General features: G+C 71.9%; 110 protein-coding genes (1 of these 110 cut by a window edge). 50 read left to right on the top strand and 60 right to left on the bottom strand.

The window, feature by feature from the left end:
* The 8 genes from ribD to A3IC_RS0110050 form a co-directional block, all read left to right on the top strand.
* On the top strand, positions 1-643 hold the 3' portion of the coding sequence (ribD, locus tag A3IC_RS0110085; protein WP_026218080.1) for a bifunctional diaminohydroxyphosphoribosylaminopyrimidine deaminase/5-amino-6-(5-phosphoribosylamino)uracil reductase RibD. Its footprint begins 434 nt before the window's first position; 643 of the gene's 1,077 nt are visible here — the last part of the coding sequence; its start codon lies off the left edge, out of view; the stop codon is at positions 641-643.
* Positions 644-646: 3 nt separating this feature from the next.
* Positions 647-1,273 carry a riboflavin synthase gene (locus A3IC_RS0110080; protein WP_020549935.1) on the top strand — a complete coding sequence of 209 codons (627 nt, stop codon included), beginning with the start codon at positions 647-649 and terminating at the stop codon, positions 1,271-1,273.
* On the top strand, positions 1,270-1,932 hold the full coding sequence (locus A3IC_RS0110075; protein ID WP_020549934.1) for a nicotinamide mononucleotide transporter: 663 nt from the start codon (positions 1,270-1,272) through the stop codon (positions 1,930-1,932). The genes A3IC_RS0110080 and A3IC_RS0110075 overlap by 4 nt, the downstream gene beginning before the upstream one ends.
* Complete coding sequence (locus A3IC_RS0110070; protein ID WP_020549933.1) at positions 1,929-3,287, top strand: bifunctional 3,4-dihydroxy-2-butanone-4-phosphate synthase/GTP cyclohydrolase II; 1,359 nt, start codon at positions 1,929-1,931, stop codon at positions 3,285-3,287. The genes A3IC_RS0110075 and A3IC_RS0110070 overlap by 4 nt, the downstream gene beginning before the upstream one ends.
* A gap of 166 nt (positions 3,288-3,453) precedes the next feature.
* Positions 3,454-3,945 carry a 6,7-dimethyl-8-ribityllumazine synthase gene (gene ribH / locus A3IC_RS0110065; RefSeq protein ID WP_026218079.1) on the top strand — a complete coding sequence of 164 codons (492 nt, stop codon included), beginning with the start codon at positions 3,454-3,456 and terminating at the stop codon, positions 3,943-3,945.
* A gap of 56 nt (positions 3,946-4,001) precedes the next feature.
* Positions 4,002-4,265 carry a phosphoribosyl-ATP diphosphatase gene (locus A3IC_RS0110060; protein WP_391586135.1) on the top strand — a complete coding sequence of 88 codons (264 nt, stop codon included), beginning with the start codon at positions 4,002-4,004 and terminating at the stop codon, positions 4,263-4,265.
* Positions 4,266-4,350: 85 nt separating this feature from the next.
* Entirely contained in the window at positions 4,351-5,214 is an 864-nt protein-coding gene (gene hisG / locus A3IC_RS0110055; protein WP_020549930.1) for an ATP phosphoribosyltransferase, read from the top strand.
* A 74-nt stretch (positions 5,215-5,288) separates the two neighbouring features.
* Positions 5,289-5,753, top strand: coding sequence for a PH domain-containing protein (locus A3IC_RS0110050; RefSeq protein ID WP_020549929.1), 465 nt, complete (start codon positions 5,289-5,291; stop codon positions 5,751-5,753).
* Positions 5,754-5,857: 104 nt separating this feature from the next.
* Here the strand turns inward: A3IC_RS0110050 and A3IC_RS0110045 are convergent, their stop codons facing one another.
* Positions 5,858-7,600 carry a pyruvate dehydrogenase gene (locus tag A3IC_RS0110045; protein WP_020549928.1) on the bottom strand — a complete coding sequence of 581 codons (1,743 nt, stop codon included), beginning with the start codon at positions 7,598-7,600 and terminating at the stop codon, positions 5,858-5,860.
* Between the two features lie 106 nt (positions 7,601-7,706).
* The gene (locus A3IC_RS0110040) at positions 7,707-9,506 is read right to left on the bottom strand and encodes an AAA family ATPase (protein ID WP_079026363.1); all 1,800 of its coding nucleotides are present in this window, start codon (positions 9,504-9,506) and stop codon (positions 7,707-7,709) included.
* A gap of 685 nt (positions 9,507-10,191) precedes the next feature.
* On the opposite strand from A3IC_RS0110040, the gene A3IC_RS53500 reads away from it, so the two are divergent.
* Positions 10,192-11,352, top strand: coding sequence for a PucR family transcriptional regulator (locus A3IC_RS53500; protein ID WP_020549926.1), 1,161 nt, complete (start codon positions 10,192-10,194; stop codon positions 11,350-11,352).
* 241 nt (positions 11,353-11,593) lie between these two features.
* On the top strand, positions 11,594-11,959 hold the full coding sequence (locus A3IC_RS53495) for a hypothetical protein (protein ID WP_158695879.1): 366 nt from the start codon (positions 11,594-11,596) through the stop codon (positions 11,957-11,959).
* A gap of 31 nt (positions 11,960-11,990) precedes the next feature.
* Here the strand turns inward: A3IC_RS53495 and A3IC_RS0110025 are convergent, their stop codons facing one another.
* The 7 genes from A3IC_RS0110025 to A3IC_RS53485 form a co-directional block, all read right to left on the bottom strand.
* Positions 11,991-12,527: a GNAT family N-acetyltransferase gene (locus tag A3IC_RS0110025; protein ID WP_020549924.1), complete on the bottom strand. Its 537-nt coding sequence runs from the start codon at positions 12,525-12,527 to the stop codon at positions 11,991-11,993.
* A 197-nt stretch (positions 12,528-12,724) separates the two neighbouring features.
* Positions 12,725-13,219, bottom strand: coding sequence for a MarR family winged helix-turn-helix transcriptional regulator (locus A3IC_RS0110020; RefSeq protein ID WP_020549923.1), 495 nt, complete (start codon positions 13,217-13,219; stop codon positions 12,725-12,727).
* A 191-nt stretch (positions 13,220-13,410) separates the two neighbouring features.
* Positions 13,411-14,559 (bottom strand): acyl-CoA dehydrogenase family protein, encoded by a 1,149-nt coding sequence (locus A3IC_RS0110010; protein ID WP_026218077.1) that lies wholly within the window; start codon positions 14,557-14,559, stop codon positions 13,411-13,413.
* 246 nt (positions 14,560-14,805) lie between these two features.
* Positions 14,806-15,921, bottom strand: a complete 1,116-nt coding sequence (locus A3IC_RS0110005) for a M24 family metallopeptidase (protein WP_020549920.1) — start codon at positions 15,919-15,921, stop codon at positions 14,806-14,808.
* Between the two features lie 50 nt (positions 15,922-15,971).
* Positions 15,972-16,841, bottom strand: a complete 870-nt coding sequence (locus tag A3IC_RS0110000; protein ID WP_020549919.1) for a DUF3050 domain-containing protein — start codon at positions 16,839-16,841, stop codon at positions 15,972-15,974.
* Positions 16,842-17,022: 181 nt separating this feature from the next.
* Positions 17,023-18,132, bottom strand: coding sequence for a CaiB/BaiF CoA transferase family protein (locus tag A3IC_RS53490; RefSeq protein ID WP_020549918.1), 1,110 nt, complete (start codon positions 18,130-18,132; stop codon positions 17,023-17,025).
* A gap of 121 nt (positions 18,133-18,253) precedes the next feature.
* Positions 18,254-19,246 (bottom strand): tyrosine-type recombinase/integrase, encoded by a 993-nt coding sequence (locus A3IC_RS53485; protein WP_052173365.1) that lies wholly within the window; start codon positions 19,244-19,246, stop codon positions 18,254-18,256.
* Positions 19,247-19,320: 74 nt separating this feature from the next.
* Here A3IC_RS53485 and A3IC_RS0109985 point away from each other — a divergent pair, with 74 nt between their 5' ends.
* Positions 19,321-19,761 (top strand): Lrp/AsnC family transcriptional regulator, encoded by a 441-nt coding sequence (locus A3IC_RS0109985; RefSeq protein WP_020549917.1) that lies wholly within the window; start codon positions 19,321-19,323, stop codon positions 19,759-19,761.
* Positions 19,762-19,907: 146 nt separating this feature from the next.
* Positions 19,908-21,530: an amidohydrolase gene (locus A3IC_RS0109980; RefSeq protein WP_020549916.1), complete on the top strand. Its 1,623-nt coding sequence runs from the start codon at positions 19,908-19,910 to the stop codon at positions 21,528-21,530.
* A 23-nt stretch (positions 21,531-21,553) separates the two neighbouring features.
* Here the strand turns inward: A3IC_RS0109980 and yczE are convergent, their stop codons facing one another.
* Positions 21,554-22,165 (bottom strand): membrane protein YczE, encoded by a 612-nt coding sequence (gene yczE, locus A3IC_RS53480; protein ID WP_245599200.1) that lies wholly within the window; start codon positions 22,163-22,165, stop codon positions 21,554-21,556.
* A gap of 168 nt (positions 22,166-22,333) precedes the next feature.
* On the opposite strand from yczE, the gene yczR reads away from it, so the two are divergent.
* The 4 genes from yczR to A3IC_RS53470 all read left to right on the top strand — a co-directional run bounded on the left by yczR (position 22,334) and on the right by A3IC_RS53470 (position 27,802).
* On the top strand, positions 22,334-23,821 hold the full coding sequence (gene yczR / locus A3IC_RS53475) for a MocR-like transcription factor YczR (RefSeq protein WP_020549914.1): 1,488 nt from the start codon (positions 22,334-22,336) through the stop codon (positions 23,819-23,821).
* 813 nt (positions 23,822-24,634) lie between these two features.
* Entirely contained in the window at positions 24,635-26,368 is a 1,734-nt protein-coding gene (gene lnt, locus A3IC_RS0109965; protein WP_079026362.1) for an apolipoprotein N-acyltransferase, read from the top strand.
* Positions 26,365-27,237, top strand: a complete 873-nt coding sequence (locus A3IC_RS0109960; protein WP_020549912.1) for a polyprenol monophosphomannose synthase — start codon at positions 26,365-26,367, stop codon at positions 27,235-27,237. Before lnt ends, A3IC_RS0109960 begins: the two co-directional genes overlap by 4 nt.
* A 4-nt stretch (positions 27,238-27,241) precedes the next feature.
* Complete coding sequence (locus A3IC_RS53470) at positions 27,242-27,802, top strand: FxsA family protein (RefSeq protein ID WP_158695878.1); 561 nt, start codon at positions 27,242-27,244, stop codon at positions 27,800-27,802.
* A gap of 142 nt (positions 27,803-27,944) precedes the next feature.
* Here the strand turns inward: A3IC_RS53470 and A3IC_RS0109950 are convergent, their stop codons facing one another.
* From A3IC_RS0109950 to A3IC_RS68465, 5 genes are all read right to left on the bottom strand, one after another.
* Positions 27,945-28,319: an RNA polymerase-binding protein RbpA gene (locus A3IC_RS0109950; protein ID WP_020549910.1), complete on the bottom strand. Its 375-nt coding sequence runs from the start codon at positions 28,317-28,319 to the stop codon at positions 27,945-27,947.
* 352 nt (positions 28,320-28,671) lie between these two features.
* Positions 28,672-31,191 carry an ATP-binding SpoIIE family protein phosphatase gene (locus tag A3IC_RS62045; protein ID WP_052173364.1) on the bottom strand — a complete coding sequence of 840 codons (2,520 nt, stop codon included), beginning with the start codon at positions 31,189-31,191 and terminating at the stop codon, positions 28,672-28,674.
* Between the two features lie 213 nt (positions 31,192-31,404).
* Entirely contained in the window at positions 31,405-32,985 is a 1,581-nt protein-coding gene (locus A3IC_RS53460) for an ATP-binding protein (RefSeq protein WP_020549909.1), read from the bottom strand.
* A gap of 196 nt (positions 32,986-33,181) precedes the next feature.
* Complete coding sequence (locus A3IC_RS0109935) at positions 33,182-33,376, bottom strand: hypothetical protein (protein WP_020549908.1); 195 nt, start codon at positions 33,374-33,376, stop codon at positions 33,182-33,184.
* A 25-nt stretch (positions 33,377-33,401) separates the two neighbouring features.
* The gene (locus A3IC_RS68465) at positions 33,402-33,767 is read right to left on the bottom strand and encodes a hypothetical protein (protein WP_020549907.1); all 366 of its coding nucleotides are present in this window, start codon (positions 33,765-33,767) and stop codon (positions 33,402-33,404) included.
* Positions 33,768-34,106: 339 nt separating this feature from the next.
* Here A3IC_RS68465 and A3IC_RS0109925 point away from each other — a divergent pair, with 339 nt between their 5' ends.
* Entirely contained in the window at positions 34,107-34,565 is a 459-nt protein-coding gene (locus A3IC_RS0109925) for a flavodoxin family protein (protein ID WP_026218074.1), read from the top strand.
* A 152-nt stretch (positions 34,566-34,717) separates the two neighbouring features.
* Here the strand turns inward: A3IC_RS0109925 and A3IC_RS68460 are convergent, their stop codons facing one another.
* Entirely contained in the window at positions 34,718-36,040 is a 1,323-nt protein-coding gene (locus tag A3IC_RS68460; RefSeq protein ID WP_020549905.1) for a hypothetical protein, read from the bottom strand.
* Between the two features lie 215 nt (positions 36,041-36,255).
* On the bottom strand, positions 36,256-36,795 hold the full coding sequence (locus A3IC_RS62035) for a GNAT family N-acetyltransferase (RefSeq protein ID WP_020549904.1): 540 nt from the start codon (positions 36,793-36,795) through the stop codon (positions 36,256-36,258).
* 206 nt (positions 36,796-37,001) lie between these two features.
* Between A3IC_RS62035 and A3IC_RS0109910 the strand changes: the two genes are divergently transcribed.
* A complete protein-coding gene (locus A3IC_RS0109910; RefSeq protein WP_020549903.1) occupies positions 37,002-37,673 on the top strand; it encodes an SDR family oxidoreductase in 672 nt (223 codons plus the stop codon).
* Here A3IC_RS0109910 and A3IC_RS0109905 read toward each other — a convergent pair.
* Positions 37,642-38,172 (bottom strand): GNAT family N-acetyltransferase, encoded by a 531-nt coding sequence (locus A3IC_RS0109905; protein ID WP_020549902.1) that lies wholly within the window; start codon positions 38,170-38,172, stop codon positions 37,642-37,644. The genes A3IC_RS0109910 and A3IC_RS0109905 overlap by 32 nt on opposite strands.
* 114 nt (positions 38,173-38,286) lie before the next feature.
* Here A3IC_RS0109905 and A3IC_RS0109900 point away from each other — a divergent pair, with 114 nt between their 5' ends.
* Positions 38,287-38,691, top strand: coding sequence for a PPOX class F420-dependent oxidoreductase (locus A3IC_RS0109900; RefSeq protein ID WP_040876376.1), 405 nt, complete (start codon positions 38,287-38,289; stop codon positions 38,689-38,691).
* A 30-nt stretch (positions 38,692-38,721) separates the two neighbouring features.
* On the opposite strand, the gene A3IC_RS0109895 is transcribed toward A3IC_RS0109900, so the two are convergent.
* Positions 38,722-39,192, bottom strand: coding sequence for a GNAT family N-acetyltransferase (locus A3IC_RS0109895; RefSeq protein ID WP_020549900.1), 471 nt, complete (start codon positions 39,190-39,192; stop codon positions 38,722-38,724).
* Between the two features lie 206 nt (positions 39,193-39,398).
* On the opposite strand from A3IC_RS0109895, the gene A3IC_RS53440 reads away from it, so the two are divergent.
* Positions 39,399-40,130, top strand: a complete 732-nt coding sequence (locus A3IC_RS53440) for a DedA family protein (protein ID WP_020549899.1) — start codon at positions 39,399-39,401, stop codon at positions 40,128-40,130.
* Between the two features lie 106 nt (positions 40,131-40,236).
* Here A3IC_RS53440 and A3IC_RS0109885 read toward each other — a convergent pair whose 3' ends face one another.
* The gene (locus tag A3IC_RS0109885; protein WP_026218073.1) at positions 40,237-40,470 is read right to left on the bottom strand and encodes a hypothetical protein; all 234 of its coding nucleotides are present in this window, start codon (positions 40,468-40,470) and stop codon (positions 40,237-40,239) included.
* A gap of 174 nt (positions 40,471-40,644) precedes the next feature.
* Positions 40,645-41,067 carry an SRPBCC family protein gene (locus A3IC_RS0109880; RefSeq protein ID WP_020549897.1) on the bottom strand — a complete coding sequence of 141 codons (423 nt, stop codon included), beginning with the start codon at positions 41,065-41,067 and terminating at the stop codon, positions 40,645-40,647.
* Positions 41,068-41,249: 182 nt separating this feature from the next.
* Here A3IC_RS0109880 and A3IC_RS0109875 point away from each other — a divergent pair, with 182 nt between their 5' ends.
* Entirely contained in the window at positions 41,250-42,227 is a 978-nt protein-coding gene (locus tag A3IC_RS0109875; protein WP_020549896.1) for a helix-turn-helix transcriptional regulator, read from the top strand.
* Positions 42,228-42,315: 88 nt separating this feature from the next.
* On the opposite strand, the gene A3IC_RS0109870 is transcribed toward A3IC_RS0109875, so the two are convergent.
* Together A3IC_RS0109870 and A3IC_RS0109865 are read right to left on the bottom strand one after the other, a co-directional pair.
* The gene (locus tag A3IC_RS0109870; protein WP_245599196.1) at positions 42,316-43,056 is read right to left on the bottom strand and encodes an ABC transporter permease; all 741 of its coding nucleotides are present in this window, start codon (positions 43,054-43,056) and stop codon (positions 42,316-42,318) included.
* 109 nt (positions 43,057-43,165) lie between these two features.
* The gene (locus A3IC_RS0109865) at positions 43,166-43,951 is read right to left on the bottom strand and encodes an ABC transporter ATP-binding protein (protein ID WP_020549894.1); all 786 of its coding nucleotides are present in this window, start codon (positions 43,949-43,951) and stop codon (positions 43,166-43,168) included.
* Between the two features lie 79 nt (positions 43,952-44,030).
* Here A3IC_RS0109865 and A3IC_RS0109860 point away from each other — a divergent pair, with 79 nt between their 5' ends.
* Both A3IC_RS0109860 and A3IC_RS0109855 read left to right on the top strand, forming a co-directional pair.
* Positions 44,031-44,687, top strand: a complete 657-nt coding sequence (locus tag A3IC_RS0109860; RefSeq protein WP_020549893.1) for a TetR/AcrR family transcriptional regulator — start codon at positions 44,031-44,033, stop codon at positions 44,685-44,687.
* 187 nt (positions 44,688-44,874) lie between these two features.
* The gene (locus tag A3IC_RS0109855; RefSeq protein WP_158695877.1) at positions 44,875-45,921 is read left to right on the top strand and encodes a lactonase family protein; all 1,047 of its coding nucleotides are present in this window, start codon (positions 44,875-44,877) and stop codon (positions 45,919-45,921) included.
* Between the two features lie 142 nt (positions 45,922-46,063).
* On the opposite strand, the gene A3IC_RS0109850 is transcribed toward A3IC_RS0109855, so the two are convergent.
* Positions 46,064-46,528 (bottom strand): MarR family winged helix-turn-helix transcriptional regulator, encoded by a 465-nt coding sequence (locus A3IC_RS0109850; RefSeq protein WP_020549891.1) that lies wholly within the window; start codon positions 46,526-46,528, stop codon positions 46,064-46,066.
* Positions 46,529-46,694: 166 nt separating this feature from the next.
* Here A3IC_RS0109850 and A3IC_RS0109845 point away from each other — a divergent pair, with 166 nt between their 5' ends.
* Complete coding sequence (locus tag A3IC_RS0109845; protein ID WP_020549890.1) at positions 46,695-47,966, top strand: MFS transporter; 1,272 nt, start codon at positions 46,695-46,697, stop codon at positions 47,964-47,966.
* Positions 47,967-48,013: 47 nt separating this feature from the next.
* The gene (locus A3IC_RS0109840) at positions 48,014-48,853 is read left to right on the top strand and encodes an aldo/keto reductase (protein ID WP_020549889.1); all 840 of its coding nucleotides are present in this window, start codon (positions 48,014-48,016) and stop codon (positions 48,851-48,853) included.
* Between the two features lie 38 nt (positions 48,854-48,891).
* Here A3IC_RS0109840 and A3IC_RS0109835 read toward each other — a convergent pair whose 3' ends face one another.
* From A3IC_RS0109835 to A3IC_RS0109820, 4 genes are all read right to left on the bottom strand, one after another.
* Positions 48,892-49,539 carry a nucleoside/nucleotide kinase family protein gene (locus tag A3IC_RS0109835; protein WP_020549888.1) on the bottom strand — a complete coding sequence of 216 codons (648 nt, stop codon included), beginning with the start codon at positions 49,537-49,539 and terminating at the stop codon, positions 48,892-48,894.
* A 68-nt stretch (positions 49,540-49,607) separates the two neighbouring features.
* Complete coding sequence (locus A3IC_RS0109830; RefSeq protein WP_020549887.1) at positions 49,608-50,084, bottom strand: nuclear transport factor 2 family protein; 477 nt, start codon at positions 50,082-50,084, stop codon at positions 49,608-49,610.
* A gap of 73 nt (positions 50,085-50,157) precedes the next feature.
* Positions 50,158-50,436: a hypothetical protein gene (locus A3IC_RS0109825; protein WP_020549886.1), complete on the bottom strand. Its 279-nt coding sequence runs from the start codon at positions 50,434-50,436 to the stop codon at positions 50,158-50,160.
* Positions 50,437-50,570: 134 nt separating this feature from the next.
* Positions 50,571-51,623, bottom strand: a complete 1,053-nt coding sequence (locus tag A3IC_RS0109820; RefSeq protein WP_020549885.1) for a questin oxidase family protein — start codon at positions 51,621-51,623, stop codon at positions 50,571-50,573.
* 136 nt (positions 51,624-51,759) lie between these two features.
* Here A3IC_RS0109820 and A3IC_RS0109815 point away from each other — a divergent pair, with 136 nt between their 5' ends.
* The 3 genes from A3IC_RS0109815 (at position 51,760) to A3IC_RS0109805 (ending at position 54,371) form a co-directional block, all read left to right on the top strand.
* Complete coding sequence (locus tag A3IC_RS0109815) at positions 51,760-52,368, top strand: superoxide dismutase (RefSeq protein WP_020549884.1); 609 nt, start codon at positions 51,760-51,762, stop codon at positions 52,366-52,368.
* A 136-nt stretch (positions 52,369-52,504) separates the two neighbouring features.
* Complete coding sequence (locus A3IC_RS53435) at positions 52,505-53,206, top strand: helix-turn-helix transcriptional regulator (protein WP_020549883.1); 702 nt, start codon at positions 52,505-52,507, stop codon at positions 53,204-53,206.
* A gap of 193 nt (positions 53,207-53,399) precedes the next feature.
* Positions 53,400-54,371: an NADP-dependent oxidoreductase gene (locus A3IC_RS0109805; RefSeq protein WP_020549882.1), complete on the top strand. Its 972-nt coding sequence runs from the start codon at positions 53,400-53,402 to the stop codon at positions 54,369-54,371.
* 20 nt (positions 54,372-54,391) lie between these two features.
* Here the strand turns inward: A3IC_RS0109805 and A3IC_RS0109800 are convergent, their stop codons facing one another.
* On the bottom strand, positions 54,392-55,909 hold the full coding sequence (locus A3IC_RS0109800) for a class I adenylate-forming enzyme family protein (protein ID WP_020549881.1): 1,518 nt from the start codon (positions 55,907-55,909) through the stop codon (positions 54,392-54,394).
* A 231-nt stretch (positions 55,910-56,140) separates the two neighbouring features.
* Here A3IC_RS0109800 and A3IC_RS0109795 point away from each other — a divergent pair, with 231 nt between their 5' ends.
* From A3IC_RS0109795 to A3IC_RS0109775, 5 genes are all read left to right on the top strand, one after another.
* On the top strand, positions 56,141-56,968 hold the full coding sequence (locus A3IC_RS0109795) for an isocitrate lyase/PEP mutase family protein (RefSeq protein ID WP_020549880.1): 828 nt from the start codon (positions 56,141-56,143) through the stop codon (positions 56,966-56,968).
* Positions 56,969-57,111: 143 nt separating this feature from the next.
* A complete protein-coding gene (locus A3IC_RS0109790) occupies positions 57,112-57,513 on the top strand; it encodes a pyridoxamine 5'-phosphate oxidase family protein (protein ID WP_026218069.1) in 402 nt (133 codons plus the stop codon).
* Positions 57,514-57,614: 101 nt separating this feature from the next.
* On the top strand, positions 57,615-58,229 hold the full coding sequence (locus A3IC_RS0109785) for a DJ-1/PfpI family protein (RefSeq protein ID WP_020549878.1): 615 nt from the start codon (positions 57,615-57,617) through the stop codon (positions 58,227-58,229).
* Between the two features lie 191 nt (positions 58,230-58,420).
* Entirely contained in the window at positions 58,421-59,482 is a 1,062-nt protein-coding gene (gene bioB, locus A3IC_RS0109780) for a biotin synthase BioB (RefSeq protein WP_020549877.1), read from the top strand.
* Positions 59,479-60,780 (top strand): adenosylmethionine--8-amino-7-oxononanoate transaminase, encoded by a 1,302-nt coding sequence (locus A3IC_RS0109775; RefSeq protein ID WP_020549876.1) that lies wholly within the window; start codon positions 59,479-59,481, stop codon positions 60,778-60,780. The genes bioB and A3IC_RS0109775 overlap by 4 nt, the downstream gene beginning before the upstream one ends.
* 176 nt (positions 60,781-60,956) lie before the next feature.
* On the opposite strand, the gene A3IC_RS0109765 is transcribed toward A3IC_RS0109775, so the two are convergent.
* Entirely contained in the window at positions 60,957-62,126 is a 1,170-nt protein-coding gene (locus A3IC_RS0109765) for a threonine synthase (protein ID WP_052173373.1), read from the bottom strand.
* Positions 62,127-62,289: 163 nt separating this feature from the next.
* On the bottom strand, positions 62,290-63,009 hold the full coding sequence (locus tag A3IC_RS53430) for a FadR/GntR family transcriptional regulator (RefSeq protein WP_079026347.1): 720 nt from the start codon (positions 63,007-63,009) through the stop codon (positions 62,290-62,292).
* A 31-nt stretch (positions 63,010-63,040) separates the two neighbouring features.
* Here A3IC_RS53430 and A3IC_RS53425 point away from each other — a divergent pair, with 31 nt between their 5' ends.
* On the top strand, positions 63,041-63,763 hold the full coding sequence (locus A3IC_RS53425; RefSeq protein ID WP_052173360.1) for an MFS transporter: 723 nt from the start codon (positions 63,041-63,043) through the stop codon (positions 63,761-63,763).
* A 401-nt stretch (positions 63,764-64,164) separates the two neighbouring features.
* Here A3IC_RS53425 and A3IC_RS0109750 read toward each other — a convergent pair whose 3' ends face one another.
* The 7 genes from A3IC_RS0109750 to A3IC_RS0109720 form a co-directional block, all read right to left on the bottom strand.
* On the bottom strand, positions 64,165-66,063 hold the full coding sequence (locus A3IC_RS0109750; protein ID WP_020549872.1) for an ABC transporter ATP-binding protein: 1,899 nt from the start codon (positions 66,061-66,063) through the stop codon (positions 64,165-64,167).
* On the bottom strand, positions 66,060-67,793 hold the full coding sequence (locus A3IC_RS0109745; protein ID WP_020549871.1) for an ABC transporter ATP-binding protein: 1,734 nt from the start codon (positions 67,791-67,793) through the stop codon (positions 66,060-66,062). The genes A3IC_RS0109750 and A3IC_RS0109745 overlap by 4 nt, the downstream gene beginning before the upstream one ends.
* A gap of 454 nt (positions 67,794-68,247) precedes the next feature.
* Positions 68,248-68,535 (bottom strand): hypothetical protein, encoded by a 288-nt coding sequence (locus A3IC_RS0109740; RefSeq protein WP_020549870.1) that lies wholly within the window; start codon positions 68,533-68,535, stop codon positions 68,248-68,250.
* Between the two features lie 126 nt (positions 68,536-68,661).
* Complete coding sequence (locus A3IC_RS0109735; RefSeq protein ID WP_020549869.1) at positions 68,662-69,582, bottom strand: branched-chain amino acid transaminase; 921 nt, start codon at positions 69,580-69,582, stop codon at positions 68,662-68,664.
* Between the two features lie 378 nt (positions 69,583-69,960).
* A complete protein-coding gene (locus A3IC_RS0109730; protein WP_020549868.1) occupies positions 69,961-71,400 on the bottom strand; it encodes an aminotransferase-like domain-containing protein in 1,440 nt (479 codons plus the stop codon).
* Positions 71,401-71,583: 183 nt separating this feature from the next.
* Positions 71,584-72,324 (bottom strand): SDR family NAD(P)-dependent oxidoreductase, encoded by a 741-nt coding sequence (locus A3IC_RS0109725; protein WP_020549867.1) that lies wholly within the window; start codon positions 72,322-72,324, stop codon positions 71,584-71,586.
* Between the two features lie 4 nt (positions 72,325-72,328).
* Positions 72,329-73,348 (bottom strand): aldo/keto reductase, encoded by a 1,020-nt coding sequence (locus A3IC_RS0109720; protein ID WP_020549866.1) that lies wholly within the window; start codon positions 73,346-73,348, stop codon positions 72,329-72,331.
* Positions 73,349-73,433: 85 nt separating this feature from the next.
* On the opposite strand from A3IC_RS0109720, the gene A3IC_RS0109715 reads away from it, so the two are divergent.
* Complete coding sequence (locus A3IC_RS0109715) at positions 73,434-74,306, top strand: LysR family transcriptional regulator (protein ID WP_020549865.1); 873 nt, start codon at positions 73,434-73,436, stop codon at positions 74,304-74,306.
* Between the two features lie 183 nt (positions 74,307-74,489).
* Here the strand turns inward: A3IC_RS0109715 and A3IC_RS0109710 are convergent, their stop codons facing one another.
* Together A3IC_RS0109710 and A3IC_RS0109705 are read right to left on the bottom strand one after the other, a co-directional pair.
* Positions 74,490-75,359: a PaaX family transcriptional regulator C-terminal domain-containing protein gene (locus A3IC_RS0109710; RefSeq protein ID WP_026218066.1), complete on the bottom strand. Its 870-nt coding sequence runs from the start codon at positions 75,357-75,359 to the stop codon at positions 74,490-74,492.
* A 47-nt stretch (positions 75,360-75,406) separates the two neighbouring features.
* Positions 75,407-76,069 carry a GNAT family N-acetyltransferase gene (locus A3IC_RS0109705; RefSeq protein WP_020549863.1) on the bottom strand — a complete coding sequence of 221 codons (663 nt, stop codon included), beginning with the start codon at positions 76,067-76,069 and terminating at the stop codon, positions 75,407-75,409.
* Between the two features lie 225 nt (positions 76,070-76,294).
* On the opposite strand from A3IC_RS0109705, the gene A3IC_RS0109700 reads away from it, so the two are divergent.
* On the top strand, positions 76,295-77,335 hold the full coding sequence (locus A3IC_RS0109700) for an alpha/beta hydrolase family protein (protein WP_052173369.1): 1,041 nt from the start codon (positions 76,295-76,297) through the stop codon (positions 77,333-77,335).
* A gap of 19 nt (positions 77,336-77,354) precedes the next feature.
* On the opposite strand, the gene A3IC_RS0109695 is transcribed toward A3IC_RS0109700, so the two are convergent.
* Positions 77,355-77,777 carry a MarR family winged helix-turn-helix transcriptional regulator gene (locus A3IC_RS0109695; protein WP_020549861.1) on the bottom strand — a complete coding sequence of 141 codons (423 nt, stop codon included), beginning with the start codon at positions 77,775-77,777 and terminating at the stop codon, positions 77,355-77,357.
* Between the two features lie 173 nt (positions 77,778-77,950).
* Between A3IC_RS0109695 and A3IC_RS0109690 the strand changes: the two genes are divergently transcribed.
* Together A3IC_RS0109690 and A3IC_RS0109685 are read left to right on the top strand one after the other, a co-directional pair.
* Positions 77,951-78,373: a RidA family protein gene (locus tag A3IC_RS0109690; RefSeq protein WP_020549860.1), complete on the top strand. Its 423-nt coding sequence runs from the start codon at positions 77,951-77,953 to the stop codon at positions 78,371-78,373.
* A 95-nt stretch (positions 78,374-78,468) separates the two neighbouring features.
* Positions 78,469-79,563, top strand: coding sequence for an alkene reductase (locus tag A3IC_RS0109685; RefSeq protein WP_020549859.1), 1,095 nt, complete (start codon positions 78,469-78,471; stop codon positions 79,561-79,563).
* Positions 79,564-79,577: 14 nt separating this feature from the next.
* Here A3IC_RS0109685 and A3IC_RS53420 read toward each other — a convergent pair whose 3' ends face one another.
* The 5 genes from A3IC_RS53420 to A3IC_RS0109660 all read right to left on the bottom strand — a co-directional run bounded on the left by A3IC_RS53420 (position 79,578) and on the right by A3IC_RS0109660 (position 85,188).
* The gene (locus A3IC_RS53420; protein ID WP_020549858.1) at positions 79,578-80,027 is read right to left on the bottom strand and encodes a CBS domain-containing protein; all 450 of its coding nucleotides are present in this window, start codon (positions 80,025-80,027) and stop codon (positions 79,578-79,580) included.
* Positions 80,028-80,593: 566 nt separating this feature from the next.
* On the bottom strand, positions 80,594-82,366 hold the full coding sequence (locus tag A3IC_RS53415) for an LCP family protein (RefSeq protein WP_020549857.1): 1,773 nt from the start codon (positions 82,364-82,366) through the stop codon (positions 80,594-80,596).
* 556 nt (positions 82,367-82,922) lie between these two features.
* The gene (locus tag A3IC_RS0109670; RefSeq protein ID WP_020549856.1) at positions 82,923-83,900 is read right to left on the bottom strand and encodes a hypothetical protein; all 978 of its coding nucleotides are present in this window, start codon (positions 83,898-83,900) and stop codon (positions 82,923-82,925) included.
* The gene (locus A3IC_RS0109665; protein WP_020549855.1) at positions 83,900-84,502 is read right to left on the bottom strand and encodes an RNA polymerase sigma factor; all 603 of its coding nucleotides are present in this window, start codon (positions 84,500-84,502) and stop codon (positions 83,900-83,902) included. Before A3IC_RS0109665 ends, A3IC_RS0109670 begins: the two co-directional genes overlap by 1 nt.
* Positions 84,499-85,188 (bottom strand): TetR/AcrR family transcriptional regulator, encoded by a 690-nt coding sequence (locus tag A3IC_RS0109660; protein WP_020549854.1) that lies wholly within the window; start codon positions 85,186-85,188, stop codon positions 84,499-84,501. The genes A3IC_RS0109665 and A3IC_RS0109660 overlap by 4 nt, the downstream gene beginning before the upstream one ends.
* Positions 85,189-85,335: 147 nt before the next feature.
* Between A3IC_RS0109660 and A3IC_RS0109655 the strand changes: the two genes are divergently transcribed.
* The 3 genes from A3IC_RS0109655 to A3IC_RS0109645 all read left to right on the top strand — a co-directional run bounded on the left by A3IC_RS0109655 (position 85,336) and on the right by A3IC_RS0109645 (position 88,395).
* Entirely contained in the window at positions 85,336-85,734 is a 399-nt protein-coding gene (locus A3IC_RS0109655) for a cupin domain-containing protein (RefSeq protein ID WP_020549853.1), read from the top strand.
* A 35-nt stretch (positions 85,735-85,769) separates the two neighbouring features.
* A complete protein-coding gene (locus A3IC_RS0109650; RefSeq protein WP_079026360.1) occupies positions 85,770-87,188 on the top strand; it encodes an MFS transporter in 1,419 nt (472 codons plus the stop codon).
* 529 nt (positions 87,189-87,717) lie between these two features.
* Positions 87,718-88,395, top strand: coding sequence for a L,D-transpeptidase family protein (locus tag A3IC_RS0109645; RefSeq protein ID WP_079026346.1), 678 nt, complete (start codon positions 87,718-87,720; stop codon positions 88,393-88,395).
* 126 nt (positions 88,396-88,521) lie between these two features.
* On the opposite strand, the gene A3IC_RS0109640 is transcribed toward A3IC_RS0109645, so the two are convergent.
* The gene (locus tag A3IC_RS0109640) at positions 88,522-89,370 is read right to left on the bottom strand and encodes a helix-turn-helix domain-containing protein (RefSeq protein ID WP_020549850.1); all 849 of its coding nucleotides are present in this window, start codon (positions 89,368-89,370) and stop codon (positions 88,522-88,524) included.
* Positions 89,371-89,617: 247 nt separating this feature from the next.
* Here A3IC_RS0109640 and A3IC_RS70730 point away from each other — a divergent pair, with 247 nt between their 5' ends.
* The gene (locus A3IC_RS70730; protein WP_020549849.1) at positions 89,618-89,779 is read left to right on the top strand and encodes a DoxX family protein; all 162 of its coding nucleotides are present in this window, start codon (positions 89,618-89,620) and stop codon (positions 89,777-89,779) included.
* A gap of 102 nt (positions 89,780-89,881) precedes the next feature.
* On the opposite strand, the gene A3IC_RS68455 is transcribed toward A3IC_RS70730, so the two are convergent.
* On the bottom strand, positions 89,882-90,139 hold the full coding sequence (locus tag A3IC_RS68455) for a hypothetical protein (RefSeq protein WP_158695876.1): 258 nt from the start codon (positions 90,137-90,139) through the stop codon (positions 89,882-89,884).
* A gap of 193 nt (positions 90,140-90,332) precedes the next feature.
* Here A3IC_RS68455 and A3IC_RS0109625 point away from each other — a divergent pair, with 193 nt between their 5' ends.
* Positions 90,333-91,286, top strand: coding sequence for a helix-turn-helix transcriptional regulator (locus A3IC_RS0109625; protein WP_020549847.1), 954 nt, complete (start codon positions 90,333-90,335; stop codon positions 91,284-91,286).
* A 275-nt stretch (positions 91,287-91,561) separates the two neighbouring features.
* Entirely contained in the window at positions 91,562-93,100 is a 1,539-nt protein-coding gene (locus A3IC_RS0109620) for a PucR family transcriptional regulator (protein ID WP_158695875.1), read from the top strand.
* Positions 93,101-93,230: 130 nt separating this feature from the next.
* On the opposite strand, the gene A3IC_RS0109615 is transcribed toward A3IC_RS0109620, so the two are convergent.
* The 8 genes from A3IC_RS0109615 to A3IC_RS0109580 all read right to left on the bottom strand — a co-directional run bounded on the left by A3IC_RS0109615 (position 93,231) and on the right by A3IC_RS0109580 (position 100,478).
* Complete coding sequence (locus A3IC_RS0109615) at positions 93,231-93,455, bottom strand: hypothetical protein (protein ID WP_020549845.1); 225 nt, start codon at positions 93,453-93,455, stop codon at positions 93,231-93,233.
* A 311-nt stretch (positions 93,456-93,766) separates the two neighbouring features.
* The gene (locus A3IC_RS0109610; RefSeq protein ID WP_020549844.1) at positions 93,767-94,612 is read right to left on the bottom strand and encodes a DUF4097 family beta strand repeat-containing protein; all 846 of its coding nucleotides are present in this window, start codon (positions 94,610-94,612) and stop codon (positions 93,767-93,769) included.
* A gap of 333 nt (positions 94,613-94,945) precedes the next feature.
* A complete protein-coding gene (locus tag A3IC_RS0109605; RefSeq protein ID WP_020549843.1) occupies positions 94,946-95,491 on the bottom strand; it encodes a hypothetical protein in 546 nt (181 codons plus the stop codon).
* A gap of 180 nt (positions 95,492-95,671) precedes the next feature.
* Entirely contained in the window at positions 95,672-96,493 is an 822-nt protein-coding gene (locus tag A3IC_RS0109600; RefSeq protein ID WP_020549842.1) for a hypothetical protein, read from the bottom strand.
* Positions 96,494-96,695: 202 nt separating this feature from the next.
* A complete protein-coding gene (locus tag A3IC_RS0109595) occupies positions 96,696-98,138 on the bottom strand; it encodes an FAD-binding oxidoreductase (protein WP_020549841.1) in 1,443 nt (480 codons plus the stop codon).
* A 187-nt stretch (positions 98,139-98,325) separates the two neighbouring features.
* Positions 98,326-99,621, bottom strand: a complete 1,296-nt coding sequence (locus tag A3IC_RS0109590) for an MFS transporter (RefSeq protein ID WP_020549840.1) — start codon at positions 99,619-99,621, stop codon at positions 98,326-98,328.
* Positions 99,618-100,193 carry a winged helix-turn-helix domain-containing protein gene (locus A3IC_RS0109585; protein WP_026218062.1) on the bottom strand — a complete coding sequence of 192 codons (576 nt, stop codon included), beginning with the start codon at positions 100,191-100,193 and terminating at the stop codon, positions 99,618-99,620. Before A3IC_RS0109585 ends, A3IC_RS0109590 begins: the two co-directional genes overlap by 4 nt.
* Before the next feature lie 78 nt (positions 100,194-100,271).
* Positions 100,272-100,478: a hypothetical protein gene (locus A3IC_RS0109580; RefSeq protein ID WP_020549838.1), complete on the bottom strand. Its 207-nt coding sequence runs from the start codon at positions 100,476-100,478 to the stop codon at positions 100,272-100,274.
* Between the two features lie 158 nt (positions 100,479-100,636).
* Here A3IC_RS0109580 and A3IC_RS0109575 point away from each other — a divergent pair, with 158 nt between their 5' ends.
* The 3 genes from A3IC_RS0109575 (at position 100,637) to A3IC_RS0109565 (ending at position 104,225) form a co-directional block, all read left to right on the top strand.
* Positions 100,637-100,939, top strand: a complete 303-nt coding sequence (locus tag A3IC_RS0109575) for a hypothetical protein (protein WP_020549837.1) — start codon at positions 100,637-100,639, stop codon at positions 100,937-100,939.
* A 173-nt stretch (positions 100,940-101,112) separates the two neighbouring features.
* A complete protein-coding gene (locus tag A3IC_RS0109570) occupies positions 101,113-102,804 on the top strand; it encodes an FAD-dependent oxidoreductase (RefSeq protein ID WP_020549836.1) in 1,692 nt (563 codons plus the stop codon).
* Positions 102,801-104,225: an ATP-binding protein gene (locus A3IC_RS0109565; protein WP_020549835.1), complete on the top strand. Its 1,425-nt coding sequence runs from the start codon at positions 102,801-102,803 to the stop codon at positions 104,223-104,225. The genes A3IC_RS0109570 and A3IC_RS0109565 overlap by 4 nt, the downstream gene beginning before the upstream one ends.
* 67 nt (positions 104,226-104,292) lie before the next feature.
* Here the strand turns inward: A3IC_RS0109565 and A3IC_RS0109560 are convergent, their stop codons facing one another.
* Positions 104,293-104,586, bottom strand: a complete 294-nt coding sequence (locus tag A3IC_RS0109560; RefSeq protein WP_020549834.1) for a type II toxin-antitoxin system PemK/MazF family toxin — start codon at positions 104,584-104,586, stop codon at positions 104,293-104,295.
* 433 nt (positions 104,587-105,019) lie between these two features.
* Here A3IC_RS0109560 and A3IC_RS0109550 point away from each other — a divergent pair, with 433 nt between their 5' ends.
* From A3IC_RS0109550 to A3IC_RS0109540, 3 genes are all read left to right on the top strand, one after another.
* Positions 105,020-106,255 carry a sensor histidine kinase gene (locus A3IC_RS0109550; protein WP_020549832.1) on the top strand — a complete coding sequence of 412 codons (1,236 nt, stop codon included), beginning with the start codon at positions 105,020-105,022 and terminating at the stop codon, positions 106,253-106,255.
* Positions 106,255-106,926 (top strand): response regulator, encoded by a 672-nt coding sequence (locus tag A3IC_RS0109545; protein WP_020549831.1) that lies wholly within the window; start codon positions 106,255-106,257, stop codon positions 106,924-106,926. Before A3IC_RS0109550 ends, A3IC_RS0109545 begins: the two co-directional genes overlap by 1 nt.
* A gap of 195 nt (positions 106,927-107,121) precedes the next feature.
* The gene (locus A3IC_RS0109540; RefSeq protein ID WP_020549830.1) at positions 107,122-107,544 is read left to right on the top strand and encodes a hypothetical protein; all 423 of its coding nucleotides are present in this window, start codon (positions 107,122-107,124) and stop codon (positions 107,542-107,544) included.
* A 7-nt stretch (positions 107,545-107,551) separates the two neighbouring features.
* On the opposite strand, the gene A3IC_RS0109535 is transcribed toward A3IC_RS0109540, so the two are convergent.
* The 3 genes from A3IC_RS0109535 to A3IC_RS0109525 all read right to left on the bottom strand — a co-directional run bounded on the left by A3IC_RS0109535 (position 107,552) and on the right by A3IC_RS0109525 (position 110,776).
* The gene (locus A3IC_RS0109535; protein ID WP_020549829.1) at positions 107,552-108,577 is read right to left on the bottom strand and encodes a hypothetical protein; all 1,026 of its coding nucleotides are present in this window, start codon (positions 108,575-108,577) and stop codon (positions 107,552-107,554) included.
* Between the two features lie 279 nt (positions 108,578-108,856).
* Positions 108,857-109,513, bottom strand: a complete 657-nt coding sequence (locus A3IC_RS0109530) for an ester cyclase (RefSeq protein WP_020549828.1) — start codon at positions 109,511-109,513, stop codon at positions 108,857-108,859.
* Between the two features lie 375 nt (positions 109,514-109,888).
* Entirely contained in the window at positions 109,889-110,776 is an 888-nt protein-coding gene (locus A3IC_RS0109525) for a TIGR03854 family LLM class F420-dependent oxidoreductase (RefSeq protein WP_020549827.1), read from the bottom strand.
* Positions 110,777-110,797: the final 21 nt, after the last annotated feature.

Genomic DNA, 110,797 nt, shown 5'->3' with positions numbered 1-110,797 from the left:
GAAGTACGCGGCCACCCTGGACGGCCGCAGCGCCGCCGCCGACGGCAGCAGCCGCTGGATCACCTGTGCCGCCTCGCGCGCCGACGTCCACACCCTGCGGGCGAGCGTGGACGCGGTGTTGGCCGGCTCCGGCACGCTCCTCGCCGACGACCCGCACCTGGCCGTGCGCGACGTGCCCGGCGCTCGGCAGCCGCTGCGGGTGATCGTGGACACGCACGCCCGCACCCCGGCGAACGCCCGGGTCCTGGACGACGCGGCGCCCACCCTGATCGCGGTCGGCCCCGACGCGGACGCCACACACCTTTCCGCGGCCGCCGTGCTGCGCGTACCCCGCGCCGACGCCGGCCTGGACCTGCCCGCGCTGCTGAAGGAGTTGTACGCGCGCGACGTGCGCGCCGTACTGCTCGAAGGCGGCCCCACGCTGGCCGGCGCGTTCGCCGCGGCCGGCCTGATCGACACCGTCGTGGGCTACCTCGCCCCGGCCCTGCTCGGCGCCGGACCCACCGCCCTGGGCCCGGCCGGAATCGGCACCATCGCCGACGTGTTGCGACTGGACGTCGACGACGTCGCCCGCCTCGGCACCGACATTCGCATCACCGCCCGCCCCCGGCCGGAAACCGCCGGCCGAACGAAGGAGTCCTGACGCATGTTCACCGGAATCGTTGAGGAACTCGGCGAGATCGTGGCCATCGAGCGGCTGACCGACTCGGCGCGGATCACCATCCGCGGCCCGGTCGTCACCACCGGTGCCCGGCACGGCGACTCGATCGCCGTCAACGGGGTGTGTCTGACCGTCGTGGACGACAAGGTCGACCCGGTCGAGGCGACCTTCACCGCGGACGTGATGCAGGAGACCCTGGACAAGTCGAGCCTTGGCGCGCTCACCACGGGCGCACGGGTCAACCTGGAGCGCCCGATGGTGCTCGGCGGGCGACTGGGCGGCCACCTCGTCCAGGGTCATGTCGACGGCACCGGTGAAATCCTCGCCCGCACGCCCGGCGAGGAGTGGGAAGTCGTGGAGATCGCGCTGCCCGCGCACCTGGCCCGCTACGTGGTGGACAAGGGCTCGATCACCGTGGACGGCATCAGCCTCACCGTCGTGCGGGCACACGACGCGAGCTTCACCGTCAGCCTGATTCCGACCACGCTCGCGCTGACCACGCTGGGCGTCAAGACGGTCGGCGACCCGGTCAACCTCGAAGTCGACATCATCGCCAAGTACGTCGAACGACTGGGCACACACGGGCTCGGTACACAGGTGAGGGCATCGTGATCGGCTGGCTCAACGACGCCGCGTTCACCGTCGCCGACAAACCGGTGCCGTGGTCGGACCTGCTCGGCCAGATCGCGTCGCTGGCCACCGTGTGGCTCGCGCTGCGCCGCAACCTCTGGGCGTGGCCCGTGCAGATCCTCGGCGCGGCGCTGTTGATCGCTGCCAACACCTCGGTGCACCTGGGCGGCAGCGCGATGCGCAACGTCGTCATCATCATCGCGGCCGGCTACGGCTGGTGGCGCTGGGCCCGCGGTCGGCGCGACGCCGGCGAGGTGCAGATCCGCTTCGGGACCGCCCACGAGCGGATCGCGCTGGTCGCGCTGATGGCGGCCGGCACCGTCGGCTTCGCGCTGCTGCTCGAACACACCGGCATTTCGTGGGCGCCGTGGCCGGACGCGTACATCTTCGTCGGCTCGGTCGTGGCGATGCTCGCCCAGGCCCGCGGCCTGTTCGAGTTCTGGCTCGTGTGGATCGCCGTGGACATGGTGGGCGTGCCGCTCGCCGTGCAGCACGGCCTGGTGTTCAGCGGACTGGTCTACGGCGTCTTCTTCGTGATGTGCGTCGCCGGACTCGTCGACTGGTGGAACCGCTCCCGGCGGTACCGGGACAACGGGGCTGCCCGTGGGGCAGATCGGCACCTGGAAGGGGCAACGGCGTGAAGACCAGCAGCGAAACCACGGACATCGAGGTGCCGGCACAAAAGGCGGCACCGGAGGAATCACTGGTGCTCGACACGATCGAGGACGCGATCAAGGCGATGGCCGCCGGCGAGGCGATCGTGGTCGTCGACGACGAGGACCGCGAGAACGAGGGCGACCTGATCTTCGCCGGCGAGTTGGCCACGCAGGCGCTGATGGCGTTCATGATCCGCTACTCCTCGGGCGTGGTCTGCGTGCCGATGCGCGGCGCCGACCTGGACCGGCTCAAGCTGCCGCCGATGACCGCCGTCAACGAGGACCGCAAGGGCACCGCCTACTCGGTCTCGGTGGACGCCAAGGACGGCGTGGACACCGGCATCTCGGCGGCCGACCGCACCCACACCGTGCGCCTGCTGGCCGACCCGAACACGGTCCCCACCGAGTTGACCCGACCCGGCCACATCTTCCCGCTGCGCGCGGTCGAGGGCGGCGTACTGGTGCGCCCCGGGCACACCGAGGCGGCCGTGGACCTGGCCGAACTCGCCGGACTCGCGCCGGTCGGGGTGATCTGCGAGGTCGTCAACGACGACGGCACGATGGCCCGACTGCCGCAGCTGGTCCCCTTCGCCCGCGAGCACGGCCTCAAGATCGTCACCATCGCCGACCTGATCGCCTACCGCCGACGCACCGAGCGCACCATCGAGCGTGCCGCCGAGACCCGGCTGCCCACCGAGCACGGCACCTTCCGAGCGATCGGCTACCGCAGCACCGCCGACGGCGTCGAGCACATCGCGCTGGTGGCCGGCGACATCGGCGACGGCGAGGACGTGCTCGTGCGGGTGCACTCCGAGTGCCTGACCGGCGACGTGTTCGGCTCGCTGCGCTGCGACTGCGGCCCGCAGTTGGAAGCCGCGCTGGAGCGGGTCACCACCGAGGGCCGCGGCGTGGTGCTGTACATGCGCGGCCACGAGGGCCGGGGCATCGGACTGATCCACAAGCTCCAGGCATACCAGCTCCAGGACGCCGGCCACGACACCGTGGACGCCAACCTGGAACTGGGCCTGCCCGCCGACGCCCGCGACTACGGCACCGGCGCGCAGATCCTGGTCGACCTGGGCGTGCGCTCGATGCGGCTGCTCACCAACAACCCGGCCAAGCGCGCCGGTCTGGAGGGCTATGGCCTGCAGATCACCGGCCGGGTCGCCCTGCCGGTGCACGCGACCGCGGACAACCTGCGCTACCTGCTGACCAAGCGTGACCGGATGGGGCACGACCTGCCCTGGCTGGACCCCACCGACGAGGCCGTGACCGCGCCCTCGGTCGGCGAGGTCGCCGAGGTCGTCGACGCGAAGGGCCACGCGGTCAGCACCGCCTGATCGACCCCGGCCTCACCCGTACCGGTGACATGCGCGCGGCACCGTCCCCGCCGCGCCGATAGGTTCGATCCGCTCGAACCCGCTGCACCGCAGCAGAGCTCGATTCGCCGTACCCCACCACCGCATCCAGGCTTCCAGCCGTTCCAGCCGAAGGACACCGACAGACATGAGTGGCGCAGGAGCCCCGAAACTGACCGTCGAGGGCTGCCGTGACCTGCGCGTGGGCGTGGTCGCCGCGCAGTGGCACACCACCGTGATGGACGGACTCGTGGACGGGGCCCTCAAGGCCCTGAGCGAGCTGGGCATCACCGAACCCACGCTGATCCGCGCCCCCGGCGCGTTCGAACTGCCCGTGCTGGCCAAGGCACTGGCCGGGCGCGGCTACGACGCGGTGATCGCGCTCGGCGTGGTGATCCGCGGCGGGACCCCGCACTTCGAGTACGTGTGCTCGGCCGCCACCGACGGCCTGACCCGGGTCGCCCTGGACACCGGCGTGCCCGTCGGCTTCGGGGTGCTCACCTGCGACACCGAGGAGCAGGCCCTGGACCGGGCCGGCCTGTCCGGCTCGCGCGAGGACAAGGGCCGCGAAGCGGTGGAGGCGGCCGTCGCGACCGCGATGGCGTTGCGTACGCTCTCCGAACCGCGGCGTTCGGTCTGATCGACGCACCGACAGGTCGCATGCGCCACGCCACCCACAACCACGCGATGGGCACCATGAAGACGTTTGAACAGCTTTTCGACGAGCTGCAGGCCAAGGCGGCCTCGGGCCAGGAGGGCTCGCGCACGGTCGAACTCGTCACCGCCGGCGTGCACACGATCGGCAAGAAGGTCGTCGAGGAGGCCGCCGAAGTGTGGATGGCCGCCGAGCACGAGGGCGCCGACCGCACCGCCGAGGAGATCTCCCAGCTCCTCTACCACCTCCAGGTGATGATGGTCGCTCGCGGCATCTCGCTGAAGGACGTATACGCTCACCTGTGACGTCTGCTGTCCCCGGCCCGTCGGCCGGGCCGGGGACGCCGCCGTACCCGCAACCTCGTTCGGCACTTCCCGAAGGGTCATTTCCATGCTGCGCATCGCCGTCCCCAACAAGGGTTCCCTCTCCGAGCCTGCGTCGGCGATGCTCCATGAGGCCGGCTACCGCCAGCGCAAGCACTCCAAGGAACTGGTCCTCACCGACCCCGACAACAACGTCGAGTTCTTCTTCCTGCGCCCGCGCGACATCGCCATCTACGTCGGCTCCGGCCGGCTCGACGCCGGCATCACCGGGCGCGACCTGTTGATGGACTCCGGCGCCGAGGCCGAGGAGATCCTGCAACTGGGTCTGGCTCCGGCCACCTTCCGCTACGCCGCGCCCGCCGCGTTGGCGCGCGAGCTGGCCGGGCAGGGCAAGAAGGGCCTGGCCGGACTGCGGGTGGCGTCCTCCTACATCGGCATCGTCGAGCGCGACTTCGCCGACAACGGCATCGAGGCCGCCGCGCTGGTCAAGCTGGACGGCGCGGTGGAGACCGCGATCCAGCTGGGCGTCGCGGACGTGATCGCCGACGTCGTGGAGACCGGCACCACGCTCGCCCAGGCGGGCCTGGAGGTGTTCGGCGAGCCGATCCTGCGCTCGGAGGCGGTGTTGATCCGGCGCGCCGGCGCGGAGACCTCGCCCGCGCTGGAACAACTGGTCCGCCGGCTCCAGGGCGTCCTGGTCGCGCGCAGCTACGTGATGATGGACTACGACATCCGGGTCGAGCGGGTGGAGGCGGCGGTCACGCTGACCCCGGGCCTGGAGTCGCCCACGGTCAGCCCGCTGCACAACGAGGGCTGGGTCGCGGTGCGCGCGATGGTCCCGCACAAGAACGCCCAGCAGATCATGGACGACCTGTGGGAGATCGGCGCCCGCGCGATCCTGGTCACCGGCATCCACGCCTGCCGACTCTGACACCCGGTCGGTCCGCCGGCGCCGCGTGGGTCGGCGGGCCGATCACCCTCTTCCCCCCGGAGAACCGTTCCGCCATGAGCGCCCCCACCCCTGTCGCCGACCTCCCGCGCACCTGGTACGCCAAGCGCAGTCGGCTCATCACCGCCGTGCTCGGCGCGATCATCCTGGTCGGGCTCTGCGTGCTGGCGGTGATGCTTCCGGAGAAGGGCGGCTGGGGGTTCGGCTCGCGGCTCGGCGTCGCGGGCACCGGCGTGCTCGGTCTGGCCGCGATGATCATGCTCGGCCGACCGAAGGTGGTCGCGGCGGCGAACGGGGTGACCGTGGTCAACCTGCTGCGCACCACCCATCTGGAGTGGCCCCAGATCGTCCGGGTCTACCTGCGTCAGGGCGACCCGTGGGCCTACATCGACATGTCCAACGGGGACACCCTGCCGGTGATGGGCATCCAGACCTCCAACGGCAGGGACGAGGCGATCACCGCCGCGCGGGAGCTTCGGGCGTTGGCGGAGAAGTACGGCGCCGCTCCCGACGCGCGTTAGGTCCACGACCTGCGCCCGGCTTGGCCTCGAACGCCTGCCGGGCCGGCATCGACCGGCCTGGTGACGGCGTGTTCGGCCGGTGGGACGGCTCGGCCGGCGCCGACCTACGGCCTCGGTACGTTGCGCAGGTTCGACCGGGCCATCTGGACCATCCGGCCCACGCCGCCGCTGAGCACCGTGCGGCCCGCGCTCAGGGCGAAGCCCTGGATCTGCTCGGCGGTGATCTTCGGCGGGATGGACAGCGCGTTGGGGTCGGTGACGATGTCGACCAGCGCCGGGCCCTTGTGCGCGAACGCGTCCCGCAGCGCGTCGCGGACCTGCTTCGGCTTCTCCACCCGCACCCCGAACGCACCCGCCGCCCGCGCGATCGCGGCGAAGTCCGGGTTCTTGTTGGTCGTCCCGAACGGCTTGAGCCCCGCGACCATCATCTCCAACTCGACCATGCCCAGCGACGAATTGTTGAACAGCACGATCTTCACCGGCAACTCGGACTGCACCAGGGTCAGCAGATCACCCATCAGCATCGAGAAACCGCCGTCGCCGGACATCGACACGACCTGCCGGTCCAGATCCAGGAACTGCGCGCCGATCGCCTGCGGCAGCGCGTTGGCCATCGAGCCGTGCGAGAACGAACCGATCACCCGGCGCCGCCCGTTCGGGGTCAGGTAGCGCGCCGCCCACACGTTGCACATGCCGGTGTCGACGGTGAAGATCGCGTCGTCGGCGGCCTCCTCGTCCAGGATCGAGGCGACGTATTCCGGGTGGATGGGCACATGCTTCTCCACCTTGCGGGTGTACGCCCTCACCACCCCTTCGAGTGCGTCCGCGTGCTTGCGGAGCATGCGGTCCAGGAACCGGCGGTCGGTCTTGGCCCGCACCATCGGGGTCAGCGCACGCAGCGTCTCGCGCACGTCGCCCCACACCGCCAGGTCGAGTGTGGTCCGCCGGCCCAGGTGCGCCGGTCGCACGTCCACCTGCACGGTGGCCACGTCCCGCGGCAGGAACGCGTTGTACGGGAAGTCGGTGCCCAGCAGGATGAGCAGGTCCGCCTCGTGCATCGCCTCGTACGCGGCGCCGTAGCCCAGCAGACCGGACATGCCCACGTCGAACGGGTTCTCGTACTGGATGTGCTCCTTGCCGCGCAGCGCGTGTCCCACCGGCGCGTTGATCCGGTCGGCGAACGCCATCACCTCCTCGTGCGCGCCCGCCGTGCCCGCGCCGCAGAACAGGGTGATCCGCTCGGCCTCGTCGATCATCCGGGTCAACGTGGCCAGGTCCGTGTCGCCGGGACGCACCGCCGGCAGCGAAGTGGGCAGCGCGATCTGGTGGGCCTGCTCCGGCGCGGGACGGTCCGCCACATCACCCGGGAGGGTGACCACCGAGACCCCGCCCAGCCCCACCGCGTGCTGGATCGCGGTCTGGAGCACCCGGGGCATCTGCTCGGGTGTGCCGATCATCTCGCTGTAGTGGCTGCACTCGACGAACAGGCGCTCGGGGTGCGTCTCCTGGAAGAACGCGGTGCCGATCTCGCCGCTGGGGATGTGCGACGCGAGCGCCAGCACCGGTGCGTGCGAGCGATGCGCGTCGAACAGGCCGTTGATCAGATGCAGGTTGCCCGGGCCGCAACTGCCCGCACAGGCGGCCAGTCGACCGGTCAGCTGCGCCTCCGCGCCCGCGGCGAACGCGGCCACCTCCTCGTGCCGCACATGCACCCAATCGATCGCGGCATTGCGCCGTACGGCGTCCACGATCGGGTTGAGACTGTCGCCCACCACTCCGTACAACCGGCGCACCCCGGCCTGGGCGAGGATGTCCACGAACTGCTCGGCGACGCTCTGCTTGGCCACGGGAGACCCTTCCGTCCTGCTCGACCGGCGGCGGGGCGCGTTCCTGCCGAGCCCGGCCATCGGCAAGAAAGCGATGACCGGATAGCCCTACCCGTGCGTCGCCGGGCTATCCCCGGCCGTCCGCCAGATCCCCGTACGCCTGGAACAGGTCGGACAGGCGCAGCGTGGTCAACTCGGCCAGGTCCGGGCCGTCCGGCAACTCGACCAGGCGCACATCACGGTACATGCAGCACTTCTCGTACAGAGTGCGGACGAAGCGGGCGTTGCCCAATTCGTCGATCCAGCCCTGCTCGCGCACGTGGCCGGTGATGCTGCGCAATTCGGCCGCCGCGTCCTCGTCCCATGTGTCCCCACCGCCGGCCGCCATCACCTCGGCGATCCGGGCCAAGTCCTCGGCGCCGTACGAGGGGAACTCGACCCGGGTGGTGAACCGCGACATCAGACCCGGATTCGAGGTGAGCAGCCGGTCCATGCCCTCCGGGTAGCCGGCCAGGATGATCACCAGCCGGTCGCGATCGTCCTCGGCCCGCTTGAGCAGCACCTGGAGCGCCTCGTCGCCGTACGCGTCACCCTTGGAGTAGCCCACGTTGGTCAGGCCGTACGCCTCGTCCACGAACAGCACGCCGCCCAGCGCCGAGTCGATCAACTCGCTGGTCTTGACCGCCGTTTGGCCCAGGTACTCGCCGACCAGGTCGGAGCGTTGCGCCTCGACCAGACGGTCGCTTTCCAGCAGTCCCAGCGCGGCGAAGACCCGGCCGAGCAGTCGGGCCACGGTGGTTTTGCCGGTGCCGGAGGGGCCGGAGAAGACGAAGTGCCGCTTGGGCGCCTGCGCGGGCAGACCCTGGGCCTCGCGCAGCCGGGCCATCCGCATCTGCGCGGACAACGCGCGCACCTGCCGCTTGACCGGCTCCAGGCCGACCATCGACTCCAATTCGGCCAGTACCAGCGCGAGTTCCTCGGGAGCGGCGGCCGGGCGCATCGGCGCGGCGCGGCCGGCCACCCGCACGTCCGCGTCAAGCCGGCGGTCGAGGTCGTCGCCGTCGGGGGTCGGGTCCGGCTCGCGCTCGATCTCGGCGGCGGGCGGCGGCCCGGCCGGTGGGGGAGCGGTCGCGGGTATCGGCGGCAACACGTCCGGGAGCGGGCCCCGGCCGACCACGGGACCGGCCAGGCGCGCGGTCATCCCGCCGTACTCGTCCAGCGGTTCGCCGGCCGCCAGCGAGGACAGCCGTGCGGCGGTGTCCATGAACGAGGGGTCCGCCTGGTGCACGGCCCGGTACAACGGCAGCGCGGCCGGGGTGCGACCGGTCTCCTCGTACGCGCGGGCGAGCCAGTAGCGCAACTCCTTGCGCTGTGGATGCTCCGAGCGGCAGCGCACCAGGGCGGTGGCAAGCACCTGTTCGGCCTTGGCGTACAGACCCAGGCGGACCCGGGCCATGCCGGCGAACAGGCCCGCCTCCACGCCGAGCAGCGCGTCGTCGTCCAAGCCCGCGGTGTGCCGCAGCAGTTGCTGCCAGTCCTTGCCCAGGTAGGCCCGACAGGCGAGGAGGAAGCGGGTGGCCGCGTCCTGTTCGGCGGGTGGGCACAGGGCCAGCGCCGCGTCCAACTCGGGCAGGTGGCGCCCGTCCAACCAGTGCGATGCGTGGGCCAGGGCCAGGTCGCGCGGGGTCTCCAGGACCAGTTGCACCCACCAGCCCAGCCAGTACCAGGAGTTCAGCGGCCGACCGTATTTCGCGCGTTGCTCGCCGAAACGTTCTCGATGGGTGTGCATGGCCACCACGGCGGTGGCCACCTCCACCTTGAGCGCATGCAACCCCAGCCAGGCGTCGGCCATGCCCGGGTCGGCCTCGACCGCGGCCCGGAACTGCACCTCCGCCTGGCCGTATTCGCCGGCGACATAGGCGTCCATGCCGCGCAACCACGCCAGTTCGGCCGGACTTCCGGTGCGTGCGCCACGTTCGGTCTGTCCCACGGTGGACCCCCCTTCCCCCGGCCGGTCCTCTCCGCGTGCCCGTGTCCCCGAGGGGACTTCGAGAGGATGTCGGCCCGCTGCCGATGAATCCCGGTGCGTCCATTCCGCCCGATCGGCGACGCCCCTTAGAGCCTCTCCCGTTCCGCTGCCCGTCACGCCGGCTTGCGCGAGGCGGTCACGGATGGTGTCCGCATCGCCACGCGTTCGTCCCCGCGCATCGTACCGAGCGGGGCCCGGCAATCCGAGGGGCGAACGGTATTTGGGGTGGTGAGGTGCCGCTCTCGGGGGTGGGCGGTGGTGTGCCGGAGCCCGAAGGGCCAAGGGGTGGGCGCCGACCGAACGGACACGGTACGAGGAAGCCCCCGGTCGCGGGGGAACGACCGGAGGCTTCGTCTCGACGCGGGGCCGGGGAACGATTCGGCACTACCGCTGAACCGCAAGCTATGGCGATCCGGACACAACGGTCAAGCACGCCACGCCGGTTGATCTCCGGACGGATCGTGCTCTCCCCGGGCCGGCCGTCGAATCGGGGGATCGTGCGCCCCGCGCACTCCGGGTGTGCACTGCCCGCACGCTCTCCGCGGTGCTGACGCGCTCGTGTTCGTAACGCTACGGTCGGTATATGGGCAACCTCGGGGACGTGGGCGGAGCGGAAACCGGGGGCGAACCACCGCTTCGTCCCGGTGACGACAGCGGCGTCGGGAGCGGGATCGCGCGTGCGGTGGTGGCCGGCGCGACCCCGCGCCGGCTGCCGCCGCGGCGGCGCAAGGCGGTGGGCGGTGGGGCGAGTGCCCCCGAGCCGACGTCGGTGCCGCAGGCCCGGGTGGCGGGGGCCTCGACGGCGTGGGAGGCGGGTGAGGAGTCGTGCCCGCCGTCCGGTTCGGCCGCGGGCGCGGACGCCGCACCGGCCCCCGTCGCTCCGGCGAAGGTCCCGCACCCGGCCGGGCGGCCGATCGTGGAAACCGCGGTCGGGCTCGCGGGCCGACTCGCCCAGGCCGCATCGGATGCCAAGTACCGCAGTGATCTGATGCGCGACCTGCTCAGCGGACGCGGCACCGACCTCACCGGATGGACCGCGCTGCCGAGCGGTCCGCTGCTGGTCGTGGTCGCCGAGGCCGATCCGCCCGCGGCGAGCGGCGACGCGCGGGCGATTCGGGCCGAACAGGAGGCGCTGGCACTCGCCTGGTCCACCGTGGTCGCCGCCCGGGCGCCCGAGGCGGTCGTCGCGGCGTATCCGCGCGAGGTGGTCGTCCTGCTCGGTGCGCCGGACGACGGGCAGTCCGCACGGCTGGTGGCCGAACTCGCGGCGGTGGTGCACGCGGACTGCGCCGGCGTGATCCGCTCGTTCGGCACCGGCATCAGCCGACCGGCGCAATCCCTGGACGCGTTGCCGGCCGCGTACGAACAGGCCCGACGCGCGGTGGCGGCGGGTCGGCGCATCCACGGGCCGGGCGCGGTGGCGGACTTCGACCGGTTGGGCGTCTTCCGGCTGCTGAGTCTGATTCCGGATCCGGGCGAGCTGGACCGCTTCGCGCGCGAGGCGTTGCGCTCGTTGGCCCACCCGCGCGATCCGGAGGCGGCGGACCTGCGGAACACGTTGCAGGCATTGCTGGACACGAACCTCAACGTCGCCGAGACCGCACGCCGGCTCTACGTGCACTACAACACGTTGCGGTATCGGATCACCAAGCTGGAGCGGCTGTTGGGGCCGTTCACCCAGGATCCGCATCTGCGGCTGAATCTGATGATCGCGCTGCAGATCGTGCGCATGCAGGGCGCCTGAGGAGCGACGGCGTCGATGCCGGGGCGGGCGCCGGCGCGGTCGAGGAGGTGCCGGCCGCGGGCGTGATCAAACGAGGATCGACTGCCGAGGCGTTGCTCGGGCTCGGCTCGGTGGGAGGATTGGGGACGATTCCCGCATCGTGCCGATCGGCGTCCGATGGGTACTGCAACGTTCCGGTCGGGCGCACTATCGTCGGCGGAGCGCGCCGTCACCACGGCGCTGTGGCGACAGGGGGAGCCCCATGAGTATCGCCGTAGACGCGCCCGCAGGCACTCGACCGCGCGTTCTCGTCGAGGACTTGGACGACGCGTTCGAACCCGACCCGGATGCGGACCGGTCCACCGGCGAGCGACGGGCGTGCCCGCGGTGCGGCGTGGTGCTGGTCGCGGCAGGCGCCGACGACGCGTCGGTGGTGCCGGACCACGCGGTGTGCCCCAGCGCGCGGGACCCGTTCGGGATTCGCGCCTGCCCGGGCTCGGGCACGGCGTTCGGGGATCCGGTCGACCGGGCCGCCGACCCCACCTCGCCGGCGCCGGCGCGTTCCGTGGTCACGGTGCTCCCGGCGGGCCTGGACTGGCGCGCCCAGCCGTTCTCACACACCACGTGAACCGGCGAGTCGGCCCGTCCCACGCGCCGTGTCACCCCGCCGCCGCGGCCAACCGCATCCGCACATAGTCGCCCCCGGCGGGCCCCGGCCGGTGGTCACCGCTCGGGGACCAGCCGTGGCGGGCGTAGAAGGCCATCGCGCGCTCGTTGCGCCGCCATGCCTCCACGCGCCCCTCGGGCAGCCGCTCCCGGTCCAGGAACCGCACGAAGGCGGCGTGCAACGCGCTGCCGACGCCCTGTCCCCAGTGCCCCGGGAGCACGTGGATCTGGTACAGCTCGCCGGCCGGCCCCGGCACGCGCCCCATCGCCGCGACGCCCACCACACGTTCACCGGCCACCGCGCACACCACCGTCCGGGCGTCGGTGTCGACCGCCCGCCGCCACGCGTCCCGACGGTGGGCGAGGGGGTCCGGGTGGCTCGGGTCCTCGATCTCGTGCTCGGCCGCTCCACCGCTCCGGTAGTAGGCGGCGCGGGCTCGGGTGTGCAGGTCGACGATCACGTCCAGGTCGCCGAGTCGCGCGGGCCGCAGGCACGGGAACGAGTGGGATGGCGTTGTGGGTTCCGTCATGGTCGTCGAGACGCCCCCCGGGCTCCGGCAGTTCCTCGCGCCGACCCGGTGAGGGCGGCGGCCACAACGAGCCGCGCGGAGGAAGTGGCCGGGCCCGGCGACTCGTTCGGCGTGCGGGCCGGCCCCGCACCCGCGGTGCTCGCGCTGCGCCCGCTCGGCCCGTCCGCCGACCCGGCAGCCCGCAACCCACGCGCCGCTCACTGCGGCTCGCGTACGGCCCCGCTCTCGTAGGCGCCCATCGTGCGCACGAACATTGCCCGCTGCTCCGGCGACAGGGGGTCGAAGGCCCGGCGCCAGGCGTCGGCGCCGTTCGCGAGCCAGTTCTCGATCGCGGTCCGGGTCTGCGGATCCTCGGTGATCGCCACGATCGAGCGGCGTCGGTCGGCGGGGTCGGTGTGCCGCTCCAGGACACCCTGCCGACCCAGGTCGCTGACCATCAGGCTGACCGTGGTCGGCGCCACCTCCAGCCGCGCGGCCAGTTCATTGACCGACATCGGGCCGTCGAAGAGCAGATAGGCCAGCAGCGACAGGTGCCGCGGGGCCAGGTTCATCGAGCGCAACCGCTCGGGGATCCGGGTGCGCTTGAGCCGGGCGGCCACCCTCGGCATCAGCAGCAACATCGCCCGGATCGCCTCGTCCGTGCTCAGGCCGTCCTCGGCCTCCGCCGCCGTCGAGGTGCGCTCCGTCGCCATGCCCGCTGCCTCCTCGTGCCCGACCCGTTCGGCTTCGAGTGCGAAGCGCGACTCCCCGGATCCGGCAACCGTACCCGACCCCCGTCACCAGCCCTCGAAGGCACAAACCACCAGGCCCACCGCGGCGACGACGGTCTGCTTCGCCGTCGCGGTGGGCCCGTTCCCGCCGTTTCCGACCAGGCCGCGCGCGCTCATCCGTGCAGCAGCAGGTCCCGCGCGATGACCATGCGTTGGATCTGGTTGGTGCCCTCGACGATCTGGAGGCACTTGGCCTCGCGCAGGTAGCGCTCCGCCGGGAAGTCGGTGGTGTAGCCGTAGCCGCCGAGGATCTGTACCGCGTCGATCGTCACCCGCATCACGGCGTCCGTGCAGAACAGCTTGGCCATCGCCGCCTGGCGGCCGAACGGCAGTCCCGCGTCGCGCAGTCGGGCCGCGGACAGGTAGAGCGCGCGGCCCGCCTCGATCGCGGTGGCCATGTCGGCGAGCATGAAGCGGATGCCCTGCTTGTCGGCGATCGGGCCGCCGAACTGCGAGCGGTTCTTGGCGTAGTCGCTCGCCAGCTCCAGCGCGGCCTGGGCCACTCCGGTGGCGCACGCGGCGATGCCCAGCCGGCCGCAGTCGAGCGCGGCGAGCGCGATCGGGAAGCCCTGACCCTCGGCGCCGATCCGGCGCCGCGCCGGGACCCGGGCGCCGTCCAGGTGGATCTGCGCGGTGGGCGAGGAGCGCATTCCCATCTTGTGCTCGGGCGCGGCGGCGGCCAGGCCCGGTGTCCCGGCGTCGACCAGGAACGCGCTGATCCCCCGCGAACCCTCCGGCGAGGTGCGCGCCAGCACGGTGTAGAAGTCGGCCACGCCGCCGTGTGTGATCCACGCCTTGGTTCCGGTGAGCACGTACTCGTCGTCGTCGGCCACCGCCTTGGTGCTCAGCGCCGCCGCATCCGAGCCCGAGTGCGGCTCGGACAGGCAGTACGCGCCGAGCAGGTCGCCGGACAACATCGCGGGCAGGTGCGCGTCCCGCTGCTCGGTCGTGCCGAACGTGGCGAGCGGGTGGCACGCGAGCGTGTGTACCGACACCCCGAGGCCGATCGCCAGCCATCCGGCGGCCAGTTCCTCGAGCACTTGCAGGTAGACCTCGTACGGCTGCTGGCCGCCGCCGTATTCCTCGGCGTACGGCAGCGACAGCAGTCCGGCGGCGCCGAGGGTCTCGAACACCTCGCGCGGAAAGCGGCCGGCGGCCTCGTCGGCGGCGGACCGGGGGATGATCTCGCGAGCGGTGATCTCCCGGGTGAGGTCGAGCAGGGCGCGGGACTCGTCGGTGGGCAGCGTGCGCGTGACGGGCATGGAGGACGTCCTTCCGTGCGGTCCGGAGGTGGCCGGATCCGGCGGAGACCGGCGGCGGACCGGGTGGGGTTCGCCCCCCGGTCGTTGCGCACGATCGTACGGCGACCGCCCGTGCCCACCCGGTACCCACGCGGTCTCGCCGGCACCCGTCGAGGCGGCCGGCCCGCCCCGGTCCGCGAACGCCGGGCCGATCACGGCCCGTCCGGCGTTCGTGGACGGCGGGTGCGGCCGACCGCCTCGAACGGGTTACAGCACGACCAACCCGTGCGGGCGCAGGTTCATCGGATCGCCGCCGTCCTCCGCGCAGACCACGATGTCCTCGATTCGCGCGCCGTGCGTGCCGGGGATGTAGATGCCGGGCTCGATCGAGAACGCCATGCCCGGCTCCAGGGGCAGGCGGTTGCCCGCGACGATGTACGGCTCCTCGTGGCTCTCCAGGCCGATGCCGTGGCCGGTGCGGTGGATGAAGTACTCGCCGTAGCCCGCCTCGGTGATCATGTCGCGGCCCACCGCGTCGAGTGCCTCGCAGGTCAACCCCGGTCGCACCGCGGCGAGTTGGGCCGCCTGGGCGCGCTCCAGCACGTCGTAGTAGCGGCGGAACTCCGCGGGCGGCTCGCCGACGCTGTAGGTGCGCGTCTCGTCCGAGCAGTAGCCGTCGGCGGTGGTGCCGCCGATGTCGACCACGACCACGTCGCCGGTCTCGATCACCCGGTCGGACACGTCGTGGTGCGGGCTCGCGGCGTTGGGGCCGGAGCCGACGATCACGAAGTCCACCCGGACGTGGCCCTCGGCGATGATCGCGTCGGCGATGTCCGCGCCGACCTCGCGCTCGGTGCGACCCGCCCGCAGCCACTCGCCCACCCGGGCGTGCACCCGGTCGATCGCGGCGCCGGCCCGGCGCAGCGCGGCCACCTCGGCGGCGGACTTGCGCATCCGCAACTCGCGCAACACGTCGCCGGCGAGCGACTGTTTCGCGGCGGGCAGCGCGGCGCGGAAGGCGAGCACCTTCTCCGCCCACATGTGGTTGTCCAGGCCGATCCGGGCCACGCCCGCGGGCAGCCGGTCGGCGATCAGGGCGTACGGGTCGTCGGTCTCGGCCCAGCCGGCCACGTCGATGCCGAGCGCTCCCGCGGGTGACGCGAGGGCTGCGGGCTTCTCCAGGCCGGGTACGACCAGGAACGGGTCGGCGCCGACGGGCACCACCAGGCACGTGAGGCGCTCCAGCGGAAGCGCCTCGTAGCCGGTGAGATAGCGCAGGTCGGCGCCGGGCGAGATGAGCAGGGCGTCCAGTCCCGCGTCGGCGGCTGCCTTCTGGGCGCGGCCGAGGCGGTCTGTGGGGTAGAGGGCTGCGTCGTGGGTCACGCGCCCAACATATGACACGTCACACGGCTCCGGGCAGTCCCGGAACCGGATCAGCGCACCTCGGGGCGGGTCGCGTCGATCGCCGTGCGTACCGCGTCCCACAGGTCGGCGCGGGCGCGCAACGAGACGGTGACGGTGCCGGCGCTCTCGCGCCACGCACGGGCCGGGTCCGCGGTGGCGGTGCACAACTGGGCGAGCAGGCGCAGCGCCATCGGGCCGTGGTCGTCGCCGTCCACCTCGATGTGCCGGGCCAGGTATTCGCCGAACACCGCGAGCCGGCCCTCGTGCACGTCGTCGAGCGCGGTGAGGTGGTCGAACATGCGCGGGATGAGCTCCTCGCGGCCGAGCGCGAAGGACGCGGCGACGCAGTGCAGCGGGGCGTGCTCGACGACCTGCCAGGTACGCGCCACGAACGCGGCGGCGCCGGCGGGTGCCCCGCACGCGGTGACGGCCTCGGGCACCGGGACTCCGTCGACGAGCAGGCCGAGGAAGCGGCGGGCCGGGCGGGTGTCGGCGCCGGCGGCGTCCATCGCGGCGAGGTAGAGCTCGAAATGGCTGAGCGGGCCCAGGGAGGTGGTGTCGCTCTCCTCGCCGAGCACGATCTCGTTGACCATGCGCCGGATCTCCGCGTCCCCGCGCGGCACCCACGGGATCTCGACGCAGGTCAGGCGCCGTTGCAGGCTCTTGAGCAAGGACATGAAGTCCCAGACGGCGAACACGTGGTGCTCCATGAACACCCGGATCGCGGTGATGTCGGTGAGGTCGCGGTAGACGGTGTGGCGGAGCACGCGTTGCCGCACGGGTGCGGTCTCGCCGAGCAGCCGCGCGATGTGATCGCCGTTGGTTGTGCGGGCGCGGTCGGTTGCGTGGGCGCGCGGGAGGGCGGTCCCGATGGTGTCGGTGAGTGCGGTGGTGTCCATGGTTCCTCGCGTGGGTCGGCAGGTGCGGCTACCGATGGTAGAGAGATCGCTACGCGGTGAAACATTTGTCGCGGATTTCCGGGCACGGGTCGAAGAGGCATGCCATGATGCGCTTTTTCGCACCGGGTCCGGCGCCGGGGGGCGCCGAACGGGGTCTCGCGGACCGGTTCGGCTTGCTCGGTCAGGAACCCTGGGCCAGCTTCGCGGCTTCCTCCGAGGGCAGGCCCCAGGATTCCAGGAGGGCGGCGTCGATCCGGCTCGTGGTGTCCCCGGCGGTGGACGGGGTCTCGGACAGTCGGGGGGCCGGAGCGGGTTGGAGTGTGCCGTCGGGCTGGACGAAGGTCTCCCGGGCCCGGTTGTGCGGGTGCTCGGCGGCCTCCTCCCAGGTCAGCACGGGCGTCACGCATGCGTCCAGCGGCTCGAACAGCGCCGCCCACTCGTCCCGGGTGCGGCCGGCGATCACCGCGGCGAACCGCTCGCGCAGGATCGGCCAACCGGCCCGGTCCATCTGTGCCGGCAACTCCTCCTCGGCAAGCCCGAGCCCGGCCAACAACAGGGCGTAGAACTGCGGTTCGATCGCACCGACGGCGAGGTGGCGCCCGTCGGCGGTGGTGTACACGTCGTAGAACGGCGCACCGGTGTCGAGCAGATTGCCACCGGGCTGCTCGGCCCAGCCGCCGAGCCCGCGCATGCCGTGGATGAACGCGCTGAGCAGCGCCGAGCCGTCGGTCATCGCCGCGTCGACGACCTGGCCGCGCCCGGACGTGCGCGCGGCCAGCAGGGCGGCAAGGATCCCGAAGGCGCAGAACATCGCGCCGCCGCCGTAGTCCCCGACCAGGTTCAGCGGCGGGACCGGACGCTCGCCGGTGCGCGCGAAGGAGTGCAACACCCCGGAGATGGAGATGTAGTTGATGTCGTGTCCGGCACGGGGCGCGAGCGGTCCGTGCTGCCCCCAGCCGGTCATCCGGGCGTAGACGAGGGCGGGGTTGTGCTCCAGGCAGACGTCCGGTCCCAGGCCGAGCCGCTCGGCGACACCCGGGCGAAACCCCTCGACGAGCACATCGGCCCCGGCGATCAACCGCAGTACCGAATCCCGCACGGCCGGGTCCTTGAGGTCGACCTCCAGCGTGCCCAACCGCCCGCGTCCGACCACCATCGAGGGCATCGACGCGCCTCCGGGTCGATCCACCCGAATGACGCCGGCGCCGGCATCGGCCAACATCATCCCGACGAACGGCCCGGGTCCGATCCCGGCCAGCTCGACCACCTTGACGCCATCCAGCGCACCCATGCCCACTCCCCACGCGACGCCCAATTGCGTTGCACAGTCAAGCAGACGAACCACCACCTGTCGCCTATGACGACGGACGACGGACGACGGACGACCAAGCGTGGGACGCGAGGGGCAGCCGCTACTCCGAGCCGCCCCCGTGGATGCCCCCGTCCTCGTGACCCGGTTCTCGTTTCGACCCGGCCACGTCGGTGGTGTCCACCGCCCGGCGCAACTGCTCCAGCCGATACGGCACCGGCTCCCAGCCCGGTCGCCCGGCCATGTCCACGTTCAGCCGGACCACGGTGCGCGTGTACGCCCGGGCCAGTCCGCGCGGCATCAGCGGCATTCCGGCGGGCCGGCGGCGGGAGTTGCCGTCCCGATCCGGCACCCCGGAGTGGTTGCCCCGGACCGACACCCACACGGCGGCCACCGATCCCTGCACGTGTCGCACCAGTTCCTCACGTACGTCCAACCAGCGGCCCAGCGCGGCCCGGGTGGGACCGGACAGCGGCAACACCTCGGTGACCGCCGGGTTGACCGAGCGCGCCTGCGGGCGCCGCACGATCCGCACCGTGCGCTCGTCCGGCCCCAGGTCGGTCAGCCGCAGCGCGCACAATTCGCCCACCCGCGCGCCGGTGTCCAGGACCACTCCGATCAGCGCGAACAGCCGGATCCGGCCCGGGTCCGCGCCGCCGCGATCGGCATGCGCGGCCAGCCAGTCCAGCAACAACGATCGCTGCCGGGCGCCCACCGGCGTCTTGAGCTCGGGCATCGCCGGTCGCTCCGGAAGCGCGACCGGCACCGACCCCGCGCGGGCCAGGATCTCCAGGCAGTCCATCCGTACCCGCATGCTCGCCGTCGTGGAGATGCCGGCCCCCGCCACCGCCCGGGTGCGCAGTCGCCCGCTCTGCGCGAGGTCCAGATAGCGCCGCATCGGGTCGGCCGACAACAGCGCGGCGAGCGAGGCGCGGGCCTCGACCGGGAATCCCTCCTGAGCCAATGCGCGGCGCAACTCGCCCACCACCCAACGCAGTTGCCGGGCCCGTGCGGCGGAGGTGTCGGCCCGCGCGGTCACCCGCAGCAGGGCGCGGTCGAGCTGATCCAGCGCTGGGGCACGGTCCTGGGCGGGCATGGGGGCACTGTAACGACGGCCTCCGACGCGGCCCTTGGACGCCACGCCACGCCCCAATGCCCTAGGTTCGTCGTGTGGAGGACCTCGACCGACAGATCGTCAAACTGCTCCTGCAAGACGGGCGGATGAGCTACACCGACCTGGGCAAGGCCACCGGCCTGTCCACCTCGGCCGCACACCAACGCGTGCGCCGACTCGAACAACGCGGCATCATCCGCGGCTACGCCGCCGTGGTCGACACCGAGGCCATCGGCCTGCCGCTGACCGCGTTCATCTCGGTCAAACCCATCGACCCCAGTGCCCCCGACGACGCCCCGGAGCGGCTGGCGGACCTCGAGGAACTGGAGGCGTGCCACAGCGTCGCGGGGGACGAGAGCTACATCCTCAAGGTCCGCGTGCCGACTCCGGGGGACCTGGAGACGCTGCTGGCCCGCATCCGGCTCCAGGCGGGCGTGTCCACTCGCACCACGGTGGTGCTGTCCACCCCGTACGAGGCGCGCGCCCCCCGGTTCTGACCCCGGGGGCCCGCATCACGCCGCGCCGCGCCGGTCGGACGAGGCTGCCCCGCGCCGCTTTCCGAAGGCCGGCGCGGGGCGCGTCACACCCCCGAAGGGGTGACCTCCGGCCGGAGGCCGGGTCGGGGCGGGCCACACTGGTGGCCATGACCACGCTCCTCCTGCGCAACGGCGCCGTGCACAGTCCGGCCGATCCCTTCGCGACCGCCATGGTCGTCGAGAACGACACCATCGCCTGGATCGGCGCCGAGGGGGCCGCCGCGGCCCACGTCGACGCGGTCGACGCGGTGCTCGACCTGGCGGGCGCGCTGGTGACACCCGCGTTCGTGGACGCGCACGTGCACGCCACCGCCACGGGGCTCGCACTGACCGGGCTCGATCTGACCGGCGCACCGTCGCTCGCCTACGCGCTCTCCGCGCTGGAGGACCACGCCAAGCGGCGCGGCCTGTACGGAGTGGGCCACGTGCTGCTCGGCCACGGCTGGGACGACACCGCCTGGCCGGAGGGACGCCCGCCCACCCCCGCCGAGTTGGACCGGGCCACCGGCGGCGCCACCGTCTACCTCTCCCGTACCGATGTGCACTCCGCCGCGTGCTCGCCCGCGCTGCTCGCCCTGGTCCCGGGCGAGCACGGCGACGCGCCGTTGGCCGGCAGCGTGCATCACGCGGCGCGGGCCGCCGCCAACGCCGCGCTGACGTCGGCCGATCGCATCGCCGCGCAGCGGGTCGCGCGGGCCCGGGCGGCGGCGCTGGGCATCGGCACGGTGCACGAGTGCGGCGGGCCGGAGATCGCCGGCGAGGCCGACTTCCGGGCGCTGCTGGCGCTGGCCCGGGACGAGGCCGGCCCGGACGTGGTCGGCTACTGGGGCGCGCTCGCCGACGACGCCGAGCACGCCCGCACGCTGCGCGCCGACCTGGGCGCGCACGGCCTCGGCGGCGACCTGTTCATCGACGGCTCGCTCGGCTCGCACACCGCGTGCCTGCACGCGCCCTACTCCGACGACCCGGCCGCCGGCACCGGCCTGACCCACCTCGCGGCCGAACAGGTCGCCGCCCACCTCGCCGCGTGCACCCGAGCCGGCGTCCAGGCCGGCTTCCACGCCATCGGCGACGCCGCGATCGGCGCGGTCACCACCGCCGCCCGCACCCTGATCCAGGGCCCGCACGGCGCGACCTTCCGGGCGCTGCGACACCGGGTCGAACACGCCGAACTGCTCGATGCCAAGGCCGTCGCGGCGTTCGCCGAACTGGGCCTGACCGCCTCCGTACAACCCGCCTTCGACGCCGCGTGGGGCGGCCCGGACGGCATGTACGTACGCCGCCTGGGCGCCGAACGCGCCGCGCTGATGAACCCGTTGGCCGCGCTGAGCGCCGCCGGCGTACCGCTCGCGTTCGGCTCGGACGCGCCGGTGACCCCGCTCGACCCGTGGGGCACCGTGCGCGCCGCCGCCTTCCACCGCACGCCGGAGCAACGCATCAGCGTGCGCGCCGCGTTCGCCGCGCACACCCGAGGCGGCCACCGGGCGACCGGTCGCGACGACGCCGGTGTGCTGGTTCCCGGCGCACCCGCCACGTACGCGGTGTGGGACACCACCGAGCTGGTCGTCCAGGCCCCGGACAGCCGACTCTCCGGCTGGTCCACCGACCCGCGCTCGGGCACCCCCGGGCTGCCCGACCTGGCGCCCGAGCTGCCGCTGCCGCGCTGCCTGCGCACCGCGGTGCGGGGCACCACGGTGTACGAGGCCGAGGGAGCCCTCGGCCGGACCTGACCCCCGCCCCCGTGCGCGCGGGCCTAGCCGGCCGGCGCCGGGGCCGGCGTCCCGGGCTGCTCCGCGACCGGAGCGACCGGACCCGGCTCCCCGGCCGCGACCGGCTCGGCCCGCCGCTCGGGAACGGTCAGCAGCGGCAGGAAGACCTGCACCAGCGGCCCGATGGTCAGCGCGTACAACACGGTGCCCAACCCGAGCGACCCGCCCAGGACGAAGCCCACCACCAGGACGGTCACCTCGATGCCGGTACGGATCAGCCGCACCGAACGCCCGGTGATCCGCACCAGCCCGGTCATCAGCCCGTCCCGCGGACCCGGACCCAGCCGCGCGCCGATGTACGCACCGCCCGCCACCGCGTTCAGCACCACTCCGAAGACCAGGAAGGCCAATTGCCAGCCGAACGGGTCCGGCGCGGGCAACCAGCGCAGCGAGGCGTCCACGGCGATGCCGATCACCAATACGTTGCTCACCGTGCCCAGGCCCGGCCGCTGGCGCATCGGCCACCACAGCAGCAGCACCGCGGCGCCCACCACGATCGTCACCACGCCGAAGCTCCACCCGGTGCGCTCCGCGAGCCCCTGGTGGAACACGTCCCACGGGTCCAGGCCCAGCTCGGCCCGGATCATCAACGCCATGCTGAACCCGTACAGCGTGAGCCCCGCGTACAACTGGATCAATCGCCGGACCCACGACCAAGCCACCGCGCACCTCGTTCGTCACCTGACTGCCAATAAAGAGCCAACGGTGAAACAATCGCCGACACCGGATCACGGATCCATAGCCAATTCGACAGGAGTGGACTGATGAGTGCGCCTCACCTGACCGTCAGCAGCACCCGCCTCGCCGACCTCCTGCACCCCTGGACCACCACGACACAGTCCGCGGCGCGCACCGGCCCGGCGTACCGCACGCTCGCCGATCGCATCCGCGCGCTGCTCCTGGACGGTCGGATCCCGCTGACCGCGCGCCTGCCCGCCGAACGCGGCCTCGCCGACCGACTGGGCATCAGCCGCACCACGGTCGCCGCCGCCTACGAACTCCTGCGCACCGACGGCTACCTGACCAGCCGCCGCGGCTCCGGCAGTTGGACCACGCTGCCCGGCACGCACACCGAGATCCCCACCCGAGGGCTGAGCCCGAGCACCACCACCGGCGTGATCGACCTCGGCGTCGCGGCCCTGCCCGGCCCCGGCCGCGCCCTGCACCAGGCGGTCGCCGACGCCACCGACTCGCTGCCCACCTACACCACCGGCCACGGCTACCTGCCCGGCGGCCTGCCGGTCCTGCGCGACACGCTGGCCCAGCGCTACACCCGCCGCGGCGTGCCCACCACGCCCGACCAGATCCTGGTCACCCCCGGCGCGCTGGCCGCGGTGACCCTGGTGCTGCGCACCCTGGCCGGCCCCGGCGACCGGGTCGCGGTGGAATCGCCCACCTACGCCAACGTGCTGGACGCCATCCGGCAGGCCGGGAACCGGCTCGTCCCGGTGCCGATGACGGACACCGGCTGGGACGTGGAGACCTGGCGCGACACCCTGCGCACGGCCGCGCCCCGACTGGCCTACCTGATCCCGGACTACCAGAACCCGACCGGCCACCTCGCGGACGCCGGCATCCGCCGCACGCTGGCGGACCTGGCCCGCAACACCGGGACCACGCTGATCATCGACGAGACGTGCTTCGACCTGGCCCTGGACATCGATCCGGCGGACCGGCCGCTGCCGATGGCCGGGTTCGACCGGACCAACAACGTGGTCACCATCGGGTCCACCTCGAAGACCTTCTGGGGCGGCCTGCGGATCGGCTGGATCCGGGCCACCCCGGACCTGGTCCGCCGGATCGCGGCCACCCGCGCGTCCTTCGACGTCGGCGCGCCCGTGCTGGACCAACTGGTCACCCACCACCTGATCACCGACCACGAGGACGCGATCCTGGAGAGCCGACTGCCGGCACTGCGCGCCGCCCGGGGCGCGCTCGCCGACGCGCTCGCCGACCGGTTGCCCGACTGGACGTTCGCGATGCCGGTCGGCGGCCTGTCGCTGTGGGTGCGCACCGACGGCACCTCCAGCCTGACCCTGGCCGAGGCCGCGGCCCGGCACGGCGTGCGCATCGCGGCGGGCACCCATTTCGGCACGGACGGGACCTTCGAGCACCACGTGCGGCTGCCGTACGCACACGACCCGGCGACGCTGACCGAGGCGATCCGCCGGCTGGCGACCGCCGTCGGCGAGACCGAACGCAGCCGCCCCGGCGCCTACACGGGCTTCTCGGGGGCGGCCTGCCTGGCCTGAACCGGTGGCCCGACTCGTCGATGTGGGTGAACGCACCCCGGGTGCTCGCTCGCGCGGTGGGCCCCGACCCGTGTACAACACCATGGGAGCCCGCAACGCGCGCGACACGCCGACACGACCGCCACCCCGATCCGGGCCGACCGCCACGCGAGCGGCCCGCCGAAGGGGTACGGAAGCCTCGTCAGGGCCCATTAGGGGAACGATTGCGCCACCCGGCGGGCGCACACCACCCACACCAGTGCGCACCACCCCGGCCGCTGACCTGCGCCGATACCGTATTCGTGCAGGTCAGTGCGATGTTGACACCGCGCCCGCATCGCCCAGTACGTTCGACCCGGTCCACCGCAGGACGACCGGCAGGAGAACACCCTCCCCGAGCACGCGCACGCCTCCGGGCCACAGGTGGCACAGCCACCGGGCGCCAGGTCCGGAACCGGCATGACACGCGCCCGGGAGGCCGCCCCACGCGGCCACGAACGGCAGAGCGGCACCCGTGCAGCCGCCCCGCCGGACGCGAGCACACCCCGTGCCGGAAGGTGGGACCGCGGCGGAGCCCGGTCGCCCAGTAGACAACGACCACCGCGACCGACAGCCAGCCGGTCCGGGGCCGGCCCGAAGGGCGACCGAGCTCCCGCCGTCACCACCCCACCACCGAGCACGAGCCGAAACCGAACTCCCACCTCGAACGTTGTAACGTCACTGCATCACCCGACCGGCGCAATTCCGTGCCGCGTGCGGCAGCAGCGATCCGCAACGACCCAGCGAGGGGGCCCCACGGTGCCGCAGCTCGACAGCACCACAGTGCCCGAGGGCATGTCGCCCCCGGAGCCGGCACCCGCTCGCAAGCAGCGTCTGCGCCGCACCCGCGCCACCGCCGTGAGCATCTACCGCCGCCCCGTCCGCCCGGTCACCGCACTGGTCAGCGGCCTGCTGCTCGCGCTCGCGTTCCCGCCCTACGACATCTGGCCGCTGAGCATCCTCGCGGTCGCCGCGCTCGGCATCGCGGTACACGGGCAGCGCACCCGCACCGGCTTCGGCTACGGCCTGCTGTTCGGCCTGCCGTTCATGCTGTGGCTGCTCAAGTGGCTGCGGGTGGTGGGACCGGACGCGTGGATCGTGCTGTCCGTGGTGCAGGCGCTGTACATCGCCGCGTTGGCCGCCGCGCTGACCCTGATCGGCCGACTGCGACTGTGGCCGCTGTGGACCGCGTGCCTGTGGGTCGCCGAGGAACTGGTGCGCGACCGCGTCCCGTTCGGCGGCTTCCCCTGGGGCCGACTGGCGTTCGCCAACACCGCGACGCCGTTCACCCCGATCGCCGCGCTCGCCGGCGCCCCCGGGGTGACCTTCGCCGTCGCCCTCACCGGCGCCCTGCTCGGCTGGGCCGCACTGCGCCTGTACGGGCTCTACGCGAGTTCCGGCGACGCTCCGGCCGCGGAGAGCCCGCAGGGCCCGGAGAGCGCTCGTACGCCGCGCAGCGCCGTTCCGTTGGCCCTGGGCGCCATCGGCCTGGCGATCGCCGTCCCCGCGAGCGCCTACGCGGTCCCCATACCCACCGGAGGCGACGCCGCCGGCCCCGACACCGCGACCATCGCGGTCATCCAGGGCAACGTCCCGCGCACCGGCCTGGACTTCCTCGGCCAACGGCGCGCGGTCCTGGACAACCACGTCCGGCAGACCCACAAGCTGGCCGCCGACGTGCGCGCGGGCAAGGTGAAGAAGCCCGAACTGGTGATCTGGCCGGAGAACTCCTCCGACCTGAACCCGTTCGAGGAACGCGACGCGTACGCGCTCATCGACGGCGCGGTCAAGGACATCGGCGTCCCCGTGCTCACCGGCGTCCTGGTCGCCGGCCCCGACGCCACGCACATCCAGAACCAGGGCATCGTGTGGGACCCGGTCACCGGCCCCGGCGCCTCCTACACCAAGCGCCACCCGGTGCCGTTCGGCGAGTACATCCCGATGCGCGAACTGCTCACCAAGTTCATCAGCCGGCTCGAACGCGTCCCGCGCGACTTCTACCCCGGCAAGACCGTCGGCGTCATGCAACTGGGCCCGGCCCGGATCGGCGACGTGATCTGCTTCGAGATCGCCTACGACAACGTCACCCGCGAAGCCGTCACCCACGGCGGCCGAGTCCTGGTCGTACAGACCAACAACGCCACCTACGGCCGCACCGGGCAGCCCGAGCAGCAACTCGCGATGTCCAGGCTGCGCGCGATCGAGCACGGCCGCGCGGTGCTGATCGCGGCCACCTCCGGAATCAGCGCGATCGTCATGCCGGACGGAAAAGTGGTCGAACGCACCCGCGAATTCACCGCGGACACCCTGGTCATGGACGTTCCGCTGCGCGACGACCGCACACTCGCCACGCGACTCGGTTCGGCTCCCGAGTGGATCCTGGCTATCGTCGGTCTTCTCGCCTGCGCGTACGGCATCCTCCGCCGTCGACGCAAGCCCTGGATCACCACCCCCGGCATCCCGCCGACCCCCGCCGACGCCGGCGTCGACACCCACGCCGACGCCAACGCCATCAAGGAGATGATGTGACCGACAGCGAGCAGACCAGCTTCGCCGATCTCGGCAAGGTGCTCGTCATCATCCCCACCTACAACGAATCGGAGAACATCGAGCCGATCGTCGCCCGCCTGCGCGCCGCGGTGCCCGACGTCGACGTGCTGATCGCCGACGACAACAGCCCCGACGGCACCGGCGACATCGCCGACACGCTCGCCGAGCACGACCCGCACATCCAGGTGATGCACCGGGCCGGCAAGGAGGGCCTGGGCGCCGCCTACATCGCGGGCTTCCGCTGGGGCATCGACCGCGGCTACGACATCCTGGTGGAGATGGACGCGGACGGCTCGCACCAGCCCGAGCAACTGCCGCGCCTGCTCGAAGCGGTGCGCGACGCGGACCTGGTGCTCGGCTCGCGCTGGGTCCCCGGCGGCGGCGCGGTCAACTGGCCCGGCCACCGCAAGCTCATCTCCAAGGGCGGCAGCACCTACTCGCGGCTGATGCTCGGCGTCGACATCCACGACGTCACCGGCGGTTTCCGGGCCTTCCGCAAGGACACCCTGCTCGGCATCGGCCTGGACGAGGTCGCCTCGCAGGGCTACTGCTTCCAGGTGGACCTGGCCTGGCGGGCGATCCGCAAGGGCTACCGCGTCCTGGAGGTGCCGATCACCTTCATCGAACGCGAGCGCGGCAACAGCAAGATGAGCAACTCGATCGTCGCCGAGGCGCTGTGGCGAGTCACCGCGTGGGGCGTCGGCCGCCGGGTGGGCAAGTATCCGAACGAGAGCACCCCCGAGACCGCCGACGCCCACCCCGAGGCCACCGGTGGCACGGGGAGCACCGACGGCACCGGCTCCGCCGGCACTACCGGCACCACCGGTAGCACCCCGCCGAGGACGTGATTCCGTGAGTACCCCGATGCGCCGAGCGGCCAAGCTCCTGCCGATCATCGCGCTGCCGCTGGCCGAGATCTACGTGATCAGCCGGGTCGGCGGCGCCATCGGGGCCGGCCGGACCTTCCTGCTGATCCTGGCCGGCATCGCGCTGGGCTCGCTGGTGATCCGCTACGAGGGTCGTCGGGTGCTGACCCGGCTTCGTGAGCTCGGCGAACAGGCGCAGCGCGAAGGCCAGAGCGACCCGACCGCGCTCGCGGCCCAGGGCAAGGAGGTGACCAGGGCCGCCGCCGACGCGGGCGTGGTCATCCTGGGCGGCATCCTGCTGATCATCCCCGGGTTCATCACCGACGTGCTGGGCCTGCTGTGCGTGCTGCCGTTCACCCGGCCGCTGATCCGGCGACTGATCGGCACGGTGGTGGCCGCCAAGGTGGCGAACAGCCCGCGCTTCTCCGGCGTGGTGCGCGAGGCGCGGATCCACCGCCCGGACGGCAAGATCGTGCGCGGCGAGGTGATCGACCCGCAGGACGTGCGCCGCGACGAGGACCCGCCGCCGCCGCGCGAGCTGCCCTGAGGGCGCACGCTCGGATACGGCTCGACCGAAGACGGCACGACGCCCGGGGCGCCACGATCGTGAGATCGTCGGCGCCCCGGGCGTCGGTGCCACCTGTCGACGGGGTCCGCACGCGCCCGGACCGGGCTCGCGCGGTGCTCGCTCAGGCGCTCTTGCGGTTGTCGCGCGGATCGTGGTGGAGGTTGATCCCACCCGACCGCAACACGGCGAGGCGCTCGGCGAGCACCTCTTCCAGCTCTTCCCGGGTACGCCGCTCCATGAGCATGTCCCAGTGTGTACGCGTCGCCTTGTTCTTCTTTTCCTCCGGCGGCGTGCCGTCCACCAACTGCGCGACCGCACCGCAGTTGCGGCACTCCCACGTCGAGGGGATCTCCGCCTCGACGGAGAACGGCATCTCGAAGCGGTGCCCCCTGGGGCAGTCGTATTCCACGGTGCGACGCGGCGCCAGATCGATACCGCGATCGGTCTCGTAGCTGGTGGCGCCAAGGCGTGTGCCGCGGAGAGCTCGCTCACTCATGAATCGTGCCTCCTGGCTTGTCTACCCACATCGACAGGTCTTGCTGTCTCGTTCGTTTGCAGAACGCGTGACGGGCCCCGAAGATTCCCGACCGAGGGGTCGGTGGGGGGGAGCCGGGGTTCGTGACGTTGGGTAGCTACCCGAAAACGGATGATTCATTACATCAATGGGAGAAAGTGACATAAAACTCGCCTGGTCGGCTCGGGAATCGTCGAGGTGAGCCTGCCCGGTCCGCGCGTCGCCACGCACAGCGAAGGCGGGGGCGCCCGTCGGCCCGGCTCGTGGCGGCCCGGCACGGTGTGGGTGGGGCGGGTGTGGCGGATGGTCCCGACGGCCGCGGGCGAGGCGGGCCTCAACGATCGCGGATCTCCGCCCAGACGATCTTTCCGGTGTCGGTGGGACGCACGCCCCAATCGGTGGTCAGACCGGCCACGATGCACAGCCCCCGATGTCGTTCGTCGTGGCCGGGCGAGGCGATCTCCTTGGGCAGCCGGCCGTCGTGGTCGACCACCTCGACGATCAGCCGGCCGGGGTGGTGGCGCAGCCGCAGTTCCATCGGCGTACGGGCGTGCTCGGCCGCGTTGGAGACGAGTTCGGTGACCACCGAGCACGTGGTGTCGCTGTGGTCGGTCAGCTCCCAGCGGCCCAGCGTGGCGCGGACGAAGTCGCGCGCCTCGCGGGCCGAGCGCGGCGTGGGTGGCAGATCCAGGCCCGCGGTGCGCTCGACGCTGTGCCGGGCACGCACCAGCAGCAGCGCCACGTCGTCGGGCTCCTGGCCGGTGAGCATGGTCTTGGTGAGCAGGTCGGCGACATCGGCGACGTTGTGGGCGCCGCCGGTGGCGCTGTCGATGTGCTCGGTCAGTTCCTGGAGCCGGTCGGTGAGCGAGGCGTCGTGCGACTCGACCAGGCCGTCCGTGTACAGCAGGAGTTGGTCGCCGGTGTCGAAGCCGACCACCGCGTCGTCGAAGGTGGTGCCGTCCAGGCCGAGCGGGACGCCGAGGTCGTCCTCCAGGAGTTCGACCTTGCCGTCGGCGCCGATCAGGGCGGGCGGCAGATGGCCGGCGTTGGACCAGTGGATGGTGGCGTCGCCGGGATCGTAGACCGCGTACACGCAGGTGATGATCTGGTCCTCGCCGCCGAGCCCGGTGACCAGGCGGTTGAGGTGGCGCATCACCTGTCCGGGCGGCAGGTCCATCACCGCGTACGCCCGCACCGCGGCGCGGAGTTGGCCCATCACGGCGGCGGCTTGGAGACCTCGGCCCATCACGTCGCCGACCACCAGGGCGATCCGGCCGGCCGACAGCGGGATCACGTCGAACCAGTCGCCGCCGACCTGTTGGCCCTTGGCGCCGGGCAGGTAGCGGAAGGCGATGTTGAGTTCGTCCAGGTCGGGCGGGACCTGCGGAAGCAGGCTGCGCTGGAGTTCGACGGCGGTGTCGCGGACGCTGCGGAACAGCCGGGCGTTCTCGATCGCGGTGGCGGCCTGCGCGGCGATGCCCAGGGCGAGTTGTTCGTCGCGCTCGGTGAACACGTCGGCGCGGGTGTGGCAGAACGAGAACGCGCCGAGGTCCTCGCCGGTGGCCGTGGTCACCGGGATGGTCAGCAGACTGCGTACGGGTGCCTGCCCGTCGGCGCTGATCCGATAGGGCAGCAGTCGGCCGGCGGCGGGATCCTCGGTGAGGTCGCCGCGGCGCACGGTGACCGGCGGCGCTGTGGTGGTCTGCGGTCGACTGCGCGCGGCGAGGGAGGGCCGCGGCCGGGGCAGGCGGTCGATCAGGGTCGGATCCGGGCTGGTGACCGCGTAGCGGGTGTCCGCGACGCCGCCGGTGTCGTAGTCGATGTAGCGGAAGATGCCGTGCTCGGCGGCGATCACCGAAGTGGCGGCGTCGGTGGCGGCCTGGACCAGGCGTTCGAGGTTGAGTTCGCGGGTGAGCTTTTGGCCGACGCTGTAGAGGGTCTCGACGATGCGGGTTTCCTGGTCGAGTCGACGCTGCTTGTGCGCCAGTTGCTCCTGTTGCGAGCGGACCCGGTCGCGGGCGTCCTCGGCGACCAGGGCCTGTTGCGCGGTGGTGCCCTCGTGCGCGGCGAGGAGTTGTTCCAGGGCGTCCAGGCGCGCGGCGGCCACGTGGGTGGTGGGGGTGTGCTGGGAGGGGCCGCCGGCGAACAGCGGCGCGGTGTTGAGCGGGAGCAGGGCCAACCGGGTGGACACGGCGACGGTGCGAAAGAGTTCGGCGATCCGGGACGGGACGTGTACGCGGGTGAACATCAGCACCGTGAACAATTCGCCGTCGGGCAGCTTGCCGGCGTAGCCGACCACGGATTTTATGCCGCTCGCCCGGATGAACTCCTTGTCCGGGACGGCGTCGTCGGCGAGCGCGTCCGGGATGTGGTGGATGTCGTGCCGGTCCCACTCGTTGTCGGTGGGCAGCGGCCCGGCCACGATCTCCTCGGCGGTGAGCCCGAGTTGGCCCAACATGGCGCTGATCATCGGCGCCCGGCGGACCGCGTTCGCGTTCGGGAAGGCGACCACCTGGTGGTGGCGCGATCGGGTGCGGTCGCACCAGTCGCGCTGGTCGCCGATGGTGGCCAACAGGGTGAGGCAGCGCAGATCGGGGTGCGGGGTGAGGTCGGGTTGTCGGCGCAGCGCGCGCTGTTCCAGGTCGGGGGTGAGGTGGCGCCAGGGCATGGTCTGGAACAGGCGGACGAGGACGAGTTGGGGCTCCCCGGTGTGCGGGTCGCGGAAGGTGGTGCGCAGGTGCTGCACGATCGCGCGGGCGGCGTCCTCGGTGGTGGCCGAGTCGGCGGTGACCTGGCGCAGTTCGGAGCTGCACACGACCATGTCGCTGACGGTGAAGTTGGCGAGGTCGAACACTGGGCGTCCACGTCCTCCGTGGGGGTGCGGGCCCCCATCATGGCGCGCGAGTGGGGACGGAGTGGTGCGTTTTGGGTATTTGCCGGTGCGCCGGGCGCACGTCGAGGCCCCCCGGGCGTGGCTGCCCGGAGGGCCTTCGCGGGTGCGTCACGGGGTTGCCGCCAAGCCCGCACGGGGTCTTCGCGAGAGGGGGCGCGGGTGGCGTGCCCGGGTTCAGCCGGTGGGTTCGGGCTCGCGTTCGGGTGCCTTGGCGAGCGAGATCGAGGGCACGGCGACGGGGAGGGCGTCGGTGTGTCGGGGCAGGAGCGCGAGCAGGCGCCGGCGCTCGGCCTCCGGGGTGTCCTCCTCCAGCGGGTCGGGGGTGTGCGGGATCTGGATGCGCACCACGGGACCGTTGCCGATTCGGACGTAGCCGCGACCGGGGGGCATGTCCTCGCCGCCGGAGACGCCGGGACCGGCGCCCAGCACGGTGAGCGTGGTCTGCGGGTCGAGCGGACCCAGGACGACCCGGGCGTGCGTGTCGGCGATCAGCGCGGGGCGCAGCCGCTCCAGGTGGGTGGGGCGGACGCTGGTGATCACGCCGATGTGCGCGGCGCGACCCAGGCGCAGCGGGAGGTCGAGCAGTTCCTGGGGGTCGGTGGTGCCCTGGCCGGCGGCGAGGTCGGAGAGTTCGGTGATCTCGTCGAGGATCACCCACAGCGGGCGGCGGGCGTTGTCCGGGACCGGGGTGCCGTGTTGCTTGGCGCAGGTGACGGCGGCGATCCGGCGTTCGGTCTCGTGGCGCAGCCAGGTCAGGGTTTCCAGCGCACCGTGGTAGCCGGTCTCGATTCGCAGGATGTTGTGCCGGCCGGCCAGGCACGCGTAGTCGCCGGAGCCGCTGCCGTCGATGACCACGATGTCGCCGTCACGGGCGGCCTGGAGGGCGATGGTGCGCAGCAGGTTGGACTTGCCCGCGCCGGGGGCGGCGACGGCGAGCAGGTGCGGGTCGGTGCTGCGACTGCCGGTGCGCCAGATGACGGGCGGGAGTTGCCGGATGGTGTCGTCCACGTGCACGGGGATGCGCCGATTGGTGCTGCCGGCGTCGGTGATGCCGAGCAGGATTTCGCGCGGCGCGGTGACGAACTGCTGGGCGGGTACGGCCGTGGGCAGCGGGGGCAGGGCGGCGAGGGTGAGGTGGTTGTTCTCGGTGTCCCACTCGTAGAGGTATTCGCGACCGCGGCCGGTCTTGGCTTGGAGCACTCGTTCGATCCGGGCCCGGGCGGCGGGGTCGTCGTCGGTGAAGTAGGGGCTGTAGGTCAGTTCGAGGCGGACGATCCGGTCGCCGTCGAGTTCCCAGTGTCGGAAGGCGTTCCGGTACGGGCCGCCGGGGTGGAACAGCCGGGCGGGGTCGTGGTCGTCGGCGAAGTGGGGGACCAGGCCGTTGTAGACGGCCTGGAGTTTGACGTCGATGGGATCGGCGTCGGAATCGGGGTGAGGCTTCTCGGCACGGCCGAGCCAGGCGGCGCCGGCCAGGACCAGGAGCAGCGCGATCAGCGGGGCATAGGGCAGGAAATAGAGGGCGAGCAGGACCGCGGCGGCAGCGGCGGCACCGGCCTTGCGCCGGTCCGCCGAGGCGCTCTTCCACCAGTTGCGCGCCCACGCGAATTGCCGGCTCAGACCTCGGCTGAGAGTGAACACGGGGGAGAAGGTGTCCCGGGTGTGGTGGCTGATGCGGTGGGCGCGGGCGCGGGTGTTGCCGATGCCGTCCTTGGCGCGCAGGGCGATGGCGGCGAGGGATTTGGGGCCGGCGGACATGCGGTCTCCGTGAGGGGTTGATGCGGGCAGGCGAAAGGCCCCGGTTCGGGGGGGGGTGAGCCGGGGCCAGGGCGTGTCTTCGAACGCCCGCCGGATCCGCGGCCCTCGGCACCGTGTCGTGGTGTCGCGGGTGTCGCGGCTCGTCCGGCGGGCGTTCGAAGACACGCCCTGGCGGCGGTGGGGACGAGGTGGCCGGTCAGAAGTTGAGGCCGCTGAGCAGATTGGCGATGCTGTCGCCGCTCGCGGCGATGTTCGGGGCGATCGAGCTGCCGGCCAGGTAGAACCCGAAGAGGGCACAGACGAGGGCATGCGGGAGTCTCAGCCCGTCCTTGCGGAAGAGGACGTAGGCGATGACGCCGAGCAGCAGAACGCCGGAGACGGACAGAACCATGGGGGTGCTCCTTCGGGCTGCGCACTCAGTGTGTGGCGTGCGCGGTGAGGATCCCGGTTCGGCCTAGGCCGTACAGGACCAGGAGGGTGGCGCCGAGGCGCCCGGGGGTGGACAACGCCCAGAGGGCGGCATGGAGGGCGATCACCAGCGGGAGCGTGGCGAGCGCGTAGACGGTGTGGAAGCCGCGGGTCTGGACGGTGCCGGCGTGGGTGGCGGCGGGGGCCAGGGTGCGGCGAACCACGGAGCCGAGGGAGGGCGGCGCGGGGGCGGGTGGGTCCTCGGCGACGGGGATCGGGCCGGGGGCGGGGCCGCCGGGGGCGAGGCCGGGGTCGGGATCGGCGGGGGACTTGGAGCGGGGGTAGGGCAGCAGTCGCATGTGGGTGAGTCGCATGTGAGTGGTTCTCCCCGAGGTGCAGGGCGGTCGGCGTGCCGGCCGGTTGGCCTATCGACGTATTACCTAAAGTGCTCTTATCGTGACAAATGGTGCGCGTGTGTCAAAGCAGCGAACGGGTGGAATCGCCATCTCTTCCGTGGCGGTCCACTCGCACGAGTGACCTGATGACCCCGAATGCGCGGGCGGGAGGCGTGAGTTGCGGCCTGCCCGACCGAGGTGGCGGGCTCCGTCGCGGCGGGCGAACTCGATGTCGATTTCACGACAAACTCACCCATTGGAGTGGTGGTCGCCGACCGGGGCGTTTCGACACCGTGCCGGTTCTGGCAGCGTGAGGCCATGGCCATCCTGCTCGTCGTGCACCACACGCCCTCGCCCACACTCGCCGAGATGCTGGAGGCGACCCTCGCCGGCGCGCGTGATCCGGAGATCGAGGGTGTCGAGGTCCGAGTCCGGGCGGCACTCACCTGCTCGCCGGTCGAGGTCCTGGAGGCGGACGGCTACCTGCTGGGCACACCCGCGAACCTGGGCTACATGTCCGGGGCTCTGAAACACTTCTTCGACTCGGCCTACTACCCGTGCCTACACGAGACGGTCCGCCGCCCTTACGGCCTCTACGTCCACGGCGGCAGCGACACCACCGGCGCGGTCCGCTCGGTCGAGTCGGTGACGACCGGCCTGCAATGGAGGCGCGTCCGCCCACCCGTGGAGATCGCCGGCCCGCCCACCCGCGACACCTTGGCGGCCTGTACCGAGTTGGGCGCCGTCGTGGCCGCCGAACTGATGCCCGAGCAGTAACGCGGCCCGGCCTCCGGAGGGGAGGCCGGGCCGCGTGCCCACCACCCTGCGGCGGACCCGGCCGGTCGCAGCACGACGGCCAGGGACAGCATGCCGGGCGGGGCCGACACCGGCGGCCCCGGGTCGGTGACGAGTGGGACGGGCAGGGCCGATCAGTGGGGGCGGGCCCAGTGCGGGGGATGGGTTCGGGCTGTTTGCAGGGCGGCGGGGGTGGGGCGTTCGACCGTGTCGGGGACGGCTTCCAGGGGGATGGACAGGGCTCTGGCCCAGGTGCGGCGCCAGCTGAGGCGGCGTTGGGCGCGGGCGGTTTCGCGGCGGGCGCGGGCGGTGGCTCGGCGGGCGATCTCGACCCGGGCGAGAGCCTGGCTGCGCAGCCACAGTGGGCGCGTGTGCAGGAGTTCCTCGACGTAGGCGGTGGTCCACTTGTTGCTGCGTGGGCGCAGGTTCAGGACCAATTCCTCCGGCAACCCGAAGAGTTCGGCCACGGCGTCGTCGGTGAGGTGGTCGATGACCGCCTCGGCGGCGCGGCACACCGCCTCGGCGCGGCGCTGTTGGGCGTGCCATTCGCGATCGAGCCAGCGGGTGACCGCGGCGGTGGCGTGTTCGAGTTCGCGGTCGGCGTGCAGCTCCAGCAGCCAGCGCGGCGGGTCGGTGGCCAATTGGTGCAGCAGGTCGGTGCTGATGTGGTGCTCGATCGACGGCACGCGGTGGGCGATGTCCTCGGCGGGCACGCCCAGCGTCGCCCACACCCGGTGCGGTCGGGCGAGGGAGCGCAACGCGGTGAGCGCGCGCGGCGTGGCGGTGGCGAGCAGGTCGGCGATCTCGTTCGGCTTGTAGCGACACTGGTCGCCGATCTCGGCGATGTCGCGGACGCGCGGGTCGCCCATGAACCGGCGCAGTCGCGCGGGCGCGGTGCCGTGCAGGCAGGCCATCGCGCATGCGAAGGCGATCACGTCGGCCGGGTCGGTCTGCCGGTCGGGAGCCAGCGTCGCGAGGTAGCTGCGCGCGTGGTGCGCACGTTCGCGGTTGTGCGCCCGGGTGGCGGCGGCCTTGGTCGCGGCCAGCGACCGGGCCACTCGGCGGGCGGCCTCGCGCAGTTCGCGATCCGCGGTGATGTGCGGATGCAGCGTGTCCACGTCGGCGGTGCGGTAGTAGCGCACCTCCAGGTCCCGGCCGTACCGGGACACCCGCACCCGATCCACGACCGGCAGCCCGGCGGCCCGGGCGACCCGCCGGAAGCACTCACGGCTGATGCCCAACCGGTGCGCGGCCTCGGTGGCGGTGAGCGGTTCTTCGCGACTGAGTGCGGTGAGGAAGGGGCCGGGGTCGGCGGCGGCGCGGGCGACCGCGTCGGCGTCGAAGGTGCCGTCCTGGTGTTGTGCGAGCAGTCCTGTTCGGGCGGCGAGGCGGACCTGGCGGGGGACGAGCCCCAGTGCCTTGCCGACGCGCGCCGCACCGATGCCTCCTCGGGTCACGACCGGCCCCTTCCGTACGGGTGACACCGAACGGGGTGACGATAGAACGGCTGCGGGGCGCGAGGGAGGGCAAAGGGCGAAATCCGCCCGATCGTGCGGGGAAGCGATGGGGCAGGTTACGGCAAATGGGGGACGGTGGGTGGGTTGGTCGACGCGGCGGATGGGTGTGCCGCGGTTGACCCGAATGCCTCGGTCGTGCCCGCCTGGCGGTTCGATCAGTCGGTGGGCTCGGTGGGCTCGGTGTGTGTGGCGTGCCCGCCGTGCAGGGAGAGTTCGAAGCACGCGAGCGGGAGGAGGCCGTGATCGTCGCGGTACGGCGGGATGTCCCGGTAGCCCAGGGCCCGATACAGGCTGATCGCTCCGGTGCGTTGCGGCAGGCAGTCCAGCACGACGCGGTGTGCGCCGACCGTCCGGGCGTGGGTGTGCAGGCGGGCCATCAACGCGCGGGCGACGCCGTATCCGCGGGCGTGCGGGAGCACGTACAGGCGCTTGACCTCGGCGGTGTCGGCGTCGAGCAGGTGGACTCCGACACCGCCGGCGGGACGGCCGTCCAGGAGCGCGGTGAAGTAGGCGCCGGGGTGGGCGTAGTAGCCGGCCGGGTCGTCGTGGTCGACGCCGAAGTAGGGCGGTAGTTGGTCGGGGTTCTCCCAGCCCGGATAGCCGGTCTCGCGGGCGGTCGCGTTGTAGTACGAGAAGAGCAGGTCGCGGGTGTGGGCGAGGTCCGTGGTGATGGTCGGACCCGAGGTGATCGTCATGGCACGGGACTGTAGGCGTGGCCGCCCGCACGTCGCCGTGAGGGTGGCCGGGGCCGTCGGCGGCGCCCGACGACGGTGCCCACGGGGGCCGCGCCGGCGCGGCCCCCGATCGCAAGCCGAACAAGCAGCAGCCGAACAGTGGAACCTGATCGTGTCGCGGAGCCACGCCGGCCGATGTCCCGGTTCATGACCTTACGGTCGGATACATGCATATTGTCATTGCGGGTGGACACGGAAAGATCGCACTTCGGCTGGAGCGGCTGCTCGCCGATCGCGGACACACGGTGGTCGGGTTCATTCGCAATCCCGACCATGCGAACGACCTGGTCGCGGCCGGCGCCGAGCCGGTCCTGTGCGATCTGGAGCGGGCGTCGGTCGAAGAGGTCGTCGAGCACCTGGTCGGCGCCGACGCGGTGGTGTTCGCGGCGGGCGCGGGGCCGGACAGTACCCGCGAGCGCACGATGACGGTCGACTACGGCGGCGCGGTACTTCTGGCCGACGCGGCGGAGGACGCGGGCGTGCGGCGCTACGTGATCGTGTCCTCGATGGGCGCCTCGACCCGGCCGCCCGCCGACACCGACCCGGACTTCGCGCTCTACCTCAAGGCCAAGGGCGAGGCCGACGAGGACCTGCGTTCGCGCGGCGCGCTCGACGTGACCATCCTGCGCCCGGGGCGGCTCACCGACGATCCCGGCACCGGGTTGATCGCGCTGTCCGAGAGCGAGGGACGCGGAGCGATCCGCCGGGACGATGTGGCGGCGATTTTGGCCGAGCTGGTCGCCGAGCCCGGCACGATCGGCAAGACCCTGGAGGTGGTCGGCGGCGACGTGCCGGTCGCCGAGGCGGTCAAGTACGCGGGAGCGAAGCCCCGTTCGTGAGGTCCAGGGCCATCAGCACGTCGTCGACATAGCGTCCGCCGAGCAGGAACTCGCCCTCCAGGACGCCCTCGATCCGGTAGCCGGCGGCCAGGTACAGGGCCCGGGCGGCGGTGTTGCCGCCGAGTACCCGCAGGGTGATCCGGCGGGCCCCGCGCCTGCGTGCCTCGGCCTCGGCCGCCACGAGCAGCGCCCGGCCGATCCGGCGGCCCTGGTGGTCGGGGTGCACCGCGAGCCCGTTGACGATCTGCACGTGCCCGGAGGCCGGGCACAACGTCGAGCGCTCCAGCTGTACATAGCCCAGGACGAGATCGCCCTCGTGGGCGACGAGCGTGTCGCGCACGTGGTCGGCGCTGCGGAAGAAGACCTTGTCCGCGGCCCAGCGCGGGGCCGGCGTGACGGTGGGCGACCAGGTGAGGTGGTCGATCTCGGCAAGACTCGTACCGTCGGCCTCGGTCGCAGGGCGAACCTGGACGCGGGTTTCCTCCGATGTGCGCGACATCCGATCATCGTCCCATCCCGGGCCGCACGTCCGGCAGGTCGGGTCGTGGACGATCTTGGCGACCGCTTCGTGCGCGCCGTATCCGCGCCGCGCGTGCGCTCTAGACTCGCGCGCATGACTTCGCCTCGGGTGCCCGCGGACCTGGACCGGCTCGCGGCCGGCAAGTACGTCCTGTTGACCACGTTCCGCCGGGACGGGCGCGCGGTGGGCACGCCCGTATGGGTGTTTCGCGACGGCGACGCGCTCGGTGTGTGGACCGCGCGGGACTCCGGCAAGGTGAAACGGCTCCGCAACAGCGGGAAGGTCACGGTCACCGCATGCGATGTGCGCGGCAAGGCGCACGGAGAGGCGGTGCCCGGCCACGCGTCGTTGTTGGACGCCGCCGGTACGGAGCGCTACCGCGGCCTGATCCGACGCAAGTTCGGCATCGTCGGGTGGATGACCCTGCTCGGCAGCCGACTGCGGCGCGGGAAGGCGGGGACGATCGGCGTCCGGGTCGAGCTGGGCGAGCGTTCGTAGGCCCTGGCCACTCCGCCCCCCGAGCCCCGCTCAGAGGGTGAGCTTGAAGCCCACGTGGGAGTCGGTGAAGCCGAGGTTGCGGTAGAAGCGGTGGGCGTTCTCGCGGGTGCCGTTGGAGGTGAGTTGGACCAGACTCGCGCCGCGTTCGCGCGCACGTTCGATGGTCCAGCGCATCAGTATCGTGCCCAGGCCGCCGCCGCGTTCGGCACTGTCGATGCGTACCGCCTCCACCAGGGCGCGAGTCGTACCGCGCTGGGACAGGCCCGGGATGATGGTCAGCTGGAGCGTGCCGATCACCTTGCGGCCGCCGCTCGCCGTGTCCGGCCCGGTCATCACGACCAGTTCCTGGTTCGGATCGGCCGCCAGGCGCTCGAAGGCCGCCAGGTACGGGGTCAGGTCCTCCTGCGAGTCCCGCCCCGAACCGAGCACGTCGTCCACCAGAAGCCCTACGATCGCGGCGATGTCGTCTCGGCCCGCCGGTCGGATTTCGATGTCGTTCATGGCATCCAACGTAGAGGGCGGCCGTCGCGGGCCATCCGTCCGGTCCCGGGAGCGGTGCGCCGGCGGCCGGGGGACGGATGACCGACGTCACCTTTGTACGGCCAGGGGAGTAGGTGGGAATTCGGCCGCGCGCAGGATCCGTTGACACGATTGAGGGCGGATGCTTGTCAGGCCACATGGCAAGCGGCCTAACGGGGAGGTTCCACGTGGATGCCGTGCACGAGTGGGTGGAGCGGCTGGGAGATCTACCGCCGCTGTACGCCTATGTCGTGATCGCTCTGGTCGCCGTCATCGAGACCGGGCTGCTCCTGGGCGTGTTCGCGCCCGCCGAACCGGTGCTCCTGCTGGGCGGACTGCTCACCTCCACGGGTCACCTGGCACTGGTCCCCGTGTTGATCATCGCGACCTCCGCCGCGTTGATCGGGGACACTCTGGGCTACCTCTCGGGCAGACATCGCAGTGAACGTATAAGGACCGGGCGGCTGGGGCGCCGGGTGGGCGAGCCTCGTTGGGAACGGGCCGAGGAGATGTTCACCCGCGGCCGCGGCGCCGGTGGCGTGACCGTGATGCTGGGCCGTTGGGTCGCCTTCGCCCGGACCCTGCTGCCCCGGCTCGCCGGTGCCGCGGGCATGCCCTATCGGCGCTTCGCGCCGTGGAACGCGGTCGGGATCCTGGTGTGGGTGCCCGGCTCGATCATGCTGGGCCGACTCGCGGGCAGCGCGTACCCGTCGGCGGCGAGTGTCCCCGGTTGGATAGGGGCCGCGATCGTCGCGATCGGTATCGTCGCCGGCGTCGTCACCTACGTGCGGCGGCGTCGGCGCCGCAAGGCCGAGGAGAACCGTTCCTCGGCGTTCGGGGACCCCGCGGCGGATGCGGCCGCGGGTTCTCGGCGTGATTTCGCGGGTGCGGCGGCGGTCCGCGAGGACAGCGCCGCCTGACCGATGCGTGCCGCACAGGCACAGGACGCGTCGCGACGGGGTGGGGTGACCGAAGCCGGCCCACTCCCGGTGCCGGCGACCCGTGCACCGGCCCGCGGTCGTCGGTTCAGCCGCGCAGTGCCGCGTCGCCGTGCTTGGCCACGTGCTCGTCCAGTGCGGCGAGTGCCCGGGTGACCTCCTCGTGCGAGCCGCCGCTGCGCTGCTCTCTCCAGTAGGCGGTGCCCAACTGCCTGAGCAGTGTGTGTGCCTCCCGGCCCACCTGGACCTCCTCGACCTTGTGCTTGCCGGTGTTCATGGTGTCTTCGGCCATCTTCTTGGCCTTGTCGAGGAAGCCGCTCATCGCGCCGTTCTCCGTTCCCATTCCGGACGGACATCGCTGCCGTACCGAGATCCACTGCCGTATCGAGACTTCGGCACCGAGGTCGGGGCCCTGCCGACATCGCTCGATGGTCGATCAACGAATCGCACGGATGCGAAGATCCCGAACGGAAGTGCACCGGTTCGGCGACGCATTTCACCCGTTCGGCGCCGCCAGCGCTCGCTCGACCGCCGCCATCACGCCCTGCCAGTGGGTGCGCTGCCGGCTCCGCTCCTCGGGGTCGGCCAGCCACTCCTGGTGGAACCGCAGCACGGTACGTCCCGGCCCGCTCGCGCTCATCGCGACCTGCACGGTCGTGTCGTGATCCCAACCCGGCACCCGGCTCGTCACCCGGATCCGGTCCGGTTCGCGCCACCCGCGTACCTCGCCGGTGCTGCCGTCGGCGGTGGTGTAGGGCGCTCCCCGGGTCGGGGTCAGATCCACGTCCTCGCCCAGCCACAGGGCCAGGCCGGCGGCGGAGGTGATCAATTCCCACACCTGCTCGACGGGATACGGGAGCGTCTTGGACACGCCGATTTGGTAGCCCGCGTCCTGTGTCCGGCCCGTGGTGTCGCTCATGGTCCAACCCTTCCGGTGTGGTGCTTGTCGCGCCGCCCAGTCTCGTTGCGCCGGCCTGTCCGGTGACGCCGCCCGATCCCGCCGCGCCGCCGAGTCCCCGCGCGCCGGTCAGTCGCGCGGCGCCGCCAAGCCTCGGTCGAGTACATGTCAATACCCGTCAGGTATGCGCGACACTGGCGATCATGCGCGCGAGCCGACTGCTGACCATCCTGATGACCCTGCAAACCCGGGGTCTGGTCACCGCGACCGAACTGGCCGAGCAACTGGAGGTGTCGGTGCGCACCGTCTACCGCGACGTCGAGGCGCTCGGCGCGGCGGGCGTGCCGGTGTACGCCGAGCGTGGGCCGGCGGGCGGGTATCGGCTGATGGAGGGCTTTCGCACGCGGATCAACGGACTCACGCACGACGAGGCGGACGCGTTGTTCCTGGCCGGCCTGCCCGGGCCCGCGGCCGAGCTGGGGCTGGGCGCGGTGGTGGCGTCCGCGCAGCTCAAGGTGCAGGCGGGGCTGCCCGCCGAGCTGCGCGAGCGGGTGGGCCGTGCGCAACTGCGCTTCCATCTGGACGCCCCGGGCTGGCATCGCGAGGCGGACCGCTCACCCGAGCTGGCCCGGATCGCCGCCGCGGTGTGGACCGACCGGCGGATCCGGGTGCACTACCGGCGCTGGGCGGGCGAGGTCACCCGCGACCTGGAGCCGTACGGCCTCGTGCTCAAGGCGGGCGCGTGGTACCTGGTGGCCCGCACGGTGCAGCCGGGCGAGCATCGCGACCGCACGTACCGGGTGGTGCGGATCGAGGAACTGGACGTGCTCGACGAGGTGTTCGAGCGTGATCCGACCTTCGACCTCGGGGCCTACTGGCAGAACTGGTCCCGGGACTTCGTCGAACAGTTGCGTCCGATCCGCGCGGACGTGCTGCTGAGCGAGGACGCGCGCGGATTCGTCCGACAACTGTTCGGGGCGTACGTGGCGGACATGGTCGAGTCGAGTGCGGGGGATCCGCTGCCGGACGGCCGGATCCGGGTCGACTTCCCGATCGAGTCGATCGAGGCCGCCGTGCCGGAACTGCTGCGGCTCGGCCCGGAGGTCGAAGTGCTGGGCCCACCCGAGCTGCGCGCGGAACTGGCCGCCGTCGCGCGTGCGACGGCGGCGCGGTACGCGTGAGCGCCCGCGCCGCCGTGGCGGTGGACCCGGGCACGCGGCCCGATCCGTCGGGTCCGCCGGGGCCAAGTGCGCGGGATCGGCGGGGCGACTACGCGCCGGCGCGGCGGAACACGCGGACGCCCAGCACCACCGACACCGCGACCAACCCGAGCGCGGTCAGCACGCCCATGCCGACCGTGCCGCCGTAGTCGCCGACGAACGCGGAGCGCACCGCCTGCACCTGGTAGCGCAGTGGGTTGCCCCGGGAGATGCCGTCCAGCCAGCCCGGGGCCAGCGACATCGGCAGCAGGATGCCGGACAGCAGCATCACCGGCAGGTTCACCGAGTTCACCACCGGGGCGAACTCCTGCGGGCTGTCCACCCGCATCGCCAGGGCGTAGGACAGCGACGCGAGCGAGGCGGTCATCAGCGCGACGAAGCCGAATCCGATCAGCACGCCGAGCAGCGGCGCACGCAGTCCGAACGCCACACCGACCACGACCAGCACCACGGACTGGACGAGCATCTGAACGATGTCCTTGAGCACGCGCCCGAGCAGCAGCGCGAGCCGGCTCACGGGAGTCACCCGCATACGCTCCACCACGCCGTGTTGCTTCTCGATCAGGATCCCGAAGCCCGCGAACGCCGCGCTGAACAGGCCGAGCTGGACCAGCAGTCCGGGAACCAGGGTCTGCCAGGAGTCGCCGTCGCCGCCGAGCGGGACGTCACGCAGGAGCGGGCCGAACAGGATCAGGAACAGCAACGGCTGGATGATCCCGAAGATCAGACCGATCTTGGCGGACACGGTCTGGCGCAGATAGCGGCCGAAGATCAGGAACGTGTCGGACACGAGGGCGGCGGATGCGGACGGCACCGGTCGTGCGGGCGGCACGACCCGGGCGGTGCCGATGGTTGGTGTCGAGGGTGTGGATGACGTGGACATGGCTACCTCTGCCGGGTCAGACGGCGATCGGAGTCTCGCTCGGCGCGGGGGTGCGCCGACCGGTGATGGCGATGAACGCGTCCTGTAGTGAGGCGTTCGGGGAACCCGCGTACTCGGTCTTGAGCGCGTGTGCCGTGCCCTGGGCGACGACGCGGCCGTGGTCGACCACCACGAGCCGGTCCGCGAGCGCGTCGGCCTCGTCCAGGTAGTGCGTGGTGAGGAAGACCGTGGTGCCCCACTCGTCGCGGATCCGCCGGATCAGGTGCCACAGATCCACTCGACTGCCCGGGTCCAGGCCGGTGGTGGGCTCGTCCAGAAAGAGCACGTCGGGGTGGTGGACCAGGCCCATCGCGATGTCGAGTCGGCGTCGCTGTCCGCCGGAGAGCGCCGCGCACGGGCGGTCCAGCAGGTCGAGCAGATCCAGGTCGGCGGCCAACTCGGCGGCCCGGGCCCGGGCGTCCGCCTTGTCCAGTCGGTACAGCCGGGCCTGGGTGGTCAGTTCCTCGCGCACCGACACGGCGGGGTCGACTCCGCCGGATTGGGCGACGTAGCCGATTCGCCTGCGCACGCCCGCCGAGTCGTGCAGGAGGTCGTGGCCGGCCACGGTGGCGCTGCCGCCGGTGGGGGCGAGCAGTGTGGTGAGCATGCGCAGAGTGGTGGTCTTGCCGGCGCCGTTGGGGCCCAGGAAGCCCAAAATCTCGCCCGCCGGGACGGTCAGGTCGATGCCGCGGACGGCTTCGACGGTGCCGCGCTTGGTCGTGAAGGTCCGGGCGAGCCCGGTGGTGTGGATGACCGGTGTCATGGGACTACCGAAACATAGTCATTAAAATTTTGCAACGACCCCAAAATTAAAATGACCCCATGAAGGCTAGGATGGGCACATGACGGAGTCGGAACCCGCGGAAGGGCTGCGAGAGCGCAAGAAACGCCGCACCCGGACGCACATCTCGGACATCGCGACCGGATTGTTCCTGGAACGCGGGTTCGACGCGGTGACCATCGCGCAGATCGCCGATGCGGCCGAGGTGTCCGTGAACACCGTCTACAACTACTTCCCGGCCAAGGAGGACCTGTTCTTCGACCGCGAGTCCGAGGTGGTCGACCGGGCGGCCCGGATCGTGCGCGAGCGCGCGGTGGGCCAATCCGCGGCGCGCGCGGTACTGGACGCGCTGCGTCGGGACGTCGAGGCGCGGTCGCCGTACGTGGGCCTGGTCGAGGGCTACGAGCGTTTCATGAATGTCATGCAGGGCTCGCCGGCGCTGATGGCTCGACTGTGGCGGATGCAGCAACTGGGCGCGGACGCGCTCGGCGCGACCCTCGCCGAAGAGGCGGGCGCGGCCCCGGGGGACCCGGTGCCGGCGTTGATCGCCGGGCAACTCGCCGGGATCCAACAGGCCGTCTTCCGAGGCATCGGTCGGCGGATCGCGGCCGGGGGCGGGGTGGACGCGGCGGTCGCGTACGCCTTGGCACAACTGGACGCGGTCGAATCGCTGTTGAGCGCCGAGGTGTTGGGCTACGCGGTCCGCGCGGAGCAGTGACCCGGCCCGGGCCGGCTGGTGTGCCGGCGGCGGGGTCGGGGAGGAGCATGACATCGGCGGCGACGAGGCGATCGATCCGCGATGATCTGCGTGGTCGGCTCCGTCGGCTCGACCGACGGATGCTCGGCCGATGGATCAAGTGTCGATCGACGGTCGTCCGCCACAGGCCAGACAACAGGAGAACCGTGTGACCTCACCAAATGCTTCCGACCGACGCGGACCGCTGGTGTACGTGGGTGCGTACACCCCCGACATGGAGGGTCACGGCAGCGGCATCACGGTATGTCGGCAGGATCCGGAGACCGGGTCGCTCGGCACGCCGTCCGCGGTGATCCCGGCGATCTCGCCCTCGTACGTGGCCCGACACCCCTCGGGCCGTTTCCTCTACGCGGTGAGCGAGCGGGGCGGCGAGGGCGCGGTCGGCGCGTACTCGGTGCAGGACGAACGGCTGGTGCCACTGGGCGAGGTGTCCACGCTCGGCGCGGGGCCCTGCCACCTCGCGGCCGACCCCACCGGGCGGTTCGTGGTGGTGGCCAACTACGGCGGCGGCAGCGTCACCGTGCATCCGATCGCCGACGACGGCACGCTCGGCGAGGCGGCGACGCACGTGCGGCTGACCGGGTCCGGGCCGGTGAAGGACCGACAGGCGTCCTCGCACGCGCACCAGGTGACGTTCGCCGCCGGCGGCGAGTGGCTCGTGGTGTGCGACCTGGGCTCGGACACCGTGTACCACCTGAGCTTCGACGCCGAGGCGGGCACGATCGCGGAGGGGCCGAAGGTGACTCTGCCGCCCGGCACCGGGCCCCGGCACATCGCGTACGGGCCGAACGATCTCGCGTGGCTCGTCGGGGAGTTGAACACGACGGTGACGCCGCTGCGCAGCGATCCGCGCACGGGGGCGCTCACGGTGGCGGGAAAGCCGTTCGCACTCTCCGGCGGCGAGGGTATGCCGTCGGGGCTCGTCGCGGCGGCGGACGGGCGATTCGTGTACGTGGCGAACCGGGGGCCGGACACCGTCTCGGTGCTCGCGGTGGACGGCGCGGAGTTGGCTCTCGTCGAGGAGGTGCCGGTGGGGGCCTGGCCGCGGGATCTGGCGCTGGTGGGGGACGTGCTGTACGTGGCGAACCAGCGCGGGAACACGGTCACCGGATTCCGGTGTGATTCGGGGTCCGGGCGGCTGACGGCGTTGGGTGTCGCGCTTTCGACCGGGAGTCCGACGAGCATTTTGGCGTAGGGGTCGTCGTCCTCGGGCGCCGGACGGGCCGGCTCGGCTCGTCCGGCGTTCGCCTGTGGGGCGGGCCGGGTCTCGGTTGCCCCGAGGCGCCGGACGGGCTGTGTTCGGTGTGCTTGAGCCGTGCGGCCGGGTTTCGGGCTTGTCAAACGATCGACGGGGCGGGTGCGTCCAGGGACTTGACGGCCTCGACCAGGGGAGCGAGGTCGGGGCGTTGTTCGGCGTCCGCGAGGGATTCGCGGAGGGCCTTGTCGTGGGTGGGACGGGCGGCGGCGAGGAGGTCGCAGCCGGTGGGCGTGACCTCGGTGTAGATGCCCCGGCGGTCGGTGTCGCACAGGTAGCGCGAGAGTAGGCCGCGCTCCTCCAGGCGGGTGACCAGGCGCGTGGTGGCGCTCTGGCTCAGCACCACCGCGTCGGAGAGTTCGTTCATCCGCAGGTGGTAGCCGTCCTGCCGGTTCAGCACGTCCAGGACCGAGAACTCGCGCACGCTCAGGTCGTGTTCGCTCTGGAGCACACGTTCGATGTGCGCCTCGATGCGATTGTGCAGCGCCGCGAGCGCGCACCAGCCCTGCGCGAGCGGCGGTTCGATGGCCTGCCTCTGTTGTCCCATGCGCTCAGGATACCTCCGAAACGAAATAGCCCGCGTTTGCATTGATCGGCGTCTGCAAATATTGTCGACGCCTGTAAGCGGTTCGTGCATGCCATGCCCGGCCGCCGGTCATGCCCGGGTGCATGTCGTGCGCCCCCCTCCACCAACTCCTCGAAAGGGGTACTCCGTGCCTCTCGCACTGCTGGCCCTTGCCATCGGGGCCTTCGGCATCGGGACCACCGAGTTCGTCATCCTCGGCCTGTTGCCCGAGGTCGCGGGCACCTTCGAAGTCTCGATCACCACCGCCGGGCTCCTGGTCAGCGGTTACGCGGTCGGTGTGCTCCTGGGTGCCCCGCTGATGACCGTCCTGGGCACCCGCGTCTCGCGCAAGCGCATGCTGATCCTGCTGATGGCACTGTTCGTCCTGGGCAATGCGCTGACCGCGCTGGCCCCGGCGTTCGGCGTGATTCTGCTCGGCCGCGTGGTCGCCTCCTTCACCCACGGCGCGTTCTTCGGGATCGGCTCGGTGGTGGCCGCAGACCTGGTCGCGCCGGAGAAGAAGGCCGCGGCGATCTCCACGATGTTCGCCGGCCTGACCCTGGCCAACGTGCTCGGCGTGCCGCTGGGCACGCTGATCGGCCAGACGGTGAGCTGGCGGCTGACCTTCCTGATCGTCGCCGCGCTCGGCGTGTTGGGCGCCGTGGGCATCGCCAGGCTGGTGCCCGAACAAGCCAAGCCCGAGGGTGTGCGCCTGCGCCACGAACTCGCGGTGTTCCGCAACGTGCAGGTGCTGCTCGCGATGGGCATGACGGTGCTCGGCTTCGGCGGCGTGTTCGCCGCGCTCACCTACGTCAAGCCGATGATGACCGACGTCGCGGGCTTCTCCGAGGGTGCGGTCACCTGGCTGCTCGCGGTGGTGGGCCTGGGCATGCTGGTCGGCAACGCGGTCGGTGGCAGGCTGGCCGACCGGCACCTGATGCCGCTGCTGTACGGCTCGCTGCTCGCGCTCGCGGGGGTGTTGGCGCTGTTCACGGTGACCGCGCACGACAAGACCGCGTCGGTGATCACGCTGTTCCTGATCGGCGCACTGGGCTTCGCCACCGTGCCGCCGTTGCAGAAGCGGGTGATGGACAACGCCGCGGGCGCGCCGACGTTGGCCGCAGCGGTCAACATCGGCGCTTTCAACCTCGGCAACGCGATCGCCGCGTGGCTGGGCGGCCTGGTGATCGACGCGGGCCACGGCTACGAGTCGGCGAACTGGGTCGGTGCGGCCCTGGCGCTGGGCGCGTTGGCCCTCGCGGTGCTCGCCCACGGCCTGGAACGGCGCGCGCTGACCCGCTCGCGCGTCGTGGCGGCGCACCCGCCCGGTGTGCGGACCGTGCTCAGCGGGCAGAGCGGGCAGGGCGACTCCGGCGCCGCGGACCGAACCGCCGAGCAGCCCGCTCGGCTGCTCGGCTGACGCCGCCCCGCCCCGCCCGACCTCTACGACGAAGGACGATGCGAACCATGAGCTCCACCCCCGTACCCGACATCACCCTGAACAACGGCGCCACCATCCCGCAGCTGGGCTTCGGGGTCTTCCAGGTCGAGAACGACGAGGCGACCACCGCCGTGGCGACCGCGCTGGAGGTGGGCTACCGCAGCATCGACACCGCCGCCGTCTACGGCAACGAGGCGGGCGTCGGCCGGGCGCTGGCCGCCTCCTCGGTGCCGCGCGCGGAACTGTTCGTGACCACCAAGCTGTGGAACACCGCCCAGGGTTACGACTCGACCCTGGTCGCGTTCGACGAGAGCGTGGGCAAACTCGGCCTGGACTACGTGGACATGTACCTGATCCACTGGCCGACTCCGAACCGGGACCGCTACCTGGACACCTGGCGGGCGTTCGAGAAGCTGCTCGCGGACGGCCGGGTGCGCACGATCGGCGTGTCCAACTTCCAGCCCGACCACCTGACCCGGCTGCTCGAACACACCGCCGTGGTGCCCTCGGTCAACCAGGTCGAGCTGCACCCCTACCTCCAGCAAGGCAAGGTACGCGGCTACGACCGCGCGCACGCGATCGCGACCGAGGCGTGGAGTCCGCTGGGCCAGGGCGGCGAACTGCTGGAGGACCCGGTGATCACCGAGGTGGCCCGTGCGCACGGCCGGTCGGCCGCCCAAGTGGTGCTGCGCTGGCACCTCCAGCTGGGCAATATCGTGATTCCCAAGTCGGTCACCCCCACCCGGATCCGGGAGAACTTCGAGGTGTTCGACTTCGAACTGACCACCGCCGAGCTGGACGCGATCAACGCCCTGGATCGCGGCGGGCGGATCGGCCCGGACCCGGACACGTTCAACCAGGGCTGATCCGGCCGATCCACCGGTCCGCCGATCCCGGCGCGGCATCAGGGCCGGCGGCGTTCCGGCTCCACCAGGGCCGGGTGCGCGGGATGGTCGTAGCGCACCAGCAGATCGGCCTCGGTCGCGGGCACCACCTCGTCCGCGTAGCGGGTCAACGCCTCCAGCGTCCAGGCGTCCTCGGTCGGCGTACGCCTGCGCAGCGCGCCCGGGGACAACCACAGGTGCACGGTCAGCTCCAACGGCAGCCCCTTGCCGAGCAGGAGCGGCCCGTCCAGGAGCAGGACCCCGCCCTCGGGCAGGGTGGTGTACGCGGCGCGGGTGGCCCGGTCCCGGGCGGCGTCCCACAGGCTGGGCAGTACCCGGCCGGTGCCGTCCGGGCCGAGCGGTTCCAGCACCTCACGGCGCAGTCCGGAGTCGTCCAGCCAGCCCCACAGATACGACTCCGCGTCGGTGTGCCCGTACTCCAGGCGCACCGAGGCGGGGCGCAGGAAGTCGCGCGCCCGCACCCGCAACACCGGATGTCCCAGCAGGCGCAGCGGGGCGACCAGCGCGTCGGCGACGGCGCCGGGATCGGCCGCGTCCGCGCCGTCCACGGCGACCCGGGTCCACCGTCGTCCGTCCGCGCGGTCGGTGATCGCCGTGACCAGTTCGTCCAGCAGAGCGGCCGGGGTGAGCGGTCGGGCGCTCACCATCGGCGCGCCGGGCGGGGGCCGTCGGGTTCGATCATGGCTCCATTCTCGGCCGCGCCGGGTGCGCGCGTTCAGTCGCCCCGCGGTTCGCGCTCCAAAGTCGCGTCCACGGTGATCCAGTCCGGCGGCATGTACGGCGGTGTCTTCCAGAAGATGTCGAGTCGCACGATCAGGCCCTCGTCGTTCAGTTCGAGGTAGTTGGCGAACCGCATCACCAGGAGGTCGTCCGTCGGCGTCGGCCGGATCGACTCGACCGCCTCGTTGAACGCGTACCGGCCGTCCTCGCTGAGGAAGGTGAAACGCGAGCGCAGTTCGTGCTGCGCCATCCGGCCGGTGACGGTGGAGACGAACCGCACATACGCCTCCTTGCCCTCGCACGTGTCCTCGGCGTTGTCCCGCATGCCCACGCGCACGAAGTCGTCGGCGAGGGTGGACGCCACCAGCTCCCAGTCGTGGGTGTCCACGCCCTGCCAGAAATTCTCGACGGTGCGCCTGCGGCCTTCGAGGTCCTTCGATGTCCCGGTCGAGTCCTTCGATGTCTCGGTCATGGGCGGACGTTAGTGCGGTCGGCGGCCGAGATCCAGAGATATCTGACGGTGTGTCAGGGGAACTCCGCGGCGCCTACCGGTCGGCGCGGCAGCAGAAGTCGGGCAGCGGCGGCATCCGTGGCGCCTCCACGTGCGGCGGCGGGACCTCGACGAAGCCGCCGGAGATGCCCTGGTGGATGCCCACCACGGCGGGCCGCAGCCCCTCGAGTACGTCGTCCCGGTCGACCTGCCCGACCCGGCTGGTGTCGCCGGCCAAGGTGTCCGCGCGGCCGTCGGCGGGCGCGGGTGTGGCCGCGGCCAGGGCGAGCAGGGCGCCGGTGGCCGCGGCGGCGGCAAGTGCGGTGATGCGCATCGGATCTCCGTTCGTCGGTGCCCGTACGGGATGTCCGTGCGGGCGTCCGTACGGGACCAGCGAACGGAGTCCGATGCTCCGAGTGGGGGAATCTCACCCGGATGAGGGCGTGTCGCCCGACGCGACCCGCCCGGTCACCCCCGCAGCGGCCGCACCAGGCCGGCCGCGAGCACGCCGGCGGACAGCGCTCGCGAATCGCCGGAGCGCGCGTACACGTCCACCGCGGCGTCCACGAGCTTGATCACGTGCTCGTCGCCGTGCGCGTGCGCGCTCTCCACCGCGACGCCGGGGTCGGCCGCCGGGGCCGGCGTGTCCGGCGCGTCCTCGCGGGCCATGTACACCGCGAACACCGCGCTGCTCGTGGCCCACGCGGTCGTGTACGAGGGGATCCACAACCCGGGCGGCAGCGCGGGCAGCACCCGCAGCACCGCGGTGGGGGCGGTCACGCCGTGCACGTTCATCACCGCGTTGCCGTGTCCGCGACGGAGGTAGCGCAGGGTGGCCGCGTGCACCGCGTCCGCGAGCAGTGACTGCGCCTCCTCGGGCGTCTCGGCCGTACGCACGGACAAGGTCGCGGTCAGCCAGCGGTCCCAGCCGGCCAAAAAGTCGAGCCGTCGGCTGATGTGGCCCTTCTCGCCGAACGGCAGCGGCGGCACGGCGTCCAGCGCGTCGAACGGCGTGCGGCCCCCCGCGAGCCGAGGCAGTTCGGGCAGTGCCTGGTTGCTGGAGGCGAAATACGCCATCGCGTGGGCGAACTCGGCGAGTCGGACCGGGCTCTCGCCCGCCTCCAGCAGCGCGCGGACCGCGTGTCCGACCCGGATCACGCCGTGCGTGGCGCCGCCGGGCAGGCCCGGGAGCAGGCGCGGCCACCACAGCGCGAGCACCTCGCGCCACGGCCGTTCGGCGATCTCGTCGGTGAACAGCGCGATCCAGTCCCCGTCCCGGGCGCGGTCACCCAGCGCCTCGCGCCACGTGTCCCGGGCGATCCGCTCGGTCGGGCGGACCGGAGGTTCCAGCCGGCGGGTGTAAATGTCCAGCCAAGCGGGCACGGCTTCCCACTGGCCCGAGTGCACGAGCGCCTCGACGGCCATCGGTCCGTGATTGGACAACTTGTCGTCGAACTCGGAACCGGTGCGATGTAGACGTTCGAACGCTTCGTCCAAGGTCTCGGCGGCTTGCTGATGCATCGTCAACTCCTTCGGTGCTTCGAGTGGACCGGGGGCCTCCGGTTAGGACAGTTGAGTCTTGCCTAACTTGCCCAGCCTCCGATCGGAAGCATAGGGTCGAGTACGTCACCGCAACCACTGCGCAGGAGGAACTCCCGTGGCCGACACGGTCTACACGCTCCCCGACCTCACCTACGACTATGCCGCCCTGGAGCCGCACATCAGCGGCGCGATCATGGAGCTGCACCACGACAAGCACCACGCGGCGTATGTGACCGGTGCCAACACCGCCCTGGAGCAGATCGCGGAGGCACGCGACAAGGAGGCCTACGGCACCATCTCCAAGCTGGAGAAGGACCTGGCCTTCCACGTCTCGGGCCACGTGCTGCACAGCCTGTTCTGGACCAACCTCGGCCCGACCGGCAACGGCGAGCCCACCGGTGACCTCGCCGAGCAGATCGGTGTCGACTTCGGCGGCTTCGAGCAGTTCCGCGCGCACATGACGCAGACCGCGATGACGGTGCAGGGTTCGGGCTGGTCCGTCGCCGCGTGGGAGCCGCTCTCGCAGCGCATCGTGGTCACCCAGGTCTACGACCACCAGGGCAACATCCCGCAGGGCACCGTGCCGCTGCTCGCGATCGACGCGTGGGAGCACGCCTTCTACCTTCAGTACAAGAACGTCAAGGCGGACTTCTTCAAGGCCGTGTGGAACGTCTTCAACTGGGACGACGTCGCCACCCGCCTCGCGGCCGCCAAGGGCGCCTGAGGAACGACGTTCGGTCCAGGGTCGCGCGGGGGCTCCCCGTGCGGCCCTGTCCGGCGTTGGCGGGGGGCACGCCGGCGTCGGCGAACGCACACGAGCACGCACTCGGGAGACTCGGGGTGGAGGAGAGGGGCGAGCGATGACCGAGCAGGACGCGTTCGCACTGTTGCCCCAGACCCGGCGCGAGATATTGCGGCACCTCAAGGGCGCGGGCGAACTGCGCGCGGAGGAATTGGCCGATGCGGTCGGGATGACCGCGAGCGGCATGCGCCAGCAACTGACCGGGCTGGTCGCCGAGGGCTATGTGACCCACCGGCAGGTCAGACTCGGGCCGGGCCGACCCAAGCACGTGTATCGGCTGACCGCGGCCGGGGAGAACCTGTTCCCCCGGCGCTACGGCGACCTGGTCGGCGACCTCCTGGAGACCGCGCAGGCCGAGGAACCCGGGTTCGTGGACCGGCTGTTCGACCGCCGGCGCGAGCGGCGCCTGGAACGGGCCCGGGCCCGGACGACCGCGCCGGACCTGGCCGATCGGGTGGCCGCGATAGCCGCGATCCTGGACGAGGACGGCTACCTGGCCGGCGCGGAACCGTTGGCCGACGGCGGCGGGTGGCTGATCGTCGAGCAGAACTGCGCGATCTTCGACGTGGCGATCCGGTGCGGCACCGCGTGCTCCTCGGAACTGGCCTTTCTGCGCGAGGCGTTGCCGGATACCGAGGTGCGGCGGGTGAGCCACATGGTGGCGGGGGCACCGCATTGCGCCTATGAGATCCGGCCGGTGGCCGCCGCCGGTCCCGCGGCTTCCGCCGGTTCCGGTGAGCCGGGTGGAGTCGACGGATAGCGTGTCGTGTGCCCTGCGTGACGGCTGACGGCCGCCGGGTGGGTGTCGTGCGGGGTTGGCCCGATTCTTGCGATGGTTGGCCGTCCGGTCGGTAGGTGCGGTCGCCGATGGTTGGGCACGCTGGGTCCGCGTCGCCGGGCACCGGTGCTCGGGACGCGTACGAAACCATCGACACGGCGCGAAGAGGACCACCATGACCGAGGCCGTCACCACCCCGCCGCGGATGCGCGCGATCAGCCAGGACGTCGCCGGCGGACCGGAGGTGCTGCATCTGGTCGAGGTGGCCCGGCCGGTGCCCGGGCCGACCGAGGTGCTGGTTCGGGTACAGGCCGCGAGCGTGAATCCGGCCGACTGGAAGACCCGTGCGCGGGGTCGGTTCCGGGACGGGGTCGAGCCGCCGTTCACGCTCGGATTCGACGTCGCCGGGGTGGTCGAGGAGGTCGGCGCGGGGGTGACGGTGTGGGCGCCGGGCGACGAGGTGTTCGGCATGCCGCGCTTCCCGCATCCGGCAGGCGCGTACGCGGAGTACGTGACCGCGCCCGCCCGGCACTTCGCGCGCCGTCCGGCCGGTCTGGACGCGGTGCGGGCCGCCGCGCTGCCGCTCGCGGCGCTGACCGCGTGGCAGGCGCTGGTGGACACCGCGAACGTGCGGCCCGGGCAGCGGGTGTTGATCCACGCGGCGGCGGGTGGCGTCGGACACCTGGCCGTGCAGATCGCGAAGGCGCGTGGGGCGTACGTGCTGGGCACCGCGCGTGCGGCCAAGCACGAGTTCCTGCGCGGGCTCGGCGTGGACGAGCCGATCGACTACACCCGGACGGACTTCGCCGAGGCCGTGCGGGACGTGGACGTGGTCCTGGATCCGCTGGGCGGTGAGTGCGCGGTGCGCTCGCTGTCGACGCTGCGGCCCGGCGGCACGCTGGTGTCGATCGTGCCGCCGGACGACACGTTCCCGGTCGAGCGGGCCCGGGTGGCCGGAGTACGGGCGGTGTTCATGCTGGTCGAGCCGGACCTCGCGGGGCTGCGGGAGATCGCCGCGCTGGTCGAGGCCGGCCGACTGCGGGTCGAGGTGGCCGCGACACTGCCGCTGGCCGACGCGGCGAAGGCGCACGAACTCGGCGAGACCGGACGCACGGCGGGCAAGATCGTGCTGACGGTCGCCGATTGACGCACGCCGTCGACCCCGGGTCAGGGGCCGGCCGAGGCGGGTTCCGCGAGTTGTGCGCGCAGGGCGGGCTTGCTGACCTTGCCGGTGCCGGTGACCGGGAGCGCCTCGGTGAACACCACGCGGCGCGGCACCTTGAAACCGGCCAGGTGCGCGCGGCACAGGGCGACGAGCGCGTCGGGGTCGACGGGCCGACCCGATGCCGGGACGACCACCGCGACCACACGCTCGCCCCACCGGGTGTCCGGTTCGCCGACCACCGCGACGTCGCGGACGTGCGGATGGGTACGCAACACCGCCTCCACCTCGCGGGCGCTGACGTTCTCACCGCCGGTGATGATCACGTCCTTCTTGCGGTCCAGGACGTACAGGTAGCCGTCGGCGTCGAACCGGCCCAGGTCCCCGGTGCGGAACCAGCCGTTCGCGAACTCGCCGGTGTCGACCCGCCAGTAGCCGTCCGCGACCTGTTCGGAACGGACCGAGATCTCGCCGGTGGCGCCGGTCGGCAGCGGCCGGCCCGCATCGTCGACGATGCGGATCTCGACGCCCGGGCCGGGCCGGCCGGCCGCCGCGTACAACTCGGGGCGGTGGTCGGCGGCGCTCAGGAACACCGCGTTGCCGGAGAGTTCGGTCATGCCGTAGCCCTGACCCAGGGCGCAGCCGAGCAGCCGGTCGACCCGGCGGATCAGGTCGGGCGTGATCGGCGAGGCGCCGTAGCTGATCGAGCGGATCCGTTCGCGCAGCCCGTCGCCCTCGTGTACGTGGTCGAGCAGGGCATCGATCATGGTCGGCGCGAGGGACAGGTTGGTGACGTCGAACTCGCGGATGACGTCCGCCAGTTCGGCCGGCTCGTAGCGGCGCAGGACGACCACCGGGCGGCGCGCCATGTGGTGGGCCGGCACCTGGTAGCCGGCGACGTGCGCGAGCGGGAAGGGGGTCAGGACGACCGCGTCGGGGTCGACCGGGCGGCAGGCCAGCGACGTGCGCATCGAGGCGGTCAGGCTGCGATGGGTGAGCCGGACGCCTTTGGGTCGGCCGGTGGTGCCCGATGTGAACAGCAGCCAGGTCAGCGCGGTCTCGTCGGTGGCCGGAGTGAACTCGGGTTCGACTGCGGCGGTTTCGGCGACGGCCTCGCCCAACTCCAGGCACGGGACCTCGGACCGGCCGAGCCGGGCCATCAATTCGGCGTCGCCGAGCAGCAGTTCCGCGCCCGAGCGGGCCAACTGATCGGCCCACTCGCGCGGGTGCAACCGGGGATTGAGCGGGACCAGCACCCGGCCGGCCCACGGGACGCCATAGTAGGCCGCCACATACTCGGCCCGATTGTGCGCGAGGACCCCGACCCGGGCACCGGGCGGGGTCCGCCGCGCGACGGTGCCGCCGAGCGCGCGGGAGTGGCCGGCCAGCTCGGCGAAGGTCCAGACGGTGGACTCGGCCGCGGTGGGCTCGCCGGCACCGCGCGGGGTGTGGGCGGGGACGATCAGGGCGGTGCGGTCGGGTACCTCCCGAGCCGCGTCGACCAGGATCTCGTGCAGCAGCATCGGGCCTCCCTCGTTCTGGCGGGGACGCTACCGCAGCCGGGCACCGGAGCCTCGAAGGGGTGAACCTGCTGCCCGTTCGCCGGGACGGCGATGCGTCGGGGCGCTCGATGCGGCTCGGTGCTTGGTCGGGCGGGTCGGCAAACCGGATGCCGGCGTGCGCGGGAGTGAGGCAGGATCGTCAGGGTTCGGCCGCGTTCGGCGTGGTCGTCGTCGATCCGGAGGGCACGCTCGATGAGCAGCACGAACCAGGCCGTCAACGCCGATCGCTTCGCGGAATTTCGGGCCCTGCACCAAGCCGGGGCACCGCTGCTGCTGCCCAACGCGTGGGACCACGCCTCGGCGGCGGCGCTGGTCGAGCGCGGGTTCGCGGCGATCGGGACGACGAGCCTGGGGGTCGCGATCGCGGCGGGCAAGCCGGACGGGGTCGGCGGGACGCGTGCGGAGACGGTGCGCCTCGGGGTGGGCATCGCGCGGCTGCCGGTTCCGGTCAGCGTCGACATCGAGGGCGGCTTCGCCGAGCGGCCGGAGGACGTCGCGGCGTTGGGCGTCGAGTTGATCCAGGCCGGGGTGGCCGGGGTCAACATCGAGGACGGGCGTGCCGACGGCACCCTGACCGACGTGGACCACCAGGCCGCGGTGATCGCCGCAGTCAAGGAGGCCGCGCCGACGCTGTTCGTCAACGCGCGCACGGACACGTACTGGGCGGGCGGCCCGACCGCCTCGCTCGACGAGACGGTGCGGCGGATCCGGGCCTACCGGGCGGCGGGCGCGGACGGCGTGTTCGTGCCGGGCATCCAGGACGAGGCCGCGATCGAGACCCTGGTGGGCGCCACCGACGCGACGCTGAACATCCTGTACAGCCCCAGCGGCCTGTCCCGCGCCCGCCTCGCGAAGCTGGGCGTGCGGCGGATCAGCACGGGGTCGCTGTTGTTCCGGGTCGCGGTGCGAAGCGCGGTGGACCTCGCGTGGGCGATCGCGCACGACCAGGACGCGGGTCCGGTCGGCGCGCCGACGTACGCGCAGGCGCAGGCCATCTCGGAGGTCTTTCGGGGCGACTGAGGGGTCGGCGGGGACGGGCCGGCCCATCGGGCTGTGGGGCGGGGTGCGAGGGCCCGCGGCGGGGGAGGCCATACTGCTGGGCGGCGGGCCGGGGACGGTCTCGCTCGACCCCGGCAGGCCCGCTCGTGAAAGACCTGATCTCGATGACGCCGCACGCTCCGCCGACCACCACCCCGGACTTCCTGGCCTTCTGGCAGGACCGACACCTGTGTCTGCTGGTCACCCACCGGCCGGATGGCACGCCGCACCTGGTTCCGGTCGGGGCCACGTACGACGAGGTGTCCGGGATCGCCCGGGTCATCTCGCACGGGGCCAGCAGGAAGGTCCGCAACGTACTTGCGGCGGAGCCCGGCGCGCGAGTCGCGATCTCCCAGGTCGCCGGGAGCCGCTGGTCGACGCTGGAGGGCATCGCGACGATCAACCGCGACCCCGCGGCCGTCGCCGAGGCGGTCCGGCGCTACACCGAGCGCTACCGCGAGCCGCGGGTCAATCCGGAACGCGTGGTGATCGAGATCGTGGTGACGAGGCGAATGGGGACGGTGTAGGTCGCGTGTGCCCCCTCGGTGAGCCGGCCCGACGCGGTTCGGTCGTCGGGGCGTAGCCTGCCGGGAAGTGTCGGCACACCGATCCGAACGGGGACGCACCGATGACCCAGGTTTCCGTGGTCACCTTCGACGGCTTCAACGAGTTGGACAGCTTCGTGGCGGCGGCCATCGTCAACCGCTGCCGCAAGGACGGCCTGACGGCGTACATCACCACGCCCGCTCCGACGGTCACCTCGATGAACGGAGTCGAGGTCACCGGCCAACGGGGCTTCGACTTCATTCCCGAGGCCGACGTCGTGCTGATCGGCAGCGGCATCAAGACTCGCGACGTCGTCGCCGACGACGCCCTCCTCGCGGCACTGCCCCTCGACCCCACCCGCCAACTCGTCGGCTCGCAGTGCTCGGGAGCCCTGGTCCTGGCCCGGCTCGGCCTCCTGACCGGGCTGCCCGCGTGCACCGACGAGACCTCCCGCCCGTGGGTCGAGGCGGCCGGAGTCGAGGTCCTGGACGCGCCGTTCCACGCGGCCGGCAACATCGCCACGGCCGGCGGCTGCCTGGCCTCCCAATACCTGGCCGCATGGGCCATCACCCGCACCCTCGGCGAAGCCACCGCCCGCGCCGCGATCGACTACGTGGCCCCCGTCGGCGAGAAGAAGGCCACGGTCGACCACGTCTTCACCGTCCTGCGCTCCGCCGAACACATCCCGGCCCCCTGAACCCCGATCCGCCACATCCCTTCCCACCTCGCCCCGCTCCCGCTCCCGCGGTCGTGGGTCCTTCCGTGCCGCACGGCCGCATAGCAGGCGGGTGGGCTCGGGTTTGTGGGATTCGGAACAAAGAGGCGGGGGTGATCTTTGTGTGCCGAGTGGCTTTGGAGTGGGGTTCGGGTTCGGCGAGGCTGCCGGGTATGAACTTGGATCCGGATGGGCTGGCAGCGAAGGCGATGCGACGGGAAGTCCCTTCCCGGGACGAGGCGATGGCGGTTTTGGGGGGCGCGGAAGAGGTACTCGACCTGGTCGCCGCCGGAGGCCGTGTGCGGCGGCACTTCTTCGGTCGACGGGTGAAGCTGAACACCATCATCAATATGAAGAGCGGGCTTTGCCCGGAGGACTGCTCCTACTGTTCGCAGCGACTCGGGTCGGCGGCGGACATCCTCAAGTACTCGTGGATCACCCCGGAGGAGGCCGCCGGTACGGCCGATCAGGCGGTACGAGCCGGGGCGAAGCGGGTGTGTCTGGTGGCGAGCGGGCGTGGGCCCGGCAATCGGGACATCACCCGGATCGAGGACACCATCGCCGCCGTGAAGGAGAGCAGCCCGGACGTGGAGATCTGCGTCTGCCTGGGGCTGCTCGCCGACGGCCAGGCCGAACGCCTCGCGGCGGCCGGTGCGCACGCGTACAGCCACAACCTCAATACGAGCGAGGCGCGTTACGCCGACATCTGCTCCACGCACACCTTCACCGATCGCACGGACACCCTTCGCCGGGCCGGCGCGGCGGGCCTGTCGCCGTGTTCCGGAGCCATCTTCGGAATGGGCGAGTCGGACTCGGACATCGTCGATCTGGCTTTCGCCCTGCGCGAGTTGGATCCGGATTCGGTACCGGTCAACTTCCTCATCCCGTTCGAGGGCACGCCGCTGGCGACCAACTGGGAGCTGACCCCCGAGCGTTGCCTGCGCATCCTGGCGCTGTTCCGCTTCTTCTTCCCGGATGTCGAAGTGCGGCTGGCCGGTGGACGCGAGATCCACCTGCGCAGCATGCAGCCGCTCGCCTTGCACCTGGCCAACTCGATGTTCCTGGGCGACTACCTGACCAGCGAGGGCCAACCCGGCGCGGACGACCGGCAGATGATCGCGGACGCGGGCTTCGTGATCGAGGGGGCCGACGAACAGACCCTGCCCGACGCCCGGCACGACCTGGTGGCGATCCGCCGCCGGGGTGCGGGCAGCGACCTCCCGCCCAACGCATGAGGACCGACCCCGCGGACCTGACCCCGGGTCGACTGCGCGACCTGGACCGCGAACACGTCTGGCATCCGTACGCGCCGATGCCCGGCACGACGCAACCGCTGCTCGTCGAGTCGGCTGCCGGCGTACGTCTGCGGTTGGCCGAACCGGTCGGTGAAGTGCGCGAGTTGGTGGACGGCATGTCGTCGTGGTGGGCGGCGGTGCACGGCTACGCCCATCCGGTGATCGACGCGGCGATTCGCGAGCAGATGGGTCGGATGAGTCACGTCATGTTCGGCGGACTCACGCACGAGCCCGCGATCCGGCTGGCCCGCACCCTGGTCGAGATCACTCCGGAGCCGCTGCGACACGTCTTCCTGGCCGACTCCGGGTCGATCTCGGTCGAGGTCGCGATGAAGATGTGCCTTCAGTATTGGCGCGCTCGCGGTCGTGGCGACAAGCGGCGGATGTTCACCTGGCGCGGCGGCTACCACGGCGATACGTGGCATCCGATGTCGGTGTGCGACCCGGAGGGCGGGATGCACCGGTTGTGGCAGGGCAGGCTGGCCGAGCAGGTGTTCGCCGACGCGCCGCCGCGCGAGTTCGACCCGGCGTACGTCGAGCACCTGGACGCGCTGCTCAGCCGGCACCGGGACGAGACGGCCGCGGTGATCGTCGAGCCGATCGTGCAGAACGCGGGCGGCATGCGCTTTCACTCCCCGGAGTATCTGCGTGCGCTGCGCGACCTGTGCACCACCCACGACGTGCTGCTGATCTTCGACGAGATCGCGACCGGCTTCGGTCGCACCGGCGAGTTGTTCGCCGCCGACCACGCCGGCGTCAGTCCCGATGTGATGTGTGTGGGCAAGGCGTTGACCGGCGGCTACCTGAGCATGGCCGCGACGCTGTGCACGGCGGAGGTGGCGGCCGGTATCGCCGCCGGCGAGTCGCCCGTACTGGCGCACGGTCCGACCTTCATGGGCAACCCGCTGGCCGCCGCGGCCGCGAACGCCGCACTGGGCCTGCTGCTGGAGCAGGACTGGCGGACGAACATCGCCCGCATCGAAAGCGGCCTCGTCGCGGGCCTGGCCGCCGCTCGCGCGCTTCCTGGCGTCGTGGACGTCCGAGTGCTGGGCGCCATCGGCGTCGTGCACCTCGACCACGAGGTCGACATGGCGACGGCCACCCGGGTGGCCGTCGAACACGGCGTCTGGCTCCGCCCGTTCCGTGACCTCGTCTACACGATGCCGCCGTACGTCACGACGGACGCCGACATCCGACGGATCACCGCCGCCGCGACAGCCGTCGCCGCGGCGGCCTGACCCGGATCCCACGTGCGTGCGGGGCACCGACACTTCGTCCGGTCGCCTCGCACGCACCGGACAGGATCCTGCCGGCGGAGCCGGCGGGACGTGGGTCGTCGCCTCGTGGGCGACCTGGAGGCGATCGGCCGGGGCCGCGCCGACGCGGTCCGCGTGGGACCGACCGTGCGCGGTGGCTAGGAAACCATCCCCGCCGCCCGTAGCCGACGCTCGACCGCGGGCCAGGTCGGGTCGATCGGGTCCGGGACGCGGGTGCCGGTGTCCAGGTCCTTGAAACCGCTGGAGGTGGCGATGCAGACCACCGGGCCGTCCTCACTCCGGCCGTGTGCGCGCAGGCCCGCGAGGCCGGCCGCGGCGGATGTCTCCACCCACAAGCCCTGCCCGGCCAACTCGGCGCGTGCTGCCGCCAGTTGGGCATCGGTGACGAGCAGCGCCCGGCCGCCGCTCGCGCGCAGCGCGACCACGCCGCGGTAGCCGCTCACGGAGCAGTCGATCGCGTAGGCGGCGGTGGGGCCGACCGGGACGTGTGCGGCCGGCACGCCGTCGCGCATCGCCTTCGCCAGCGGTCCGCCCGCCGCCGGTTCGCAGGCGAACAGCCGCGGGACGCGGTCGGTCAGGCCCAGGCGGCGCAGTTCGGCGAAGCCCTTCCAGATGCCGAACAACAGTTCGCCGTAGCCGGTCGGGACGAACACCGCCGCCGGCATACCCAGTTCGGCGTGGATTTCGTACGCGATCGTCTTGTAGCCCTCGGGGCCGAAGGCATGGCCGGTGTGGGTGGTGGTGAGGTTGCTCAGCGGATGGAAGCCGAGGCGGTCGACGATCTCGCGCATCAGGCCCCAGCGCGCCTCGGCGGGCACCGAGAGCACCGTCGCGCCGTACGCGTTCAGGAACGACTCGACGGCCGGCGGCGCGCCCGTCGATGCCAGCACCACGGCCGGCAGCCCGGCCCGGGCCGCGAAGGCCGCCGCCGACGCGCCGTGGTTGCCGGAGGAGGAGACCACGACGCCGGGCGCGCCGACCCCGACGGCGGCGGAGACCGTGCAGCGGTTGATCCGGTCCTTGTGGCTCCAGGTCGGGTTGCGCGACTCGTCCTTGACGTACACCCCGCCGCCCAGGTCGAGCAGCGGCGTGTCGCCCTCGCCCAGGCCGGGGGCGAGCAGCGGCGGCAACAGCGGGGCCCAGCGCGCCAACCCGGTACGCGGCCCGGTCGGCGCGAACAGCTCGGGATCGACCCGGTCGTAGGCGTAGTCCACCTCGACCGGATAGGCGACCTCGTCCGTACCGGTCCGCGGGCAGCCGGACACCAATGGTGGCCACAGCGGGTACGTGATCGCCGGATCGCCCATCGAACGCTGCGCGGTGGCCAGCGAATCCGCCCGGCCGGGCGGAGCCGACGAGCCGGACGAGTCATCCGAGCCGGCGGAGCCGGAAGGGCTGGAGGAGCCGGACGAGGTCATGACTGCCGAGCCTATGCGCCCGGCCCGACGTCCGCACGCCCCGACCCGGTGTTCACTCCGGTGCGCGCACCGCGTGCCAGTCGTGGGTGTCGGTCAGGTTGGCGTCCGCCTGGCGGGCGGCCTCGGCCGGGTCGCGCTCGCGCAGCGCGCGCAACAGGTCCTCGTGGCCGGCCGGGTTCGCGCCTCGGTAGTCGGGATCGGTCCAGGAGCCGGCCACCGACTCGCGCACCGGCCCGGACAGGTTGCGGTACAGCTCGGCCAGCAGCGGATTGTGCGCCGCGTCGGCGACGCCGAGGTGGAACTCCCAGCCGGCGGTGATCCACGCGTCGAAATCCCGCTTCTCCCACGCGGCCCGGCGCCGGCGCAGCGCGTCGTCGAGGCCGGCCAGGTCGGCCTCCTCGGCGCGAACCGCGGCGAGCCGGGCGGCTTGGAGATCGAGTGCCTGGCGAACCTCCAGGACCTGGCCGATGTCGCTGCCGCCATACAACCGTTCGACGGCGCCGGAGAGTTCGCTGACCGCGCGGACGTAGGTGCCGTCGCCCTGGCGCACATCCAGCAGGCCCGCGTGCGCGAGCGCGCGGACCGCCTCGCGGACCGTGCCCCGGGCCACCTGGAGCCGGGTCATCGACTCCGGCTCGGGTGGGATCCGGCTGCCCACCGGCCAGTCGCCGGAGGTGATCCGCTCGCGCAGCCGGCGATCACCTCGGCGGACAGCGCCGGCCGGCGCACCGATTCGAGGCTGCTCATGGCACGGGCTCCTGACCTGGGACATCGAACGGAGAAGAGGATCGACGAGGCGCTCGGTGACCGCGTCGCCGCTGCCGACCCTGCCGACGCTGTGTTTTGCCGCCGCCGGCTTGACCGCCTCCCCGATGGCCCGTCGGTTCGGCACCGAACGGGCGGTCCTGGTGGCGCTTTTCGCGCTCGCCGCGGGCCTGGGCATCCGGGTCGTGCCGGCCACGTGGGCGCTGTTGACCGGCACCGTCCTGGGCATGTCCGGCCTGGCCGTGGGCAACGTGCTGCTGCCCGCGCTGCTGCGCGCACACTTCCCGCAACGTGTGTCGGTGCTGACCGGCGTCTACACCACGGTGATGGCGCTGGGCGCGACGCCGGCCGCGGCGGTGGCGGTGCCGGTCGCCAACGGACTCGACTCGCCCTCGCTGGGCCTGGCCGTGTGGGCGCTGCCGGCCGTGGCCGCGCTGCTGGTGTGGTCCCTGGTCCGGGCGCCGCACGTGCTCACCGCCGGCGGCGGCCCGGCCGCGTACGTATCGCCGTGGACGATGGCGCGCACCCGGCTGGGCAAACTGGTCACGGCCTATTTCGCCCTTCAGGCGCTGAACTGCTACGCGCTGGTGGGCCGGCTGCCGACGCTGCTCTCCGACCAGGGGATGAGCCGCGGCGCGGCGGGCGCGATGCCGGCCGCACCCAGGGCGCGGGCATCCCGGCCACGTTCGCGCTGCTCGCCTTCGTGCGGGCCACCGGGCGACTGCGGCCCGCGTTCGTGGTGGTCTCGGCGAGCATGCTGATCGGCTTCGTCGGCCTGTTGTTCGCGCCGGTCGCGCTGCCGGTGTTGTGGGCCGCCGCGGTGGGTCTGGGCTTCTGCTCGTTCCCGCTGGTGCTGTCCGTGATCGGCGGCAGCGGCACCGGCGCCGCCGAGACGACCGCACTGTCCACCCTGGCCCAGTCGCTGGGCTACGCGGTCGCCGCCACCGGCCCGTTCGCGCTCGGCTTGATGCACGGCGCCACCGGAGGCTGGATGGTGCCGGGCCGCACTCGTGCTCACCGCCGTCGGCCAACTCCTCGTCGGCCTCGTCCTGTCCGGCAACCGCGGCGCCGACACCGCGCCCGCGGCCGGGGCCTCCGCCAGGTGAGCACGGCCCCGGGCGCGGGCGCCCCGAGGCGCGGCCTCGGGGCATACCCGCTCGAACTACACTATCTCCGCCGCCGGCTGGGCGAACTGCGAGGCGTACAACCGTGCATAGGCCCCGTCGGCCGCCAACAGCGCGTCGTGTGTGCCCTGTTCGACGATCGAGCCGGACTCCATCACCAGGATCACGTCCGCGTCGCGGATCGTGGACAACCGGTGCGCGATCACGAAGCTGGTCCGGCCCCGGCGCAGCGAGTTCATCGCCTTTTGGATCAGCACCTCGGTGCGGGTGTCCACCGAGCTGGTCGCCTCGTCCAACACCAGGATCTGCGGCTCGGTCAGGAACGCCCGTGCGATGGTGAGCAGTTGCTTCTCGCCCGCGCTGAGGTTGCCCGCCTCGTCGTCGAGTACGGTGTCGTATCCGTCCGGCAGCGTGCGCACGAAGCGGTCCGCGTGGGTGGCCCTGGCCGCCGCGACCACCCGCTCGCGGGAGACCTCGCCGACGCCGTAGGCGATGTTCTCCGCGATCGTGCCGCCGATCAGCCACGTGTCCTGGAGCACCATGCCTATCGGTGCGCGCAGGTCCTCGCGGGTCATCCCGGCGATGTCCACACCGTCCACGGTGATCCGTCCACCGGTCACCTCGTAGAACCGCATCAGCAGGTTGACCAGCGTGGTCTTGCCCGCGCCGGTCGGTCCGACGATGGCGACCGTCTGGCCGGGGTGCACCTCCAGGTCCAGATCCTCGATCAGCGGCTTGGCCGGGTCGTACCGGAAGGAGACCTTCTCGAAGGCGACGTGCCCGGTCACCTTCTCGAGCCGGACGGGATGTTCCGGGTCGGGGGACTGCTCCCGGGCGTCGAGCAGTGCGAAGACCCGCTCGGCCGAGGCGACCCCGGACTGGAGCAGGTTGGACATCGCGGCGACCTGGGTGACGGGCCCGTTGAACTCGTACGAGTACTGGACGAACGCCTGGATGTCGCCCAGCGTCATCGCGCCCGAGGACACCCGCAACCCGCCTATCACCGCGACGAGCACGTAGTTGAGGTTGCCGACGAAGGCCATCGCGGGCTGGATCAGGCCGGAGATGAACTGGGCCTTGAAGCCGGCCGTGTACAGCGCCTCGTTGTGCCTGTCGAAGACCTCGGCGGATTCCTTCTGCCGACCGAACACCTTGACCAGCGCGTGGCCGGTGTACATCTCCTCTATGTGCGCGTTGAGCTTGCCGGTGCTCGACCACTGCTTGATGAACTGTGGCTGGGCACGCTTGCCGATCGCCATGGTGACCAGGATCGAGGTCGGCACGCTGACCAGTGCCACCAGCGCGAGCAGCGGCGAGATCCAGAACATCATCACCAGCACGCCGACGATGGTCAGCACCGAGCGCACGATCTGGCCCATCGCCTGCTGAAGGGTCTGTGCGATGTTGTCGATGTCGTTGGTGGTGCGCGAGAGCACCTCGCCGCGCGACTGCTTGTCGAAGTAGTTCAGCGGCAGCCGGGACAACTTGGTCTCGGCCTCCTCGCGCAGCCGGTACGTGGTGCGCTGGACGATGGTCGCGGTCAACCGGCCCTGGGCGAAGGAGAACAGCACCGAACCGACCACCACGGCGAAGGTGGTCAGCAGGATGGTTCGCACGTGGTCGAAGTCGATGCCCTTGCCGCCGGCCGCGCCGGTGAAGATCGCGTCGGTGGCCTTGCCGAGCAGCCGGGGGGTGAGCACCGCGAGGCCGACACCGGCCAGCCCGCACACGAGCAGCGCGTACAGGCGGACCCGCTCGGGGGCCATCATGCCCAGCAGGCGGCGGCCGGATGCCTTGAAGTGCATCGACTTCTCGGTCGGCGCGCCGCCCATCATGCGCGCGGCGGGCCCGCCGCCGACCTGCGGGCCGGGACGACGCTCCGGGACGGTGGCCTCGGTCCGCTCGCCGGATTCGGTGGTCTCGTCGGTGGTGGTCACGCCGCCTCCTCCTCGGTGAGCTGGGACAGCACGATCTCGCGGTAGGTGTCGTTGCCGGCCATCAACTCGGTGTGCGTGCCGGTGCCGACCACGCGGCCCTCGTCCAGCACCACGATGCGATCCGCGTGCCGGATGGTGGCCACGCGCTGCGCGACGATCACCACGGTGGCCTGCGCCGTCTCCGCGCGCAGCGCCGCGCGCAGGGCAGCGTCGGTGGCGTAGTCGAGCGCCGAGAACGAGTCGTCGAACAGGTAGATCTCCGGCTTGACCACCAACAGCCGGGCGATCGCCAGGCGTTGCCGCTGGCCGCCGGAGACGTTGCCGCCGCCCTGGGCGATCGGCGCGTCCAGTCGTTCCGGCAGCGCCTCGACGAACGAACGCGCCTGCGCGGTCTCCAGGGCCCGCCACAGGTCCTCGTCGGTGGCGTCCGGATTGCCGTAGCGCAGGTTGGAGGCGATGGTGCCGGAGAACAGATACGGCTTCTGCGGGACCAGCCCCACCGTGCGCGACAGCAGCGCGGGGTCGAGCTCACGGGTGTCCACGCCGCCGACCAGGACCGCGCCGGCGGTCACGTCCAGCAGGCGTGGGATCAGGCTCAGCAACGTGGTCTTGCCCGCTCCGGTGCTGCCGATCACCGCGGTGGTCTCGCCGGGTCGGGCGATCAGGTCGACGCCGCGCAGTACCGGCTCCTCGGCGCCGGGGTAGCAAAAGCTCACGTCGCGCAGTTCGAGCCGGCCGTGCGCGTGCAGCGCGGTCACCGGTGCCTCGGACACGGTCAGGCTGGTCTCGGTGTCCAGCACCTCGGTGATCCGGTCGGCGCAGACCGCCGCGCGCGGAATCATCATGGTCATGAAGGTGGCCATCATCACCGACGCCAGGATCTGCATCAGGTAGCTCAGGAAGGCGACCAGCGCGCCGATGTCCATCGCGTCGGACCCTATCCGGTGGCCGCCGATCCACACGATCACGATCGCCGAGGTCTCCCACACGAGCAGGACCGACGGGTACATGTAGGCCAGCAGCCGGCCGAGCGAGAGCGACACGTCGCGGATCTCGGCGTTGGCGTCCGCGTACCGGTGCTGTTCGTGACGGTCCCGGCCGAACGCGCGGATCACCCGGATCCCGGTGATCTGTTCGCGCATGATCCGGTTCACGTTGTCGATCCGACCCTGGAGCACCCGGAACAGCGGCGGCATCGCGCGCACTATCCAGCCGACGGCCAGGACCAACACGGGCACGATGATCAGGAACAACAGGGACATCGGGACGTCCTGGTTGACCGCCATCAGGATGCCGCCGAAGCACATGATCGGCGCGGACACCATCAGGGTGAGCGCGAGCAGGGCGAGCATCTGGACCTGCTGCACGTCGTTGGTGGTGCGGGTGATCAACGACGGGGCGCCGAACTCGCCGACCTCACGCGCGGAGAAGGTCTGCACCCGGTTGAACACGGCGGCGCGGATGTCGCGGCCCACGCCCATCGCTATCCGGGCGCCGAAGTACACCGCGATCGCGGCGCATACGATCTGGACCAGGGTGACCCCTATCATCGCGGCGCCGACTCGCAGGATGTAGCCGGTGTCGCCCTGGACCACACCGTTGTTGATCAGGTCGGCGTTCAGGGTCGGCAGATACAGGGTGGCCAGCGTCTGCACCAGTTGCAGCAGCACCACCAGGCCGATCGGTTTGGCATAGGGGCGCAGATGTGCGCGGAGCAATCGGATCAGCACGAGGTCCTCTTCGGGTCGGGGGAGTACAGCCGACCTGGGGCACAAGCCCTACACGGTCGCGGAAGCGGCCCGGTGCGGGGCGCCGGTTCGGGGTGCGGGCCCGGGGCGCGGCGCAAAGGCGGGTCCTGCCCTCGACGGTAGTGCCCCTCGACGGGGCGGTCGATCGGATTGTGCCCACTGTTCGGCCGATGCCGGGTCGGCCCGGCGGTGGTCGAAGGGATGTGCATGACGGTTCTCCCGAGTGCGGTCCAAGGTGCCGAAGGCGGCCCGTCGACGTTCTCTCGGGCGGCATGTCGAAACCGTAGGACTTGAAGTCGACTAGAGGTCAAGGTCGAGGGTCGGGACATGCCGATGCCCGCGGGCCGTCGTCGGCGGCGCGTTCGGAACCGTACACAGCATCACGGCCCGCCCACCCCGAGGGGTGGGCGGGCCGGGACGGTGCGGGCTGCGAACGTCAGTTGATCGAGACGAACGTCGCGCTGACGTGCCACGCCACGAACTCGTTGCCGTTGTGGCCGCGGTTGTGGTCGCCGCTACGGCCGCGGTTGTGGTCGCCGCCGCGGTCGCCGTTGCGGCCGTTGTGGCCGCCGTTGTGGTCGCCGTCCGAGAACCTGACGCCGGAGTTGCTGTAGTGAGCGACCACGATGCCGTCGTCGTGACCACCCGCCTGAGCGGTTCCGGCGCCGACGAAGGCGAAGAGGGCGGCGCCGGCGACGGCGATCAGCGAGGTACGGATGCGCATTTTCATCTCCCATGAGGTGTGGGTATGCAGGACGTAAATGCAGATATCCGGAAAATCACACTAATATGGCGAGATTCGCCCATTGGGGGCATGTCGCGCACTCGTTACGACCCGTTCGGCCGGTCGTCACCCGTGCACGCGGGTGAGCCAGTGCGTGTACCGCTCGTCGGTACCGGTGACCGCCGCGGTGTAGGCGGCTTGCAACTTCCGGGTGACCGAACCGGCGCCCACCGCACGGTCGTCCAGCGAGGCCACCGGCACCACGCCCGCCGCGGTGCCGCAGATGAGGACCTCGTCCGCGGTGTACAGGTCCGAGCGGAGCAGGTTTTCGACACGGACCGGCAGGCCCAGATCGGCGGCCAGGGTGAGCACGGTGTCCTGGGTGATCCCGCGCAGCGCGCCGGCGCTCGCGGGCGGCGTGTACAGGACGTTGTCGCGCACCGCGAAGATGTTGGCCGCACTGCACTCGCTGACATAGCCGTCCGCGTTGAGCAGCAGCGCCTCGTCGTAACCGGCCTGTAGTGCCGCGGTCTTGGCCAGCGCCGCGTTGAGGTAGCCGGCGGTGGCCTTGGCCGCGGGCGGCAGCGCGTTCGGGTCGTTGCGACGCCACGAACTGGTCGCGAGGCGGATGCCGCGCTCGGCCGACTCGTCGCCGAGGTAGGCGCGCCACTCCCACCCCGCGATGCTCACCTCGACGGCCATCTCGGGCCGGAAGGCCGGGCCCATCTCGCCGTAGCCGATGTGCGCGAGGTGGCGCAGGTAGCACTCGGAGTGCCCGTTGGCGGCGACCAGTTCCAGCGTCGCGGCGCGCAGTGCGGGCACATCGTAGGGCACCTCGAAACCCAGGATGTGCGCGCTTTCGCGGAAGCGGCGCAGGTGGTCGTCGAGCCGGAACACCGCGGGGCCGCGCGGGGTGAGGTGGACCCGGGTGCCCTCCAGGACGCCGGTGCCGTAGTGCAGTCCGTGGCTGAGGACGTGCACCTTCGCGTCCGCCCACGGCACGAGCGTGCCGCCCATCCAGATCCGGTCCGCTTCGGTCAGTGCCATCGCTGCTCCCGCCCTCGTGTGCTCGTGCGTGGTCGCGTCCGGCCGTGCGCTCGCGCGCCCTGCGGCGGCGCCGGTCGGGTCTGCCCGACAAGTGGACCGCCGGCGAATGCCTCGATGGGCCACTTGGCGAGTGGCACATTATCCGTATCGGTATTGGGCCACTAGTGCCGATCCGACATGCGGACACGGCGCTGTGCGATCGCTCGTGGTGCGGGTGGAGGGTGGTTGGGTCCGCCCGCGAGGCAGGGGAGTTGGGGGGTGGGGGCGGTTCGCCGATGGTGTGCGGCGTGCCGCTTGGAGCGGGTGGCCATGACGTGCGGCGGCGCTCGGTGGGATTTGCTGGAGTGGGCCGGGTCCGACCGGATTCGGCCGGTGTGTCTAGCGGGACTCGCGCCAGGCCCTTACGAGGAGTTCGACCGCCTGGGAGAGGACCGGTTCGGGCCAGGCGTAGCTGAGGCGGATGCGGTCGGCGGCGGTGTCGGGGAGCGGGGCGAAGACCGCGCCGGGGGATACCGCGACGCCGTGGCGCAGGGCGGTGGCGACGAATTCCTCGCCGTCCACCCCGGGCAGACGGGCCCACAGGGACAGGCCGCCGCGCGGCAGCGTCCACTCCCACTCGGGCAGGTGTTCGGTGAGCTCGGCGGCGAAGTGATCGCGGCGGCCGGCCAGCGTGGCGGACCACTCGCGCACTCGCTTCGCCCGGTCGGGGTCGCGCAGCAGATGGATGGCGAGTTGCTGGTCGAGGGTGGAACAGGCCAGATCGGTGCGCTGTTTGGCCTCGATCAGCAGGCTCCGTACGGCGCTCGGCGCGGCGACCCAGCCCAGTCGCAGACCGCCCCACGTGGTCTTGGACAGCGTGCCCAGACACACCGTGCCCTCGGGCAGGTGCTCGGCCGCCGAGGCCACCGGGCCGTCGGCGAGATCGGCGAGGCTGCGATCCTCCACGAGCAGCGCGCCCTCCTCGGCGGCGACTTCGGCGACCGCCTTCGCGCGCCGGGCCGAGACCACCGCGCCGGTCGGGTTGTGCACCGGCAGCGAGAACACGTACGCGGGTCGATGCCGACGGATCGCCGCGCGCAGCGCATCCGGGTCGAAGCCGTGGCGATCGGCCGGCACCGGGATCGCCTCGGCACCGAAGCGGTACCCGGCCGCGAGCATCCCGGGATAGGTGGTCGGCTCGACCAGGATCCGATCGCCGGGCCCGAGCAGCGCGTCGGCGACCAGATGGATCGCCTGCTGCGCGCCGGAGGTCACCACGATGTCGTCGGCGGCGAATCCGGCGGGCAGTTCGTGCGCGGCGATCAGGGCGCGCAGGCGCGGGTCGCCGGCCGGCGCGTAGCCGTCCTGTGGACGGGCGTCGAGTAGGTCCTCGACGCGTAGCGCGGTGTTCGGCAGCAGCGAGGCGTCGGGGACGGCCGACTTGGCCAGGTCGACCACGATGGCGCCCTCGCGCAGCCAGCGGGCAAAGGTCGGCCGGCCGCCCGGGCGTACGTAGGAGCCGCTGCCGTGGCGACGTTCGATCAGGCCGATGCGGTTCAGCGAGAGGTAGGCGGAGGCGACGGTGCCACGGCTGAGCCCGAGCGCCTCGGCGAGAGCGCGCTCGGAGGGCAGCCTGGTCTCGGCGAGCAGGTCGCCGCCCTCGACCAGTTCGCGCAGTGCGTCGAACAACCGCTCGCCGCGCGATCGGCGCTCGTTGCGGCGGGGGCGCCCCATGCGCTCCCCGACCACCACGGCGAACTGCTCGACCTCCACGATCACTCCCTCGACGCACACGTGTGGGACGACGATGGTTTCACGGTCGGGGTCGGGGGCGGTCACGTGCGCGGGTTGGAGCGGGGTCGATGCTCCTCGAACGCCGGACGGGCCGGATTGGGTCGGGTCGGCTGCTTGGTCTGCGTTGGGTGGGCGAGTGGTTTTCGGGTGTCCTCAGGCGCCGGACGGGCCGGATGGGTTGCTGGGGATGGGTGGGTGGTTCCGGGGGCCTCGAGTGCTGGATGGGTACTACCAGGGCAGGGGGTGGGTGTCCCGGAAGAAGCCGCCGGTGGGGCCGGTGTCGGGGAGGGTGGCTGCCCAGATGATGCCGGCGGCGCCTGCCTCCACCGGGCGACCGCCCGGGCCGCCCATGTCGGTGGCCACCCAGCCGGGGCAGATCGCGTTGACCAGGATCCGGTCGGGGCGCAGCTCGGCCGCGAGCATGCGGGTGAGCGCGTTCAGGCCGACCTTGGAGATCGTGTACGCGGGCGTACCGCCGCCCATGTTGGTCAGCGACGCGGCCTCGCTGCTCACGTTGACGATGCGCGGATGCGCCGAGCGGCGCAGCAGCGGCAGGAACGCCTGCACCGTGCGCCACGGCCCGTACAGGTTGGTCTCGCTCGCCTCGACCACCACGGCCAGGTCGGCGTCGGTCGCGCGTTGCCACGTGTCGTAGGTGATCGCGGCGTTGTTGACCAGCGTGTCCAGGCCGCCGAAGCGGCGCTCGACCTCGGCGGCGGCGTGCCGGACGCCGGCCGGGTCGGTCACGTCCAGGTGCACCGGATGGGCGTCCAGACCCGCCGCGCGCAGCTCGCGTGCGGCGGCCTCGGCGGCCTCGGGCGCGCGGGCGCCGAGCAGCACGGTGTGCCCGAGCAGGCCCAACCGGCGGGCCACCTCGTGCCCGATGCCGCGATTGGCGCCGGTGACCAGCGAGATCGGGGCGGCCCGGTGGCTCGGATCGGCGCTTGCGGACCCGGTGGGGCGGGCCATCGGGTCAGCGCCGCCCGTCGAGGCGGTCGAAGGTGTCGCCGAACACCCACGGGCTGGTCGCGGCGATGAAGTCGGTCGGGAATCCGGCCGTGTGGTCGGTTGCCGCCGCCAGTCGGCGGAGCGCGTCCTCGGGCAGCACCACGTCCACCGCGCCGAGGTTGTCGCGCAGTTGCTCGACCGAGCGGGCACCGACGATCGGGTGCACGGCTTGTGAGTGTGCCCGGGTCCAGGCGATCGCCACCTGCGACGGGGTCGCGCCGAGTTCGTCGGCCACATCCCGCACCACAGCGGCCGCCGCGTGGTCACGCTCGCCGAGCGATTCGGGTGAGATCCGGGTGCCGGCCTCGGCGCCGCCGGGACGGGTGAACTTGCCGGACAGCACACCGCTCGCAAGCGGCCCCCAGGCGGCCACCGAGAGCCCGAAGTCCTCGGCCATCGGCAGCAGTTCGCGCTCGATGTCGCGGTTGAGCAGGTTGTACGGGACCTGGAGCCCGGCGAAGGGCGTCCAACCGCGCCACTCGGCGAGGGTGTTGGCCCGGCTGACCACCCACGCCGGGGTGTCCGAGATGCCGATGTAGAGGATCTTCCCGGCCCGGACCGCGTCGTCGAGCGCGCGCATGGTCTCCTCGATCGGCGTATGCCGGTCCCACAGGTGCACCCAGTAGACGTCGATGTAGTCGGTGCGCAGTCGGCGCAGGCTGGTCTCCAGCGACAGGGTCAGGTTCTTGCGGTGGTTGCCGGCCGCGTTCGGGTCGGCGGGGTCGCGGGTGACGGTGTACTTGGTGGCGAGCACGAACCGGTCCCGACGGCCGTCGAGGACTTCGCCGACGATGTGCTCGCTCTCGCCGTCGCGGTAGTTGATCGCGGTGTCCACGACGTTGCCGCCGGCCTCCGCGTACACGTCGACCATCCGGCGGCACTCGTCGGGTCCCGCGCCGACGGTGTCCTCGCCGCCGAAGGTCATCGCGCCCAGGAACAGCTCGGAGACGCGTAGACCGGTGTTGCCGAACAAGCGGTAACGCATGTGACGTCCTCTTCTTTCGGGAGTGCGGCCATCGTCGGGTGAACGACCGCACCCGGTCCAAGACCGGCTGTGATAACCAAAGGCTATGGACACGCACCTGCGCGACCTTCGGTACTTCGTGGCGACCGCCGAAGAGCTCAACTTCACCCGCGCCGCGGAGCGATTGTTCGTGTCGCAGCCCGCGCTGAGCAAACAGATACGCCAGTTGGAGGAGGGGCTACGGACCCGTCTGTTCGACCGGGATCGGCGGGCCGTCGAGCTCACCGCCGCCGGCGCGGCGTTGTTGCCGGCGGCCCGCGAGGTGATCCGCTGCTGGGACGAGGCGCAGCGGGCGGTGGGCGACGCGGTCGCGGCCGAGGCCGCGTCGTTGCGGGTGGGGCTGTCCACCAGTGTGGGACGCGGGTTGTTGCAGCGGGCGCGCGAGGGGTACGCGGTGCGGCGACCCAACGGGCGCTTGCAGATTCGGCAGATCGACTGGGACGACGCGACGGCGGGGCTGGCCGAGGGGCGCGTGGACGTCGCGTTGGTGTGGTTGCCGATACCGAACCAGGACGCGTTCGCGACGCGGGTGGTGGCGACCGAGCCGAGGTGTGTGGTGGTGCGCGAGGACCATGCGCTCGCGGGGCGCTCGGAGGTTGCGTTCGCGGAGCTGCTGGACGAGCCGTTCCTGGCGCTGCCCGCCGCCGCGGGGCCGCTGCGGGACTACTGGTTGGCGATCGATCATCGGGATGGACGGCCGGTGCGGGTGGGGGCGACGGTGTCGAACGCGGACGAGACCTTCGCGGCGGTGGAGGAGGGCAGCGGGATCGTGCTGATCGCGGCCGGGAACGCGGCGATCTATCAGCGGCCCGGGACGGTCGCGATACCGGTGAGTGGGCTGACTCCGAGCGAACTGGCACTGGCCTGGCGGGCGGACGACCACCGGGGGACGGTCCGCGACTTCGTCGAGACACTCTAGCCACGCGGCCGGCGGGGGCCTTTGTCCTCGGGCGTCGGACGGGCAGGCTTCGGTCGGCTTGTGCCGGCCGGGGATTCGCGGGCGTCCTCGGGCGCCGGCCGAGCTGATTCAGGGGGCCGTGCGCCGGCGTCCGAGTGTGCGAATCGGTGTCGGTCGGTTCGAGTGGGCTTTGGTCAGGGTCGGTCAGGGCCGGTCGGGGTCGTCGTGTAGTCGGTACAGTCGCCGAGTCGCGTTCGTGTGGTCGCGGTCGGTGACCGCCGTCCACGCCTGGGACAGCAGGTCGCGGGCCTGGCGGCCGGGCCACGGGTTCGGGAGCAACTCCGGGGGAAGCAGCGGGTCGGGTTCCATCACGCGACCGAACTCGACGGTCAACTCCACCCCGATCGTGAGCAGTTCGACGTCGTCGAAGGCATCCGCCGAATCCAGCCGGGCCAGCCGGGGCCGGGTGATCTCGATCAACCTGTGGTAGCGCTCGGCCAGTTCGGCCAGCGGCCACAGGTGGGCGGCCAGCTCCGGCGGCCGGTCCAGCGCGCCGATCCGCAGGTCCCGGCTGGTGAGCAGGGTGACCGCGTCCGATACGCCCAAGCGGTGTGCCTCGGCCGAGATCGACTCGGTCCATTCGTTCGCGGACACGTACAGCCCGCCGTGCAGCGGCGCACCGCCCAGGCGCAGGATCGCGTCGCGCAGCGCGTCGCGCGCGGACCGCGCGGACTCCGGGATCGCGAAGGCGACCAACCGCCAAGCGCCGTCCCACGGTTCCAGGCCGTGGTCCTGGCGGAACGCGTAGCGCACGAACTCGACGTTGGGTTCGAGGGTGCGCAACGTGTCCTCGGTTGCGCTCAGTACCGCCTTGCGGCCACGTCCTCGGTGGGTGAACCGGCCCTCGGCGACCAGGCGCTTGACACACAACCGCACCTGCTGGTCGGTCATCCCGAGCACGCCCGCGACGGTGTACAGCTCACCGGCGTCGACGCTGCCGTCCGGCCGTACCAGTGCGTGTACGAGGGTGCGGGTCGGGATCTCGACCGGGTCGAATCCTGGCGTTCCTGGCATGGCCCGAGCATACGAGCGCGGTGCCGGATCCACCGCGCCGACCGCGCTCACCCGCGGGTGCCGGTCGGCCTCGGGCCGATCCGACGGATCATCGTGGTCACGGCTGCGAAGCCCATCAGTCCGCGCAGATAGGGCGTGTGCTCGGTTTTGGTCGCGACGAAGCCGTGCCGCTCGTAGAGCGCGCGGGCGCGCGGGTTGACGTCGATCACGTCGAGCCGGATGTGCTGGCAACCGAGTTCGGGGGCCAGCGCGACGATCTCGTCGAGCAGCCGGCTGCCGATGCCCAGGCCGCGCCGGTTCGGGTCGACGGCGATGCCGTCCATCACCAACTCGGCTGGCTTGGGCCGACGTTCGAGCAGGGCCAGGATGGCGACCCGGTGCAGGCCGCCGATGCGGCCGTACGCGCGCAACACATCGCGGGCGGAGCCGCCGGTGAAGCCGTGTCCGCCGTGGGTGTAGCCGGCCACGCCCACCAGTACGCCGTCCTGGACCGCGGCGATCGCGCGGTCCGCGTTCAGGTGCTCGGCGATGAACGCGATACCGGCCTCGGGCGGACCCAGTGCGGCACCCAGCTTGCGGCCGAACGCCTCCCAGTACAGCTCGGCCGCCCGGCGGCGCGCGTCCGGCGGCAGGCCGCGTCGGATCAGCGGCGCGCTCGGGCGCGGGTGATCCGCCCCGCTTCGCGCGTTCGGTTCGCTCGCCTGATCCATCGCTGCCTCCGGGGGGTGGTGGGGGTCGGTCTCGGCGTCCCGGTCGGACGCACCGACGCGGGTGGATACGCCTCGACACGATCGACCCGGGTCACATCATGCCGGGCACGTGGGAACCAGCATACTCGAAACGTTCGTTTGACAGACGAGCGTTATTGTCACGATAGTTTTGCCATGCGGGAATGCGACAAGGACCGCGTGGAGCAGTGCGAAGGAGACGAAGGCATGAAGCTCGGATCGACCATGCGCCGCCATCGCGGGCTCACCGTCGGCGCCGCGATCGTTGCGCTGCTGCTTCTGGTCGGCCTGGGCGCGGCGGTGTACGCGGACCACGCGAACACGTACGACCTCAAGGAAGAGCGGATCGCCTTCCGGGACGGGGCGCAGCGGCTGGACGGCGTGCTGGCCAAGCCCACGCACGGGCGCGGTCCGTACGGGCTGGTGATCCTGGTGCACGGCGACGGCCCCAAGAACGCCACCAACGACGGCTTCTACCGGCCGCAGATGGAGGCATACGCCAAGGCCGGCTATGCGACGCTCTCCTGGAACAAGCCCGGAGTGGACGGCACCCCCGGGAACTGGCTCGACCAGAGCATGGACGACCGTGCCCGGGAGACCGAGGCGGCGATCGTGTGGAGTCGCTCCCGACCGGACGTCGACCACGCGCGAGTGGGGTTGTGGGGAGCCAGTCAGGCGGGCTGGGTGCTGCCGAGGGTGGCCGCCCGCACCCCGGATGTGCGTTTCGTGATCGCCGTCTCGCCGGCGATCAACTGGCTGCGCCAGGGCCGCTACAACCTGCTGGCCGAGCTGCGCGCGGACCACGCGTCCGCGGCACGGATCGAGGACGAGGTCCGGCGCAGCGACCGGACCCGGCAGTTGCTCGAGCAGGGTGCGACCCACGAGCAGTACCGCGCGGCGCTGGGCGACGCGGCGGACATGCCGGCGGATCGGTGGGCGTTCGCCCGCAAAAACTTCGGCGAGGACGCGAGCGCGGATCTGGCTCGGGTGCGCGTACCGGTGTTGTTGATGTTGGCCGGGCACGATGTGAACGTGGACGTCGCGGAGACCGAGGCGGAGTATCGCCGACTGCTCGGCGGACGGGCCGAGCTGACGGTGCGTCACTACCCGGGCGCGGCGCACTCGATGGTCGACAAGGACATCGAGGACTCACGACTGGACACATACATCACGGCGATCTTCGCGCCGCGCGACCTGTTTGCCGCCGGCTACCTCGGCGACCAGCGCCGCTTCCTGGCCGGGCGCTGAGCGCCTCGTCCGATCGGCGTCACACCGCGACCGGGATGGCGCCCAGGGCCGCCGCCACGTCCGCCAGGTGCGGATCGGCGGCGGCTTTGGCCATTGCGGTGGTCAGTGCCTCCGCGTAGGTGACGCCGGCCTCGGTCAGGCGGGTGCGTCCCTCGTCGGTGATCACGCTGTACACCCCTCGGCGGTCCTTGGGACACAGGTCGCGTCGGGTGAGGCCGTCGGTTTCCAGGCGGACCGCGAGCCGGCTGACCGAACTCTGGTTGAGGCCGATCGAGTCGGCGAGTTCCTGCATGCGCAACTCGCCGTCGGGGGCGACCGCGAGTCGGGAGAGCGCGCGGTACTCGGACAGCCCTATCCCGTGCCGTCGTTGCAGTGTCCTGCCGAGATCGTGCTCGACACGCGCGTGCAGCACGACGACCTGCTCCCAGAGCTTGGCGTCCATGGCACCCGTCCCCTTTCGCGTTCGGTCGAGCGGTCCATCCGGTCGAACTCCCGTCGGCCGCGGGGCGGCGGAGCGGGAGACCGCTGTTGACAGCAGGTTACATGCAGTGCCAGATTATGCATGCACAAGCAAACAATGTATGTGCATGCACTTTCTTGGATTCGGGAGCAACCATGACCATCTCCACCACGACCGCCGCCGACGCCGCCGCCCCGATCGAGCGCATCGCGACCACGCCGGACTGGTACGAGCCCTACCGGATCTCGCAGGCCATCCGGGCCGGCGGCCTGATCTTCGTGTCCGGGCAGGCCGGCTTCGACGAGGACGGGCGCACCGTCGAGGGCGGCTTCGCGGAACAGGGCCGGCAGGCGTTTCGCAACGTGGAACGAGTGCTCGCCGAGGCGGGAGCGACCCTCGCCGACGTGGTCAAGGTCGGCATCTTCGTCCGGAACATGGCCGAGAACCTGGACGACGTGATCGTTTTGCGCGAGGAGTTCCTGTCCCGGCCGTACCCGGCGGACACCCTCCTGGAGGTCTCCTCGCTCGCCCGGCCGGACTGGCTGATCGAGGTCGAGGTCACCGCGCTCGACCGCTGAATCCCCGAGACCCGCGCGACCGCCGCCGCCGCACTCGACCGCTCGACGTCCGCGATGCCCCGCACAAACCGACCCCCGAACGAACGGAAGCCGCGTTGACCGCCGCCACCACGAACCCGCTGCTGACTCCGCACCGACACGGCGTGCCGGCCCTGCCCAACCGAATCGCGATGGCCCCGATGACCCGAGGCCGCGCGGACGACAGCACCGGCGTGCCGAGCGAACACGCCGCCGCGTACTACAGCGCGCGTGCCGGCGCCGGGCTGCTGATCACCGAGGGGATCTCGGTCCACCCGCTCGGCAAGGCCGGTCCTGGCATCCCGGGCCTGCGGACCGGCGAACAGGTCGCGCGTTGGCGGGAGATCACCACCGCCGTGCACGACGCGGACGGCCGGATCTTCGCCCAGTTGTGGCACGTCGGCCGGATGACACACCCGGTGACCCTGGCCGGCGCGACGCCGACCGCGCCCTCCGCGGTGCCGATCACCGAGGCGCCGATCTTCACCCGCGAGGGCCTGCTGCCGCACGTGACACCGCGTGCGCTGACCATCGCCGAGATCCGGGACGTGGTCGCCGCGTTCGCGCGCGCCGCGGGTCGGGCGATCGAGGCCGGGTTCGACGGGATCGAGATCCACGGCGCCAACGGCTACCTGTTCCAGCAGTTCCTGGCCGAGAACACCAACCTGCGCACCGACCGCTACGGCGGCTCACCACAGAACCAGCTGCGCTTCGTGCTGGAGGTGGTGGCCGCGGTCACCGCCGAGATCGGCGCGGACCGGGTGGGCCTGCGGATCTCGCCGGACAATCCGGAGAACCAAATCCGCGAGTCGCACGCACGCGAGACCTACCGAGCCCTGGTCGACGCGCTCGACCCGCTCGGCCTGGCCTACCTGCACGTGTTGGAGCGCGGTGAGTACGCCGCACTCGCCGACCTGCGCCCGCGCTGGTCCGGCACGCTGATCGCCAACCACAACGGCCCGACACCGGTCGACCCGGTGACGGCCGAGCGACTGCTCTCCGCCGAACTGGCCGATGTGGTGGCCTTCGGCCGGCTGTTCATCACCAACCCGGACCTGCCCGCGCGGATCGCCGAGGGACTGCCGCTCGCCGGACCGCCGGTGGAGCACGTGTACGGCGGCGGCGCGCGTGGCTACGTGGACTATCCGCCGGCTTCGGCGAACGTCGGCTAGGGCGTGTCCGGCGTTCAGGCCGCCGCGGCGCCGAGCGGGTCATGGGTGCCGGAGAGCACCGTGCGCAGCGAGTCCGGGGTCAGCAGGCCCACGGCCCGGCCGGCCTCGTCGGTCACGGCCCACACCCGCATGCCTCGGGCACGCATGGTGGCCAGCGCCTCGGCGGCGGGCATCTCCGGGCGGGCGAACGGACCTCGGTCGTGCGTGATGTTCCCGATCGGCGTGCGTGCGGTGTACCACGAGCGGGTTCGGTACGGCGCGAGCTGCGCCCGGCGCACGACGCCGAGGCAGCGGCCGTCCTCGGCATGCAGGATCACGTGGTCGGCGTCCGCAGCGTGGATGATGTCGATGGCCTTGTCGACCATGGTGTCCGTGTCGATCCGCAGCTCGGCCGGTCGCATGGCCTGGGCGACGGTGGGCGGGCCGGCCTGGCCGGCGGTGCGATGGTGGGGGATGGTGGTCATCGAGGGCACCTGGTTTCAGTCGTCCGGTTCCGGGGGTCGGGCCCGGTCGCCGGTGGTTCGGGGCATGGGGGGCCGCGGCCGGGGGACCGGCTGCGGGTCGGACCGTGCGCGCACCGACTTCGGACGACACGCCCCGGTGGGGCGGCGGGAGTTCGGCGTCGAAGCCGCTCGGCCGGCGGGAGCCGGAGAGCGGACCGGCGAATGCCGGTGGGTCGAGGGTTCGACGTGGGCGTGCCGGCCCACGTCGGACGGTGGCGCAAGTGGCGCTGTGCGCTCGGTCGGTGGGCGAACGGCGGTCCCGGGCAGCCCGGCGACTCATCCTGGGACCCGGCCGACTCGGCCGATCGTCCTTGCCCACCGAGGACGGCGTCGGCGCGGAAACCGACGTACGAAGTGTCTTCGGTAGGGCCACCTTACCGTCTTTCCGACGCACCGCCGACCCGGCGTCGGGACGATTGGGTCGGAACCGGCTTTATTCGCCGCCGAGTTGAGCTCGCGGGCACCCCCCGTCGGCGAGTCGCCCACCGGGTTGTGCCCAGGCGTCGCACGGCGGTTGCCGCCGCGGGCTACCAGGTGTAGATCGGTTTGCCGTTGCGGTCCTTGGCCTCGGTGTAGACCTTCATGCAGGCGCCTTCATCCGAAGCGTTCAGGGCCGAGGAGCCGCTGGGGAGTTGGCCGGCCGGCGGAGGCGGCGGCGTGGACGGGGGTGCCGTGCCGGTGCCGCCCTTGAAGGTCGGGCCGGTACCCCAGTCGGTGCCGATCTGCACCGTCACACGCGTCGCGTTCGCCTGCGGGGACAGTGCGGTGGCGGGCAGCCCGAGTGCGTCGGCGACGGCCTGCGCCTGGTCACGGTCCTTGGCCGGGAAGATCACCGCGCTGGTCTGCCGCTTGGCCGCGGCGGGACCCTTGGCGGCCTTGGTGAAGCCCTGCGCGACCAGCCCTTCGGCGACCGCGCCTGCCTGGGTGCTTCCGCTCGCGCCGACCACGGTGATCCGGATCGCGGCCTTGTCCACGTTCGACGCGGGCGGGGGCGGCGATTGCGGCGTGGTGGGCGCGGTGGTCTCGGTACCCGGCGGCGGCCCGTTCTTGTCGAAGGCGACATCCGTGCGCACCATCTTGAACAGCGTCTCGGCGGACGCGGCCGGGACCAGGTGTTGCTCGGGCGCCTGTGGATCCGCGTCGTGCGGCATCGTGGTCATGGTGATCCGGTTGGTGTTCACCTTGTTCAGCGTGGTGGCCAGCGAGGTCAGCTTCTGCAGACCGTTGAGGCCGTCGTCGACGGTCAGCGACTTGGTCGCCGCGTCGGCGACCTTGAACAGCTTGATCGGGTTGGTGATCGTGCTGTTCGACTTGAGCGTGCGCACCATCGAGTTCAGGTACATGTGCTGGGCGTGGGTGCGCCCGACGTCGCTGCCGTCCTCGAAGGCGTGCCGCGTGCGCAGCCACTTGAGCGCGTCCTCGCCCTGGATGGTGTGCTTGCCGGCGGTCAGCTTCAGGTGTGAACCCACCAGGTGCCGCTCACCGTTGACGTACTCGACCTGCTCGTCCTGGATGTTGGACTGCACGCACACCTCGACGCCGCCGACCGCGTCGGCCATCGAGACCACGCCGGAGAAGGTCACCATCATGAAGTGATCGATATGGACCTTGGTGAGCAACTGCCAAGTACCGACCACGCATCCGGGTCCGCCGCGGCCCAGGCTCTCGTTGATGGTGGTGTTGATCGGCGCGAACTTCTGCTTCGTCTTCGGGTCGGTGCAGGCCGGGATCTGCACACGCGTATCGCGCGGAATACTGATCACCGACGCGTTGCTGCGGTCCGCCGACACGTGCAGCAACATCTGTACGTCCGCCCGCGGCGCGCCGCCGTCGCAGGCGCCGCCCAGCTTGCAGTCGGTCGGGTCGTTCCGGCCGTCCGAGCCGATCATCAATATGTTCATCGGCGTGCGGCCGAACTCGTCGGGCGCCTCCTTGGGCACCTCGACATCGCTGGTGTTGAGCTTGCTGTGCTTTATGTTCGCGTTGAGCTTCTCCCAGATCACATAGCCGGTGATCCCGAGCGCGACCAGCACCACCGACATCACCAGCGCGGTGATCTTGAGCTTGCGCAAACGGCGGGGCTTGCCGTGCCCGGTGGACTTGGCCCGGCGCGCCGCCCGGCCCCCCGATGCGCCGTCGGCCGCCCGACGGGCGCGGGGGACGGCGGGAGTGTCGGCGCCGGTGGCTTCGGGGCCGGCGTCGGTCGCGGCGGTGGGCGGGGCCGCGTCGGAGGCGGGCGCCTGCGGCTGCGACGCGCTTGCGCGGCGGCGGCGACCACCGGACTCCGGCGCGGAACTCAATGCGACCCCCGTGAGTGCTGTCGTCGAACCGATGCCACGTTGACGCGGACTGGCTCGACACCGTACCGGGCAGCCGGAACGGACCGAACATGTGCCGGCTGCGCGCCATTGGTAACGGCAGCCTCGGGGGAACGGACGGCGTACCGCACGCGACGGTTGCACAGCGGGTGATTGCTCCGGGTATGGCGTCCGTCACGGCACCCGCCGGGTCGTGTCGAGGCTCGGACGAAGCCCTCGGCGGACGACAAAGACGGCGCCGCCCTCGGGGGGAGGGGACGGCGCCGTCGCTCTGGGTCGGTGAGCGGGATCACCTCTCGGCGGGGGGCACGCCGCGACTCCAGCCGAACGGTAATTCGCGGCGGCAAAGGTTGGGCCCGGGGACACCCGTTCACCGACTGATCAGTACAACGAGCGAACCCGGGCGATCATTCCCGGCACAGCGGTCGGATCGGCGAAGATCAGGCCGGATCGGGCATTCGCCGGCCGGTGTCGGGTCGGCCGACGGACGCCGGTCGGGGATGGGGCCGGCGCGGGGACCGGGTCGGACGGCGGATGCTCAGCGGGCGCCGGCGGTCCACGGCAGGGCCGGGCGGCACGTGGCGGGATCGGGTGCGACGCGGCCCTTGTAGTCGAGCACCCGGCCGTCGGGGGTACGGACACATTCCGCCGATCCCGGCTTCGGCACGTCTCGGGCGGAGTCCCAGATCAGCTTGCCCGCGGCGTCGTAGCCGCGGATTCGGGGACCGCCGCCGGCCTGGAACGCCTCGGCGGCCTCGTGCGTGTACCCGACGGTCTCCGCCGCGTACCAGACGCCACCCGCCATGATCGCCGGGCGTTCGCCGGTGCCCCGGTCCATGGTGATCCGCGCCACGGGGGCGTTGTAGCGGCCCGCGGAGTAGTCGGTCCAGCTCGGCCCGGACTTCGTGCCTTCTACCCAGTCGATCTGGACGGTCCCGGTGAGTAGTTCGAAATCCTCCTGGATGCGGTGTGGCGAGGCCCGGTTCGAGCCCGAACAATGCAACGCGTTGCGCCCGGCGGCGTCGACCGCGATGGCATACATGTTCGCGGGGTCGGCGGGCTGCGGGCTGCGTACCGTGAAGTACGGGCGGTACCCGCTCGCGGTGGCCGGGTCGAGCCCGCCGGCCGCGCATGCGGCGACGAATCGGGCGGCTTCGGCGTCGGACACCGCGACCTCCGCCGGTACCGGCACCTGCCGGAGCGACAGCGGCCGGTCCCCGAAGGAGGGTGCGGGGGTGGGTACCGATCCGGAGTTCGCCGGCCCCGGGATCCGGGTGGCCCCGTCGTCGCCGGAGATCCCGAGCAGGACCCCGGTGACCAGGCCGCCCACCGCCACCGCGGCGGCCAGCGGGAGCAGTACCCGGCGCGGCGGGATCAGTCGGCCCAGGGTCCGCCGGCGGGTCGTGGGCGCTGCCGGCGCGGGGGAGTCGATGTAGGGGAGGAGGGCGAGCAACTCGCTGCGGCGGGCGGCGCTGTGCGGCAGGTCGCGCTCGGCCGGGATCGGGTTCGAGGGCATCACGAGGTCTCCTCGGCGATGACGCGGCGGTCGGGGGAGAGCGGTGCGTATTCACGCAGGTCGTCGCCGAGTCGACGGCGGGCTCGGTGCAGGCGGGACTTGACGGTGCCCACGGCCACGCCGAGCGCGGTGGCGGCGGCCTGTTGGTCCAAGCCGCTCCAGACGCACAGTTCGATCACCTCGCGTTCGTGCGCGGGCAGCCGGCCGACGGACGCGCGCAGCGCGACCAGGGCGCGCTCCTCGTCGATGCGATCGGCGACGTCCTGAGCGTGGTCGGGAGTCGGTGACGGGGTGGGCAGCCGTTCTCTGAGCGCCTGATAGCGCCGGCGGGCCCGGCCGCCGTTGGCGGCGGTGTTGCGGGCGATGCCCAGCAGCCACGGCAGCGCGCTGTCCCGGTCCAGCGTGACGGCGCGGCGATGGCGCCAGGCATCCAGGAAGACCGCCGAGGTCAGATCCTCGGCCTCGGCCCAGGAGGCGGTGCGGCGGGACAGGAAGTTGTAGACCGCGCGGGAGTGCCGGTCGAAGATGACCCCGAACGACTCGGGATCACCTGCGCACGCCCTCTCCCACAACTCGCGGTCGGATATCGGGGTGATGGTCACACCCTGTCTTGTCCGGCGGACCGTTCCGGGTTCCCGGCGCTCGGACGACTTTCCAGACCGGCGATCAACACGTCCAGACCGGCGTGGAATTCGATCTCGGGCGTGCTCGCCGCGGCGGCGCCGGCGATCTCGATCAGGTACGGGAAGCGCTCGGCGGGCAGCGCTCGGGCCCGATCGGTGATCGCCCGCACGTCCTCGTCCGGCGCGATCGACAGCGGGCCGGCCAACTCCGCCTGGGCGAAGCCGGTGACGAAGCCGGTCACGGCGCGGAACGCGTACAGCAGGTCGGCCCCGCGCCGGCCGCTGCGGGCGAGCGCTCGCAGCAGCGCCTCGCCGTGCTCCAGGCTTGCCGGGTCGGCGATCCGGCGGGTGAGGATCAGCGGGATGACGTCCGGATGGGCGCGCACGGCACGCCAGTTCGCCTCGGCGAGCCGGCGTGTCTCGATTCGCCAGTCGGCGTCCTCGGGGTGTTCGGTGACCGCCGGCAGCGCGTCCGCCAACACGGCCTCGACGAGCAGCCCCTCCAGCCCCTCGCGTCCGTCCACGTAGTTGTAGATCGTCATCGCCCCGGTGCCCAGCGCCGCGGCCAGGCTGCGCATGGTCAGCGCGGCCAGGCCGTGGGCGTCGACCAGGGACAGGGCCGCCGTGCGCAGTTGCTCGCGGCTGAACTTTCGGGGCGCGGGCACGATGCTCCTCCTTGACTTACGTACAACGTACGTGTTCGACTGACGCTGTTCACGTACAGAGTACGTCAACGCGGTCCCGGTGGCCTCCCGCCGAGCCCGCCCGGCGCGCCCGGCGCGCCCGACCTCCCTTTGCGGCAAGGAGTTTCGATGACTCACGTCGACCTGTTCGAATTCGCCCTCCGATTGGCCGACGGCGGCCGGATCAGCGCCGGTGAACGCCGGATGCACGGTGCCGCGGCCGGCTGGCAGGTGGCCGCCTTCCACGCCGGGACGGATGCCGACCTGCACGCCGACCACTGGGAGATGCACCCGGCGTCGGACGAGGTGGTGTGCGTGTGGACGGGCGCGGTACGGATGATCCTGCGCGCCGAGGACGGGGCCGGCGAGGAGTCGCCGGTCACGCTGCGACCCGGCGCCGCGTTCGTGGTGCCGCGGGGACGGTGGCACCGACTCGAACTCGACGCGCCCGCCGACCTGATGTCGATCGGCCGGCGTTCGGGGACCCGCCTGGAACGGCGTGCCGAGACCCCGCGGGGACAGGCGTGACCGCCACGACCGAAGCGCCGGCCGAGCCGGGCCGGATGTCGCGTGCCACCCGGATGTCGCTGGTCGTGGTGCTGACCGTGCAGTTCACCGTCGCGCTGGACATGTCGGTGGTCAACGTGGCCCTGCCGGACATCCGGGACGACCTGGGCTTCGGCGCCGACGGGCTGCCGTGGGTGGTGAACGCCTATGCGTTGAGTTTCGGCGGGCTGCTGATGCTCGGCGGCCGGATCGGCGACCTGATCGGGCGTCGCCGTACGCTCGTCGCGGGTCTGACCGTCTTCGGCCTGGCCGGTCTCGCGGGTGGCCTGGCGACGTCGCCCGGGGCGCTGATCGCCGCGCGCGCGGTGCAGGGGGTGGGCGCCGCCGCGCTCGCACCGGTGGCATTCGCGCTGATCACGGTGACGTTCCCGGCCGGGCCCGCCCGGTCGAGGGCGCTCGGGTGGTGGGGCGCGACCGCCGCGGCCGGCGGCGCGTTCGGGGTGCTGATCGGGGGGCTGCTCACCGAATCGGTGGGTTGGCAGGCGGTCATGCTGATCAATGTGCCGATCGTCGCCTTCGCGCTGCTCGCCACGCTGCGACTGCCGGCCGATCGACCCGAGCCCGGCCGGGCACCCCGGCTCGATCCGGCCGGCGCGCTGCTGGTCACCGCGGGGGCGACCACTTTGGTCCTGGGAGTGGTGCGGGCCGAGCGGCAGGGTTGGGGGTCGTTCGTGACCATCGGTACGCTCGCGGCGGCGGCGGTGCTGCTCACGGCCTTCGTACTGGTCGAACTGAGGGCCGCCGAGCCGCTGTTGCGGATGGGCCTGCTGACCCACCGGCCCGTGCTCGGCGCGAACCTGTTCATGATGCTGCTGTTTTCCGGTCAGTTCGCCGCGTTCTACTTCACCTCGCTCTACCTCCAGCAGGTGCTGGGCTACGGACCGGCCGCCGCCGGCGCGGCCTTCGTGCCGTTCTCCGGCGGGATCGTGATCGGCTCGGTGCTGGCGACCAGGACGGTGGCCCGCCTCGGGCTCGGCCGGCTGCTGGGGCTGGGCGGTGCGCTCGTGGCGGTCGGGTTCGCCTGGTTCGGGCTCGCGTTCGACGTCGACGGCACGTTCCTGCGCTCGATCCTGGGCCCGTCGCTGGTCGCGAGCATCGGTGCCGGTTTGTGCTTCGTGCCGCTGGGCACCGCCGCGACCGCCGGGGTGCCCGTGCACGAGGCCGGGATGGCGGGTGGCTTGATCAACAGTTCGCGGCAGATCGGCGGTTCGATCGGCCTGGCCGCCCTGGTCACCCTGGCCGCGTCGGTCACCGGCCCGAACGGCGGCGCCTCGAAGCGGGAACTCGCACACGGCTACGCGGTCGCCCTGGGCGCGGCGGGCGGCCTGCTCGTGGTGGCGGCGGTGGTCGCGCTGGTGCTGGTGCCGACCGGGGTCGGCGGGCATTCCCCTGCGGCGGCGGAAGGTGCGGGTTGAGATATGAAGCGACCGCGAACCCGCGACGACCGAAGGGGAATGCGGCCGCGCGCGGGCCGGTCCGCCGACCCGCCGCGCCGGCAACGGGCGGGCGCCGAGGTGCGCGGCCAGTGGGTCGGATCGCCGGGCGGTGCCGTGGGCACCCGGCGCCCGCCCTGCGGTTCCCGAAGTGCACTCGGTGACCGCGACGTTCGGCTGCCTTGGTGGCCGTGGAGGCGAAGTCGGTTCGTGAGTGCGGACCTTGCACTCGTGAGGCGGTCGCGGCGGAGCGCGCGTCGAGCCGGGGCGGGGGCTCCGCCGGTTGCGCCGGCGCGCGGGCCGATCGGTGAACTCGGCGACAAATCGGCGCATATCGGCCGCTTTCGTGGCGTCGCGTCGGATCGTGACCAACCGGTGCGCCGGTGGAGGTGCGGCATTGTTGACTCTGCGTCAGACTGACGGAGCGTAGAAGCCTGCGCACCCGCCGGTGACCGGCGTACGGGCGTGCCGCACGAGCAGGCGGGCGAGCGTACGACTCGAGGGGAGACCGATGAGTGTATTCACGCGTGTGTGTCGTCGAGCGGGGGCGGCGGTGGCCGCGACCGCCGTGGTGGTGCCGCTGAGCGTCGTCCTCGCCGGGCCGGCGAGCGCGGGGCCCTCCGCGTGTACGGCGCGGACCGGGACGTATCAGCGCCAGGTCGAGAAGGCGTTGGGGCTCCCGGTGGACGGCCGGCAGTCCACCGCCGACTGCCGAGCCATCCGGACCTACCAGCAGGAGCACGGCATTCGCCCGGCGGCCGGGTACGCGGGCCCCGTCACCCATCGCGCGCTCCAGCGCACGGGTACCGAGGGGGAATGCCCGACCGACGTCGGTCGGATCGCGTGCGTGGACCTGGGCCGGCAGGTCAGCTGGATCCAGGACGGCGCGAAGCGGATCCACGGGCCGGTCGCCATCCGCTCCGGACGGGACGGCTTCGAGACCCGTACCGGCCTGCACAAGGTCTACTACCGCGCGAAGAACCACTGGTCCACGCTCTACGACGTGGCGATGCCGTACAGCCAATTCTTCGACGGCGGCATCGCGTTCCACGCGATCGACGGTGCGATCACCTCACCGCCGGGCTCGCACGGCTGCGTCAACATGCGGCCGGAGGACGCTCAGGCGTACTGGGGACTGCTGCACACGGGCGACGAGGTGTACGTGTACGGGCGCAAGCCCGGGACGTGACGGGCGGGTTCGGGTCGCCGCCCCGGCCGGTCCGTTCGCCGGCCCGTGATCGCCGGGCCGGTCGAGGGCGGCGATGCGTTCGACGACCGGCAGGCAACGCGCGCCTGCCGGGCCCCGCCGGCCGGGTCAGACCGCGCGCAGCGCGCCCGGGTGCCGGCCGGTGAGGTGGTCCAGCGCGGCCGAGGTGGGCTCGTCGACGGGCAGGTAGACGACCAGGGTCTGGTCGACGTCCGCCAGGTCGAGGATCTCGCGCTCCAGGCGTAGTTCACCCGCCTCCGGATGGGCCAGGCGCTCGACGCCGACCCGGCGGGGCGGCGTGGCGGGCGCGGCCAGGCGGGCGGTGAACGCGGTGCCGGCCTCGACGGCCAGGCCGTCGAGGAAGTCCTGTACGTACGGATCGTCGAACACGGCCGCCACCCGCAGGATCGCGGCGTGGTCGTCGGCTATGCGCTCCCAGTCGGGATAGGCCGCACGTGCCCGGGCGTCGGTGAACACGTAGCGGGCGAGGTTGGGTTGCTCGTCGTCCAGGATGCCCAGCGGGCGGGCGAGGCGCTCGTAGCCGTTGGTGAAGGCGAGCACGTCGCCGAGCCGGTTGACCAGCAGCGCCGGGGCCGGCTCCAGTCGGTCCAAGAGCGCGCGCACGGTGGGTCGCACGGTCCGCGCCGGCGGTTGCCCGCCCGGGCACGGGAACGTCTCGCCCGCGGCGGCCTTGGCCAGTCGGCGCACATGCACGCGCTCGTCCGAGGTCAGCCGGAGTGCGTCCGCCAGCGCCGCCAGGACCTGGCCGGAGGGGCGGCGGTCGCGGCCCTGCTCCAGCCGTGCGAGGTACTCGACGCTGACCCCCGCCAGGGTCGCCAACTCGGACCGGCGCAGGCCCGGGGCGCGCCGCCGGGCGCCGCCGGGAAGCCCGACGTCGGCGGGCCGGACCGCCGCGCGGCGGTCGCGGAGGTATGTGCCAAGTTCGTTCTCGCTCACGGCCCGCAGTCTATGGCGAGCGGGCGGTGCGATCGTGGCCCCGGCGGTGCCTGTCTCGGTACGGCCTTCCTCGACACCGGCCGACCGAGCACGGTGAGCAGCGCGTCGGCCGGGCTTCGGCCGGACGCTTTTCGTCCCTTCCGTGGCATCGAGGTCCCGTGTTCATCGGCTACGCCGTGGTCAGCGCCCTGTTCGCCGTCGTACTCACCGCGTCCGCGGTGATCACCATCACCCGTCGGGAGGCATCGTGGCGCGGCTGCGGACGCTGGGCGTGCCGGACGGTTGGTTCCCGGGGCCGGCGTCGGCCAAGGCGGCCGGCGCGCTCGGTCTGTTGGCCGGCCTGGCCGTGCCCGGGCTGGGGGTCGCCGCCGCGATCGGGCTGATCCTGTACTTCGTCGGCGCGGTGTAGGCGCACCTGCGGGTGCGCGACTACGCGGCCGCTCCGGCGGCGGTGTTCGGCCTCGTCGCGGTCGCGGCCCTGGTGCTTCGGTTGGCTTCGAGCTGAGGTTGCTCAGTGGTCGGCGCGGTGGGGGCCGGTCGTGCTCAGGCGCTGGATGTCGGTGACCGTCTGCGCCAGGACGGCGAGTTGGCGACGAAACGCGACGAAGTCGCGGGCCTGCCAGGCGAGCGCGGCCTGCTCCAGCGCGTGCTCCACGGCCCGCTCGTAGTGCGCCCGGGTCGCGGCGTCCACCCTGGACAGCACGGCCGCGTCGATATGCGGGCGCAGGGGGCTGTCGTCGATGACGATGCGCACGTTCGGGCGTTCCATGGCTTCAACGGTCGCATCGGCGGCGGGATCGGGCAGCCGGCGCACGGGGCGCGCATCGATGCGGACGGCGAGCGGTCGGGGGTGGAACGGTTGGTCACGGTCCGGCGGGTGCGCGCGGGCGGACGGTCGGTTCGGGGCGGCGCCCCGACGGGTTGATCCGTTCACGCCGCGGCGAGGGCGCATCCTTGAGGGTGTGAAATCCGATCGGCTGCTTTCCATCCTGTTGCTTCTCCAGACTCGCGGCCGGGTGCCGGCGGCCGAGTTGGCCGAGCGGTTGGAGGTGTCGACGCGGACCATCTACCGCGACGTCGAGGCGCTGTCCACGGCCGGGGTGCCGGTATACGCCGAGCGCGGTCGGCACGGCGGGATCTCGCTGCTGCCCGGGTTCCGGACCGACGTCACCGGGCTCACCTCGGACGAGGCCCGCGCCCTGTTCGTGCTCGCCGAGCAGGGCACGCACGCGGCGCTCGGCCTGGACGGCGCACTCGGCTCGGCGCTGCGCAAGGTGATGGTCGCGCTGCCCGCGCCGTATCGGCCCGCCGCCGAGGAGATGACCCGTCGGGTGCTGATCGACCCGCAGCGGTGGATGGTGGGACCGCGACCGGCGGTGGACGTGGAGGCGTTGCAGGATGCGGTTTTCGCGGACCGGCGGTTGCGGATCCGCTATCGGCGCAGCGGGTCCAAGACGCCTCGGACGTACACGGTCGACCCGTACGGGTTGGTGGCCAAGGCGGGAACGTGGTACCTGGTCGCGGATCGGGACGGGACACCGCGGTTGTTCCACACGGATCGGCTCACCGGGCTCACCGTCACCGAGGACCCGGTGCGACGCCGGGCCGGAGTCGAACTGGCCCAGGTGTGGCATGCGTTGCGCCGGGGCATCGACGAGCAGCCGGTGGCGGTGCGGATCCGGGCCCGGGTGCGACGGACCCGGCAGGACATGTTCGTGCGGATCATCGGAGCCTGGCTGATCGGGCCGCCGCAGGAGCACGATGCCGAGTGGGTGACGGTCGAGTTGGGCTACCCGGCACTGGGCGCGGTCCGTCAACTGCTCCAGTTCGGCACGGACGTGCAGGTGCTGGACCCGCCCGAGGCACGCCGAACGGTCGCCGAGGCGGCGACGGCGATCGCTCGGGCGTACGACTGAGCGGGCTCGGCCCGCGACGGTGGTCCCAGCGTGTCCGGGCCCGCCGGACCCGGTGAGCGGGGCCGGATTTCGTCCGCGTCCGGGGCGTTGCCCGCCGGGTGTGGAGTGCCCGTTCGTGGCCGTTGATTCGTACGGTTCGGTGCTTTTCGGACAGCGGTGGTGCAGAGGAACCAGCGGAAGCGTCGTGTCCGCATCGCTCCGTGTTCATACGATCATCGCAACATGATGGGCGAAGGCTTGGGGGCACGGCGGTGCGGGTCGAGGATCTGTTGGGCATGCCCGAGCTGCGATTGGCCCTGCTGGCGGGTACGGAGGGGCTCGCGCGCGAGGTGCTTCGGGTGTCCGCCGCCGATCCGGTCGACCCCGGCGGGGGCCTGATCGGCGGCGAACTCGTGGTGTCGCACGCGGACGTGTACGGCGCCGACCACGGGGGGCTCGCGCGAGCGCTCACGGCGGCCGGCGCGGCGGCGGTCGTGGTGGTGCCCGAGGCCCGCGACGGGGTCGACGACGTCGAACCGGCCCCCGACGAGGTGCCGTACGCGCTGGTCGAATCCTGTGCGCGAGCCGGCCTGCCGCTACTGTTGGCGCCGCGCGCGGCCTCTGCGGTGCGGATCGCCGAGGTGGTCGCGCATCGGGTCGCGGCCGAACACGGACCGGCCACGGGCCGGCTGCCGAGTCGGCAGCGTCGGCTGATCACGGCGTTGGCCGAGGGCGCGGACACGCACGACCTGCTGGACCTGCTCGCCCGCGAACTCGGCGTGGCGTGCCGGGTGGTGACGCCCGCGGGGCGGGTGCTCGCCGGTGCGTCGGCGGGTGGGCCGGACGTCGCGTGGGTCGCGGCCGATCCGGTCGAGATCGCCCGCGGCGCACTCGCGGCGGCGCGGCTGCCCGCGGTGATCGCCGGCGAGACGGTGTTCGCGCTCGGGCGGGGACCGGCGTTCGCGGGATACCTCGTCTGCGCCGGTGACCGCACGGAGGACGACGCGCTCGCCCAGGCCGCCGACCTGCTGCTGCTCGGCGGCGCGCGGCGTGCGGAGCGGCTGACCGTGGAGCGCGCGCACGCATGGGAACTGGTCGACCTGGTCGAGTCGGCCGCGGCCGCGGAGACGGTCCGGGCCCGCCTGGGTGCGGCCGGCATCGGGCCGGACGCGGCGCCGATCGTGTGCTGTGCGGCCGGCGACGGCGCGGACCCGGCGACCGGGCGGCTCGTGGTGGACCTGATGGAGCGGGTCCTCGGGGCGGATCCCGCGGCGCGGTGGGTGGTGGCCTGCGGCAAGGCCGAGTCGGTCGTGTTCTGCTCGGCCGGGACCGGAGCGGGCGCCGCGGCCCGGATCGCTGCGGCGTTCGAGCGCGCGGCGCACTGGTGGGAACCGCTGCTCGGCACCGAGCGGGTGGCGATCGGGGTTGCCGGGACGTCCCCCACATGGGCGGCGGCTCTGGCCCAGGCCAGGGGCGCGCGGGACCTCGCATGGGCGCGCCCGGGCCGGCTCACGGTGGCCGCGGGGCCGGAGATCGACGCCTATCCGGCGCTGCTGGCGGCCGTACCCGGGCCGGTCCGCAGCGCGTTCGCCGATCGGGTCCTGGGTGGCCTGCGCGCCTACGACGCCGAACACGGCACCGACCTGATCGGCACACTCGCCGCCTTCCTGGCCGCGAACGGAGCCTGGCAGCGCTGCGCCCAGATGCTGGGCGTACACGTCAGCGCGTTGCATCAACGGATGGGCCGGGTCCGCGATCTGACCGGTCGGGACCTGTTCTCGGCCCGGGACCGGGTGGATCTGCTGTTGGCGCTGGAGAGCGACCACGCCGGTTGAGACCGGGCCGCGGGAAGGCGGGTACGGGACCGGGCCGGGGTGGGGGCGGCGGTGTGGCCGAACCGCGGCGCGGCCCGCGCGGCGGCCCCGTCCGGCCGGGCGCGGGCACTCGGTGGTGCACCGTGGACGGCTACTTGGCGCCGCTGTCCTGGAGGTCGGCGAGCGATGCGGCCCAGCGGAAGTGCTTGTTGCGACCGAGGTCGCCGATGGTGGTGATCTTCAGCGACGCGAGGTGCTCGGCATGCGCGTCGGTGATTCCGGCCAACCCGGCGACGGGCGCGGCGAGGACTTCGCTCAAGGTCTTGTTCTCGTATGCCTTGTCGAGCAGCTTGTCGAGATCGGCGGTCACGGGCATGGATGCTCCCTGCGGGATCGAGGCGGCTGGTGTCCGAGTTCGGGTCTCATGTTCCGCCGGGGCTGTCGTGAATTCCGACATTTAGCCGCGTTGCGCGTGTCGTTCGGACAGTGGTCCGTCGGTGGGCGACCGCCCGATGCCGGCGCCGGCGCTCCAGGGGTGCCAGCGCGGCCAGGATCAGCACCGCGCACAGCAGCGGCAGCGGTACCGGATGCGGCAACGGCCAGATTCCGCCCGACATTTCCCGTGCGGCCCACATGGTTGCTCCTCTCCGCTGCGCGCGTCGGCGCGGAGCGGGTCGGTGGGGCGGGTCAGGAGCGGCGGATCACGATGTCGCCGGACAGCGTGCGGGCGCGTACCTCGACGGTGTCGTCGGTCGCCGCGGGGCCGTCGGCCGAGGTCAGCGAGTTGTGCACCCGGCCGACCGGCGAGGCCAGGTCCAGCCAGGCAGCGGTGCCCTTGCGGATGCCGACCTCCAGTTCGCCGGACGCGGTCTCCAAACGAACCGCGCCGTGCACCACTTCGCGGATCCGGACGTCGCCGGACACCGACTTGGCGCCGACGCCGGCCAGCGCGCGGTCGACGGTGATGTCGCCGATCGTGGTGTTCAGCCGCAGTTCGCCGGTCACCGCGCCGAGCGCGATGCGGCCGGAGGTGTTGCGGACCACCGCCGTGCCGTCGATCTTGTCGATCCGGATCTCGCCGGCCGCGGTGGTGACGTCGGTGTGCCCGACCGAGTGGGCCACCGTGACGTCGCCGCTGGTGCAGTTCAGCTTCAGCGCGCCGGTCCGGTCCAGCCGGATGTTGCCGGCGGCGACGGTGAAGCCGGCCTTGCCGATCCGGCCCTCGGCGTGGATGTCCGCCGTGGCGGCCCTGCCCTCGATCCGGGAGCCGGTGGGCAGTTCGATCGTCACATCGACCGAGGGGGTGCGCCCGAAGAAGGAACGGGACTTGTTTCGGGGTGACTTCACCGACAGGCGGCCCGCGCGGAAGTCGACCGAGATCTGTTCGGCCGCCTGTACGTCGGCGCCGTGCGACGCGTCGCCGGGCCGAACGTCGACGACCGTGTCGGTGCGGTCGCTCGCGCTGATCCGCAGGGTGCCGACCGTCAGCTCGACGGTGGCGAAGATCGGCTCGGGTGTTTCGAAGGTGGGCATGGCACCCCGTCCTGGTGGCGGTGATGGGCGTGGGGAACATACGTGTTCGGCGTGCGGGGGACGGCATGTGCAAGACGGCATCTCGCGGAGACGGCTCGTGCTCCGGGGACGGCGATCGGAAGACTCGGCGGCTGCGGCGGTCCGGCGCTCGACATCCCGGGTGAATACACCTAGGGCGTGTCTTCAATCCCCCGCCGAGCACCACGACGCCCGGCACCGCACCTCGCCGCCCCGGTGAAACGCCCGAATAGAACCACTATGCGAGTGTTTCCCCGGCGCGCCGATGCACGGCACCGAACGCCGCGGAGCCCGACGGGGGATTGAAGACACGCCCTAGCGCACCCAGCCGGTATAGCGTTGGGTGCCGCGCGAGGTTGCGCGTCGCCCACTGTCGCGGTCCTCGGGTTCGAGCGCGGCGGTGACCGTGCGGACGAGCCAGGCGTTGACCGACAGGCCCGCGCGGCTCGCGGCCTGTTCGACCCTGGGTTTGAGCTGCTCGGACAGGCGCAGCGTGATTCTCGACATGCCGCCCTCGTCCGCTTCGGGGACGGGCGCGGCGGTCGGCGGCGGGCCGGACCGATCGCCCGGACCGGCCTCGAATCCGCTCCCGGCCGCCGCTTCGAACGACCGGGTGGTCGGTGCCGGTGTGACCAGGAAGTCCGGGTCGACTCCGCGCAGTCTCACGTCCACCGAGCCCGGGGCGAGTTCGCGGCTGATCTCGTCCGCGGCGGCGGACAGCGCTTCGAGCAGGGCGAGCCTGGTCGCCGATTCGAGCGGCCCGATCAGCCGCTCGGCGAGCGCACGAGCCTCCGCACCCCCCGCCTCGGCGGTGACGGCGAGTTCGCGGCAGAGCTTGTCGACGTACGGTGCGAGATCCATGACGTCATCATGGCGCCAATATGACGCTATGGCAAGTGGGGATGACTGCTTCGGTGGCGCATATGACGTCGCACGACGTGCGAGGTGTTTGTGTGGCGCCGGCGAGTCGGTCGCGTGATGGCCGGTGATGACGCTGCCTGACGTCATCGTGGCGTCGCCGCGATTCCGGGCGCCGCCGGGTCAGCCGGCCGGGCTCGCCCACGTCCGGTACGCGATCGACGTCGGGGCGATCATCGGCGGCGCCTGGCTCACCCGGTAGCGCATCTCGACGACGCGGTCGGCGGCGGGAGCCTTGACGGGCACGGGTTTGTCGTAGTCCGACCACGTGACGGCCAGGGTGCTCCGGACCGATCGCGCGACGGTCACCCGTTCGGGAAGCGGCCTTCCCGTCGCGGGGATGTACAGACGAGCCCTACCGGTTCCACCGGCCTGTTCGAAGACGACCGAGTACGGGTTCTCCGACCCCGGGTCGGCTCGGCGGGTGGCCTCGGAGAGCCCTTCGAGGAAGGTCCGCGGGTTGTAGAACTCCGCGTCGTCCAGGAGGCGGGCACGCAGTGGATCGTCGCGCAGGAGGTGGGCGTACTTGTCGGTGGGCCCGGTGAGTTCGGTGATCGTCTCCTCGTCACGCGAGTCGCGGTTCTCGAGCGCGGACCGCCAGAAGATCCGGGGCGCCTTGACGTACACGTCCGCACCGACGGCGACCACCTCGACGGTCACTCCGGAGGCTTCGAGCCGCGCGGTGAAGTTCCGGGTGCCGACGTCGAACCGCGCGTCCGCACGCACGCCGACCCTGCCGTCCCTGGCGAAGTCGACCACCGCATGCACCGAGTGGACCCGACTCACGATCGCCTTGATCCGCGCGCGCAGTTTCGCGTCGCTCAAGGTCGCGTTGCTCGTACTCTCCGAGCTCGTCCCGTTCACGACGTCCGTCGCCACCGAGCAGCCGGTCGCACACATCAGTACGACCGCCGCGAGCACCGGGATCCGCCGCAGCCGCGTCATCCGCGCTGCCCGGAAAGGCCGACGACGAGGTCCGCGGCAGGCCGTGGAAGGGTGCGGCCCCGCATGCGAACCGCTGCCGCAACCGCCGTAGTGGATCGCGCCGGTGCCATTCGTACTCGTTTCGACAACAGATTCCCCATCCGCCGAGCCCGGCCCCGCCGACCATGACTCGGTACATGATCGTGGGACCGGGCGGGGGAGTTCAGCGGGGGGCCGACGCGCCGTTCGCGGTCGGGGCGGCCACGTTGTGGTTGCCGATGAACAGATCGGTCGGGTCGTGGGCCGCCTTGAGTTCGGCCAGCCGCGCGCGGGTTTCCGGGTCGTACATCGCCGCGACCTGATCGGGGGTCGGCGAAACGCCGTCGCCGTAGACGAAGTTGAGATTGCGGCCGACGGACAGCGGCTTCAGCACGGCCCGGACGTCGGCCTGTAGGGCACGCGCGACATCGAGATCCGCGCCGTCGATCATCGCCACGACCCGGACGATGTAGCGCGCGTCGCGATGGCCGACCGCGTTGGGCACCGCCGGTTGCCGGGACAACGCGCCGCCGAGGTGGCGTACCTCGTGCATGACCATCATCGGCGCGTCGGGACCGGCGATCCGGTACACCTCACGCATTGCCTGCGGATCCAGGTCGCGGACCATCACGTTGTCGCCGAGGTAGGCGTGCGGGTGCGCCGGATCGTTGTGGATGGTGTGCGAGTCGGCGTAGGCAAGCTCGGTCAGGTCGTCGACCAGGCGCGGTCCGACCGCGCGCAGCGGAGCCACCAGGCGTTCCCCGGCGGCGACTTCGCCGGTGTAGACGATCTTGATGGCCGCGGTGTGCCGGCCGCGCAACGGCGGCGGGACCTGCTCGATGTCGGGCAGACCGATGAACGAGATCGACGAGGTGACCTGCTCCGGCACCGTCTCGGTCCAGGCGAGCCAGGCCGCGCCGGCCGCCTCGGCGTGGTCCGCGTCGAAGATCAGCGAACCGCCGTACACCCGGGCCACCGGGAACAGGTCGAACTCGATCGAGGTGACGATGCCGAAGTTGTCCCGGCCGCCGCGCAGCGCCCAGAACAGGTCGGCGTCACTCTCGGCGGTGACGCGTCGCACGGTCGCGTCGGCGGTGACCACCTCGATCGCCCGCACATGGTCGGCGGCATAGCCGAACTCGCGGGCCATCAAACCGAGTCCGCCACCCAGGCTGTACGCGACGACACCGACGTGCGGGGCCGAGCCGTTGAGCGGGGCCAGGCCGTGCGGGGCGCTCTCGGCCACCACCCGCTCCCAGCGGGCACCAGCCTGGGCCCACGCGGTCCGAGCCCGGGGGTCGACCCGGACCCCGGCCATCCGTCGGGTGGAGATCAACAGGCCGCCCGAAGCCGCGCTCGCCGGAGCGTGCCCGGTGGCCTGGACCGCCACCGGCAGGCCCCGCGCCCGGGCGAACTCGACGGCGAGTCGCACGTCCTCGGCGTCGGCCGCACCCACGATCACGTCCGGCCGCGCTCGGAACGCGGTCTGGAATCCGGAGCGCTCGTCGTCGTACCCGGCGTCTTTCGGCACGACCACGACACCCCGTACCCGTGCGGCCAACGTGCCGATCGCGGCGGACGATTCCGGGCCGCCGCCCGTGTGCCCGGCAGCGTTGTTCGCGGTCATCGGAGACTCCTTTGTTCGAGGGTGCTCGAATCGTGTTCGAGGACCCCGGGATCGTCTGCGGGGCACCCTGATCGGTGCCTCTCGTTCCGTGCGGCCCACTCTCCCCTCATAACTTGACATCCGCCGTCAAGTTTTCGGTGCGCTTCGAAAACCGTGCACAGCGCCGTCCGGGTCGGCCGGTCGGCTCTCAGGCCACTCGTCCGGGGACGGTCGGTGCCGTGCTGTCCCGGGGCGTGGTGGGCAGGTCGCGGCAGCGGCGGACGGGGGACAGGACCAGGATCAGGCCCATGGCCGGGATCGCGGCGGCCATGACCCACATGGTGGGGCGTACGCCGATCGTGGAACCCAGGGTGCCCGCCAGCAGCGCGCCGAGCGGGATGGTGCCGTAGTTGACGAACTGCATGCTCGCGGTGATCCGACCGAGCAACTGTGGTGGACAGTAACGCTGTTGGAAGCCCGCCTTGATCACATTGGCGGCCACGACACCGGCGACCATCGCGAACGAGCCGAACACGAACAGCAGCAGCCCCGCGCCACCGGTGGTCAGCGGGACGAGCAGGACCAGGCCGCAGACACCCGGTTCGAACGCCAGGAACGCCCGGGCCGTGCCCATGCGCGCGGCGACCCGACGGGAGACGAACGCCCCCACGATGCCGCCGAGCGAGCCGGCCGCGATCAGCCCGCCGACCGCGCCCTCGCTCACCCCGACCTCGCGGACCAGGAAAACCAGTTGGATGGACTGGAGGCCGACCAGAGGCAGATTGGAGGCGCCGCCGTAGAGCGCGAAGGTCCGCAACCACGGGTCGTGCGCGACCAGGCGCAGCCCGTCGCCGATCTCACGGACGAGCGAACGCGGCGCGCGGTGTTCGACGCCGTCGACGCCCGCCGTCGCGTTCGGCGGCGGTTCCCGATGGCGGATGCCGAGAAGGCAGACGAACGAGTTCAGGAAGGTCCCGGCGTTGACGAACATGCCGTTCACCGCACCCGCCGCCTGCGCGATCAACCCGCCGGCGCCGCCCCCGACGATCTGCGCGGCGGACGCGCTGCCGTGCAACTTGCCATTGCCCTCGGCCTGATCGGCGGGCGCGAGGATGCTCGGGAGGTAGGCGGTGTACGCGGTCTGGAAGAACACCGCGGACACCCCGGTCGCGAGCGTGATCGCCAGCAACAGCCCGACACTCAGTACGCCTGCCCAGTGCGCCAACGGCACGGCCAGGAACAGTGCGCAGGAGGACGCGGCGGCGCCGAGCATGATCGGCCGACGGGCTATTCGATCCACCCAGACGCCGACCGGCAACCCGATCAGCAACCACGGCAGCCAGGCCGCGGCGCCGAGCAGGCCGATCTCGAACGTACCGGCGTCCAGCGTCGAGATCGCGATCAACGGCATCGCCACGCCCGTGACCGAGGCGCCGAACTTCCCGGCGGTCTCGCCGCACCACAGCAGCCGGAAGTCGCGATGCCGACGGAGCAGCCCGCTCATCCGGAATTCTCCTCGGGTCGGCGCGGAAAGGCTTGAAACTGCAGCACGATGGTGGGCGCGCCCGGCTGCTCGGGTTGCCGGACGGCCTCGTTGACCAGCTCGATCACCCGTCGACTCAGCTCGGCCAGCTGATCCGCCGTCAGGCGCACCCCGCTCCAGTCCGAGACGGTCCGCGCGCGCACCCACTCGGGCCCCATCGCGTCGGCGTCCGCGAACGACTCGACCATGCGCTCGCCCTGCTGCCGGAGGAATTCGCGCAGGTAGACATCCAGCGCGCCACGCGACTCGGGATCGTTCCGGAACTCGCTGGTATGCAGGTCGCGCGGCCGCACCACGGCCTGCCACCAGCGCTCCCGCCGCGTTCCGCGCTCGGGCACGTCCTCGATGAAGCCGTGCTCGGCAAGGTGTCGCAGATGCCAACTGACCGTCCCGGTGCTGTCGCCTACGCGCGCCGCCAGGTGCGTCGCGGTCGCGGGACCGTCGAGGCGCAGCAGCTCCAGCAGGCGCATACGTAGGGGGTGGGCAAGGGCGCGCAGGCTGCGGGCGTCCATCCGCCGCGAGGAGTCGTTCACGGCCCGACTGTATTGGACAGAGACTCCTCTGCAAAGGATCCTCTGCAAAGAACCCTCTGTAAATCTTTCGCCCGCGGACTACCGGCCCGCTGCCGCCGGTGCGGGAGGGGGCGACGACGGGGGCGTGGTCGAGGAGATCGGGATCGGGCTTCGGGGTGGCGGGGCGGGGTCCGGGTCGTGAGTGAGGTGCAGGATCAGGGTGACCAGGAGGCCGATCACGATCACGGCCACTCCGACGAGTGCCTGGATGGTCTCGCGGTGCGGGGGGCGTCGTTTCTCGGACATAGCGTCACGTTAGGCATGTTCGGGGTGGACCGACAGGCAAAGTGCACGACTTTCGACGGAGGTGTCGGCGCGCGGCGGGTCGATAGCGTCGAAAGCATGCGCACCACCCCCTCCGGCTGGGCCGCCGACCTGGCTTTTGGGCCCTGCTCGGCATCGGCGTGCCGACCGTCGACCCGCCGCCGGCGTTGTCCGTCGGGCACGGCGCGACGCTCGCGATCTGCCTGGTCGGAGCGGCCGTGCCGGGTCGGGTGGACCCACTGGCGTTGACGGTGTTCCTCGCGCAGGCCGACGGGCGCTGTTACGCCGCCGTCGCGTTCGCGGTGTTCCCTGAGTGGGCGGCGCTCGGCGGACGGCCCGGGGTTGCCGACACGCGTGGTCGCGGTGCTCGGGCCGGCCGCACTCACGTCCGCAACCGGGTCCAGGCCGCCATCGTGGCCTACGAGGCGGGCACGGTCGACTGAGCCACGATCGCCGATCGGCGCGACCGGACAACCGACCCCGGCGAATGCCACGGGCATACCCCACCTGCGGGTTTCGGCGAGAGGATAACGTGGCGGACGTGCTGTCCGGTGCACGGCCGAGGCCGGATCCGGGCAGCGGTTCCCATTTGTGTTCCCATGGCGTGAGGAAATCCGTGGACAAGCCCGTACTGCTCACCGTCGACGACGATCCGGCCGTGTCCCGTGCGGTGGCCCGCGACCTGCGGCGACAGTACGGCGACCGGCATCGCATCGTGCGCGCCGAATCCGGTGCGCAGGCCCTGGAGGCGCTGGGCGAACTGCACGAGCGGGGCGAGCACGTCGCGGTGCTCATCGCCGACCAACGTATGCCCCAGATGGACGGGGTCGCCTTCCTGGAACAGGCCGCACACCTGTACCCGCGAGCGAAACGGGTGCTGCTGACCGCCTACGCGGACACCGGCGCGGCGATCCGGGCGATCAACGACGTGGACATCGACCACTACCTGCTCAAGCCGTGGGACCCACCGGAAGAACGGCTCTATCCGGTCCTGGACTCGCTGATCACCGCGTGGGAGACCGCGCCGGTGCCGGACGAGAGCTGGGCCACGGTGATCGGCGCGCGCTTTTCCGCGCCATCCTTCGAGTTGCGCGACTTCCTCGCCAACAACGGTGTGCCGTATCGCTGGTACGACGTCACCCAGGCCGAGGCGCGCCGACTGATGCGCGAGACCGGCACCACCGAGGCCGACGTGCCGGTGGTGATCGCGCCGGACTCGACCGTGCTGCGGGCCCCGTCCAAGGGTGAACTGGCCGAATACGTCGGTCTGTCCGTGACCCCCTCCGGGGATCTGTACGACGTGGTGATCGTCGGCGGCGGACCGGCCGGCCTGGGCGCCGCGGTGTACGCGGCCAGCGAGGGACTGCGCACGCTGCTGGTGGAGCGCCAGGCCACCGGCGGCCAGGCCGGGCAGAGTTCGCGGATCGAGAACTACCTCGGCTTCCCGGACGGCATCTCCGGGTCGCAGTTCATCGGCCGGGCCCGTCGCCAGGCGCTCAAGTTCGGTGCCGAGATAGTCAGTACCCGCGATGTGACCGAGCTGCACGTGGACGGCGAGGTGCGCACCATCTCGTGCGACGGCGACGTCGTCGCCCGGGGCCACGCGGTCGTCCTGGCCACCGGCGTGTCCTACCGCACCCTGGACGCGCCGGGCCTGGCCGAACTCACCGACCGCGGCGTGTACTACGGCGCGGCGCTGACCACCGGGCCGGACACCCGCGACCAGGACGTCTACATCGTCGGCGCGGCCAACTCGGCCGGTCAGGCCGCGGTGTTCTTCGCCCGCTACGCCCGCCGGGTGATCATCCTGGTGCGCGGCGCGGGCCTGGAGGCGTCCATGTCGCACTACCTGATCGAGCAGTTGGCACAGATTCCCAACGTCGAGGTGCGCGTGCGCACCGAGATCACGCGCGCGCACGGCACCGGCCGCCTGCGCGAACTCACCCTGCGCGACCGCGACTCCGGCAAGGAGGAGACGGTCCCCGCGTCCTGGCTGTTCGTCTTCATCGGCGCCAGCCCGCGCACCGCGTGGCTGGACGGCAGCGGCGTGCGACGCGACCGGGACGGCTACATCCTCACCGGCAGCGAACTCCTCGACGACTGCGACGGCGAACTCGACGGCTGGAGCCGGCCCCCGTTCGTCCAGGAGACCGCCGTGCCGGGCGTGTTCGCCGCCGGCGACTCGCGCGCGGCCTCGGTCAAGCGAGTCGCCTCGGCCGTCGGCGAAGGTGCGATGACGGTGATGCTGGTACACCGTTACCTGGAGACCCTGAACACCCGGATCCCGGCGACGGAGGGCTCGCGATGAGCGTGTGCGACGTGTTGCCGCCCGAGGAGCTGCGCACGCTCTTCCTGTTCGAGAAACTCGCCGACGAACACCTGAACTGGCTGTGCGCGCACGGCAAGGTCAAGGCGTTCCCGGCGAATACCACGCTCTATCACGAGGGCGACCCCGGCGAGTGCTTCTTCGTGCTGCTCTCCGGCGAGGTCACGATGAACCGCATGGTGCGCGGCGGCGAGTTGGAGGTGCACCGTTCGTCGATGCGTGGCGCCTACGTCGGCGCCGCGCTCGCCCTGGACGGCAACGGAAACGACGCGACGCCGGCCGTGCACGCGTACGGCAACACCGCGCGCACACACGTCGACTCGACGTTCTTCGTGTTGCCGGCAGCCGAGTTGGCGCAGGCGTTCACCGAGTGGTTCCCGATGGCCGCGCACCTGGTCGCGGGCATGTTCCTGGGCGCGCGCCGCAACGGCTCGGCGGTCGGCCAGCGAGAGCGCATGGTGGCCCTGGGCACCCTCACCGCCGGGCTCACCCACGAACTGGGCAACCCGGCAGCGGCAGCCGAGCGCGCCGCCGCGAACCTGCGCACCCGACTGGGCGAACTGCGCTCGGCCCGAGCCGAGTTGGCTCGTGCGGGGGCGACCGCCGAGGCGCTGGCGGCGCTGGACCGGCTCCAGGCCGAGGTGCTGGCCCACCGCGGCGCCGAGGCACCCCGGCTGCGCCCGCTGGAGTTCGCCGACCGTACCGACGAAGTGGCCGAGATCTTTGAGGACTTGGGCATCGCGGACGCGTACGAGACGGCCCCGTCGTTCGTGAACGTGGGCCTGTACGAGGACTGGGCCCGGGACGCGGGCGCCGCGCTGGGCTCGGCCGCGCGCCCCGGACTGACCTGGCTCGCCGCCAATCTGGAGGGCGAGGCGCTGCTCGACGAGGTCGCCGACGCGCTCGGCCGGATCACCGAACTGCTCTCCGCCGCCGGGCAGTACACCCAGATGGACCGCGCCCCCTTTCAGGAGACCGACCTGCGCAAGGGCTTGGACAGCACGGTGGCCATGCTGGCCGGTCCGCTGCGCGACATCCGGGTCGAGCGCGAGTACGCCGATGACCTGCCGAAGATCCAGGCATATCCGGCCGAACTCAACCAGGTGTGGACCAACCTGATCGACAACGCCGCCGACGCGATGGGCGGCAAGGGCACGCTGACCCTGCGGGCGCAGGCGGACACGGCGTCGGTGGTGATCGAGGTCGAAGACGACGGCCCCGGCATCCCGCGCGAGATCCAGGACCGGATCTTCGAACCGTTCTTCACCACGAAGGCGCTCGGCGAGGGCACCGGGCTGGGCCTGGACATCTCGTACCGGATCATCGTCGAACGACACGACGGCACGGTCACGGTCGACTCCGAACCCGGCCGCACCACCTTCCGGATCACCCTGCCGAGATAGCGCGGGGCGCGCGTTCGCCGCGCCGTCCCGGGCCTACCTCCGCCGGCCCTCGGCCTCGCCGACCGCCTCACAGACCCAGGACGGCGCGCAGCGCGACGTCGACCCGTTCCATCTCCTCGGGCGCGACATCGCCCAGGTAGGTGCCCTGTTCGAAGCGGCGATGCCGGGACGTGTACAGGTCGGGGGCGAGCACGACGCCGTTGACCGGCGTGGTGATCCGGACCGTGACCAGCGACTCCCGCCGGTCGCCGACGGTGTCCACCAGCGCGCACAGCGCCGCGCCCGGGTGCAGTGCGGCGACATGGTCGTTCTGCACGATCATGAAGGTACGTTCACGGCCGACGGTGGGGATCGTCCACACCTGGCCCCGCCTCAGTGGCCGCACGGCTCCGCCCCTGTCCGGCCCGAGAGGGCGACGGCCGGCCGACCACACCGCGCTGTCCGTGTCGAACGGTCGGGGTCGGAGTCGGGGACGAAGCGGTTGCCGGTAGCCATGGGATCAGTCGTACCAGACGCGACGGTACCCGAAATGCCACCGGGGGGCGCGTTCGCCGGCGGCGGACCGATTAGCCCGATTCATCGGTCCCGTGGCGCACTTGCGCGGGCAATCGCCGAACGGGTCCGGCGGACCCGACGGTTTCGACCGGGTCCGGCAGACCCGACGGATCCGGCGGGTTCGACGGGCCCGGAAGGTCCGCGCCCGGTCGGGTGTCGCGCAGATCCCTCGCACGAGCGAGGCGGGAGTTGGGATCAACGGCGACACTGTCGGTACACACCACCCGGGAGCACGCCGCATGTCCGACCACCTCGCCGACCATCTCGCCGAGCGCGGCACCGACCGACACGTTCGTGACCGGGCCAGACACACGTTGGGTATCCTGCGACGGACCGACCCGCAGGTCATGGACGTCATGATCGCGCTGATGGTGCAGTTCATGGTGTCGCTGCCGTTCCTGGTCGCCTTGCGTTCGCCCTATCGGCTCGGGTTCCTGCTGCTGAGCGGCACCGCGATCCCGTTGATCTGGCGGCGCCGGCAGCCGTTCGCGGTCGCGTGTGTGGTGGCCGTGTTCACCGTGCCGGTATCGCTGCACCATCGACCCGGTCAGCCGTTCCAGTTCGGCATGACGATCGCGATCTACACGGTCTTCGCGCTCGGCCGGCGCTGGGAGCGGATCGCCGTCGCTGCGTTGGCGTTGCCGATCACGCTGGTCGTGGAGAACTTCAAGAATCAGCCGGCGCAACAGGCCACCTTCGACGTCCTGGCCCTGACCGCGGCCGCCGCCTTCGGACTGGCCACCAGACACCGGACCGCCTACATCGCCGGGATCGAGGAGCGCACCCGACGACTGGAGCACGAACGCGACCTGGAGATCCGCCGCGCGGACGCCGAGGTGGCCCGGGCCGCCGCGCGGGAACGGGCCAGGATCGCCCGGGACATGCACGACATCCTGGCGCACGCGGTAAGCCTGATGACCGTGCAGGCCGAGGCCGGACCGGTGGTGGTGCGCAGCGATCCGGCCCGCGCGGAGGCCGCGTTCGACGCGATAGCCGACGCCGGGCGCGATGCGATGGTGCAACTCCGCCGGATCCTGGGCACGCTCAAGGAGGACGACGAGGCCGGCGCCCGGGCACCACAGCCCACCGTCGCCAACATCGCCGACCTGCTCGCCGAGGTCGGCCGGACCGGCCTCCGGGTGGTCCACGAGAGCGTCGGCGTGCGCCGACCGCTGCGCTCGGACGCGGAGATCGCCGCGTACCGTGTCGTCCAGGAGGCGTTGACCAACACGGTCAGGCACGCGCACGCCACCACGGTGGTGGTGCGGCTCGAATGGGGCGAAGACACGATGAGGATCACCATCACCGACGACGGCCGAGGCGGGCGACCGCGTCCGGGCGGCGGGCACGGGCTGATCGGCATCCGCGAGCGGGCGACCGCGTGCGGTGGCAGCGTGACGACCGGGCCGCGGGTGACCGGGCCGGGCTTCGAGGTCGCGCTGCGGATCCCGCTCGACCCGGCGCGGGCCTCGTGATGCCGATCAGCGTGGTGGTGGCCGACGATCAGGGGCTGGTGCGCAGCGGCTTCGCGATGATCCTGGACGCGCAGCCGGACATCTCCGTGGTCGCCGAGGCGGGCGACGGCCTGGAGGCGGTCGAGGCGGTGCGTGCGCACCGGCCCGACGTACTGCTCCTGGACATCCGGATGCCTCGGATGGACGGCATAGCGGCGGCCCGCGTGGTGTCGGCCGAGGCGCCGGGTTGTCGGATCGTCATGCTGACCACGTTCGACGTGGACGAGTACGTCTACGACGCGCTCTACGCGGGTGCGGCCGGCTTCCTGCTCAAGGACGTGCGCCGGGACGACCTGGTGCACGCCGTGCGGATGGTGGCGAGTGGCGAGGCGCTGCTCGCGCCGTCGGTGACCCGACGGTTGATCGCCGACTACACACGACGACTACCCCGTACGGAGGCCCCGGCCGAACCGTCCGAGCGGCTGGCCGTGTTGACCACGCGCGAGCGGGAGACGATGCGCTGCCTGGCGCTGGGCATGTCCAACGCGGAGATCGCCGAGGCGCTGGTGGTCAGCGAGCACACGGTGAAGACGCACGTCAGCAGCATTTTGGGGAAGCTCGGGCTACGCGATCGGGTGCATGCGGTGATCTGTGCGTACGAGACGGGTCTGGCCGTCCCGGGCGCGACCTGACCCTCGCGCGAGTGGTGCGTGGGCCGTCGACTCGCTCGTTCGGGTGAGGTCCGTGGGATTTCTCCGTCCTACAGGGGGAGTATGTGGGCCGGCGGAAACGGTTCGTACAGCCGATGCGGCAGCCGGCCCCCGCGGCGGATCCTGGTGTGGCCCGAGGGACTGTCCCGTCGGGCGCTTCGAACGGGGGAGCGCGCCATGAGCGATGTCCTGCAGCAGACGACCACCGAGCTCTATCTGCGGCTGAGCGACTGCACGATGCGCGTGGGCAAGGGGTCGCGTGGGCGACCGGCGCTCGAGGTGTACGCGGGCTACCGGCTGATCGACGTGGCCGTGGCCGGCGCCGCGCTGGGGCCGACGCTGCTGCGTGGTGCGCTGCGGTCCGGTCGCGGCGAGCCGGCGTGGGCGCTCGCGTGGGGCGTGTTGCCGGACGACGGTGTGCCGCCGCAGGTCGAGTTCCGGCGCGGCCGGTTCATGCTCCAGGCGCCGGCGACGATCTTCGGTGAGCGCTTTTGGGTGTCCACCGTCCCGGGCACGTACCGCTCCTTGACGGTGAGCACCGAATGCGACGCTCGTGGTGAGGGTGGACGGCTGACCCGAATGCGCGCGCCGCGGTTGTGAGTTGGGGCTATCGGGCCTGATCGGGACCGGTAGTGGATTTGGGCGTCGGCTCGGCGTCGGGCTTGGGCTTGGGCTCGGGTTCTGCGAGGTGCCAACGACCGCCGGCCGGGTCGTAGCGAGCCGACAGGTCGGCTCGGGGTGGGAGGCGCTCGCCGAGCCGCCACTTGTCCGCCGCCAGGTCGAGTCGGATCGTGCCGTCGGGTTCGGGCGTGCCGATCGGGCCCGACCAGTGCGCGCTTCGGGACAGGATCGCCCGTACGAGCCTGGCGTCCGGTTCGACTACGGTGACCGCGTCATGGGCCGTTTTGGTGCTCGGCTCGGTGCTCAGTTCGGTGTTCGTACCGGTGTTCGTACCGGTGTTCGTACCGGTGTTCGTGTCGGTGCTCGGCTTCGTGTCCGGTTCGGAGCCCGCGAGCAGCGTTGCGCCTGCGGCGAGGGTCAGCAGTCGGGCGAACACCCGGATGGGCAGCGCCGGGTCGCGGCTCTCGATGTGGAAGTAGCAATCGTCGTGGCCGGAGAAATGCAGCTCGGCGTCGGGTAGATCGTGAAGCACGCAGGTGTCGGGACCACGTGTGCCGACCGCGAGTGCCATCTCGTCGGCGGCCGTGGCCGACACGGGGCCGGGCGCGTCGACCACGTCGATGTTGTACGGATGCAGCTCCGCCAGGAATCGGCCCAGGTCCGACCGGCGCAGCACGAGCAGTTCGTTGTGCCCGGCCCAGGTGACGTCGTGCGTCTCGGCCTCGACACCCTGCTCCCGGGCGATCTCGCCCGGCGTGCACTCGCGATGGTCCTCCTGATCGAACCAGTAGTGCCCGAGGCTCTGCACCGTGACGACCGGCTGCGCGAACGCTTCGAGTACGTCGACCAGATCGCACACCCGCGCCGCCGCGCCGCCGATCCCGTACACCCCGTGCCGCTCGAACACCTCGGCGGCGAACGGGAACCCGGTCCCGGCGAGTCCGACGGAGTTGGTCCGGAACGCGCTGCTCCACTCGACCCGGAAGGTGGGCGAGCCGTGCTCGTCGGTCATCGTCGTCCCGGCTCGTGCTTCGGCGGTCGGCGGGTCGTGGTCCGGCCCGTCGAGGCAACCACCGGGTGGGCACCGCGGTGGTGCGCCAAGCTATCGGGGAGGCGGGTGCCGCGCGTGGGCGGGGCTCGGCGTGATCGGGGGGTGCGGGCGCCGGGCGCCGGGCGGGCTCGGGGTGAGGCCGCCCGGCACCCGACGGCCGGTGCGTCGGGGGGTGAGCCGGGCCCGGTGACGTTCGGCCGGGCGGGCCGGGCGGGCCGGGCCGCCGGGCCGCCGGGCCGGTCAGTTGCCGTGGGCGACCGGGCAACCGCCGGTGAGGCGGGAGAGGAAGGCGTTCGGGTCGTAGTAGTGCTCGACCTCGACGAGCTTGAGGTCTTCGCTGACCTTGGCCACGCTCATGCCGAACATCTCGATGGTCTTGCCGTCCGGCTGGAAACCCTTGTACTCCCCCGTGTAGCTGCCCCAGTGCCGCCACTTGAAGGCGATCACGGGCGGCGGGGAGAGGACTTCGAGGACCTCCCAGTAGAAGCCCTCGGGAAACGCGGTGTGGAAGATGTGGTGCGAGGACTCGAAGCTCTCCCGCCCCGGCGAGTAGAAGATGCTGTCGCCGATCAGGATGTTGTAGCTGCCCTGGTCGACGATGTCCTGCGCGCTCGCCCACGGGCCGCCGTTGACATTCGTGCGGAAGCGTTCGATGGCCATCGAAACCCAGGTCTTCGGGTCCTTCTTGTGCGAGACCTCCATCTCGAAGACCTGCACGAGGCTCTCGACGATCGCCTCCAGCGAGTCGGGTGCGTGCTGTGTGCTGCGCAGGCCCGGCATCACCGTGTGCGAGAGGTGGTAGTCGGGGGCCGCTTCGCGCCAGTCGTCGGGGGCCGCCGCGGCGACGACGGCGTCCCGTCCCTGAAGCCAGAGCGGAGTCGCGGGGGAAGTCGACACGTGTATTTCCGTCCTTCGTTGCCGGCGGCAGCGCTCGGTGGCGCGCCCCGTCCGGAGGGGAACGGGGGCGATCCTGACTGACTGTCAGACCGGACGCAACCCTCCGTCGTGATGGCCTGCGCGGCACCGTTGGCCGGATTCGATCGGCGCTGCCGTACGTAATCCGGCCAAACGGAGGGCACGACCGACTCCCGGGCATACGGGGACTGTTCACGTGTCGACATCCGCTCCGACGCAGGTCGGCGGGTCGGCGACGAATGTCCGGCCGGTGGTTCGCACGTGGTGTGTGAGCCACCGGCCGCACGATTCCGGCAGCCGGGAGTGTGCGCAATATTTTGCTTACGGAGCGTCAATCACCGCGTACGGCAAGATCGTTCACGTCTCCAGCGGCAACAGTTCGGCGGCGAACTCGGTCAGGAACGCGGTCCACGAGCGCGGTGTGCCGGCCGGTCGGACCACGAATTTGCTCACTCCGGCCTCGGCGTACCGCCCGATCAGCTCGCGCGTGGCGGCCCACCCGGTGGGCACCAACTCGGCGACGTCCACGTCCGGTCGTTGCCGACGCAGCGCGCCGAATTCGTGGCCGGGCATGCCGTCGAACGCGACGACGAGGCTCATCCCATAGTGGTCGTCGTCGACGGTACGCCCGGCCTCGGCCGCGGCGGCCTCGATCGTGCGTCGAGCCGCACCGGCCTCGTCGGGGGTCAGCGCGGCGCCGAGCCAGCCGTCGGCGAGCCGGCCCACCCGGCGCAGCGACTTCGGGCCGCTGCCGCCCAGCCACAGGTCGAGTGGGCGGGTGGGTCGCGGGCCGACGCGTGCGTGCTCACAGCGGTGGTACTTGCCCTCGAACGACACGTCGTCGTTTTCGAGCAGGAGACGCACGACCGTGAGCGCCTCGTCCATCACCTCGCCGCGCGGGCCCGGGATCGGGAACAGCGGTCGTTCGCGCGCGGTCGCGTGTCGGACGCCGAACACCGGCAGGATCCGGCCCGGCGCGAGTGCCGCCAGGGTGGCGAGTTCCTTGGCAACGGCCACCGGATTGCGACCGGGCAGCACGGTGACGCCGCTGCCGAGCTTGAGCCGCCGGGTGTGGCCGGCGGCGTAGCCGATACCGACGAGTGGGTCGGGCAGGTCACCACCGACCAGATCGGGCAACCACAGCGAGTCCACGCCGATGTGCTCCATGAGCCGGACGAGTTCGCCGAACGTCGCGGGGTCGGCGGGGTCGCGTGGACCGAGGCCGACGCCGATGCGGAGTTTCATGGGATCAGGGTGGGGGGTGGG

Origin of the sequence: Embleya scabrispora DSM 41855 (assembly GCF_000372745.1) — a bacterium.
In the GTDB taxonomy this organism is placed as follows: domain Bacteria; phylum Actinomycetota; class Actinomycetes; order Streptomycetales; family Streptomycetaceae; genus Embleya; species Embleya scabrispora.
The sequence above is the reverse complement of the archived record's forward strand: the minus strand, read 5'-3'. Positions and strand labels throughout refer to the sequence as shown.

What these genes read in the sequence shown, in the direction of transcription:
- A3IC_RS0109525 (WP_020549827.1), bottom strand. Translation starts at nt 110,776, where the DNA reads ATGAAACTCCGCATCGGCGTCGGCCTCGGTCCACGCGACCCCGCCGAC.
- A3IC_RS0109740 (WP_020549870.1), bottom strand. Translation starts at nt 68,535, where the DNA reads ATGCGCATCCGTACCTCGCTGATCGCCGTCGCCGGCGCCGCCCTCTTC.
- A3IC_RS0109590 (WP_020549840.1), bottom strand. Translation starts at nt 99,621, where the DNA reads ATGAGCGGGCTGCTCCGTCGGCATCGCGACTTCCGGCTGCTGTGGTGC.
- A3IC_RS0109900 (WP_040876376.1), top strand. Translation starts at nt 38,287, where the DNA reads ATGACTTCGCCTCGGGTGCCCGCGGACCTGGACCGGCTCGCGGCCGGC.
- A3IC_RS0109700 (WP_052173369.1), top strand. Translation starts at nt 76,295, where the DNA reads ATGAAGCTCGGATCGACCATGCGCCGCCATCGCGGGCTCACCGTCGGC.
- A3IC_RS0109925 (WP_026218074.1), top strand. Translation starts at nt 34,107, where the DNA reads ATGGCCATCCTGCTCGTCGTGCACCACACGCCCTCGCCCACACTCGCC.
- lnt (WP_079026362.1), top strand. Translation starts at nt 24,635, where the DNA reads ATGTCGCCCCCGGAGCCGGCACCCGCTCGCAAGCAGCGTCTGCGCCGC.
- A3IC_RS0109860 (WP_020549893.1), top strand. Translation starts at nt 44,031, where the DNA reads ATGACGGAGTCGGAACCCGCGGAAGGGCTGCGAGAGCGCAAGAAACGC.
- A3IC_RS0109980 (WP_020549916.1), top strand. Translation starts at nt 19,908, where the DNA reads ATGACCACGCTCCTCCTGCGCAACGGCGCCGTGCACAGTCCGGCCGAT.
- A3IC_RS0109650 (WP_079026360.1), top strand. Translation starts at nt 85,770, where the DNA reads ATGTCGCGTGCCACCCGGATGTCGCTGGTCGTGGTGCTGACCGTGCAG.
- A3IC_RS0109935 (WP_020549908.1), bottom strand. Translation starts at nt 33,376, where the DNA reads ATGGTTCTGTCCGTCTCCGGCGTTCTGCTGCTCGGCGTCATCGCCTAC.
- bioB (WP_020549877.1), top strand. Translation starts at nt 58,421, where the DNA reads ATGAACTTGGATCCGGATGGGCTGGCAGCGAAGGCGATGCGACGGGAA.
- A3IC_RS0109905 (WP_020549902.1), bottom strand. Translation starts at nt 38,172, where the DNA reads ATGTCGCGCACATCGGAGGAAACCCGCGTCCAGGTTCGCCCTGCGACC.
- A3IC_RS53485 (WP_052173365.1), bottom strand. Translation starts at nt 19,246, where the DNA reads ATGCCCGCCCAGGACCGTGCCCCAGCGCTGGATCAGCTCGACCGCGCC.
- yczE (WP_245599200.1), bottom strand. Translation starts at nt 22,165, where the DNA reads ATGGCGTTGATGATCCGGGCCGAGCTGGGCCTGGACCCGTGGGACGTG.
- A3IC_RS0109565 (WP_020549835.1), top strand. Translation starts at nt 102,801, where the DNA reads ATGAGCGTGTGCGACGTGTTGCCGCCCGAGGAGCTGCGCACGCTCTTC.
- A3IC_RS68465 (WP_020549907.1), bottom strand. Translation starts at nt 33,767, where the DNA reads ATGCGACTCACCCACATGCGACTGCTGCCCTACCCCCGCTCCAAGTCC.
- A3IC_RS0110040 (WP_079026363.1), bottom strand. Translation starts at nt 9,506, where the DNA reads ATGGACGCCTATGTCGCCGGCGAATACGGCCAGGCGGAGGTGCAGTTC.
- A3IC_RS0109550 (WP_020549832.1), top strand. Translation starts at nt 105,020, where the DNA reads ATGTCCGACCACCTCGCCGACCATCTCGCCGAGCGCGGCACCGACCGA.
- A3IC_RS0109825 (WP_020549886.1), bottom strand. Translation starts at nt 50,436, where the DNA reads ATGCGCATCACCGCACTTGCCGCCGCCGCGGCCACCGGCGCCCTGCTC.
- ribH (WP_026218079.1), top strand. Translation starts at nt 3,454, where the DNA reads ATGAGTGGCGCAGGAGCCCCGAAACTGACCGTCGAGGGCTGCCGTGAC.
- A3IC_RS0109850 (WP_020549891.1), bottom strand. Translation starts at nt 46,528, where the DNA reads ATGGGACAACAGAGGCAGGCCATCGAACCGCCGCTCGCGCAGGGCTGG.
- A3IC_RS0109805 (WP_020549882.1), top strand. Translation starts at nt 53,400, where the DNA reads ATGACCGAGGCCGTCACCACCCCGCCGCGGATGCGCGCGATCAGCCAG.
- A3IC_RS0109695 (WP_020549861.1), bottom strand. Translation starts at nt 77,777, where the DNA reads ATGGACGCCAAGCTCTGGGAGCAGGTCGTCGTGCTGCACGCGCGTGTC.
- A3IC_RS68455 (WP_158695876.1), bottom strand. Translation starts at nt 90,139, where the DNA reads ATGGAACGCCCGAACGTGCGCATCGTCATCGACGACAGCCCCCTGCGC.
- A3IC_RS0109725 (WP_020549867.1), bottom strand. Translation starts at nt 72,324, where the DNA reads ATGGCCCGCCCCACCGGGTCCGCAAGCGCCGATCCGAGCCACCGGGCC.
- A3IC_RS0109865 (WP_020549894.1), bottom strand. Translation starts at nt 43,951, where the DNA reads ATGACACCGGTCATCCACACCACCGGGCTCGCCCGGACCTTCACGACC.
- A3IC_RS0109880 (WP_020549897.1), bottom strand. Translation starts at nt 41,067, where the DNA reads ATGAGCGACACCACGGGCCGGACACAGGACGCGGGCTACCAAATCGGC.
- A3IC_RS0109620 (WP_158695875.1), top strand. Translation starts at nt 91,562, where the DNA reads ATGCCCGAGCTGCGATTGGCCCTGCTGGCGGGTACGGAGGGGCTCGCG.
- A3IC_RS0109535 (WP_020549829.1), bottom strand. Translation starts at nt 108,577, where the DNA reads ATGACCGACGAGCACGGCTCGCCCACCTTCCGGGTCGAGTGGAGCAGC.
- A3IC_RS53495 (WP_158695879.1), top strand. Translation starts at nt 11,594, where the DNA reads ATGAGTATCGCCGTAGACGCGCCCGCAGGCACTCGACCGCGCGTTCTC.
- A3IC_RS0110060 (WP_391586135.1), top strand. Translation starts at nt 4,002, where the DNA reads ATGAAGACGTTTGAACAGCTTTTCGACGAGCTGCAGGCCAAGGCGGCC.
- A3IC_RS0109735 (WP_020549869.1), bottom strand. Translation starts at nt 69,582, where the DNA reads ATGGCACTGACCGAAGCGGACCGGATCTGGATGGGCGGCACGCTCGTG.
- A3IC_RS0109720 (WP_020549866.1), bottom strand. Translation starts at nt 73,348, where the DNA reads ATGCGTTACCGCTTGTTCGGCAACACCGGTCTACGCGTCTCCGAGCTG.
- A3IC_RS53500 (WP_020549926.1), top strand. Translation starts at nt 10,192, where the DNA reads ATGGGCAACCTCGGGGACGTGGGCGGAGCGGAAACCGGGGGCGAACCA.
- A3IC_RS0109580 (WP_020549838.1), bottom strand. Translation starts at nt 100,478, where the DNA reads ATGTCCGAGAAACGACGCCCCCCGCACCGCGAGACCATCCAGGCACTC.
- A3IC_RS0109795 (WP_020549880.1), top strand. Translation starts at nt 56,141, where the DNA reads ATGAGCAGCACGAACCAGGCCGTCAACGCCGATCGCTTCGCGGAATTT.
- A3IC_RS53460 (WP_020549909.1), bottom strand. Translation starts at nt 32,985, where the DNA reads ATGTCCGCCGGCCCCAAATCCCTCGCCGCCATCGCCCTGCGCGCCAAG.
- A3IC_RS0109655 (WP_020549853.1), top strand. Translation starts at nt 85,336, where the DNA reads ATGACTCACGTCGACCTGTTCGAATTCGCCCTCCGATTGGCCGACGGC.
- A3IC_RS0110025 (WP_020549924.1), bottom strand. Translation starts at nt 12,527, where the DNA reads ATGACGGAACCCACAACGCCATCCCACTCGTTCCCGTGCCTGCGGCCC.
- A3IC_RS53435 (WP_020549883.1), top strand. Translation starts at nt 52,505, where the DNA reads ATGACCGAGCAGGACGCGTTCGCACTGTTGCCCCAGACCCGGCGCGAG.
- A3IC_RS0110050 (WP_020549929.1), top strand. Translation starts at nt 5,289, where the DNA reads ATGAGCGCCCCCACCCCTGTCGCCGACCTCCCGCGCACCTGGTACGCC.
- A3IC_RS0109670 (WP_020549856.1), bottom strand. Translation starts at nt 83,900, where the DNA reads ATGCCCTCGAACCCGATCCCGGCCGAGCGCGACCTGCCGCACAGCGCC.
- A3IC_RS0109950 (WP_020549910.1), bottom strand. Translation starts at nt 28,319, where the DNA reads ATGAGTGAGCGAGCTCTCCGCGGCACACGCCTTGGCGCCACCAGCTAC.
- A3IC_RS0109605 (WP_020549843.1), bottom strand. Translation starts at nt 95,491, where the DNA reads ATGGATCTCGCACCGTACGTCGACAAGCTCTGCCGCGAACTCGCCGTC.
- A3IC_RS53420 (WP_020549858.1), bottom strand. Translation starts at nt 80,027, where the DNA reads ATGACCACCATCCCCCACCATCGCACCGCCGGCCAGGCCGGCCCGCCC.
- A3IC_RS0110020 (WP_020549923.1), bottom strand. Translation starts at nt 13,219, where the DNA reads ATGGCGACGGAGCGCACCTCGACGGCGGCGGAGGCCGAGGACGGCCTG.
- A3IC_RS0109595 (WP_020549841.1), bottom strand. Translation starts at nt 98,138, where the DNA reads ATGACCGCGAACAACGCTGCCGGGCACACGGGCGGCGGCCCGGAATCG.
- A3IC_RS53430 (WP_079026347.1), bottom strand. Translation starts at nt 63,009, where the DNA reads ATGTCCCAGGTCAGGAGCCCGTGCCATGAGCAGCCTCGAATCGGTGCG.
- A3IC_RS0109785 (WP_020549878.1), top strand. Translation starts at nt 57,615, where the DNA reads ATGACCCAGGTTTCCGTGGTCACCTTCGACGGCTTCAACGAGTTGGAC.
- A3IC_RS0109690 (WP_020549860.1), top strand. Translation starts at nt 77,951, where the DNA reads ATGACCATCTCCACCACGACCGCCGCCGACGCCGCCGCCCCGATCGAG.
- A3IC_RS0109705 (WP_020549863.1), bottom strand. Translation starts at nt 76,069, where the DNA reads ATGGATCAGGCGAGCGAACCGAACGCGCGAAGCGGGGCGGATCACCCG.
- A3IC_RS0109615 (WP_020549845.1), bottom strand. Translation starts at nt 93,455, where the DNA reads ATGCCCGTGACCGCCGATCTCGACAAGCTGCTCGACAAGGCATACGAG.
- A3IC_RS0110010 (WP_026218077.1), bottom strand. Translation starts at nt 14,559, where the DNA reads ATGCCCGTCACGCGCACGCTGCCCACCGACGAGTCCCGCGCCCTGCTC.
- A3IC_RS0109710 (WP_026218066.1), bottom strand. Translation starts at nt 75,359, where the DNA reads ATGCCAGGAACGCCAGGATTCGACCCGGTCGAGATCCCGACCCGCACC.
- A3IC_RS0109545 (WP_020549831.1), top strand. Translation starts at nt 106,255, where the DNA reads ATGCCGATCAGCGTGGTGGTGGCCGACGATCAGGGGCTGGTGCGCAGC.
- A3IC_RS0109885 (WP_026218073.1), bottom strand. Translation starts at nt 40,470, where the DNA reads ATGAGCGGCTTCCTCGACAAGGCCAAGAAGATGGCCGAAGACACCATG.
- A3IC_RS0109800 (WP_020549881.1), bottom strand. Translation starts at nt 55,909, where the DNA reads ATGCTGCTGCACGAGATCCTGGTCGACGCGGCTCGGGAGGTACCCGAC.
- A3IC_RS0109610 (WP_020549844.1), bottom strand. Translation starts at nt 94,612, where the DNA reads ATGCCCACCTTCGAAACACCCGAGCCGATCTTCGCCACCGTCGAGCTG.
- A3IC_RS0109835 (WP_020549888.1), bottom strand. Translation starts at nt 49,539, where the DNA reads ATGGTGAGCGCCCGACCGCTCACCCCGGCCGCTCTGCTGGACGAACTG.
- A3IC_RS0109645 (WP_079026346.1), top strand. Translation starts at nt 87,718, where the DNA reads ATGAGTGTATTCACGCGTGTGTGTCGTCGAGCGGGGGCGGCGGTGGCC.
- hisG (WP_020549930.1), top strand. Translation starts at nt 4,351, where the DNA reads ATGCTGCGCATCGCCGTCCCCAACAAGGGTTCCCTCTCCGAGCCTGCG.
- A3IC_RS0109840 (WP_020549889.1), top strand. Translation starts at nt 48,014, where the DNA reads ATGAGCTCCACCCCCGTACCCGACATCACCCTGAACAACGGCGCCACC.
- A3IC_RS0109775 (WP_020549876.1), top strand. Translation starts at nt 59,479, where the DNA reads ATGAGGACCGACCCCGCGGACCTGACCCCGGGTCGACTGCGCGACCTG.
- A3IC_RS0110000 (WP_020549919.1), bottom strand. Translation starts at nt 16,841, where the DNA reads ATGGACACCACCGCACTCACCGACACCATCGGGACCGCCCTCCCGCGC.
- A3IC_RS0109765 (WP_052173373.1), bottom strand. Translation starts at nt 62,126, where the DNA reads ATGGGCGATCCGGCGATCACGTACCCGCTGTGGCCACCATTGGTGTCC.
- A3IC_RS0109790 (WP_026218069.1), top strand. Translation starts at nt 57,112, where the DNA reads ATGACGCCGCACGCTCCGCCGACCACCACCCCGGACTTCCTGGCCTTC.
- A3IC_RS62035 (WP_020549904.1), bottom strand. Translation starts at nt 36,795, where the DNA reads ATGACGATCACCTCGGGTCCGACCATCACCACGGACCTCGCCCACACC.
- A3IC_RS0109600 (WP_020549842.1), bottom strand. Translation starts at nt 96,493, where the DNA reads ATGACGCGGCTGCGGCGGATCCCGGTGCTCGCGGCGGTCGTACTGATG.
- A3IC_RS0109895 (WP_020549900.1), bottom strand. Translation starts at nt 39,192, where the DNA reads ATGAACGACATCGAAATCCGACCGGCGGGCCGAGACGACATCGCCGCG.
- A3IC_RS0109820 (WP_020549885.1), bottom strand. Translation starts at nt 51,623, where the DNA reads ATGCATCAGCAAGCCGCCGAGACCTTGGACGAAGCGTTCGAACGTCTA.
- A3IC_RS53490 (WP_020549918.1), bottom strand. Translation starts at nt 18,132, where the DNA reads ATGGGTGCGCTGGATGGCGTCAAGGTGGTCGAGCTGGCCGGGATCGGA.
- yczR (WP_020549914.1), top strand. Translation starts at nt 22,334, where the DNA reads ATGAGTGCGCCTCACCTGACCGTCAGCAGCACCCGCCTCGCCGACCTC.
- A3IC_RS0109875 (WP_020549896.1), top strand. Translation starts at nt 41,250, where the DNA reads ATGCGCGCGAGCCGACTGCTGACCATCCTGATGACCCTGCAAACCCGG.
- A3IC_RS0110080 (WP_020549935.1), top strand. Translation starts at nt 647, where the DNA reads ATGTTCACCGGAATCGTTGAGGAACTCGGCGAGATCGTGGCCATCGAG.
- A3IC_RS0109830 (WP_020549887.1), bottom strand. Translation starts at nt 50,084, where the DNA reads ATGACCGAGACATCGAAGGACTCGACCGGGACATCGAAGGACCTCGAA.
- A3IC_RS0109540 (WP_020549830.1), top strand. Translation starts at nt 107,122, where the DNA reads ATGAGCGATGTCCTGCAGCAGACGACCACCGAGCTCTATCTGCGGCTG.
- A3IC_RS0109715 (WP_020549865.1), top strand. Translation starts at nt 73,434, where the DNA reads ATGGACACGCACCTGCGCGACCTTCGGTACTTCGTGGCGACCGCCGAA.
- A3IC_RS0109910 (WP_020549903.1), top strand. Translation starts at nt 37,002, where the DNA reads ATGCATATTGTCATTGCGGGTGGACACGGAAAGATCGCACTTCGGCTG.